Annotated in this window: 110 protein-coding genes, 35 tRNA genes and 1 pseudogene (1 of these 146 running past the window's edge); 54 read left to right on the top strand and 92 right to left on the bottom strand. The window is 46.7% G+C overall.

The window, feature by feature from the left end; all coding sequences use genetic code 11:
- The 4 genes from H6H02_RS11750 to pheT all read right to left on the bottom strand — a co-directional run.
- Positions 1 to 1,214, bottom strand: partial view of an ATPase domain-containing protein gene (locus H6H02_RS11750; RefSeq protein WP_190817800.1) — the 5' portion only. Its footprint begins 931 nt before the window's first position; the window shows 1,214 of its 2,145 coding nt (coding positions 1–1,214); the start codon lies at positions 1,212 to 1,214; its stop codon lies off the left edge, out of view.
- Positions 1,215 to 1,217: 3 nt separating this feature from the next.
- Positions 1,218 to 1,637, bottom strand: coding sequence for a hypothetical protein (locus H6H02_RS11755; RefSeq protein ID WP_190817802.1), 420 nt, complete (start codon positions 1,635 to 1,637; stop codon positions 1,218 to 1,220).
- A gap of 345 nt (positions 1,638 to 1,982) precedes the next feature.
- On the bottom strand, positions 1,983 to 2,252 hold the full coding sequence (locus H6H02_RS11760) for a YciI family protein (RefSeq protein ID WP_190817804.1): 270 nt from the start codon (positions 2,250 to 2,252) through the stop codon (positions 1,983 to 1,985).
- A gap of 71 nt (positions 2,253 to 2,323) precedes the next feature.
- Entirely contained in the window at positions 2,324 to 4,870 is a 2,547-nt protein-coding gene (gene pheT / locus H6H02_RS11765; RefSeq protein ID WP_190817806.1) for a phenylalanine--tRNA ligase subunit beta, read from the bottom strand.
- A gap of 569 nt (positions 4,871 to 5,439) precedes the next feature.
- Between pheT and H6H02_RS11770 the strand changes: the two genes are divergently transcribed.
- Entirely contained in the window at positions 5,440 to 7,080 is a 1,641-nt protein-coding gene (locus tag H6H02_RS11770) for a serine/threonine-protein kinase (RefSeq protein WP_190817815.1), read from the top strand.
- A gap of 111 nt (positions 7,081 to 7,191) precedes the next feature.
- Here H6H02_RS11770 and glp read toward each other — a convergent pair whose 3' ends face one another.
- Entirely contained in the window at positions 7,192 to 8,433 is a 1,242-nt protein-coding gene (gene glp / locus H6H02_RS11775) for a gephyrin-like molybdotransferase Glp (RefSeq protein WP_190818044.1), read from the bottom strand.
- 296 nt (positions 8,434 to 8,729) lie between these two features.
- Here glp and H6H02_RS11780 point away from each other — a divergent pair, with 296 nt between their 5' ends.
- The 5 genes from H6H02_RS11780 to H6H02_RS11800 all read left to right on the top strand — a co-directional run bounded on the left by H6H02_RS11780 (position 8,730) and on the right by H6H02_RS11800 (position 12,998).
- Positions 8,730 to 9,272: an RDD family protein gene (locus H6H02_RS11780; protein ID WP_190817817.1), complete on the top strand. Its 543-nt coding sequence runs from the start codon at positions 8,730 to 8,732 to the stop codon at positions 9,270 to 9,272.
- Positions 9,273 to 9,322: 50 nt separating this feature from the next.
- Complete coding sequence (rpmG, locus tag H6H02_RS11785; RefSeq protein WP_190412570.1) at positions 9,323 to 9,517, top strand: 50S ribosomal protein L33; 195 nt, start codon at positions 9,323 to 9,325, stop codon at positions 9,515 to 9,517.
- Between the two features lie 86 nt (positions 9,518 to 9,603).
- A complete protein-coding gene (gene rpsR, locus H6H02_RS11790; RefSeq protein ID WP_190412875.1) occupies positions 9,604 to 9,819 on the top strand; it encodes a 30S ribosomal protein S18 in 216 nt (71 codons plus the stop codon).
- A gap of 129 nt (positions 9,820 to 9,948) precedes the next feature.
- A complete protein-coding gene (locus H6H02_RS11795) occupies positions 9,949 to 12,009 on the top strand; it encodes an RNB domain-containing ribonuclease (RefSeq protein ID WP_190817819.1) in 2,061 nt (686 codons plus the stop codon).
- A gap of 182 nt (positions 12,010 to 12,191) precedes the next feature.
- Positions 12,192 to 12,998: a tetratricopeptide repeat protein gene (locus tag H6H02_RS11800; protein WP_190817822.1), complete on the top strand. Its 807-nt coding sequence runs from the start codon at positions 12,192 to 12,194 to the stop codon at positions 12,996 to 12,998.
- Between the two features lie 120 nt (positions 12,999 to 13,118).
- On the opposite strand, the gene H6H02_RS11805 is transcribed toward H6H02_RS11800, so the two are convergent.
- Entirely contained in the window at positions 13,119 to 13,298 is a 180-nt protein-coding gene (locus H6H02_RS11805; RefSeq protein ID WP_190817824.1) for a ssl1498 family light-harvesting-like protein, read from the bottom strand.
- A gap of 191 nt (positions 13,299 to 13,489) precedes the next feature.
- On the bottom strand, positions 13,490 to 15,505 hold the full coding sequence (gene thiO, locus H6H02_RS27635; RefSeq protein WP_190817826.1) for a glycine oxidase ThiO: 2,016 nt from the start codon (positions 15,503 to 15,505) through the stop codon (positions 13,490 to 13,492).
- Positions 15,506 to 16,334: 829 nt separating this feature from the next.
- On the opposite strand from thiO, the gene bchL reads away from it, so the two are divergent.
- The 4 genes from bchL (at position 16,335) to H6H02_RS11830 (ending at position 19,427) form a co-directional block, all read left to right on the top strand.
- Positions 16,335 to 17,201 (top strand): ferredoxin:protochlorophyllide reductase (ATP-dependent) iron-sulfur ATP-binding protein, encoded by an 867-nt coding sequence (gene bchL, locus H6H02_RS11815; protein WP_190817828.1) that lies wholly within the window; start codon positions 16,335 to 16,337, stop codon positions 17,199 to 17,201.
- A gap of 127 nt (positions 17,202 to 17,328) precedes the next feature.
- Complete coding sequence (locus tag H6H02_RS11820) at positions 17,329 to 17,754, top strand: DUF5331 domain-containing protein (protein ID WP_190817831.1); 426 nt, start codon at positions 17,329 to 17,331, stop codon at positions 17,752 to 17,754.
- A complete protein-coding gene (locus H6H02_RS11825) occupies positions 17,742 to 17,909 on the top strand; it encodes a DUF5331 domain-containing protein (protein ID WP_190817833.1) in 168 nt (55 codons plus the stop codon). The genes H6H02_RS11820 and H6H02_RS11825 overlap by 13 nt, the downstream gene beginning before the upstream one ends.
- A gap of 111 nt (positions 17,910 to 18,020) precedes the next feature.
- Complete coding sequence (locus H6H02_RS11830) at positions 18,021 to 19,427, top strand: ferredoxin:protochlorophyllide reductase (ATP-dependent) subunit N (RefSeq protein WP_190817835.1); 1,407 nt, start codon at positions 18,021 to 18,023, stop codon at positions 19,425 to 19,427.
- 97 nt (positions 19,428 to 19,524) lie between these two features.
- Here H6H02_RS11830 and H6H02_RS11835 read toward each other — a convergent pair whose 3' ends face one another.
- A complete protein-coding gene (locus tag H6H02_RS11835; RefSeq protein ID WP_190817837.1) occupies positions 19,525 to 19,710 on the bottom strand; it encodes a hypothetical protein in 186 nt (61 codons plus the stop codon).
- 26 nt (positions 19,711 to 19,736) lie between these two features.
- On the opposite strand from H6H02_RS11835, the gene H6H02_RS11840 reads away from it, so the two are divergent.
- The 3 genes from H6H02_RS11840 (at position 19,737) to H6H02_RS11850 (ending at position 21,484) form a co-directional block, all read left to right on the top strand.
- A complete protein-coding gene (locus tag H6H02_RS11840) occupies positions 19,737 to 19,967 on the top strand; it encodes a hypothetical protein (RefSeq protein ID WP_190817839.1) in 231 nt (76 codons plus the stop codon).
- 231 nt (positions 19,968 to 20,198) lie between these two features.
- On the top strand, positions 20,199 to 20,756 hold the full coding sequence (locus H6H02_RS11845) for a hypothetical protein (RefSeq protein ID WP_190817841.1): 558 nt from the start codon (positions 20,199 to 20,201) through the stop codon (positions 20,754 to 20,756).
- An 83-nt stretch (positions 20,757 to 20,839) separates the two neighbouring features.
- Positions 20,840 to 21,484, top strand: coding sequence for a DUF3318 domain-containing protein (locus H6H02_RS11850; protein ID WP_190429385.1), 645 nt, complete (start codon positions 20,840 to 20,842; stop codon positions 21,482 to 21,484).
- A gap of 158 nt (positions 21,485 to 21,642) precedes the next feature.
- Here H6H02_RS11850 and H6H02_RS11855 read toward each other — a convergent pair whose 3' ends face one another.
- A complete protein-coding gene (locus tag H6H02_RS11855) occupies positions 21,643 to 23,121 on the bottom strand; it encodes an esterase-like activity of phytase family protein (RefSeq protein ID WP_190818046.1) in 1,479 nt (492 codons plus the stop codon).
- A gap of 197 nt (positions 23,122 to 23,318) precedes the next feature.
- Entirely contained in the window at positions 23,319 to 24,107 is a 789-nt protein-coding gene (locus H6H02_RS11860; protein ID WP_190817843.1) for a 7-carboxy-7-deazaguanine synthase QueE, read from the bottom strand.
- A gap of 482 nt (positions 24,108 to 24,589) precedes the next feature.
- Here H6H02_RS11860 and H6H02_RS11865 point away from each other — a divergent pair, with 482 nt between their 5' ends.
- From H6H02_RS11865 to H6H02_RS11910, 10 genes are all read left to right on the top strand, one after another.
- Positions 24,590 to 25,585 carry an exopolysaccharide biosynthesis polyprenyl glycosylphosphotransferase gene (locus H6H02_RS11865; RefSeq protein ID WP_190817851.1) on the top strand — a complete coding sequence of 332 codons (996 nt, stop codon included), beginning with the start codon at positions 24,590 to 24,592 and terminating at the stop codon, positions 25,583 to 25,585.
- 22 nt (positions 25,586 to 25,607) lie between these two features.
- Positions 25,608 to 26,057, top strand: a complete 450-nt coding sequence (locus tag H6H02_RS11870; protein ID WP_190817853.1) for an anti-sigma regulatory factor — start codon at positions 25,608 to 25,610, stop codon at positions 26,055 to 26,057.
- A gap of 216 nt (positions 26,058 to 26,273) precedes the next feature.
- A complete protein-coding gene (locus H6H02_RS11875) occupies positions 26,274 to 27,503 on the top strand; it encodes a glycosyltransferase family 4 protein (protein WP_190817855.1) in 1,230 nt (409 codons plus the stop codon).
- 145 nt (positions 27,504 to 27,648) lie between these two features.
- Complete coding sequence (gene yqeK / locus H6H02_RS11880; protein ID WP_190817858.1) at positions 27,649 to 28,254, top strand: bis(5'-nucleosyl)-tetraphosphatase (symmetrical) YqeK; 606 nt, start codon at positions 27,649 to 27,651, stop codon at positions 28,252 to 28,254.
- Positions 28,255 to 28,359: 105 nt separating this feature from the next.
- The gene (gene rsfS, locus H6H02_RS11885; RefSeq protein WP_347342605.1) at positions 28,360 to 28,866 is read left to right on the top strand and encodes a ribosome silencing factor; all 507 of its coding nucleotides are present in this window, start codon (positions 28,360 to 28,362) and stop codon (positions 28,864 to 28,866) included.
- Positions 28,867 to 28,886: 20 nt separating this feature from the next.
- Entirely contained in the window at positions 28,887 to 29,387 is a 501-nt protein-coding gene (locus H6H02_RS11890; protein WP_190817860.1) for a CGLD27 family protein, read from the top strand.
- 133 nt (positions 29,388 to 29,520) lie between these two features.
- Complete coding sequence (locus H6H02_RS11895; RefSeq protein ID WP_190817862.1) at positions 29,521 to 30,474, top strand: asparaginase; 954 nt, start codon at positions 29,521 to 29,523, stop codon at positions 30,472 to 30,474.
- A 49-nt stretch (positions 30,475 to 30,523) separates the two neighbouring features.
- A tRNA-Met gene (locus H6H02_RS11900) sits at positions 30,524 to 30,600 on the top strand.
- 91 nt (positions 30,601 to 30,691) lie between these two features.
- A complete protein-coding gene (locus H6H02_RS11905; protein WP_190817864.1) occupies positions 30,692 to 32,176 on the top strand; it encodes a DUF697 domain-containing protein in 1,485 nt (494 codons plus the stop codon).
- Between the two features lie 237 nt (positions 32,177 to 32,413).
- Complete coding sequence (locus H6H02_RS11910; protein WP_190817866.1) at positions 32,414 to 33,328, top strand: branched-chain amino acid transaminase; 915 nt, start codon at positions 32,414 to 32,416, stop codon at positions 33,326 to 33,328.
- 266 nt (positions 33,329 to 33,594) lie between these two features.
- Here H6H02_RS11910 and H6H02_RS11915 read toward each other — a convergent pair whose 3' ends face one another.
- Both H6H02_RS11915 and H6H02_RS11920 read right to left on the bottom strand, forming a co-directional pair.
- Positions 33,595 to 34,458, bottom strand: coding sequence for an alpha/beta hydrolase (locus H6H02_RS11915; RefSeq protein WP_190817868.1), 864 nt, complete (start codon positions 34,456 to 34,458; stop codon positions 33,595 to 33,597).
- A 129-nt stretch (positions 34,459 to 34,587) separates the two neighbouring features.
- Complete coding sequence (locus tag H6H02_RS11920) at positions 34,588 to 34,737, bottom strand: hypothetical protein (RefSeq protein WP_190817870.1); 150 nt, start codon at positions 34,735 to 34,737, stop codon at positions 34,588 to 34,590.
- Between the two features lie 228 nt (positions 34,738 to 34,965).
- Between H6H02_RS11920 and H6H02_RS11925 the strand changes: the two genes are divergently transcribed.
- Positions 34,966 to 35,982, top strand: a complete 1,017-nt coding sequence (locus H6H02_RS11925) for a pentapeptide repeat-containing protein (protein ID WP_199329128.1) — start codon at positions 34,966 to 34,968, stop codon at positions 35,980 to 35,982.
- Positions 35,983 to 36,241: 259 nt separating this feature from the next.
- Here the strand turns inward: H6H02_RS11925 and H6H02_RS11930 are convergent, their stop codons facing one another.
- The 14 genes from H6H02_RS11930 to H6H02_RS11995 all read right to left on the bottom strand — a co-directional run bounded on the left by H6H02_RS11930 (position 36,242) and on the right by H6H02_RS11995 (position 50,882).
- Positions 36,242 to 36,727, bottom strand: a complete 486-nt coding sequence (locus H6H02_RS11930) for a Uma2 family endonuclease (RefSeq protein WP_242040676.1) — start codon at positions 36,725 to 36,727, stop codon at positions 36,242 to 36,244.
- 124 nt (positions 36,728 to 36,851) lie between these two features.
- Positions 36,852 to 37,511: a translation elongation factor Ts gene (tsf, locus tag H6H02_RS11935; protein ID WP_190818056.1), complete on the bottom strand. Its 660-nt coding sequence runs from the start codon at positions 37,509 to 37,511 to the stop codon at positions 36,852 to 36,854.
- 133 nt (positions 37,512 to 37,644) lie between these two features.
- Positions 37,645 to 39,078 carry a hypothetical protein gene (locus H6H02_RS11940; protein WP_190817872.1) on the bottom strand — a complete coding sequence of 478 codons (1,434 nt, stop codon included), beginning with the start codon at positions 39,076 to 39,078 and terminating at the stop codon, positions 37,645 to 37,647.
- 179 nt (positions 39,079 to 39,257) lie between these two features.
- Positions 39,258 to 39,692, bottom strand: coding sequence for a hypothetical protein (locus H6H02_RS11945; protein ID WP_190817874.1), 435 nt, complete (start codon positions 39,690 to 39,692; stop codon positions 39,258 to 39,260).
- Positions 39,692 to 40,075, bottom strand: a complete 384-nt coding sequence (rplL, locus tag H6H02_RS11950; RefSeq protein ID WP_190817876.1) for a 50S ribosomal protein L7/L12 — start codon at positions 40,073 to 40,075, stop codon at positions 39,692 to 39,694. The genes H6H02_RS11945 and rplL overlap by 1 nt, the downstream gene beginning before the upstream one ends.
- A 68-nt stretch (positions 40,076 to 40,143) precedes the next feature.
- A tRNA-Met gene (locus H6H02_RS11955) sits at positions 40,144 to 40,209 on the bottom strand.
- Between the two features lie 1,009 nt (positions 40,210 to 41,218).
- Positions 41,219 to 41,419, bottom strand: a complete 201-nt coding sequence (locus tag H6H02_RS11960) for a hypothetical protein (protein WP_190817878.1) — start codon at positions 41,417 to 41,419, stop codon at positions 41,219 to 41,221.
- 146 nt (positions 41,420 to 41,565) lie between these two features.
- Positions 41,566 to 42,552, bottom strand: coding sequence for a GNAT family N-acetyltransferase (locus tag H6H02_RS11965; RefSeq protein ID WP_190817880.1), 987 nt, complete (start codon positions 42,550 to 42,552; stop codon positions 41,566 to 41,568).
- A gap of 174 nt (positions 42,553 to 42,726) precedes the next feature.
- Complete coding sequence (locus tag H6H02_RS11970) at positions 42,727 to 43,233, bottom strand: GNAT family N-acetyltransferase (RefSeq protein WP_190817882.1); 507 nt, start codon at positions 43,231 to 43,233, stop codon at positions 42,727 to 42,729.
- Between the two features lie 10 nt (positions 43,234 to 43,243).
- Positions 43,244 to 44,092: a class I SAM-dependent methyltransferase gene (locus H6H02_RS11975; protein WP_190817885.1), complete on the bottom strand. Its 849-nt coding sequence runs from the start codon at positions 44,090 to 44,092 to the stop codon at positions 43,244 to 43,246.
- 202 nt (positions 44,093 to 44,294) lie between these two features.
- Positions 44,295 to 44,795: a hypothetical protein gene (locus H6H02_RS11980; protein WP_190817887.1), complete on the bottom strand. Its 501-nt coding sequence runs from the start codon at positions 44,793 to 44,795 to the stop codon at positions 44,295 to 44,297.
- Positions 44,796 to 44,895: 100 nt separating this feature from the next.
- Positions 44,896 to 45,381, bottom strand: a complete 486-nt coding sequence (locus tag H6H02_RS11985; RefSeq protein ID WP_190817889.1) for a cupin domain-containing protein — start codon at positions 45,379 to 45,381, stop codon at positions 44,896 to 44,898.
- A gap of 117 nt (positions 45,382 to 45,498) precedes the next feature.
- Complete coding sequence (locus H6H02_RS11990; protein ID WP_190817891.1) at positions 45,499 to 46,032, bottom strand: GrpB family protein; 534 nt, start codon at positions 46,030 to 46,032, stop codon at positions 45,499 to 45,501.
- A 266-nt stretch (positions 46,033 to 46,298) separates the two neighbouring features.
- Entirely contained in the window at positions 46,299 to 50,882 is a 4,584-nt protein-coding gene (locus H6H02_RS11995) for a CHAT domain-containing protein (protein ID WP_190817893.1), read from the bottom strand.
- 261 nt (positions 50,883 to 51,143) lie between these two features.
- Here H6H02_RS11995 and H6H02_RS12000 point away from each other — a divergent pair, with 261 nt between their 5' ends.
- Positions 51,144 to 51,413, top strand: a complete 270-nt coding sequence (locus H6H02_RS12000; protein ID WP_190817895.1) for a type II toxin-antitoxin system ParD family antitoxin — start codon at positions 51,144 to 51,146, stop codon at positions 51,411 to 51,413.
- Complete coding sequence (locus H6H02_RS12005) at positions 51,410 to 51,718, top strand: type II toxin-antitoxin system RelE/ParE family toxin (RefSeq protein ID WP_190817897.1); 309 nt, start codon at positions 51,410 to 51,412, stop codon at positions 51,716 to 51,718. Before H6H02_RS12000 ends, H6H02_RS12005 begins: the two co-directional genes overlap by 4 nt.
- Positions 51,719 to 51,965: 247 nt before the next feature.
- On the opposite strand, the gene H6H02_RS12010 is transcribed toward H6H02_RS12005, so the two are convergent.
- Both H6H02_RS12010 and H6H02_RS12015 read right to left on the bottom strand, forming a co-directional pair.
- Positions 51,966 to 52,913, bottom strand: a complete 948-nt coding sequence (locus H6H02_RS12010) for a DUF1822 family protein (protein ID WP_190817900.1) — start codon at positions 52,911 to 52,913, stop codon at positions 51,966 to 51,968.
- Positions 52,910 to 53,680, bottom strand: coding sequence for a hypothetical protein (locus tag H6H02_RS12015; protein ID WP_190817902.1), 771 nt, complete (start codon positions 53,678 to 53,680; stop codon positions 52,910 to 52,912). Before H6H02_RS12015 ends, H6H02_RS12010 begins: the two co-directional genes overlap by 4 nt.
- Positions 53,681 to 53,857: 177 nt before the next feature.
- Between H6H02_RS12015 and H6H02_RS12020 the strand changes: the two genes are divergently transcribed.
- The 6 genes from H6H02_RS12020 to H6H02_RS12045 all read left to right on the top strand — a co-directional run bounded on the left by H6H02_RS12020 (position 53,858) and on the right by H6H02_RS12045 (position 59,848).
- The gene (locus H6H02_RS12020) at positions 53,858 to 54,538 is read left to right on the top strand and encodes an actin-binding WH2 domain-containing protein (protein WP_190817903.1); all 681 of its coding nucleotides are present in this window, start codon (positions 53,858 to 53,860) and stop codon (positions 54,536 to 54,538) included.
- Between the two features lie 23 nt (positions 54,539 to 54,561).
- On the top strand, positions 54,562 to 55,263 hold the full coding sequence (locus tag H6H02_RS12025) for a hypothetical protein (RefSeq protein ID WP_190817905.1): 702 nt from the start codon (positions 54,562 to 54,564) through the stop codon (positions 55,261 to 55,263).
- Between the two features lie 192 nt (positions 55,264 to 55,455).
- Positions 55,456 to 58,257: a TIGR02921 family PEP-CTERM protein gene (locus tag H6H02_RS12030; RefSeq protein WP_190817910.1), complete on the top strand. Its 2,802-nt coding sequence runs from the start codon at positions 55,456 to 55,458 to the stop codon at positions 58,255 to 58,257.
- Positions 58,258 to 58,446: a hypothetical protein gene (locus H6H02_RS12035; RefSeq protein WP_190817912.1), complete on the top strand. Its 189-nt coding sequence runs from the start codon at positions 58,258 to 58,260 to the stop codon at positions 58,444 to 58,446.
- 241 nt (positions 58,447 to 58,687) lie between these two features.
- A complete protein-coding gene (locus H6H02_RS12040) occupies positions 58,688 to 59,512 on the top strand; it encodes a TlyA family RNA methyltransferase (protein WP_190817914.1) in 825 nt (274 codons plus the stop codon).
- Positions 59,513 to 59,596: 84 nt separating this feature from the next.
- A complete protein-coding gene (locus H6H02_RS12045) occupies positions 59,597 to 59,848 on the top strand; it encodes a hypothetical protein (RefSeq protein ID WP_190817916.1) in 252 nt (83 codons plus the stop codon).
- A 90-nt stretch (positions 59,849 to 59,938) separates the two neighbouring features.
- On the opposite strand, the gene H6H02_RS12050 is transcribed toward H6H02_RS12045, so the two are convergent.
- Positions 59,939 to 61,306, bottom strand: a complete 1,368-nt coding sequence (locus tag H6H02_RS12050; protein WP_347342607.1) for a GTP-binding protein — start codon at positions 61,304 to 61,306, stop codon at positions 59,939 to 59,941.
- A 145-nt stretch (positions 61,307 to 61,451) separates the two neighbouring features.
- On the opposite strand from H6H02_RS12050, the gene H6H02_RS12055 reads away from it, so the two are divergent.
- Entirely contained in the window at positions 61,452 to 62,261 is an 810-nt protein-coding gene (locus H6H02_RS12055; RefSeq protein WP_190817920.1) for a hypothetical protein, read from the top strand.
- Positions 62,262 to 62,391: 130 nt separating this feature from the next.
- Here H6H02_RS12055 and H6H02_RS12060 read toward each other — a convergent pair whose 3' ends face one another.
- The 10 genes from H6H02_RS12060 to H6H02_RS12105 all read right to left on the bottom strand — a co-directional run bounded on the left by H6H02_RS12060 (position 62,392) and on the right by H6H02_RS12105 (position 69,180).
- Positions 62,392 to 63,456: a tRNA-dihydrouridine synthase family protein gene (locus tag H6H02_RS12060; protein WP_190817922.1), complete on the bottom strand. Its 1,065-nt coding sequence runs from the start codon at positions 63,454 to 63,456 to the stop codon at positions 62,392 to 62,394.
- 407 nt (positions 63,457 to 63,863) lie between these two features.
- Entirely contained in the window at positions 63,864 to 65,291 is a 1,428-nt protein-coding gene (locus H6H02_RS12065) for a tetratricopeptide repeat protein (protein WP_190817924.1), read from the bottom strand.
- A gap of 334 nt (positions 65,292 to 65,625) precedes the next feature.
- Positions 65,626 to 66,357 carry an ATP-grasp domain-containing protein gene (locus H6H02_RS12070; protein ID WP_190817926.1) on the bottom strand — a complete coding sequence of 244 codons (732 nt, stop codon included), beginning with the start codon at positions 66,355 to 66,357 and terminating at the stop codon, positions 65,626 to 65,628.
- A gap of 179 nt (positions 66,358 to 66,536) precedes the next feature.
- Positions 66,537 to 66,815: a hypothetical protein gene (locus H6H02_RS12075; protein ID WP_190817928.1), complete on the bottom strand. Its 279-nt coding sequence runs from the start codon at positions 66,813 to 66,815 to the stop codon at positions 66,537 to 66,539.
- Positions 66,812 to 67,042, bottom strand: a complete 231-nt coding sequence (locus H6H02_RS12080) for a hypothetical protein (RefSeq protein ID WP_190817930.1) — start codon at positions 67,040 to 67,042, stop codon at positions 66,812 to 66,814. Before H6H02_RS12080 ends, H6H02_RS12075 begins: the two co-directional genes overlap by 4 nt.
- A 206-nt stretch (positions 67,043 to 67,248) precedes the next feature.
- Positions 67,249 to 68,025, bottom strand: coding sequence for a hypothetical protein (locus tag H6H02_RS12085; protein ID WP_190817931.1), 777 nt, complete (start codon positions 68,023 to 68,025; stop codon positions 67,249 to 67,251).
- Positions 68,026 to 68,350: 325 nt separating this feature from the next.
- Positions 68,351 to 68,423 (bottom strand) — tRNA-Lys (locus tag H6H02_RS12090).
- Between the two features lie 12 nt (positions 68,424 to 68,435).
- Positions 68,436 to 68,507: transfer RNA gene (locus tag H6H02_RS12095), tRNA-Asn, on the bottom strand.
- Positions 68,508 to 68,672: 165 nt separating this feature from the next.
- Positions 68,673 to 68,771, bottom strand: a tRNA-Asn gene (locus H6H02_RS12100).
- Between the two features lie 323 nt (positions 68,772 to 69,094).
- Positions 69,095 to 69,180 (bottom strand) — tRNA-Ser (locus H6H02_RS12105).
- A gap of 93 nt (positions 69,181 to 69,273) precedes the next feature.
- On the opposite strand from H6H02_RS12105, the gene H6H02_RS12110 reads away from it, so the two are divergent.
- A complete protein-coding gene (locus H6H02_RS12110; RefSeq protein ID WP_190817933.1) occupies positions 69,274 to 69,972 on the top strand; it encodes a hypothetical protein in 699 nt (232 codons plus the stop codon).
- 48 nt (positions 69,973 to 70,020) lie between these two features.
- On the opposite strand, the gene H6H02_RS12115 is transcribed toward H6H02_RS12110, so the two are convergent.
- The 32 genes from H6H02_RS12115 to H6H02_RS12270 form a co-directional block, all read right to left on the bottom strand.
- Positions 70,021 to 70,093 (bottom strand) — tRNA-Ala (locus H6H02_RS12115).
- An 8-nt stretch (positions 70,094 to 70,101) separates the two neighbouring features.
- Positions 70,102 to 70,176: transfer RNA gene (locus tag H6H02_RS12120), tRNA-Ala, on the bottom strand.
- Positions 70,177 to 70,487: 311 nt separating this feature from the next.
- Positions 70,488 to 70,560: transfer RNA gene (locus tag H6H02_RS12125), tRNA-Arg, on the bottom strand.
- Between the two features lie 6 nt (positions 70,561 to 70,566).
- Positions 70,567 to 70,642, bottom strand: a tRNA-Val gene (locus tag H6H02_RS12130).
- Between the two features lie 5 nt (positions 70,643 to 70,647).
- Positions 70,648 to 70,719: transfer RNA gene (locus tag H6H02_RS12135), tRNA-Gly, on the bottom strand.
- A gap of 11 nt (positions 70,720 to 70,730) precedes the next feature.
- Positions 70,731 to 70,802 (bottom strand) — tRNA-Gly (locus tag H6H02_RS12140).
- Between the two features lie 183 nt (positions 70,803 to 70,985).
- Positions 70,986 to 71,061, bottom strand: a tRNA-Gly gene (locus H6H02_RS12145).
- A gap of 43 nt (positions 71,062 to 71,104) precedes the next feature.
- The gene (locus tag H6H02_RS12150; RefSeq protein ID WP_190817936.1) at positions 71,105 to 71,734 is read right to left on the bottom strand and encodes a hypothetical protein; all 630 of its coding nucleotides are present in this window, start codon (positions 71,732 to 71,734) and stop codon (positions 71,105 to 71,107) included.
- Between the two features lie 46 nt (positions 71,735 to 71,780).
- Positions 71,781 to 71,852, bottom strand: a tRNA-Thr gene (locus H6H02_RS12155).
- 10 nt (positions 71,853 to 71,862) lie between these two features.
- A tRNA-Thr gene (locus H6H02_RS12160) sits at positions 71,863 to 71,934 on the bottom strand.
- Positions 71,935 to 71,939: 5 nt separating this feature from the next.
- Positions 71,940 to 72,011: transfer RNA gene (locus tag H6H02_RS12165), tRNA-Thr, on the bottom strand.
- A gap of 92 nt (positions 72,012 to 72,103) precedes the next feature.
- Positions 72,104 to 72,177 (bottom strand) — tRNA-Leu (locus tag H6H02_RS12170).
- 119 nt (positions 72,178 to 72,296) lie between these two features.
- Positions 72,297 to 72,371: transfer RNA gene (locus H6H02_RS12175), tRNA-Pro, on the bottom strand.
- Between the two features lie 4 nt (positions 72,372 to 72,375).
- A tRNA-Leu gene (locus H6H02_RS12180) sits at positions 72,376 to 72,451 on the bottom strand.
- Between the two features lie 9 nt (positions 72,452 to 72,460).
- Positions 72,461 to 72,536: transfer RNA gene (locus H6H02_RS12185), tRNA-Leu, on the bottom strand.
- Between the two features lie 30 nt (positions 72,537 to 72,566).
- Positions 72,567 to 72,639 (bottom strand) — tRNA-Gln (locus tag H6H02_RS12190).
- Between the two features lie 4 nt (positions 72,640 to 72,643).
- Positions 72,644 to 72,715 (bottom strand) — tRNA-Gln (locus H6H02_RS12195).
- 5 nt (positions 72,716 to 72,720) lie between these two features.
- A tRNA-Asn gene (locus H6H02_RS12200) sits at positions 72,721 to 72,795 on the bottom strand.
- A gap of 7 nt (positions 72,796 to 72,802) precedes the next feature.
- Positions 72,803 to 72,877 (bottom strand) — tRNA-Phe (locus tag H6H02_RS12205).
- A 9-nt stretch (positions 72,878 to 72,886) separates the two neighbouring features.
- Positions 72,887 to 72,972, bottom strand: a tRNA-Ser gene (locus tag H6H02_RS12210).
- A gap of 7 nt (positions 72,973 to 72,979) precedes the next feature.
- Positions 72,980 to 73,054, bottom strand: a tRNA-Arg gene (locus tag H6H02_RS12215).
- A gap of 6 nt (positions 73,055 to 73,060) precedes the next feature.
- Positions 73,061 to 73,135, bottom strand: a tRNA-Glu gene (locus H6H02_RS12220).
- A gap of 8 nt (positions 73,136 to 73,143) precedes the next feature.
- Positions 73,144 to 73,215, bottom strand: a tRNA-Trp gene (locus tag H6H02_RS12225).
- A gap of 45 nt (positions 73,216 to 73,260) precedes the next feature.
- A tRNA-Tyr gene (locus tag H6H02_RS12230) sits at positions 73,261 to 73,343 on the bottom strand.
- Positions 73,344 to 73,355: 12 nt separating this feature from the next.
- Positions 73,356 to 73,439 (bottom strand) — tRNA-Ser (locus H6H02_RS12235).
- 109 nt (positions 73,440 to 73,548) lie between these two features.
- Positions 73,549 to 73,621, bottom strand: a tRNA-Met gene (locus H6H02_RS12240).
- Positions 73,622 to 73,643: 22 nt separating this feature from the next.
- Positions 73,644 to 73,716, bottom strand: a tRNA-Lys gene (locus H6H02_RS12245).
- A 6-nt stretch (positions 73,717 to 73,722) separates the two neighbouring features.
- A tRNA-Cys gene (locus H6H02_RS12250) sits at positions 73,723 to 73,796 on the bottom strand.
- A 56-nt stretch (positions 73,797 to 73,852) separates the two neighbouring features.
- Positions 73,853 to 73,925, bottom strand: a tRNA-Glu gene (locus H6H02_RS12255).
- A gap of 44 nt (positions 73,926 to 73,969) precedes the next feature.
- Positions 73,970 to 74,043: transfer RNA gene (locus H6H02_RS12260), tRNA-Asp, on the bottom strand.
- A 175-nt stretch (positions 74,044 to 74,218) separates the two neighbouring features.
- Positions 74,219 to 74,416, bottom strand: a complete 198-nt coding sequence (locus H6H02_RS12265) for a hypothetical protein (protein WP_190817938.1) — start codon at positions 74,414 to 74,416, stop codon at positions 74,219 to 74,221.
- 328 nt (positions 74,417 to 74,744) lie between these two features.
- Positions 74,745 to 76,319: a metallophosphoesterase gene (locus H6H02_RS12270; RefSeq protein ID WP_190817944.1), complete on the bottom strand. Its 1,575-nt coding sequence runs from the start codon at positions 76,317 to 76,319 to the stop codon at positions 74,745 to 74,747.
- Positions 76,320 to 76,513: 194 nt separating this feature from the next.
- Between H6H02_RS12270 and H6H02_RS12275 the strand changes: the two genes are divergently transcribed.
- Entirely contained in the window at positions 76,514 to 77,845 is a 1,332-nt protein-coding gene (locus tag H6H02_RS12275; RefSeq protein WP_190817951.1) for a GTPase, read from the top strand.
- Positions 77,846 to 77,917: 72 nt separating this feature from the next.
- Here the strand turns inward: H6H02_RS12275 and H6H02_RS12280 are convergent, their stop codons facing one another.
- Positions 77,918 to 78,433: a dihydrofolate reductase family protein gene (locus H6H02_RS12280; RefSeq protein ID WP_190817953.1), complete on the bottom strand. Its 516-nt coding sequence runs from the start codon at positions 78,431 to 78,433 to the stop codon at positions 77,918 to 77,920.
- Positions 78,434 to 78,563: 130 nt separating this feature from the next.
- Complete coding sequence (locus H6H02_RS12285) at positions 78,564 to 79,796, bottom strand: DUF4336 domain-containing protein (RefSeq protein WP_190817955.1); 1,233 nt, start codon at positions 79,794 to 79,796, stop codon at positions 78,564 to 78,566.
- A gap of 459 nt (positions 79,797 to 80,255) precedes the next feature.
- On the opposite strand from H6H02_RS12285, the gene H6H02_RS12290 reads away from it, so the two are divergent.
- Complete coding sequence (locus H6H02_RS12290) at positions 80,256 to 80,501, top strand: hypothetical protein (RefSeq protein WP_190817957.1); 246 nt, start codon at positions 80,256 to 80,258, stop codon at positions 80,499 to 80,501.
- A 155-nt stretch (positions 80,502 to 80,656) separates the two neighbouring features.
- On the opposite strand, the gene H6H02_RS12295 is transcribed toward H6H02_RS12290, so the two are convergent.
- Positions 80,657 to 81,562, bottom strand: coding sequence for a hypothetical protein (locus tag H6H02_RS12295; RefSeq protein WP_190817959.1), 906 nt, complete (start codon positions 81,560 to 81,562; stop codon positions 80,657 to 80,659).
- Positions 81,563 to 82,151: 589 nt separating this feature from the next.
- Between H6H02_RS12295 and H6H02_RS12300 the strand changes: the two genes are divergently transcribed.
- Entirely contained in the window at positions 82,152 to 82,340 is a 189-nt protein-coding gene (locus tag H6H02_RS12300) for a hypothetical protein (RefSeq protein WP_190688105.1), read from the top strand.
- Positions 82,341 to 82,344: 4 nt separating this feature from the next.
- Here H6H02_RS12300 and H6H02_RS12305 read toward each other — a convergent pair whose 3' ends face one another.
- A complete protein-coding gene (locus H6H02_RS12305) occupies positions 82,345 to 82,881 on the bottom strand; it encodes a PadR family transcriptional regulator (RefSeq protein ID WP_190817961.1) in 537 nt (178 codons plus the stop codon).
- Positions 82,882 to 83,172: 291 nt separating this feature from the next.
- Here H6H02_RS12305 and H6H02_RS12310 point away from each other — a divergent pair, with 291 nt between their 5' ends.
- The 3 genes from H6H02_RS12310 (at position 83,173) to H6H02_RS12320 (ending at position 85,485) form a co-directional block, all read left to right on the top strand.
- Complete coding sequence (locus tag H6H02_RS12310; RefSeq protein WP_190817962.1) at positions 83,173 to 84,066, top strand: pirin family protein; 894 nt, start codon at positions 83,173 to 83,175, stop codon at positions 84,064 to 84,066.
- Positions 84,067 to 84,139: 73 nt separating this feature from the next.
- Entirely contained in the window at positions 84,140 to 84,469 is a 330-nt protein-coding gene (locus H6H02_RS12315) for a hypothetical protein (RefSeq protein WP_190818059.1), read from the top strand.
- Positions 84,470 to 85,080: 611 nt separating this feature from the next.
- Positions 85,081 to 85,485, top strand: coding sequence for a fasciclin domain-containing protein (locus H6H02_RS12320; protein WP_190444781.1), 405 nt, complete (start codon positions 85,081 to 85,083; stop codon positions 85,483 to 85,485).
- 264 nt (positions 85,486 to 85,749) lie between these two features.
- Here the strand turns inward: H6H02_RS12320 and H6H02_RS12325 are convergent, their stop codons facing one another.
- The 4 genes from H6H02_RS12325 to H6H02_RS12340 all read right to left on the bottom strand — a co-directional run bounded on the left by H6H02_RS12325 (position 85,750) and on the right by H6H02_RS12340 (position 87,538).
- A complete protein-coding gene (locus H6H02_RS12325; RefSeq protein ID WP_190817965.1) occupies positions 85,750 to 86,106 on the bottom strand; it encodes an HNH endonuclease signature motif containing protein in 357 nt (118 codons plus the stop codon).
- A complete protein-coding gene (locus tag H6H02_RS12330) occupies positions 86,106 to 86,465 on the bottom strand; it encodes a hypothetical protein (protein WP_190817967.1) in 360 nt (119 codons plus the stop codon). Before H6H02_RS12330 ends, H6H02_RS12325 begins: the two co-directional genes overlap by 1 nt.
- A 235-nt stretch (positions 86,466 to 86,700) precedes the next feature.
- A complete protein-coding gene (locus H6H02_RS12335; RefSeq protein ID WP_190817969.1) occupies positions 86,701 to 87,339 on the bottom strand; it encodes a VTT domain-containing protein in 639 nt (212 codons plus the stop codon).
- A gap of 19 nt (positions 87,340 to 87,358) precedes the next feature.
- Positions 87,359 to 87,538 carry a hypothetical protein gene (locus tag H6H02_RS12340; protein WP_190817971.1) on the bottom strand — a complete coding sequence of 60 codons (180 nt, stop codon included), beginning with the start codon at positions 87,536 to 87,538 and terminating at the stop codon, positions 87,359 to 87,361.
- 37 nt (positions 87,539 to 87,575) lie between these two features.
- Between H6H02_RS12340 and H6H02_RS12345 the strand changes: the two genes are divergently transcribed.
- On the top strand, positions 87,576 to 88,019 hold the full coding sequence (locus H6H02_RS12345) for a hypothetical protein (protein WP_190817973.1): 444 nt from the start codon (positions 87,576 to 87,578) through the stop codon (positions 88,017 to 88,019).
- Here H6H02_RS12345 and H6H02_RS12350 read toward each other — a convergent pair.
- A complete protein-coding gene (locus tag H6H02_RS12350; RefSeq protein WP_190817975.1) occupies positions 87,994 to 88,161 on the bottom strand; it encodes a hypothetical protein in 168 nt (55 codons plus the stop codon). The two genes, H6H02_RS12345 and H6H02_RS12350, sit on opposite strands and share 26 nt — an antisense overlap.
- Before the next feature lie 22 nt (positions 88,162 to 88,183).
- Here H6H02_RS12350 and H6H02_RS12355 point away from each other — a divergent pair, with 22 nt between their 5' ends.
- On the top strand, positions 88,184 to 88,648 hold the full coding sequence (locus H6H02_RS12355; RefSeq protein ID WP_190817977.1) for a XisH family protein: 465 nt from the start codon (positions 88,184 to 88,186) through the stop codon (positions 88,646 to 88,648).
- A complete protein-coding gene (locus tag H6H02_RS12360; RefSeq protein WP_190817979.1) occupies positions 88,615 to 88,938 on the top strand; it encodes a XisI protein in 324 nt (107 codons plus the stop codon). Before H6H02_RS12355 ends, H6H02_RS12360 begins: the two co-directional genes overlap by 34 nt.
- 102 nt (positions 88,939 to 89,040) lie before the next feature.
- Here H6H02_RS12360 and H6H02_RS27640 read toward each other — a convergent pair whose 3' ends face one another.
- The 4 genes and pseudogenes from H6H02_RS27640 to nudC form a co-directional block, all read right to left on the bottom strand.
- Complete coding sequence (locus tag H6H02_RS27640) at positions 89,041 to 89,175, bottom strand: hypothetical protein (protein WP_277922551.1); 135 nt, start codon at positions 89,173 to 89,175, stop codon at positions 89,041 to 89,043.
- A 90-nt stretch (positions 89,176 to 89,265) separates the two neighbouring features.
- Positions 89,266 to 90,831, bottom strand: coding sequence for an AAA family ATPase (locus H6H02_RS12365; RefSeq protein ID WP_190817981.1), 1,566 nt, complete (start codon positions 90,829 to 90,831; stop codon positions 89,266 to 89,268).
- Positions 90,832 to 90,928: 97 nt separating this feature from the next.
- Positions 90,929 to 91,091 (bottom strand): annotated as a pseudogene (locus H6H02_RS27130) (Uma2 family endonuclease); the annotation flags it as partial.
- A 278-nt stretch (positions 91,092 to 91,369) separates the two neighbouring features.
- Positions 91,370 to 92,188 carry an NAD(+) diphosphatase gene (gene nudC, locus H6H02_RS12370; RefSeq protein ID WP_190817984.1) on the bottom strand — a complete coding sequence of 273 codons (819 nt, stop codon included), beginning with the start codon at positions 92,186 to 92,188 and terminating at the stop codon, positions 91,370 to 91,372.
- 420 nt (positions 92,189 to 92,608) lie between these two features.
- On the opposite strand from nudC, the gene H6H02_RS12375 reads away from it, so the two are divergent.
- Both H6H02_RS12375 and H6H02_RS12380 read left to right on the top strand, forming a co-directional pair.
- Positions 92,609 to 95,005, top strand: a complete 2,397-nt coding sequence (locus tag H6H02_RS12375; protein WP_199329130.1) for an MASE1 domain-containing protein — start codon at positions 92,609 to 92,611, stop codon at positions 95,003 to 95,005.
- 47 nt (positions 95,006 to 95,052) lie between these two features.
- A complete protein-coding gene (locus H6H02_RS12380; protein ID WP_190817988.1) occupies positions 95,053 to 96,369 on the top strand; it encodes a response regulator in 1,317 nt (438 codons plus the stop codon).
- A 58-nt stretch (positions 96,370 to 96,427) separates the two neighbouring features.
- Here the strand turns inward: H6H02_RS12380 and H6H02_RS12385 are convergent, their stop codons facing one another.
- The 4 genes from H6H02_RS12385 to H6H02_RS12400 all read right to left on the bottom strand — a co-directional run bounded on the left by H6H02_RS12385 (position 96,428) and on the right by H6H02_RS12400 (position 100,759).
- Positions 96,428 to 96,598: a hypothetical protein gene (locus H6H02_RS12385; protein ID WP_190817990.1), complete on the bottom strand. Its 171-nt coding sequence runs from the start codon at positions 96,596 to 96,598 to the stop codon at positions 96,428 to 96,430.
- 66 nt (positions 96,599 to 96,664) lie between these two features.
- Positions 96,665 to 97,843 carry an MFS transporter gene (locus H6H02_RS12390; protein WP_190817992.1) on the bottom strand — a complete coding sequence of 393 codons (1,179 nt, stop codon included), beginning with the start codon at positions 97,841 to 97,843 and terminating at the stop codon, positions 96,665 to 96,667.
- Between the two features lie 492 nt (positions 97,844 to 98,335).
- Complete coding sequence (locus tag H6H02_RS12395; RefSeq protein WP_190817995.1) at positions 98,336 to 99,223, bottom strand: hypothetical protein; 888 nt, start codon at positions 99,221 to 99,223, stop codon at positions 98,336 to 98,338.
- Between the two features lie 9 nt (positions 99,224 to 99,232).
- Positions 99,233 to 100,759 (bottom strand): DUF3696 domain-containing protein, encoded by a 1,527-nt coding sequence (locus H6H02_RS12400; protein ID WP_190817996.1) that lies wholly within the window; start codon positions 100,757 to 100,759, stop codon positions 99,233 to 99,235.
- 320 nt (positions 100,760 to 101,079) lie between these two features.
- On the opposite strand from H6H02_RS12400, the gene H6H02_RS12405 reads away from it, so the two are divergent.
- The 3 genes from H6H02_RS12405 to H6H02_RS12415 all read left to right on the top strand — a co-directional run bounded on the left by H6H02_RS12405 (position 101,080) and on the right by H6H02_RS12415 (position 102,464).
- The gene (locus H6H02_RS12405) at positions 101,080 to 101,424 is read left to right on the top strand and encodes a metalloregulator ArsR/SmtB family transcription factor (protein WP_190817998.1); all 345 of its coding nucleotides are present in this window, start codon (positions 101,080 to 101,082) and stop codon (positions 101,422 to 101,424) included.
- Complete coding sequence (locus H6H02_RS12410; protein ID WP_199329131.1) at positions 101,414 to 101,935, top strand: SRPBCC domain-containing protein; 522 nt, start codon at positions 101,414 to 101,416, stop codon at positions 101,933 to 101,935. The genes H6H02_RS12405 and H6H02_RS12410 overlap by 11 nt, the downstream gene beginning before the upstream one ends.
- Positions 101,936 to 102,056: 121 nt before the next feature.
- A complete protein-coding gene (locus H6H02_RS12415; protein WP_190453974.1) occupies positions 102,057 to 102,464 on the top strand; it encodes a VOC family protein in 408 nt (135 codons plus the stop codon).
- Between the two features lie 23 nt (positions 102,465 to 102,487).
- On the opposite strand, the gene H6H02_RS27645 is transcribed toward H6H02_RS12415, so the two are convergent.
- Positions 102,488 to 102,610, bottom strand: a complete 123-nt coding sequence (locus H6H02_RS27645; protein ID WP_277922552.1) for a hypothetical protein — start codon at positions 102,608 to 102,610, stop codon at positions 102,488 to 102,490.
- 69 nt (positions 102,611 to 102,679) lie between these two features.
- Positions 102,680 to 103,291, bottom strand: coding sequence for a TetR/AcrR family transcriptional regulator (locus H6H02_RS12420; protein ID WP_190818000.1), 612 nt, complete (start codon positions 103,289 to 103,291; stop codon positions 102,680 to 102,682).
- Between the two features lie 166 nt (positions 103,292 to 103,457).
- On the opposite strand from H6H02_RS12420, the gene H6H02_RS12425 reads away from it, so the two are divergent.
- The 4 genes from H6H02_RS12425 to H6H02_RS12440 all read left to right on the top strand — a co-directional run bounded on the left by H6H02_RS12425 (position 103,458) and on the right by H6H02_RS12440 (position 108,486).
- A complete protein-coding gene (locus tag H6H02_RS12425; protein WP_190818002.1) occupies positions 103,458 to 104,654 on the top strand; it encodes an ABC exporter membrane fusion protein in 1,197 nt (398 codons plus the stop codon).
- Positions 104,651 to 105,823 carry an ABC transporter permease DevC gene (devC, locus tag H6H02_RS12430; protein WP_190818004.1) on the top strand — a complete coding sequence of 391 codons (1,173 nt, stop codon included), beginning with the start codon at positions 104,651 to 104,653 and terminating at the stop codon, positions 105,821 to 105,823. The genes H6H02_RS12425 and devC overlap by 4 nt, the downstream gene beginning before the upstream one ends.
- Before the next feature lie 62 nt (positions 105,824 to 105,885).
- A complete protein-coding gene (locus tag H6H02_RS12435; RefSeq protein WP_190818006.1) occupies positions 105,886 to 106,590 on the top strand; it encodes a DevA family ABC transporter ATP-binding protein in 705 nt (234 codons plus the stop codon).
- A gap of 222 nt (positions 106,591 to 106,812) precedes the next feature.
- Positions 106,813 to 108,486 carry an RluA family pseudouridine synthase gene (locus H6H02_RS12440; RefSeq protein WP_242040677.1) on the top strand — a complete coding sequence of 558 codons (1,674 nt, stop codon included), beginning with the start codon at positions 106,813 to 106,815 and terminating at the stop codon, positions 108,484 to 108,486.
- Positions 108,487 to 108,530: 44 nt separating this feature from the next.
- Here H6H02_RS12440 and H6H02_RS12445 read toward each other — a convergent pair whose 3' ends face one another.
- The gene (locus H6H02_RS12445) at positions 108,531 to 109,802 is read right to left on the bottom strand and encodes a WD40 repeat domain-containing protein (protein WP_190818010.1); all 1,272 of its coding nucleotides are present in this window, start codon (positions 109,800 to 109,802) and stop codon (positions 108,531 to 108,533) included.
- 181 nt (positions 109,803 to 109,983) lie between these two features.
- Here H6H02_RS12445 and H6H02_RS27135 point away from each other — a divergent pair, with 181 nt between their 5' ends.
- Complete coding sequence (locus H6H02_RS27135) at positions 109,984 to 110,352, top strand: hypothetical protein (protein ID WP_242040678.1); 369 nt, start codon at positions 109,984 to 109,986, stop codon at positions 110,350 to 110,352.
- Positions 110,353 to 110,371: 19 nt separating this feature from the next.
- Positions 110,372 to 112,054, top strand: a complete 1,683-nt coding sequence (locus tag H6H02_RS12450) for an ABC transporter ATP-binding protein (RefSeq protein ID WP_242040679.1) — start codon at positions 110,372 to 110,374, stop codon at positions 112,052 to 112,054.
- A gap of 40 nt (positions 112,055 to 112,094) precedes the next feature.
- On the opposite strand, the gene H6H02_RS12455 is transcribed toward H6H02_RS12450, so the two are convergent.
- Positions 112,095 to 112,997 (bottom strand): AraC family transcriptional regulator, encoded by a 903-nt coding sequence (locus tag H6H02_RS12455; RefSeq protein WP_190818012.1) that lies wholly within the window; start codon positions 112,995 to 112,997, stop codon positions 112,095 to 112,097.
- Positions 112,998 to 113,137 lie beyond the last annotated feature (140 nt).

Consider the following 113,137-nt stretch of genomic DNA (forward strand, 5'->3'; position numbering starts at 1 on the left):
TTCACTTCGCCTGCGGGAATGTTGGAGATGAAGAAACCCACCGCACCAACCCGCTGCACCAGCGTAGACAATTGGAATGTTTTTTCCCGTTGCACTGCCAAATCTTTCACTTTGTGCAGGAAAACAGAAAAGGAATCGATGACAAAGCGCGAAGGCTGGAAACTTGCAATTTCCTGCGCCATGCGCTCTAAGTGTTCCTCGACTCGAATCTCTGTTTGGGGAATAAAAATGATGCGTAATAAGCCTTTTGCTTCCAAATCTTGAGGGTTCCAGCCGAAACCCTCTGCCATCCGAAATAAGCGATCGCGCGTTTCCTCAAAAGAAAACAGCAGTCCCTTCTCTCCCTGATGAGCGCCATTCACGAGAAACTGCATGGCAAGCGTCGTCTTACCCGTTCCAGAGACACCGGAAAGGAGGATAGAGCGCCCTCGCGGAATGCCACCCCGAAGAATGTCGTCTAGTCCCTTAATCCCTGTAGATACCGACTCACTCTCCCTCTCCAAACTTGTCTCCCGACGTTTGAGGGTGAGCATCGAACCCAAAACCTGCACCCCCCCATCTGTGAGCGCAAACGGGTAAGGCACCATCTCTGTCGCTCGACCGCGCATTTTGTATACCTGAAGAAAACGCTGCTGTTCGCCTTCCTGGAGCGCAATGTTTAGATAAATAATGCCATCAGCTACTGCAAATTCTGCCCCTTCACCAATATCCGAGCGGTCATATTCCCCTAATAAAAAGGCGGTACACCGCGCACTCGCTAGACGAACGGAGAGGTCATAACAGAAGCGACGAAAATCGCTAACTTCATTCGACAAATCGCGGATGGCTTTAAAGGAATCAATCGCCAGAATCTCCGGCTGGTGTTTTTCTACGCTGGTAAGGATATAGTCGGCTAATTCGGGCAAGGAATGCTCGCGGATGAAAGGCCCGATATCCTGATACAGTACCTGCTCCCCGAACACTTCTGCATCAAAGAAGCTGAAGCACTGCATATAGCGCACCACCTTCAACGTTGGCTCAGAAAGGGTCGTGAGGTAGAGAACTTTGGCAGTGCTGTGATTTCGGATGTGGTTAAAGAGCATTTGCTGCACCAGGATTGTCTTACCCGTCCCCGGTTGTCCAGCAACAATATTTAGCGAATAAACAGGGATGCCTCCGCCCATTACAGCATCTAAGTTAGGCACACCTGTCGGTATTAGTTTGATATTGCTCATCCCTCAGCCCTTTTCCAGTTGTTGTTTTAACTGCTGCACGAGGGGTTCCACCTTCCGCAACAGGATTCCACCCGTTAAATCGATCAGTAGAGCCATTACGTTATCAGTAAAAGCCATCAGTCCGGCTCGGACTTCTGTTCGCTCCAAGGTATCTAAATTTTTCTTCAGTCGGTCGAGGTAAATTCCACCGCTATCAATCGTAATTTCTTGGCATAGCAGATGGTCTCGGCTTGCTTCCAAAAGGGCACTCCGAAAAACGGCAACCGTCGCCGTCTCGCCAATTAGACCGACGATGCGTTCCCATAGCCGCTCTAAAAGTTCGCTAAAGATTTCTAAAGTCTCTTGTTTGCCTGCTTCTAGCATCTCTGCTTGGGCTTGACGCAGTGTTGTCTTTTGGCTATCTTCATCCGTGGATTCTGTCATTTCCAACCTTCTCACGGCTCCTGTTCGCCGACGCCAGACTCTCCAGAAGACTTCTGTTAAAGTCTGTTTGACTTTGCAAAGAACCCTAGTCCGGTAGCATGTTTGTAAAATTTACCGTGCTTTTTATTACTGATTTCTACCAGAACCCTCTCTGCTAGGGTCAATTTAACGGTAATTTCTTTATTTTAGGCTCCAGATTCTATCGGAAATGGTAACTGGCAGTGGTTATGCCACTGGCTCCGCTTGGGTATAGAGAGGAAGAAACCTCCTCAATTGCCGTGAACGGTGGAATTGAGGACGGTTTTTGGTAAATCTACCCCATTGAGATGCGCTTAATTAGTGGAATTAGAGGGCTTGAATCCACTCTTTGACATCGTATTCAGTCCAGATGCCGTTTTGCCAGTAGGGGTCAGCTTCAATCAACTGGCGCACGGCGGCTTCATCTTCCGCTTCATAGATACCGAAGACTTTCGTGATGTCCTTCGTTGGCCCAATCGTCATTAGAACACCCGCTTCTTTTTGGGCAGCAAGACCGTCTAGATGCGCTTGCCGATAAGGCGATCGCTTTTCTAAAACATCCTCGCAATAGCTTCCCCACATTACATATTTAGGCATGGATAATTGCAGTAAAGTTTTGAGTTTTGAGTTTTGAGGGTTGAATCAAAATTTAACCCTCAAAACTTTATTTAACTTCTCAGATTAACGCCGAATTTCTCGACGAGAGCTTCGCGGACTTTTTGATGCACTGGCTCGACCTCTTCATCGGTAAGAGTACGATCGCTTGCTCGGTAAACTAAGCGAAACGCTAAGCTGCGCTGTCCTTCTGGGACATTTTTACCTTGATATTCATCAAACAACTCGACGGATTCTAGTAGGGATGTACCCTGATGTTTGTCCGCAACAGCAGCTTTCGCGATCGCTCGTTTCAAGTCTGAGACAGAAACCTGAATCGAGGCGAACAAAGCCAAATCCCGGCTGGATGCGGGGAAAGTAGAGTAAGGCTTGAATAAGGGTGTCCGGTTTTCCTCTGCATCCAGGTAATCCAAAACTACATCCAAATCCAGCTCGAAGACGTAGACTTCATCCGGCAAGTCCCGTTCTTGCCGGAGTTGGGGATGGAGTTGCCCAAACGTTCCCAATCGGTTTCCCTGTACCCATAAAGACGCCGTGCGTCCGGGATGCAACCGTGGGTCGCGGCGGTCTGGTTGATATTCTACTGGCAGGCTGAGTTGCTCAAATACGCTTTGCAACGCTCCTTTCGCTTCAAACCAAGTCATGGGTTGTGGCTTGCCTCCTCGCGTCCAAGTGCCTTGGGTAAAGGAGTCACCGCCTAAAATTCCAGCAACGGAATCAGCTTCGATAAGTCCGTCCTCTTCCCGCCAGAAAATCCGACCCATTTCAAAGCCGTTCAATGGCCCGTTACCTTGTTCTAAGTTGTACTCGAAGGCGTCAATCAAGCCGGAGATCAACTCAGTTCGCAAAGATGAATATTCTGCAAACATGGGATTTGCGATCGCGACTTCTGTATCGTTCTTGCTTTTCGCCACTGAGTAAGAGTAATGCATGACTTCTGTCAACCCTGCTGCCCGAAAAGCTTCCCTCATCTGGCGCATCAGCATCTGATCGACCGAAAGATACCCCGGTTCAGTCTTATCTGGTAGGGTGTCGCAGAATTTGTTATAGCCGTAGAGGCGAGCAACTTCTTCAATGAGGTCGATTTCTCGCTCCAAATCTCGGTAGCGATAGGGTGGTACTTTCACCGTCCACTTCAGGGATTCAGAAGGATGAAGCTTAGAATCTTCTTCATTCGTCCTGGTTCCGTCTTCATCCTTTTTCGTCACTTGCTGTAGCTGACACCCCAGCGCCGTTAGAATGCGCTCAACATCTTCCGCGTGAACTTCCCCTGTAGTTTCAGTGTCTCCCATCTCTACCGGGCCTAAAACGTGGTTTACCCGGTCTAGACGCAGTTCAATCGAACGACTCCAAGTTGAGGGGTCTGGTCTGGTGTCGGCAATTTCTTGTGATACGGGAGTGCCGCCTGCAAACTCCGAGAGCAGCGCGATCGCTCGCTGACAAGCAATTCCTAATTCTGCCCGATTAACGCCCCGCTCGTAGCGTCCAGAGGCTTCTGTCCTTAAATTTTGACTGCGTGCCGACCGGCGGATTGCCACCGAGTCAAACAAAGCGGCTTCTAAAATTAAATTTTCAGTCCCTTCATAGACTTCTGTGTCTTCACCGCCCATGACTCCAGCCAGTGCCACTGGCTGGTCGTTGGCAGTAATCAGCAGATTTTGAGGTTGCAAGGTGCGGGTTTGACCGTCGAGGGTTTTTAGAGATTCCCCAGTATTGGCAAAGCGAACCCCAATCTGTAGCGGTGAGGTTCCACCGGCTCCACCACTTGCCACGGATTGCAAGCGGTCGCGGTCAAAGGCGTGCAATGGCTGACCCCATTCCAGCAAAATATAGTTGGTAATATCTACCACGTTATTAATGGGTCGCACTCCAGCGGCTTGTAATCGCCCCTGCAACCATGCCGGAGAAGGCGCAATTTTGACTTTTTCGATGACCGTCCCGATGTAAGCCGGACACGCTTGACCCGAAGCAATTCGCAACTTCAGACCGCTATCCCCCTTCGGAATTGACACTTTTGGGGCTTGTGGAAGTCGCAGGGCGGCACCCGTCAGCGCTGAGACTTCTCGTGCTACGCCGACCATGCTCAAAGCATCTGCACGATTCGCAGTGGATGTCAAGTCTAAAATTACATCATCTAAGCCCAGGAGCGATCGCACATCGCTCCCCAGTTGAAGATTTTCCTGCCCAAAGATGTGAATTCCTGCCGACTCTTTTGCCAAACCTAATTCAGCTAAAGAGCAAATCATCCCCTCGGAAGGAACGCCTCGGAGTTTAGCCGGTTTAATTTTCAGGTCAACAGCAGGTAGATAAGTGCCGATGGTGGCGATAGGCACATAAATATCTGCTCTGGCATTGGATGCCCCACAGACAATATTCAAGGGAGACGTTGCTCCCACATCGACCGTACACACCCTGAGCTTATCCGCGTTCGGATGGGGTTGAATCTCTAGAACTTTCCCGACCACCACCCCATCCGCCCAAGTGCGGCGGTCTTCAATATCTTCTACTTCAAACCCAGCCATTGTTAGCGTGTGCGCCAACTCTGCCGGAGTCATCGTCAAGTCAACCAATTCTTGTAGCCAGTTCAGAGAAATACGCATTTACGCTTAAGCTTTTACTTACCTCAGCCCGATCATTTTACCGTTTTGTACAGCTGAAGCATTCCGGCGGCGAGTGAGGAAAGCCAAAGATGGCAAAGTCCGCCGATGAAGCCTTCTGGGGGGTCTTTTGGGAGGTTGAGTGCGATCGCTTCTCCGGGTAAGTTATGTTGCGATCTCCAGCACCCCTCAGCATTTTTGCCCTTTGTTATTCCAAAATTTTGCCCTCACGTCCACATAGAATGAGAGTTTTAGGGGTAACACCAGTCACATCTAGCGCTTCCAGATGTGCTATCAAAGAGATGGAAACAATTTTGGTGCTTAATCCCGATCCACTTCTTTTGTTCGCCAGTTGTTTGATTACAATTTAATACCATCTATACTGCAATGTTCGAGGGAAATCTTGGCATTTGCAGGAGTACATCATTTTTCAATTCTTTAAGCAAAGATTAATCGTCTTTAGCAACTCTTTAAAGAATTGTCCGTAAATGTACCATGCTTATTGTTTATTAATGCCTCGATAATTTAAGTTAGGGTAGCAATATCCGGTTTCAGCATCCCGGTGAGTCTGAATGAGCTACTGCCTCAATCCCGCCTGTCCAAATCCACAAAACCACGACCACGCCGAAATTTGTCGGTCCTGTGGCTCAGAACTCCTATTGCGAAAGCGCTATCGGGTCAGTCAAGCGCTGGGACAAGGAGGTTTTGGAGCGACCTTTTTAGCTGAGGATGAGTCTTTGCCTGGGGGACCGAGTTGCGTCATCAAGCAACTAAGACCAGCAACGACTGTAGCCCACGTTTTACAAATGGCACGCGAGCTATTTGAACGAGAAGCCAGAACCTTGGGAAAGATTGGCAATCATCCCCAAGTGCCACGGCTGTTGGATTACTTTGAAGACAATCAACAGTTTTATTTAGTCCAGGAGTATATCAGCGGCCTGACGCTACAGCAGGAGGTGAAAGGATCGGGCCCTTTAAGCGAAGCCGGAGTCAAGCAATTCTTAAGCGAAATCTTACCCGTCCTGCATTACATCCACAGCCAGCAGGTGATTCACCGGGACATCAAACCCGCTAACTTGATTCGCCGCGAACAAGACCGCAAACTGGTTCTGATTGACTTTGGAGCGGTGAAAAACCAAGTCAGCCCAACAACGGCAAATAGTGGCTCCGAGCAAACCGCTTTGACGGCTTATGCAATTGGGACGCCCGGATTTGCCCCGCCCGAACAGATGGCAATGCGCCCGGTTTATGCTAGCGATCTGTATGCAGTGGGGGTTACTTGCGTTTATCTGCTGACTGGAAAATCGCCAAAAGACTTAGATTACAACCCGTCAACGGGTGAAATGCTCTGGCGAAAGCAGCTTCAGATCAGCGACCATTTTGCCGATGTTCTCAAAAAATTGCTTGAGGTTTCGGTTCGTCATCGCTATCAGTCTGCTGAGGAAGTCTTGAGAGCACTTGACCTGGAACCGTACCTCGATAGCTTGGAGCAAGGCTTAACGAATAAACCCAACAGCACGCAGCGACAACCCCAAACAAGCAATCGCTATAACAACTCTGGAGATTTAAGCAGCCCAACCCTTTCCTCAACTCCTTCGACTGGCACCACAGCCTCAGAACGTCTGGCGATGGCAATTCGAGCGCGTCGAGAAAAGTTAGGAATGACAGGGCCGCAAACCGCAGGAAGTGTGTACAAGCCAGGTGTTGCTACCGGCGCTGGTTCTCCGCCGACGATGCTCAAAAATAGCGGTTCTAATGGCAATGCTAAGTCAAAAGTTCCTGCCAAGTTGGATGCCGTTGGTGTGTTAACTGCCTATACCAAAGGCAGACGAGACTTTGCCTCTCAAGATTTAAGCGCGCTGAACCTGCAACGGGTTAATTTATCGGGAGGCATTTTTCATCAGGCTAAGTTAAATAAAACCAACCTTCAGGGAGCTGACCTGTCAAGTGCCGATTTTGGTAGGGCAAGTTTAGTTGGGGCAATTCTGAAGGAGGCAAATCTGGGCAGAGCTTACTTCAGCACGGCGAATTTGGAAGGAGCTGACCTACGTGGTGCAGATTTGAGCTTTGCCTATCTCAATCATGCGAATCTCCGAGGCGCGAATTTGTGTGGCACTAATCTCACGGGAGCAAAAGTTAGCGAGGAACAGCTAGCGCAGGCAAAAACGAATTGGGCAACGGTTTTACCCAGCGGTAAACGCGGTTTTTGGTAATTGGAAAGGGGGAAGGAGAGCGATGAGTTTTGAGCGAGCAGAAAGTTCTGGGATTCAAAACTCAAAACTTCAAAACTCAAAACTTCAAAACTTTTACCCCGACTCTTGGGGTTAGCCTATCGGCAAAACTTGCACCGGCTCTCCAGATGGAATGAAGGTTTGACCCGCTGGTAAAACAGCGAGACCATTGGTTTGAGCGAGATTAATCAGATTACCAGAACTGTGACTACCGCCAGCTAAATGAAATTCATAGGCACCGTTTACTAAATTCATCTTGCCCCAAAGGTAGCTTTCCCGTTTGCCGTCTGAGCGCAAATCGTGATGCGATCGCGCTTGTACAAACTTTGGCTCCCAGCCATCAGCGAGACCGGCAAGTTTTCTCACGGCTGGCTGCACAAATCGCCAAAAACTTACCAAGGAGGAAACTGGATTTCCCGGTAGACCGAAGTATAAGACAGGACGCTGGGCGTTGGGAAATCTGGCGACGGTTAAAGGTTTACCGGGTTTAACCGCAACAGCACGGATATGAATCTCAGCACCGAGTTGGGCAAGAATTTCATCCACATAATCGTAGTCGCCTACGGAAACACCGCCGGAAGAAATGACCACATCAGCAGTGGCGACGGCTTGCGCGATCGCTTTCTTGAGTGCCTCTGGTTCATCCCTGACAATCCCCATCATCTGAGGTTCTGCGCCCGTCTGAGCCACTAATGCAGCGAGGGCGTATTGATTGGAGTCCACGATCTGACCGGGCTTCAGGGGTCGATCCGGTGTCACCAATTCGTCGCCAGTGGACAGAATTGCTACGCGAGGGCGTCGGTAAACGGGCAATTGGGTACACTGAGCTGCTGCTAAAATAGCGATTTCTGGAGCATTCAGTCTAATCCCCCCTGGCAAAAGGGGAGTTCCCGCCTGGTAAAAAGCTGCCCGGTGACGCACAAAGGCTCCTAATTCTGCTGGAGCAGCGAAGATAAATACTTGCTTCTCCTCCCGTCGCGTCACTTCCTGCATCACTACAGTATCAGCGCCCTCTGGCATCACCGCACCTGTCAAAATGCGGGCAGTTTGCCCAGTTTGGAGCGATCGCTGCGGTTGATATCCGGCTGGAATCTCCTCTACAATTTCCAGCACTGCTGGCTGTTCGGCGCTAGATCTGGATACATCGGCAAATTGCACTGCATACCCATCCATTGCTGAGTTAGTCCAGTGGGGAAAATCCAATTCGCTCGTCACCGCCGCTGCTAGAATCCGACCATTGGCACGTGAGAGGTCTATAACCTCAGCATCCATCTGGTTATCTAGAGGTTGCACTAAATCAAAAATGATTGCCTCTGCTTCTTTAACCAACAGCATCGCCATCAATCCAGCCTCTCATCTCAAGACTTGTCTAAAAAATTGTCACTCAGTAAGACGCTGATTTATCGCATCTACAGGTTAGTTGCATTGCATCGCGGCTCTTTTAACAAGATATCTGTGAATCGCTTTTGTCTATCCGATGAAACCGACTCCTGCCAGTTAATGGGAGGGTGCTTTTTAAAGTGCTATACCCCTACAGCCGTCGCTCCTATCAATGCATTCACGGACAATGAACAAAAAGCGGATAGCTGAAAGCTTAATATGGAAATAGACCGTCGGAAAAGCCATTTTTCATGCGTAACGAACTGACCAACCGCCGATTACCTAAGGTTCCAATTGAGCGACGGTGTATTGCTTTTGCGATTGATTTTCTAATTATTTGGCTGTTTAGCTTGCCCTTTGGGACAAATACTCCAGGGGTTCCCATTGCACAAATCCTGGTTTTCATAGTCGCATGGCTGGCTGGGCGAGTGATTCTGGTTGCTAGAAATCAGGGACAGAGTGTCGGGCGCTGGGCTTTGGATATGAAAGTCGTCGATCCCAAATACCGCAAAACGCCGGGGCTTTTTGAGTTATGCAAGCGCGAAGGGATTCTGGGATTCGCGGCTGTTTTGGCGATGGTGGGATTGACCATTGGGGTGTCGAACGGGATCTCTTTGCTGCTGTTGATCAGCCCTCTAGCGGTGGATTGTGGGGTGGCTTTTGCAGATGCTGAGTGGCAACAAGCTTTTCACGATCGCGTTGGGCGAACTTGTATCGTCCAGACGCGCCGGGGTTATTCTCTAGATATCCGAGTCAAAAAATTACTTGCTCAAGTGACTCGTCGTATGAAATAATATTGGTTTGTGTTTAATTTTGTCCTCTTGAATTTTGTAGAAATAGCATTATGGCAAGTAAGAAGGGGGCGCGCCTGATTGTGACGTTGGAATGTACCGACTGTCGCACCAACATCGCCAAGCGATCGCCGGGTGTTTCCCGATACACAACCACCAAGAACCGCCGGAACACGACGGCGCGGATTGAACTGAAAAAGTTTTGCACCCACTGCAATCAACATACCGTCCACAAAGAAATTAAGTAATCATCAGTCCTGAGTCATTAGTTTTTGATTAATGACCAATGACTGCTGAGTGCTGAGTGCTGACAATTAACAACGAACCACCAACGATGACTTACTTCCGTCGCCGCCTTTCCCCAATTAAACCTGACGAACCCATCGACTACAAAGATGTCGATTTGTTGCGGAAATTTATTACAGAGCGGGGTAAAATACTGCCTCGCCGAATTACAGGTCTAACAGCCAAGCAACAACGAGATTTAACCGTAGCAATTAAGCGGGCACGCCTTTTGGCTTTGTTGCCCTTTATTAATCCTGAAGGTTAACTCAATTTTGGATTGGGGATGGGTGGATTTTGGACTTAGATCGAAAATCTACAATTTACAATCGCCACGCCGCTAAACTGGTAGATAGATGGGCTGTCCAATGAATGCTACTGCGTAAGCCAAAAACTTGTGGAGAAAGGAACGTTAATTGAGTTTCGGCTGCATGGAGAGCGGCGTCTTGCTGTTGCAGAACGTCAAGAAGGCAAAACGCACTGGATTGTGGTAGACGAGAAAGGTCAATCCCACACCATCCATCCCCGACAAATGACCTATAAGATTGCAGGTGAAAGCTATAAACCTGCACAAATTTCCAGCTTCCTCCAAGAGGTACAGCGCTACCTGGACCCAACTGGATTGGAGGTAGCATGGGAATTATTGGTAGAGGATGGAACGAGCGTTACAGATGTGGAAATGGCGTCAGTGCTGTTTTCTGACAAAAGTGCTCCCCTGTGTTACGCAGCGTACTATTTGCTATCTGAAGATAGACTTTATTTCAAGCAAAAAGGCGATCGCTACGAGCCGCGTCCTGCTACTCAGGTAGCAGAACTGAAACATCAGATAGAAGTCGAAAAAGAACGACTCTTGCGGCGACAAGAATTTGTAGAGCGGGTGCAAAAGGCACTCGCTGGCGAACAGGTCGAGTGGAAACGCCGCGAACGCCAACGCCTGGAAGCCATTGAAAAATATGCGGCTCTGTTGACAGATGTCGTTCGTGCTGGACTCAATCAAGAATCTCTGAATCGCGCCTATCCCCCTCCAGCACCTGTTTTGGAAACCATGAACGAGCTTGGACGCCCCGGAACTCCCCAAGCTGCGTTTCAACTGCTGGTGGATTTGGGATTGTGGAGTCCTCACGAAAATCTGTATCTGCGGCGCAGTCAGATCCCCGTTCACTTTCCAGACAAGGTGATAGAAGTGGCTAAGCAGTATGCTGAGTTCGCGCCGAACGATACGGATGAACACCGATTAGATCTGACTCATTTGAAGGTATACACGATTGATGATGAAAGTACCAAGGAGATAGACGATGGCTTGAGTATGGAAACTCTCGCCGATGGGCGTCAGCGGCTTTGGATACATATTGCCGACCCCTCGCGCTTGGTTTCGCCAGGAGACGAATTAGACTTAGAAGCTAGACGGCGCACCACGACGTTGTATTTACCGACGGGGATGATTCCGATGTTCCCGCCGAGTTTGGCAACCGGGCCAATGAGCTTAGTGCAAGGAAAAATTTGTTGGGCGCTGAGCTTTGGCGTGCTTTTGGATGAGAAGGGTGCCGTAGAGGACTATCGCATCAGTGCCAGCTTAATTAAGCCGACCTACCGCCTGACTTACGAAGATGTGGATGAGATGCTGCAACTGGGTATCCAGGCAGAACCAGAGATAGCAGCGATCGCTGCTTGGGCGAAACGTCGTCAATCATGGCGGCAGTCCCAAGGATCGATTAACATCCATATGCCAGAGGCGATGATTAAAGTAAATGGTGACGAAATCATCATTGAAATTTTGGAAGACTCACCCGCACGCCAATTGGTGGCAGAGATGATGATTCTCACGGGTGAAGTTGCCGCCCATTACGGCAAAACTCACAATATTCCCCTGCCCTTTCGCAGTCAACCTCAACCTGAACTTCCTTCAGAAGAAGAACTATTGCGGCTGCCAGCGGGACCTGTGAGGTTTTGTGCAATGCGGGGATGTATGCCCCGTAGCGAAATGAGTATCACACCAGGAAGACACGCCGGTTTGGGGCTGGAAACCTACACTCAGGTAACATCTCCGATCCGCCGCTACACCGACTTGCTGGCGCATTTCCAAATCAAGGCGCACCTGCGCGGTGAACCCACCCCTTTCTCAGCGCAAGAGTTACAAGAAACGATGCTGGGTATCGGCACCGCCGCCCAAGAAGCAAGGTTAGTGGAACGCCAGACAAATCGTTATTGGGGTTTGGAGTATCTGCGGCGTCATGGCGATCAGGTTTGGCAAGCGCTGATGCTGCGATGGTTGCGAGAAGATGACAGATTAGGATTAATTTTGTTAGAAGATTTGGGATTGGAGTTGGCGATGCGGTTTACCCACTCGGTGGCACTAGGCGATCGCTTAGAAGTCCGAGTCAGCCACGCCGATCCTCGGCAAGATGTCATTCAGTTCCGCCAGCTTATCGATCAGGAAGCTCAGCCAGCTGGCATGTAAAAAAAAGAGTGCTGAGGGCTAACTCAAGAGGATTGAGTGAGAAAATAGTGCTGAGGACGGACTCAAGAGGAAGAAAAACAAAATAGCATTTCACATTTCTCTGATGCTTATTTTCTACCTCAAAGCTCGGTCTTCAGCTTTCAGTCCTCAGTCCTTTCCAGCGGGGCGAGAAAAGACAGGCTATGAATAACATTCGCAAAACTATCGCCATTGTCGGAATCACCACCGTACTTGGTAGTGCGCTTTCTGCTGTTACCTCTGCTCAGTTGCCACCCAGTCAGTTGCTAAGTGCCGCTGATAATAACAAGGTAGCGATGAGCGCGGTTGATTTATACAACCGGGGCGTTGATAAACTGGATTCCGGTGATTATGAGGGGGCGATCGCAGATTTTGACGAAGCGATCCGGCTTTCTCCCCAGGATGCAGAGTCCTATTACAATCGGGGGTATGCCCGTCACATCCTCGGAGCTTACCAGCAAGCGATCGCAGATTACACTGAGGCGATTCGGATTAATCCTGAGTACGGGAATGCTTACGGCAACCGGGGATATTCCTACTATCTTCTCGAAAATTATCAACAAGCGATCGCTGATTCTACTGAAGCGATCCGGCTCAATCCCAAAGATGCAAGTGTCTACATCAACCGAGGCAATGCCTACGACGATCGAGGAGAAACTCAAGCCGCAATTGCCGATTTTAACCAAGCCTTACAAATCGACCCCAAGAATGCCAGAGGTTATTACAATCGAGGTTTGGCTTACAACCGGCTAGGCGAACACGCCAAAGCACTTGACGATTATACTCAGACAGTAAATTTAGATTCTAAATTTGCTGAAGCCTATTACAACCGGGCAATTACCTACTTACGATTAAATAATCGCCAAGCCGCTGTTAGGGATTTTCAGAAATCCGCAGACCTTTTTAAATCCCAAGGAAGAACAGAAAGTTACCAAGACGCGCTAGAAGCAACAAAAAGCCTTCAACGGTAAACCCACGTTCAATTCCAAGTAGAAGGCAAAAGACAAAAAAACGGAACTCTGTTGGTTTTAATGTTTAACTTTTTACTTTTGCCTTGTTTAACCCATCCCTGAAAAGCATCAGGTGGCTGCTTAACCTACATTGGATGCCGAAATGGCAACAAACATTAAGCTGCTGAGCAGAGCGATCGCCCCAATTCCCAGAAAGAGGTAGTTGCGCTGTTGCTCCTTGGTTGGAGGTTCTGCTTTGTAAACTTTGGGTTCTACTGCGAAATTGTTCAAACGTCCACCGTCTTCAGTTGTATAGCGCATGAATGATATCCTTGTATTTCCTTAATTTTGTAAATAATTGTAACAAAGAATCGAGTCACTCCACTCTATCTTTTGCATGAATTTTTTACACAACTTCAGGTAGAGGCGAGAAGCTCGGTGGCAAATAAGGGTAGGGATGCCTAGGAGAAGTTAAATTTACCTTCTCCTTACCCCCTCAGTTTCTTGATTCCTTAGCTGGTAATGGTGCCAGTCAAGGGAGAACTGGGATTAGCGTAGACTTTCACAGGAATTCGTCCGGCTTGATAGGCGAGACGCCCAGCCTCCACACCCAGAGCCATTGCGCGACCCATCGCGGCTGGATTTTTTGCCCCAGCGATTGCACTATTGATCAACACGGCATCAGCCCCCATCTCCATTGCCTGCGCTGCCTCACTGGGCGTAGCCAGTCCGGCATCCACCACCACCGGCACCCCAGCATTCTCAATAATGATTTCAATATTCGCTGCATTCTTGATGCCCTGTCCGGAACCAATCGGAGAACCCAAAGGCATCACCGTCGCACAGCCAACCTCTTCCAATCGTTTAGCCAGTAAGGGGTCAGCATTGATATAAGGCAGAACCGCAAAGCCTTCCTTCACCAGTTGCTCTGCCGCTTCCAAAGTGCCAATCGGGTCGGGAAGCAGATACTTTAAGTCAGGAATCACCTCTAACTTGACAAAGTTATTGTCTTCTTGACCCAAAAGCTTTGCCATCTCCCGCCCCAGACGCGCCACTCGAATCGCTTCTTCAGCCGTTTTACAGCCAGCCGTGTTGGGTAGCATCCAGATTTTTGTCCAATCCAACGCTTCAGCCAGTCCTTCATGTCCGGGTGCTTTTGTTTGTACCCGACGCACCGCCACCGTAACAATTTCGCAACCGCTAGCCGCAATACTTTGCTGCATTTCTTCGATGCTGCGATACTTGCCAGTACCAGTCATCAGGCGAGAGCGAAAACTCCGACCCGCAATAATTAAAGGATCGGCTGGCAGGGTTTCTAAGGAATGATTCATCTGTAGGGACGAGCCTTCTAGTCGCCCAGATTCAGAAGGATGGCTTATTTGGAGCATTTTGGGGGTTGCATTGATGGGTTTAGATCCAGCGTAGAACCTGGAGTAGTGAAAATGGTCTAACAGGGGATCGGACTTTTGCTCCCAAATCAGGTCTGCCACTAAGGAAGCCGTCACGGGTGCCAGCAAAATTCCGTTGCGGTAATGACCCGTTGCCAGCGTTAAATTCTCGCAGGCGCTAGAACCGAGAATGGGTAACTCGTCGGGTGTTGTGGGTCGAAATCCCCACCAAAATTCTTGGATGGGAAAGTTCTGCAAGGCGGGATAAAGGCGAATCGCACTTTCCAATAAGGTTCTGATTCCGGCTGGAGTGTTATGGGGTGTGAACCCCACATCCTCGCTAGTGGCTCCAACGATCAGTTGTCCATTCCGACGCGGCACGATGTAGATTTCTTCACCAAACAGCACCCGCTTGAGAGGCAATTCTTCCTGGCTGCCCCCAGGCACTTGCACCGATAGCATTTGTCCCTTTTTCGGGCTGACCGGAATTGGTAACAATTCATTTGACCAAGCGCCAGTGGCTAAGACATAGTTTTGAGCGCGAAAATCTCCAGATGCTGTTCTGACGCAGTTGATTCTCCGGTTCTGTTGTTGGAGTGCTTCAACTGCCACGCCTTCACGGATATCTACACCTAATTCCCGTACTGCCACCCGCAAGGCTTGAACTAAAGCCCGATTGTCTACTTGACCATCTTCGGGATACCACCAACCACCGACAACGTCTGAACCCAGTCCGGGTTGAATTTGATTGATCGCATCCTTATTTAACCAAAGTGCTGAGGACTGAGGCCTGAGTATGGAATTTTCTTCCTCAGTCCTCACTCCTTGTTGCTCAGCCCCGACATAAACGGGTGACAAGATGCCACTAGGCCAATAGCCGATGGATACTCCAGCGATCGCTTCCAGTTTACTTGCCCAGTCCGGATACAAATCCCGACTCCGCAGACATAAATCCAGCATTGCGCCGGTCGAAATCCCTTCTGCCTGGGGTGCCAGCATCCCAGCGGCGGCATGAGCCGCTGCGGAATTGAAGTCGCGGCACAGGACGGTGACGGTTGCCCCCCGCAAGCGAAGTTCGAGGGCGATCGCTAAGCCAATCGCACCGCCGCCGATGATGAGAATGTCACTTTCTGTATTCATATAGATATAGGCCGCTTTCACTAAAATCCGACTCTAAGGCTTTCCATAAATCGACGCATACGCCTTAGAAAAAAATGGCGTTCTAATTTAAGCCTAGTCAAGAAGCGTTCCCGATGAGCGGTAGCGATCGCCTTAGTCTTTGTCATGGCGAGGATGGCTTCGGAACACGAGGCGCTCCGCACTCGCCATCCCTCTCCCCCTTTCTGTGATTGATGTTAGCCTCATCTCTCCCTTCTGGGATCTTCTCTGTGACTATGACCTCAACTCGGATTTCTGGAAAACAGTCTCTCAAAAATTAATAATTATTCACCAAAATCCCCACCTTACTTGCAGATGCCTCTATGAGCCTTTTAACTAGCCATCTGCTTCAGCCAGTGTAGCCGATTAGGCGAAGTCAATCCGAGTTATCCGTGCAGTTTAAGACTTTCTCGACGACTGCGGTTGTCGCCAGAGTTCTTAATAGCCTGAAAGTCTCAGTTTCACGTTGTAGTGCCAGCGTGTTTCATTCCCTTGGGGATTTTTGTCTTTTGTTCCAAATTATTAAAAAAAAGAACCTAAAATCACTATGAGCTGTAAATTACAGTTTTATAAGCTTTTAGAGAGAAATGATAAAGATTATAAGAATACAATCTTCTAAATAATCGTGATTAGTACCCGATCCATTCCTCCAACCCCTTTATTTTCTGCGGCAGTTGGACAATAATGCAGTTCATACCCAGATAAAAAGCAATCTACGGCTGGCTTTCTTCGGCAGCGACTTTATTCATGCCCTGCCTAACACCAAAGACAACCATCCTGGTTTGAAATGAAACTATAGGAGACGAAGCGCGTGAAACTGTCAGTATACGGAAAAGGCGGAATCGGCAAATCCACAACCAGCTGCAACATCTCTGTAGCTCTAGCCAAACGCGGCAAGAAAGTCCTGCAAATTGGCTGTGACCCCAAGCACGACAGCACCTTTACCCTCACCGGCTTCCTGATTCCCACGATTATCGACACGCTTCAAGAAAAGGACTACCACTACGAAGATGTCTGGGCTGAAGATGTCATCTACAAAGGCTATGGCGGAGTTGATTGCGTAGAAGCAGGCGGTCCCCCAGCCGGTGCCGGTTGCGGCGGTTACGTGGTAGGCGAAACCGTGAAGTTACTCAAGGAACTGAACGCCTTCGATGAGTACGATATCATTCTGTTTGACGTACTTGGTGACGTGGTATGTGGCGGCTTTGCAGCTCCCCTCAACTATTCTGACTACTGCTTGATTGTCACTGACAACGGCTTTGACGCCCTGTTTGCAGCCAACCGGATTGCCGCCTCTGTCCGTGAGAAAGCTCGGACTCACCCCCTGCGTCTCGCCGGATTGATTGGCAACCGCACTTCTAAGCGCGACCTGATCGAGAAATACATTTCTGCGGTACCGATGCCGGTGCTAGAAGTATTGCCGTTGATTGAAGACATTCGCGTTTCCCGCGTTAAAGGCAAAACTCTGTTTGAAATGGCAGAGACTGACCCCTCGCTCAACTACGTCTGCGATTACTACCTCAACATTGCCGACCAGATTCTGGCGCGTCCAGAGGGTGTTGTGCCGAACGATGCTCCAGACCGCGAGTTGTTCTCCTTGTTGTCTGATTTCTACCTCAATCCCACCAAACCAGAGGTGAAGACTGAAGAACAAGAGCTAGATATGATGATGGTTTAGGGGTTTAAGGGAGGAGGATGACTCAATGCTTTTAGTGTCAATATTGACGTGCGTGTTTTTATGCACCATTCTCCAAACCAGATTATTTTCATCAGCATCAGCATCAGCATCAGCGTCAAGTCCAACTGTGAATACCGAGCATCTGCGTCAATCGGTCAAAGCTAAATGGCTAGATTACTACCAGGAAAATCGCCACTGGCTCAATCGTCTACAAGTTTGGGTGACATCTGAAGGGCAAAGACGCCCTACCTCTAGCTTTATTGTGGCAACCCTATCGACCCTAGATCCGCAATTTACTGAAATGCTTCCTCTAATGGTGGATCTCAATGCCGATCCCGATCGAATTGTGGCAACTTTAGGGCTAAATTTCGACCCCGATTTGGAGCTAGAGGCAGTACCGGCTGAGCAAACAAATGCAGATGATGAAGTCAAAATGCTGCCTGCTGCTCCTGTAACGGCTAATATCGCCCAATCACCCAGCCGCATCGCTGCCAAGGTGGATGAATCTTGCGAGGGAGTTTACAAAAAGCATCACTTTCCTTGGCAGCGTTAAAAGTTATCTCTAGTGTTGACTTAAGGAATGCAGATGCGCTGATAACGGTTTTGGGGTTGCATTTTGACCCAGACTTAGAAATCGCCAAACGCTCGGAAGACGCTGTCAAAAAGAAGGATACAGAAATTGTTGCTTTACTTGCAGATTCTGAGTAATTTGTCAATAGTTATCAGTCATTAAGTCAGATTTTTTTGTACATCGAATGACTAATAACGAATAACTTTTTGACTGACGACCAATTAAAAATTTGAGAGGAAACCTTTACAATGACCCTGGCAAATACAGAACCGGAAGCGCTTAATTTTGAGTGTGAAACTGGAAATTATCATACATTTTGTCCCATCAGCTGCGTAGCTTGGTTGTACCAAAAGATAGAAGATAGTTTCTTCTTGGTTATCGGCACGAAAACCTGTGGCTACTTCTTACAAAACGCGATGGGGGTAATGATTTTTGCGGAACCCCGCTACGCGATGGCTGAGTTGGAAGAAGGAGATATTTCGGCTCAGTTGAATGACTATGAAGAGTTGAAGCGGTTGTGTTTGCAAATTAAGCGCGATCGCAACCCCAGCGTAATTGTTTGGATTGGCACCTGTACCACCGAAATCATCAAAATGGATTTGGAAGGCTTGGCACCCAAGCTAGAATCCGAAATTGGCATCCCCATTGTGACGGCTCGTGCCAATGGTTTAGACTACGCCTTTACCCAAGGGGAAGACACCGTACTGGCAGCGATGGCTGCCCGTTGTCCCGATAAAGCGCCCGTGGTTGAAACTGAGAAGAAAGAAAGGAATGCGATCGCTTCTCTGCTCAACTTCGGCAAAAAGAAAGAAGAAGTAACAGCAGACGAAGAAGAATATGTTAAGCATCCGCCACTCGTTCTCTTCGGATCTCTCCCCGATCCAGTTGTTACCAATCTGACACTAGAACTGAAAAAGCAAGGCATTAAAGTTTCTGGTTGGTTGCCATCCAAGCGCTACACCGAATTGCCAGTTCTAGAAGAAGGCTACTACGTCTCTGGCATGAACCCCTTCCTCAGCCGTACCGCCACCACGCTGATGCGTCGCCGCAAGTGCAAACTCATCGGCGCACCCTTCCCGATTGGTCCCGATGGCACGCGCGCCTGGATTGAGAAAATCTGCTCGGTATTTGGGATTGAACCTAAAGGGCTAGATGAGCGGGAAGCGCAAATCTGGGAAAATCTGGAAGACTACGTCCAGTTGATTCGCGGCAAATCTGTCTTTTTCATGGGCGATAATTTGCTGGAAATCTCCCTAGCTCGTTTCCTGGTGCGCTGCGGCATGACTTGCCCAGAAATCGGCATCCCCTACATGGATAAGCGCTATCAAGCCGCTGAATTGGCGCTGCTAGAGAAAACTTGCCACGAAATGGGTGTATCAACGCCTAGGATTGTGGAGAAGCCAGACAACTATAACCAAATTCAGCGTATTTACGAACTCAAACCAGATTTGGTGATTACTGGTATGGCTCACGCCAACCCATTAGAAGCACGTGGTATCAACACTAAATGGTCGGTTGAGTTCACTTTTGCTCAGATTCACGGCTTTACAAATGCTCGTGACATTCTAGAATTGGTAACTCGTCCCCTGCGCCGGAATAACAACCTCAAGGATTTGGGTTGGGATAAGTTGGTAAGGGAAGAAGCGAAGATTTAGGAACCTCACCCCCTGCCTCTCTCAGCTTTTCAATGAGGGAAGTAAGTGAATACTAGGAGCGATCGCATCTAGATCGCTCCTATTACTTTTATCAAAGTCAGGTCATCTTGATAGAAGGGTCGAATTGCGATCGCTTTTTTACCCAACTACAGAGGACGCGAAGGAAGAGAGGAAGCGATCGCACTCCCATTTTTGCACTTGCGTAGCATTCCACCCTAGTTGAGTCAGAGGCAGCTAGAATTAAATGAAACTTTGCGCGATCGCTCAGGATCGTTCCCTGCACTAAAACGCGGTAGGAGAAAAAACTGTATGAAAACAAAATTATCTTTGGTTACGATCGCTTCTAGCACTGCGATCGCTAGTAGCATTTTATTGGGTTCAGTCAGTTCCGCTCAACCCTGTTCCCTTAGGTCTACTTATTATCGGGAACGGTACGAGCAAGCGAGTTGGTTAAGCTCTCCATTAGCAGCAGTTATGACATTACCTGGAATCGCCCTCGCAGCAGCACTCTATCTTGGCGGTCGTTCCTACCAGCGCTAGAAAAATTTGAACCGTACCGCAGGCATCTGGCGTTGCATTTTTCGTAGCAAATTTGTTGGAGAAACAAAAGACGCGAGCGCTTTCCTAGCTTCAAACAAAACCCCGATGGGAACAGCGCCAGAAGCGATCGCCCCCAGCCCTACCGAAAGACGGCTTTCTCTATGCCGTTGTCAGATAGCACGTTATACTGTGTCGTGTTATTCCTGCTCCACCTGACGCAGCGAGGCTGTCATGGGCGCTACTTTACGACAGATTGCCACGTATCTAGACAACCAAGGTTGGAAATACCATATCGACGAAGAAGCGTACCGGATTCTGACGGGTGTGCAAGCTGAAAACGTAGAAGAATTCTTGATTGTTGTCCAGCTGGATGAGGATGGGGAATTTTTTAAGGTATTTGCTCCGCAAGTCATATCTGGAGTTAAAGATCATCCTTACAAAGAAGCGATCCTCCAAACAATGCTATGCATCTCCTGGGAAACCAAAATGCTGCAATGGGAATATGACCCAAACGATGGCGAAATCCGTGCCATCATTGAGTTTCCCTTGGAAGATTCAAGTCTGACTGAAAAACAATTCAACCGTTGTTTGTCAGGTTTAATTCAAATTATTGATAATGTGGCGATTCCTCGACTGAAAGAGGTGATGGCAACCGGCAAAGATCCAGGCGATCGAGAATTGGGAGAAAGGCTACTGCTCACCCTTCAAGAAGAAGCTCCTGGATTACTGCAAATGTTGGAGAGAGCGATGGAAGCGCGTAAGAAGCGGGGACTATTCCCATCTGAGTGAATCTGAATCCGGGCACGAAGATCGCTATACTCCAAAGTAATAACCTTACGATTGAAAAGCGAATTTCCTGGGGCTGGACGACTATGACATCCTATGCAACCTCTTCTGCTAGAGCTGAGATGAGCGAACTCCGGCGGTTAAAAACCCTACTGCCGCCAGAATTGCAAAGCTGGGTAACAGTCGAAGGAACGACTGAAGTGAATCCACCCCTGATCCGCTGTGAAGAAATTGGCAAGGATCAAATTGAGGTTCAAATTGATCTGGTGAAATGGGATCAGCTAGCACTCGATCAGCGGAATTTGCTGTTTTGGCACGAAGTCGCTCGAATTCAAAACGACACCATCCCTAGAGATGGCTGGGAAATGGCGGCGCTTGCGATTGGTTTAGGCGGTGCTGTCGGCGAACTGTGGGTGCAGGATGGCTTGCTGTTGATATTAGCCTTGGCATTGTGTGGCGTCTCAGGCTGGAGATTGTATCAAAAAAATAGTGGGGAGAAGCAGGTAAAAGAGATGATTGAAGCGGATGAGAAAGCGATCGCGCTTGCCACCCGGTTTGGTTATTCCCTCCCCAACGCTTACAAAAGTCTGGGTAGCGCTTTGAAAGCTTTACTAGAGCTAACCCCAAACAAACGGCAACGGAGCAAATACGAAACGCGGCTTTCTGCTCTCAAGCGTAGTGCTGCCAAAGCCAAAGCTAAAGTCAAAGGCGCACGCGAGGACTCAATATAAAGACTCTTCAGATGCGATCGCATCCAAATCTTCGTTACCAGGCGTAAGCTGAGTAACGAGATTGAAGAATTCTTCTGTTTTACATGAGTGCCTGTTTTTCCCCAAATTCGGGTGTACCAAAGCTACACCCGAATTTGGGCGCTGTTTACATTGCTTTTTTATTGCCGCCGCTTAAGCAACAAACCGCCAAAACCCAGTAGCATTAATCCAGCCGTTGCCGCTGGTTCTGGCACTTTTTCCGGAGGTACAAACCCCTCTAACTCTGTAGCACTAGCTTTGAACGAGTAGAGGTAGCCTGGAAGTAATTTTTGTCCGCCGGGACAGCCGCTATCAATAGATACGAGAGTAAAGGCTGTACCATCTGTGCAAACATCCTGCTGACCAGCATCCCCCTGAGTAACACTAAAGTCGTTATCCGTGCCAAGGATAATTGCGTAGGAACCATCGGTTAGCTTAGGCCCGATTGTCAAACCTTCAAACTTCTCAGGGATTACTTGACCACTCGCCTTCAGCTGCGCTGCAACATCTAGAAACAGAGACTTGCTAACAGGTATTACGCCAGAGGGTAAAGTATTTGTACCTACCAAGCTGATGTTACTGACATCTGTGGCACCTGTGAGATCAATTTTGTAAACCCGCTTACTGGCAACTGGGGCTTCACTTAGAGGATCGGCTTCGCCCACGCCGCGATTATCGCGTTCCAGTACCAGGAACTCATTGTTATTGAGGGCGGTAATGGCGCTAATGCCAATATTACGACCTTGAGAATTCTGCCCAAAATCGTCATCAGTTCCGGGAATGCGATCGTTAATAGCGGCAAGACTTTCTAGCTGGTAAATATATTGGGCAACGCTATCACCTGTTGCCGTATCAAACTCCACAATTCTCAAGTTCTGGCTGCGTCGTCCATCGGGACTTCCCTCAGTTACTAGCGGGTCTTGCAGCATCGCATACAGTTTTTTACCGTCTGGGCTAAGAGTTACTCCCTCAAAGCCTCGGTTATCCTGGCGACCGCTAGTAAGGATTGGGCGACTATCGACATAGTTGGGAACGCTTCCAGCTAGAGGAAGTATGTTGCTGGGAGTGGCAAACGCCCGGATAAACGAACCAGTCGAAGTGAACTCATAAACAGAGGGGCCATACTCGTCTGAAACGTAGAAGTTGCCGTTGGGTGCAACTGCAAAGCCTTCTGGATCGAAGCTAAGACCAAGAATTCTGGTATCGCCGTTGAGTAACTGGGGGTTCAACCCGTTGAGGTTCTCACCGTCCTTAGTAAATAAAATGGTCTTCAGCAGATTGAAGTTGCTAATCGTCCCCGTGTTTGGGTCAACATCCAGCGAAAATTTCTGAACTCGCGTTTCGTAGGAAAGTACACCGCCTCCTGCACCGCGATCGCCCAAACCGTAGTACACATTCTCGTAGCGATCGTAATATAGATCCGAGAAAAAACCTAAGCGATTGATATTAGCACCACCATTGCCGCCATTAGTCAGGAATAGATCCGTACTTTCCCCTGGAATCGCCAGAGTATTAACCAGGGAAGCTGCATAAGTAGAGGTGGTATTTACCGCGATAGAGAGCGTAGATAGCGCCAGCGAGCAACTAACCGTCCAAAGCCAATGCTTTGCTTTCATAATGTCTAAGCCTCAGAACTTCTACTATCACGAGCATCAGACGGTTACTTTAAAAGCTGGTTAAAGATAACTTTAAAGCGGTTTTCCATACCGTAATTTCACATAAGTATCCCTGTTCTTCATCAATTCTTTATCCAAATACGCAAATCCACTAATCAGGATTCGTGGTTCCTGAGAATTCCCTATGAACCACGAACAATTCAAAGTTGCCCCAGCATTTTGTGAGTTTGTGGCACAACTCGCACTTGTTTGAGACTGTGCTTCATTAATGCCTGCCACTCCAGAACCTGCGTGGGGGTTGGAGCAAACACTGGCAGATGATGGGGCATTTGTAGGGGTGTCACTGGCTGTAAAAACACCGGGATAGCGGGGCTAACTGCTGCTACCAATTCAGCTGCCTGTTCCAGCTCAGATGGCTCAGTTTGGCTAGAAACAATTAACTTGACAAAACTATCAACCCGTGAGTCATAGCAAAGCTGGAGAAATTCCCTGTGCGCTTCCCACCACTGTTCTCCACTAACGCTAGGCAGCTTCATATCCATGCCTACAGAGTCCAGGAAGGGCAAAATCGGGGCTAGTTGTTCTGGACGATGACCGCCAGTTTCCAGGTAGACTGGCAACCCTGTAGAGTGGCGCAAAGCGGGTAGAAATTTGACTAGGAAGGGAGCATGAAGCAGCGGTTCGCCACCTGTGAGGCTGATGCTGTCGTGCAAACCGGGTTGATTTTGCCGTTCAATCCATTCTAGTAATACCGGGCTAGACACTGGATTGGAGTGGGTTTCAAAGTCTCTTTGCCCAGGTGTTCGCTCCACACTACACTTATCTGGAGCTAACCAGGTGTGGGCACTGTCACAAAAATGGCAGCGCAGGTCGCAGATGGCAAAGCGGATAAATATTTGGCGGGTGCCTACATTCAGTCCTTCCCCTTGAATGGCGGAGAAGACTTCAATTAGCCGCGCAGTGGGATAGTCGGCAGTTTTAGGGGTCATTGTTGCTCTGACTTGAGATGCGACTGATTCGCTCCGGACTCGGTTTACTCTAAGATTTCTATTAATTCCATTATCTGCCTTGAGTTCCGGATTAACCAGGCTGGAAGTATGCTTGACTCTCCGCGTGCTGCTTCTTAGCCGGGAGTTCGCCAGTCAGCCTTCCCGCCGCGTGATAGTTCTACAGATATTGATGATTCCGGTATTGATGATTCCGGTCGGTCACTGAAATCACTCAAATAAAGCTACAATTTTTAACCCCTGCCAAGCTAGTTTGCTCGTCGATTTCCACAGCAGCGGGTTCAAAAAACAATCTTGGTACAACTCCCAATTTCAGTGCTAGTATAGATTCTCCATCAAAGTTGATTAAGGTTGAATTATATCAAAGAATAAAATAATTCTTTACAAAAACTTTTGATGAAGTTCAATTGACTAATCTCAAATATTTTTCAAAATATAAAATGACCCCTTAGTACCAGGTTTACATGGTTGGACCCAGCCCCGATACAGATTTTCGGATTACGTTCTTTAACGACACTCCTGTAGTCCAGCTACCTCCTCGCCTTACTGTTCTTGAGGCGGTGGCTTTTAAGAAAAGCTGTCAGCAATTCCTACAAGAGAATGCCACCCAGCAATTAGTTTTTGATTTGAGTCAGACCAAATTTATCGATAGCAGTGGCATCGGTGCGCTGGTCAGCAATGTAAAGCTAGCGCGGGAAAAAAAAGTAGAATTAGTACTCCGGGGTGTCCATCCTCAAGTGATGGCAGTGTTATCGATGACGGGACTGGATCAGGTTTTGACGATCGAGCCACCAAGCCAAAGCGCAACGACAACCCCTGTCAAAAAATCAGAAAATCAGCTACCGGCGACTCATCCTTCCGTGCGCTCGTGGATTAAACGTGGCATTGACGTAGTGGGAGCGCTGGTAGGTTTAGCGATTACAGCAATTTTGTTTACTCCCATTGTCATTGCCATTAAGCTCGACAATCCGGGACCGATTTTTTTCAGTCAAATCCGTTGCGGTTGGATGGGAAGACGGTTTCAGGTATGGAAATTCCGTTCGATGTGCGTAGATGCGGAAGCCCTGAAAGACAAAATCGAGAATCAAGCCACAGGTGCCTTTTTTAAAAATGAAAACGATCCGCGAGTAACACGGGTGGGTCGAGTTTTACGGAAGACGAGTCTAGATGAACTGCCGCAGTTTTGGAATGTCTTGAAAGGGGAGATGAGTTTAGTCGGTACTAGACCTCCGACACCCGATGAAGTGGAACGCTACGAAGTTCCGGAATGGCAGCGTTTAGATGTCAAACCGGGAATGACAGGTGAGTGGCAGGTAAATGGGCGATCGCAGGTACGCAATTTTGAAGATGTGATTCGCTTAGATTTGCGCTACCAAGAGAACTGGAGCCTGATTTACGATCTCAAGTTAATTGTTAAAACAATCCTAGTTTTATTTCGCAAAAACAGTGGTGCTTATTAGGAAACCTCAATTACTTCTGTTAATGACAAAGGAAAAACCAATAGCACAATCTCGCCTTCAGGTGGAGACGGATTTAAATGCTTTAACAGAAGTTTTGCAATGGTTTGAGCAACTTACTCTACCTCTACTGCCCTATGAAATATGGTGGCAATCTCAGGTTGCCTTGACCGAAGGATTTACGAACGTCATTCGCCACGCTCATTTTTCATTAAAACCAACCACCCCAATTCAGATTGAGGTGAAAGTTTATAGTAACTATCTGGAAATGCGGATTTGGGATTATGGAAAACCCTTTAATTTGCAATCAAAGCTGCAATCAAAGCTGCAATTGGTGGGTCAAAAGGATTTTGACCCGCTGGAGAATGAAGGCGGGCGGGGTTTAATATTTATGCAACAATTCACTGATGAACTCGATTACACGCGAATGCCTGACGAACGGAATTGCTTGTTGATGCGAAGAAGAATTCGCTAAAACAGAAGAGGATTCGCTTTCTCATAGAGGTGCTGCCGTCTCGCACAACCGAGAGAAAATCTCATTTACAAGAGCGATCGCTCTGATAGACCGAGAAATAGACCGAGAAAAGGTCTGATTCTTCCTCAAAGACGATGCACGATTGTACCAACATATAGCTACCCCCGATTAGACTAGGTAGAAGCTTAGCGCTAAACATTTGGTAAGACCTAGATCATGCGGATATTGATTTACTCCTACAACTACCATCCCGAACCAATCGGCATTGCCCCCTTGATGACCGAACTAGCGGAAGGTTTGGTAGCACAAGGTCATCAAGTTCGAGTTGTCACTGCCATGCCAAACTATCCGCAACGGCGCATCTACGACGAATATAAGGGGAAATTGTACCTAACAGAACTAATAAATGGCGTAGCCATTCAGCGCAATTACGTCAGGATTCGCCCGAAACCGGGTTTGATAGATCGAATTCTATTAGATGCCAGCTTTGTACTGATCAGCTTAGTCCATGCCCTCAAGGGCAGACGACCAGACGTGATTTTGTTAACCGTACCGCCCCTGCCAGTTTCCGTTCCAGCCGCGCTACTGGGATGGTTACACCGCTGTCCGGTGGTGTTGAACCTCCAGGATATTTTGCCGGAAGCCGCAGTTCATACGGGGTTGCTCACCAACAAACGGATAATTGCCATCTTTGAAAAGCTAGAAAAATTTGCCTACCGAACCGCAACAAAGATTAGCGTCATTGCCGATGGATTTATTGATAATTTAGTTGGCAAAGGAGTCCCGGAAAGCAAAATTGCGTTAATTCCCAACTGGGTCGATGTTAAATTTATTCAACCTTTGCCCAAAGAAAATAATTATTTTCGAGCCGCTCACCAACTTGACGGCAAATTTGTGGTTCTCTATTCCGGTAATATCGGTCGCACCCAACCCTTAAAGACCTTGATCGATGCGGCAGCTCGCCTGCGACATATTCCAGACATTGCTGTGGTGATTGTGGGAGAAAAAGAAGCCATAGAGGACTTGGAGTTATATAGTCAAAAAGTGAATGCGCCAAACGTGTTGCTACAGGGATTTCAAGACCGCAAAAAATTGCCGGAACTGCTGGCAGCGGCGGATGTAGGCTTGGTGATGCAAAAGGAAAACGTGATTTCCTTTAATATGCCTTCTAAAATTCAGGTGCTGCTAGCCAGCGGTCGGGCAATTTTGGCTTCTGTTCCTGCTAGTGGTACAGCAGCTAAAGCAGTGCAGCATAGCGGCGGCGGTGTCGTCGTTCCCCCAGAAGATCCTGAGGCTCTGGCGGCAGCAATTTTAGACTTATATCAAAATCCTGACAAAGCGGAAACCCTGGGTCAGCAAGGTAGAAAATATGCCATCGAAAACTACTCCTTCGAGCACGCCTTGGAGCAGTATGAGAAGCTGTTTGATGAGGTTAGGCTTCATTGATCTAGAATGAAAGCAAAATGGTTATCGGTTTGAAGTGGCGATCACGCAATGCCTAGCCTTTATATCCTGGGAACAAGCGATCGCCCAAACCCCAAGGCTTTGTCCTTAGCCTCTGTCCCGATAGCCTTATGGAGTTCCTCGCCCAATGCGCGAACAGGTCTTAGCCTGGTTAGCAGATCGTGTCCCTGCCGCTCGAATCAAACATATTCTAGGCGTCGAGCAGATGTCTATTGATCTAGCGCTGCATTATCAACTTGATGTGAAAAAAGCAGCGACAGCGGGGTTGATGCACGATCTCGCAAAATACTTTAAGCCTTCAGTGCTGTTACAAATGGCACGAGAAGAAGGATTGAAATTAGACCCGGTGGATGAAGAAAATCCGCATCTGTTGCACGCAGATGTCAGTGCAATTGTTGCCAGAGACCAATTTGGAATATTTGATGAAGAAATTTTGCAGGCAATCCAGGATCACACCTTAGGCAGACCAGGAATGAGTGGATTGAGTTGTATCGTGTTTTTGGCTGATACTCTGGAGCCAGGAAGAGGCAATACTCCTGAGTTAGAAGCTCTAAGACAAGTTGCTTGGCAAAATCTCTACAAAGCTGTTTGGTTAACTTGCGATTATTCCCTGAAATATCTCCTCGAAACTCGTTGCTTAATCCACCCTCGAACGATCCGTAGCCGTAATTGGGCACTTCAAATCGCTAGCCAAAAGCAGCAATCCGAAGCAGAAAGGATGAAGGATAAATGAAATGAAAAATTAAAAAAAGCCATAAAAAGCTGAGGGTCGAAACTTCAAAAATTAAAATATAAACTTCAGCATCTCCCTCGGACAGTGCTGTGAGTTGAACCAATTTTGAAGGAATTCATAGGTGTTTTTGAACAAGGAAATCAGGATTTAATGTCAGAACAGTTCAAGATACAGTCCTCCTCTGTTGGGAGCGAAGCATTTAACTCTAACGAAACCGACGCGAATGCTTCTGCTCGACTGGCTGTCAATGCAGATAACCAAGAAGCAAGTAAAGAGCTGGCTTTGACCGCTGCCAGAGCCGCTGACGATCGCAAAGCATCTGACATTGTATTGCTCCAGGTAGGAGAGGTATCCTATCTCGCGGATTACTTTGCGATCGCAACCGGCTTCTCCAGAGTCCAGGTGAGAGCGATCGCCCAATCAATTGAACAGCAAGTGGAAACGAAGTGGCAACGCCTGCCTCTGCGCGTGGAAGGAAAGGCAGAAGGCAGCTGGGTCTTGTTGGATTATGGGGATGTGATTATTCACATCTTGTTGCCTCCAGAGCGGGAATTTTATAATCTGGAAGCATTCTGGGGTCATGCTGAAAAAATCGATTTCTCAGCATTGTGAGCCGATGGAAGAGTAAAAATATGATGGAAACTCCAGTTTCAGTTTGCCCAGTTCCCACTGAACAACAACCGCTCAATGAGTACCAGGAGTTGAAGGATTCCTGGTCTTTTCGCTGGGTGACGCTGGAACTGGGAGGATACATCAGAAAGCTGGCTTGGATTTGGGGTCTCGGCTGGTTCATCGCCGGTCCGATGGCAGCAGCAAGCTTTGCGCCAGGAAAGTATCCGAGCAAGTTTATCCTCATGGGTGCAGCAGGAGCGAGCCTGGGACTGGTATTGGCACTGGTGCGGCTGTACTTGGGTTGGTCTTACGTGCGATCGCGCTTAGAGAATCAACAAGTATTTTATGAAGAATCCGGTTGGTACGACGGTCAGTGCTGGACAAAGCCAGAAGAAATTTTGACCCGCGATCGCTTGATCGTCACTTACCAAGTTCAACCAATCCTTCAGCGGTTACAGCGAACCTTTGTCTTGCTTGCCTTATTTTTCTTTGCAGGTAGTCTAACTTGGTATTTCCTGTAATGAGTCATTAGGCATTAGGTCATTGAGCCAGAGGTAGAGGATAGTAAGGAAAGGCTTCACAGTCTACCGACGACCTCAGAACAAGCGATCGCAAGCTACTGAACAACTAACAAAAAGTGATAAAGTCTTACCCATGACAAGGGGAAAAAGAAATCAATCCGCAGAACTGGAAGTTCGGTTGCTGCGCGAAGGCATTATTGAATCAACGCATCGCGCCCAAGCAGTCGTCTGTGACAACCGAGGGCGCGTTCTATCCGTGGCAGGCAGTTCGGAAACTGCTGCTTTTGTTCGTTCCGCCCTCAAGCCATTTCAGGCGCTGGCAATTACGACTACCGGCACCCTGGAACGCTACAAGCTAACGGATCGAGACTTAGCGATTATCTGTAGCTCCCACAAAGGCACGACCGCCCAAGTCCGACAAGCTTTTAACGTTCTTTGGCGCTCGGATGTTGACCCATCAGCACTTCAGTGTCCAATTCCAGAAGGCAAACGGAGTCCCCTGGAATTTAACTGTTCCGGGAAACACGCTGGAATGCTTGCCGTTTGCCAAGCAAGGCATTGGCCCCTGAATACCTATTTGCAGCGGAACCACCCCGTTCAGCAGCTAATTTTAGGCAAAGTTGCCGAATTGCTGCGAATGCCCGCTGTCGAGTTCATCAGTGCCCACGATGATTGTGGCGCTCCTACCTACTTTATGCAGCTGGGGCAAATGGGTACGTTGTATGCCCAGCTTGCCTCTGGGAATAATTTGGATATGGAGCGCATCGTCCGCGCCATGACCCATCATCCGAATATGGTGGCAGGAGAAGGGTTATTTGATACAGAACTCATGCGTCTGACTGAAGGCGAAATCATCAGTAAAGGGGGGGCAGAAGGAATTCAGTGTATTGGTCGAGTTGGCGAAGGTATGGGACTGGCAATTAAGGTGGCGGATGGAGCTGGACGGGCAAAGTGTGCCGTTGCTATTCATTTACTTAAGCAAATGGGTTGGATTAGTCCCACGGTGGCGGAAACCCTCTCGGAGAACTTTATGAGCTTGAGCAAATTCAAGCGCCTAGATGTCGTTGGGGAACTTTCAATGATGTAGTTGCCACATTCCTAAATTTGCGTTATAGTAAATAGGTTGGCAAAAACGACGCGGGATAGAGCAGCCTGGTAGCTCGTCGGGCTCATAACCCGAAGGTCAGTGGTTCAAATCCACTTCCCGCCACCAAATACAAAAGTAAACAATCCCTGCAATCCCAAAAGGTTGCAGGGATTTGTTGTAGGCTGGTTAGCAGCGATTGGGTTACATTTAAATATTTATGGCTGTGAATTTGCGGCGTCCGATTTTAGTCGGGGGAATTGGTCTATCATTCTCGCTTTGGCTGTTGCAGAGTTTTCATGACTCAGCCGGGACAGTCGGTGAGTTTAGTGTAATTGGCGCGATCGCACTCGGCGCTGGCTTCTGGTTATTCCAGAAACAGACAGCCAAAGAGCTTCATCTGCCAGATGTCGGCCAGATGGACAGGGAAACGGTAGAAAAAGCGATCGCTCAAACCGAAGGTACGATTAGCCAGCTAGAGGCAGAGGCAGAAAAGCATCCGGCAAATGTCCCGCTAAGAGAACAACTCGCCAAAATTACGACTGAAATCGACCGTCAGGAGATGCATTTAGCAGTCACTGGCGGAAAGTCAGTCGGTAAATCTACCTTAATTCAAGTTTTAGAGTCCAACTGGGTTTCGCAACAGCCGCAAAAACTCGGCTTGCAGGAGACACCCGCGTTATTTACTGCAACTGACCAAACCCCACCCCCTTCCCTGAATCAAGAAGGGTTAGTGGAGAGGTCAGATTTAGTGCTATTTGTCACGAATGGAGATTTGACCGATCCAGAATATCAAACCTTACAGCAACTAGCGGCATCTAAACAGCGTGCAGTGCTAGTTTTGAACAAACAAGATCGGTATTTACCTGAAGAACGCGCCACGGTGTTGCAGCAATTGCAGCAACGAATGCAAGGAACGCTGAAGGGAGAGGATGTTGTGGCGATCGCGGCTTCCCCCAGCGCCATCAAAGTGCGCCAGCATCAACCGGATGGATCGGTGCGGGAGTGGATGGAAACCCCAGCGCCTGAGATGAGTGCGATCGCGGGTCGGTTAAGCCAAATTTTAGCCCAAGAAAGTCAACAGCTCGTTTGGGCAACGGCTTGGAGGGCAGCTTATGCGCTGAAAGCCGAAGCGAAATCCGCCTTAAATGAAGTGAGACGCGATCGCGCCCTTCCCGTTATCGAGCAATATCAGTGGATTGCTGCCGCCACCGCCTTTGCGAACCCTGTACCTGCCTTGGATTTGCTGGCAACTGCTGCCATTAATGGTCAGCTAGTCATGGATCTCGGTAATCTTTATCAGCAAAAATTCTCTGTTCAACAAGCGCAAGCGATCGCTGGGACAATGGGTAGCTTGATGCTCAAGCTTGGTTTAGTCGAACTGACTACTCAAACCGTTGGTGGGGTTCTGAAGAGCAATGCCATCACATTCGTCGCCGGAGGAGCGGTTCAGGGCGTCAGTGCTGCCTATCTAACCCGCTTAGCTGGTTTAAGCTTGATTGAATATTTCCAAGCGCAGGAAGCCGCTACGACAGCCGAAGGGCGTCTCTTGAATCTCGATCAGTTGCGCGAAACCCTGCAAAAAGTGTTTCAGCAAAATCAACGAATTGCTTTCTTGCAAGGATTTGTCAAGCAAGCCGTCGGGCGTCTGGTGCCAGAATCACCCCAACCTGCGATCGCGGGTAACGAGATTCCTAGTTGTTAGCCCAGCAGTAGGGTGAGCATTGCTCACCCTACTATTAAAATGTTTTATTCATAATCGAAATTTCTACTAGATCGAAGTCAAGTCATCATTTATAGTAATAGTCACTCACTTTCTTGAATTCCTTAATTTAGTGGGAACACCTGTCCCTTTGGAATTTTGAAAGAAAGTTAAGGAAGCCGAATGTGTATGCTCACAATCGGGAAATTGAAAAACACCTGGGAAAACTTCTTTAAGCTTATGAATAATTTTTTACCCATTGCTTACTTTCAGAACAAATTTGTCCCTTTTAGTGAAGCCAAACTTTCGATTGCTACCCAGGCTTTGCACTATGGAACGGGGGCGATTGGTGGATTAAGGGGGATTCCTGACCCTCAAAATGATAAGCAAATTTTACTATTTAGGTTAGACCGTCATTGCCAAAGGTTAAGTGATAGTGCTAAGTATTTACACTATGATTTACCCGCTTCCAACATTCGAGAAATTATCGTTGATTTAGTTAAAAAGAATCAACCAAACAAGTCTTTTTATATCAGACCTTTTGTATATACTTCAGGGTTAGGAATTGCCCCTAGACTCCATAATGTTGAGAAAGATTTTTTAGTTTACGGAATTGAGCTAGCAGATTATTTATCTCCCGAAGGAGTCAGCTGTCGAATTAGTTCTTGGTATCGACAAGAAGATCGCAGCTTGCCTCTGCGAGGCAAAATCAGCGCCGCATATATTACTTCTGCCTTAGCGAAAACTGAAGCGGTAGAGTCCGGTTTTGACGAGGCAATTATGATGAATTCTCAGGGGAAAATTTGCGAAGCCTCTGGGATGAATATATTTTTAGTGAGAAATGGGCAACTGATTACCCCTGGATTTGAACAGGATATTCTAGAAGGAATTACCAGAGACAGTGTCCTAACAATTGCCAGAAATTTAGGAATTAAAACAATAGAAAGACCCGTTGATAAATCAGAGCTTTTCATTGCTGACGAAGTTTTTCTGAGCGGGACTGCTGCCAAGGTTGCGCCAATCAAAAAAATTGAAAATTATCAACTACCAGAAAGCAAACCGATTACTGAGAAACTGCGAGAAAAACTCATCGCAATTACGGAAAATCGAGATCCCGATTATCAAGATTGGGTAGATGCGATCGCGCTTGAATAAGAGAATCCGTCAGACGGAGAGACAAGCGCGATCGCATCTCTAGAAACAAAACTGCCTTCCCAGGCTAAAAGAACCCCATCACTGGCGAGACTCGAAGGCGATCGCAACATTGATATTTGATTGCCACGCCCGCGTCACATCCACGGCTTACGGTTTTATTTGTATCGATGAAATTCCTCAAATCCATAAAAGCAATGCTGCCCTCTCACAAGAGGGCATTTTTGTTGGTAGAGGCGATCCGCTCATAACCCAACTCTTGATAAACGCTACGCCTTAACGCCCATCTGTCGCAGGATAGTAGTACACAGGTCGCTATTGACATCCAGAAAACCATCAATGGCAGTAAAATGGTTTTTACCAGGTTGGGGTAGATATTCGCCCTCCAAACCTTTCGCTTTCCAGGCTGCTAGAAACTCATCGGACTGGCGTTTAAATTCTTTGGATTCATCTCCGCCGTAGGTGACAATCAACGATCCGGCTTTGTCAGGAATATGCAGGATGGGGCTGTTGCGGAGAACTTCTCCCCAATTCAACTGTAAAGCGGGTTGCAGCCAGGTGTAAGGGAAGGGCATCAGGTCAAATAAACCACTAATCGCGCAGCCTCCTTTAATGATATCGGCAGGTAAACCGTAAGTTTCTTCCCAATCAGTTGCCATCAGCATCGCTGTTAATTGACCGCCTGCCGAGTGACCGGAGACATAAATTCGATGGCGATCGCCTCCAAAACTAGAAGCATTTTTATAAATCCAAGCAACCGCTGCTCGACTCTGGCGTACTATCTCATCCATTGTCACGGTAGGACACAAGGCATAGTTGGTGACGACTACTGTAACTCCCGCTTCCACAGGTGCTTTAGCGACTAAACTAAAATCCTGGCTGCTGAGCAGCCGCCAGTAACCACCGTGAATAAACACCAAGATGGGGGCATCCGGTTGAGCTGCTGGAAAGATATCCAGATGTTCGGCTAGAGTAGGGCCAAAGGGAAGCTGGAGTTTGCAAGGCAACGCAGAGCGAACGCTAGCGCTTGTTTTCACGTAGAAATCTGCGTACACCGTGAAGTCTGGCACCGACTTTTCTACGTCATATTCAGCATCCAGCTCGGCTTGGGTTGAGAAATTACGATAGAGCATAGAGCGTTTCTCGGTTGGGTGGAATAGATTGCGGTTCTAACGTTCCGTCGGGGCGTGGCATTGCCATTGTAGGGGCATGGCAATTCCCATTGCTGTCAACTTAAGAAAGAACAGCGTTTGTCAATCCGCTCATCTATCAGCAACCGATTCGTTCCCAACTCCTAAAGCAAGAACAATGGCAGCACACTCACCTAAGTCAAGCCCTGTATCTATCTGAAGGGTATGCACTTTATTTATATCCGTGACTGACTGCACCTCAATCCAGCTTGCTGACTGCACTGCTGAAACGGCTGGGTGAGTTCCCGTTCGTGCTTTGCTTTACATCAACACGCTACTTGATAAATAATTTGCTAAAGCAGCACAAATGCTCTGCAATATATATAGTTCAGAATGAACTACTCTCCTGCAATAGTCAAGACATTATTATGAGTTAAAATATAATGAAAAATATTTAAATCTCAACAATAGGAAGCATCTCAATTTTCATAGCTATATAGGGGTAAATAAATGATAATTTCCGATAAAAGAGAATTTTTGAAACTTTATGAGAATGGAAAAAGAGATTTTACTAAAGATGTATATGTAGAACTCGAAGGAGCAGACCTACAAGAAGCAAATCTCCAAGGCGCAGACCTACAAGAAGCAAATTTTCAAGGAGCTGACCTACGACAGGCAAATCTTCAAGAAGCTGACCTACGAGGAGCGAAACTCCAAGGAGCAAATTTACAAGGAGCAAAACTCCAAAAATCTAAGCTCAAAGGTGTCTATCTTCAAGGCGCAAATCTTAAAAGTGCAAAGCTACAAGAAGTAAATTTGCACGAAGCTAATCTTAGAGGTACATATCTCCAAGGTGCAAATCTAAAGCGGTGCATAGATATTGAAATAGCAAATTTCGGCGGCGCTAAGTATAATAATAAAACTAAATTTACTGACTATTTTGACCCAGAAAAACATGGTCTTATTAAAGAAAATAGAAGTGGGTCTTTTGAAAGCAGATCGCCAAATAAATTGATTAATAACGAAGAATATATACAAACCTCTCTGAGGTTAGACTTAGAAGGTTCTAGCCCAAAAATTAAGATTTTACAACTTAGAGAAGCCGTAACACAAATTAAACTATCTATTGGGCAGCGACGAGGGCAAGCTAAATTTCGTGAAAAATTGCTCACAGCTTATGATAACTGCTGTGCCATGACAGGTTGCACCGTAACAGCAGCTTTAGAAGCGGCTCATATCGTCCCCTACCAGATAGAAGAAAACTACGATGTTAAAAACGGTCTAATTTTACGAGCAGACATACATACGCTCTTTGACCTTGACCTAATTCGCATTTACCCAGAGGAGAATCCAGAAAAAAGAAAAATAGAGCTTCATACTTGCTTGCTTAACACAAGCGATTATAAGAATTTAAACGGAAACATCCTACGAACGCCTATGAAAAAAGATTATTTACCAGAAAAACATTATCTTGAATGGCGACACAAAAATTATAAATCACTATTGGGGCATTTGTTAATAAGATAAATTTTAGAATAAGGCTCTTATAAAGATGCTGTGTCTCCAGAATATCCATCAGCAACTCTAAGCCCGATCGCATCCTCCCTGGCTAAACCTCTTTTTCCCGCAGCTTCTCTCTTACCCACTTACGCCAAGTATGAATAAAAGTAGTGTCATCCAGGGTTTCTGCTTGCTGTAAAAATTGATTGATAATTTCTACAGATACAAATGGAAACGTTGGGCTATTCTCGCAGAGATTGTATGTTCCTGCCTGTAACTGGTAAATTTATACCCGCTGCCCAACATAACGCCAAACCTCAGAAACTCCTAATTGACTGTAAATTTGCAATCTTCTACTAGAGGGACTGGTAATATCAACCTCAATCACTAAATCAGGTGTAGGATCTTTGGTAAGGTCTATCGTTCTACCTTGAATGCGCTCAACATTTTGGATGTAATAGCAAGAATCTGGTTCTGCACCACGCTGTAAGTCTTCTCGATTTAGAGTTGTTGAACGAAATCCTTTTATCGGTAAATCCAACTCTTCAGTTAATGCTTCAATCATCCGTTCCAAAAGCTTCGTATTGGTTTCGTGGCGGTCGGACGGCATTGTGATTTCTAATACACCTCGATCGTAGGCAAGACGAGAAGAACGATTATCACCCATTTCAGTTAACAATGCTTGATAAGTTTGCCAACTAACCCCTTGCAGGATAACTCGATGGGTGCGTTCTCTAGGTATATCTTGAACTGGCAGGGAAGGGCTTGCCATTGTTTTAATTTTTTATAATAGAGACTATCTTATCTTGGAAGTGCTGAGTAGAAGTAATTTAACGATTCCGAAGAAAGTAGGGCGGACAAGATGCCCGCCCCACAAGTATAAACTGTCAGCTTTATTAACTACCGCCCATTTGTGCAGCGACTTCTTCGGCAAAGTTACTTTCAGGCTTTTCAATTCCTTCGCCTAACTCAAAGCGGATAAAGCGACGCACTTGGATATTTTCGCCGAGTTGGGCGACGCTTTGCTTAACCAGTTCTTCCACCACGATATTTTGGTCACGAATGTAAGGCTGATCCATCAAAGACATTTCTTTCAGGCGCTTTTCAATTCGTCCCCGAACAATTTTTTCTTTGATATTTGCTGGTTTGTTAGCTAAGTCATCCCGCCCCATTTCGATTTCTGTTTCTTTCTTGACAATTTCAGCCGGAATATCTGCTATTTTTACGTATTCCACATTCGGACAAGCCGTAATTTGCATAGCGATGTTCCGCACTAAGGTTTGGAATACTTCGCTGCGACTTACAAAGTCAGTTTCGCAGTTTACTTCTACTAGCACCCCAACTTTAGCGCCAGTATGAATGTAGCTGTCAATAATTCCTTCTGCCGAAATACGATGGCTTCCGCCGCATGTTCTACTCATACTTTTTTGGCGCAACCATGCGATCGCTTTGGTCATATCGCCATTGGTTTCATCCAGTGCCTTTTTACAATTCATCATGCCTGCACCTGTTTGTTGGCGCAGTTCTTTGACAACTTGTGCAGTTATTTCCACCAGATTTGTTCCTCCTTGACTAATAATTTTGTTGACCTCTCCCCAACCCCTCTCCTCGCAGAAGAGGGGCTTTTCCCCTTTCTTACAAAGGGAGGGGGTTAGGGGTTAGGTTTTCTCGCGCTACAATTGAGCCGAGCTAGTTATCAACTCGCACTGGTAATGGTGTCTCCAGAATTTCCATCAGCAACTCAAGGCGAGATGGGCGAGACAGCAATGGCACCAAGTTTGGCAGCGAGTAGTAATCACCTGCGAAGGTGAATGTTTCCAGCGGTACTTTAGATTGCTGCAACTGCCGCTCTAAGTAGTTGCTATGATTGCCGACTTTGACAATAATTACATTCGGCATCATCTTCAAATCTTCGCAGTACCGGGGATAAACTGTGTTGAAGTAAGGGGTGTTGTTTTCGCCTTCATCGGTGACAATAATAATCTGTTCTACCGACTGCTTCTGCTGACGCATCTTTTCTAGCGATGCACCGATGCTAGTGCAACCTTCTGGGAATAGGTGCTGGAAAGCTTTTTCCCAATCTGACAGCGCCTTACCTTGTGCTTTTACTTCAACAGCTTTGGTATCGAAAGCGTAAACAAACAAATTGCCTTCGCTAATACCAGAAATCAAAGCTGCAATTTGCTTTCCGACTTCCAGCGCCTCAGTCATGCTGCTGCTTTTGTCTACAAACAAGGCGGTAGACTTGGTAATCTTACCCCGCTTTTTCACCTGTTCGTTGACAACTTGCTCTAGTTGCGCCACAGTTGCATCATCGACGTTAGCGACACCTGCTGCTTTCATCGCCTTGAATGCAGAGACGCGATCGCTTGTTGCAGCTTCTGTCAATTTTGCATCAATCAGCGCCTTCACCTCGGCGTTTTCCATCGCACCCCGCGCTTGCAGCGACTTGAGGTTGTTAATTACTTCTTGCGGTGACATGGCGTTAACCAGCGCCATCAGCACTTCTGGCGTTACTTCCTTCACCGCACCAATGGCAACAGTGTAGGGAATTTTGTGTTCTGCAATCAGTTGTGCTTTTGCTTCTGGTGTTTCTGATGCAGCCAGTTGCTTGAGTGCAAACGCAAGACTATCTTCCGGCGGTGCATCTTTGAATAGTATGGCGTTAGCGCGATCGCTAGGGCGTATGTGCAAACTTGCATAAAGATGCTTCATCGCCTTGCGTCCCCGCACCGCTGCGCGATCGAAAAACGCTGCATTCTTTTCCCGTTCCTGCAAATAACGCCGCACCGCAGTCCGCGCCGAACGCGGTAACTTTTGCTGATGCTGCTTCATAAAGTCTACAATTCGCGCCACCTGGTAAGGCGGAAACTCTTGTAGCATCATGAAACCTGCACCCCGATGTTCGTTCAAGCTGCTGGTGAGCAAATTACCGACGAAAACTTCCTTGTGGTCGCGGACATCACCCTGGCGCTGATACCATGCAGCCAAGTGTCCGTAAAAGATGGGGTCAAGTTCGACCATCATCTTATGCACTTCTGCTACCTTACCGAGTTCCCGATGTGGCGTAGTCAGCAGACTATTGAGCATTTCTAAACGCAAGTCGCGTTCTAGTGTATTCATTGCAACTACCTCCATTGCATCTTGAAGTGTTGAGGAGGCAGATGTCGCACGCAAGTAATTTGGTGCCGCGCAAGTCGAGAAAGCTGTTTTTTTACCTTAAAAGGGTATGTAAGCTTTTTCTGTTGGGGCGCGGCGACAACTGCCATTATAATTCGCCAAGCAAGAGACTGTCATCCCTGCTAATCTAAAGGTTTCAAATCCGGTTCAAGCCAAGTTATCCGAGCTTGCCAGGACATTAAGCGATCGCGGCTGTAGTATTGCAAGGGAAAAGACTTTTTCCCGTAAATTTTGATAAACGCGTTAGCAATATCTACGATAGAAAAATCTTTCCCTGCAATCGACAGATATCTACTTATTATCCGAATCCAAAATAGAGTTATGGTTTCGTGATAGCCCCTGTCGTTGGTGGTTTGGATGCCATTAACTTTGTTGTAGTGCTGGATGCGATCGCGTATGCAATTCGTCGCTTCCGCCTCCGAGTAACGAGTGAGATACCATACTGCAACGGTTAAGTGTGCATGATGATCCCACTCGCTTCGTGGCAAGGTGCAATTCTCGAATGCCGCAATTAGATTTTCTATCTCACCGACTGATTGGTATTTCACAACCGCCATTACTTCAGAGATACTTTCGCACCTGCTACTTCTAGCTGTTGCTTGATGTCGTTAGCGTCTGCGAGAGAGATCGCTTCCTTCATCACTTTCGGCGCTGACTCAACAAAGTCTTTTGCTGCCTTCAGATCCAATCCTGTCAAAGTCCGTACAACTTTGAGGATTGCAATCTTCTTATCAGGAGGAACTTCCTCCAGAACCACATCAAACTCAGTTTGTACTGGTGGGTTTTCAGACTTGTCCTCTTTTTCCTCAGTAATCACTGTCCACTGGCGAGGAGAAGCATCAACTCTAAAAGTATTTTCAATTTGCGTAACCAGTTCAGCCGTCTCAATTAGCGTTAATGATTTTAACTGTTCTAAAATATCAAGTGTTTTTACAGACATTGTTATACTCCTCCTCATAATTGGAAATGAAATATTGACACTACGCGCAAGTTGAGAAAGCTGTTCGGATATACACGGGAGTTGAACCCGTCACTGCTTGATTATGAGTCAAGTGCTCTACCAGATGAGCTAGTATGTAAGCTTTATCGATTAGGGCGCGTAGTGGAAATTTTGAAAATTAGAAATAATGAGTGTCCCGCACAAGTTTAAAAAGCGATTCACTGGAGAGTTACCGTTACTCTACACTGCCAAATAATGGCAGCGGTAGGAATTGAACCTACATCTCCCGCTTATCAGGCGGATGTGTGTATGCTTCTCAGGTTAGGGTGCGGAACACAAAATTTAAAGCTGAGTATCCATAAAAGACACTATTTAGTTTGCAATCTGTTTTGGAAAAAATTGTCACTTCGTACAAGTTAAGAAAGCTATAGTTAACGGGAGTTGAACCCGACCTATCGATTAAGATTCGATTGCTCTACCACAGAGCTAGTATGTAAGCTTTTTAAGTTTGGGTACGAAGTGGAAGCTTTTTTTTATTTCCAGTTGGGTTAAAGGATAGTAGCTACGCGCAAGTCAAAGAAGCTTTTTTTACCTCTCCAAGCAGCGGAGAGGGTAGGAATCGAACCTACAATTCAGTTTCCTGAATGTTACCAGTTTGTATGCTTCAAGAGTCGGGGCGCGTGCCATCAATCCCCATGATTTTAAATGTTAAGTCCCGTACAAGTTAGCAAAGCGGTTATCACTTTGGCTCTCTACCCATTGAGCTACAGATACATTAAAAGCATCTGGTGGGAATCGTAGGTGAAGCCTTCTCGAAGAATACCCACTACCTCCCCAATCGTAACGGGAATGTGTGTATGCTTTACAAGTTAGGACGCGGGAAAAGTTTTGACAGTTACGCCCGTGCAAGTCGAAAAAGCTTTATTACAACTTACGACCGTTCTTACTAAACATTGCTTAGCAGTGGACGCGCAAACCGCATCTGACGAGAGACTTGGAATGCTTCGCTAGTTCGGTCGCCCGAATTTCACTACCTTAGGATCGTTATCAATGGTGTGTATGCTTTCTCTGTCAGGGCGCGGGACAGTAATAATTTTGAGTTTTGGCGTTTGAGTTTTGAATGAATTTAAAATTCAAAACTATTTAGCCATAAACTGCTTCTGGGCGCACAATTAAATCGCCACTGGGACGACGATCGACAACGTAGGATTGGAAGCGCTCGCTTCTAACATCAAAATGCTGTGCGAGGCGTTCCTTAACGGATTTGTCATTCATCCCATCCGTTACACCCAGTTGATTTTCTTCGATGTCGTAGGAACGACCTTCAAAACGAATATGAACCATTTTAGACACCTCCTTCAAGCTGGTAGGTAAAGCAAGCCAAGAAGAGAAATGCTTTTGCTTTGCTTCTCTTTAATACTACATTTGTGCTACAAAAAATGTCAAGGGGTTGAAAAACTTTTTTTGTGGCTTTTTAGCGCCAGGATTTTTTACACATCCTTGACGTAGAAAATGCGGGTGAACGCTTTGCAAAAGCCAACCGACTCATACAACCGCAACGCATCATTCGCATTTTGGGAATCGACACCAAGCTTCGCTGTATCCACACCCGCGGCTTTCAACTGATGCAGTCCCGCAAGCAACATCGCTCGTCCCAACCCCATCCGGCGAAAGCCGCGCCGAGTACCAAGGATGCCAATCCAACCTTCATTGCGTCCGCTCCGGATGTTATCCTGCGTAGCGATATGGCAGTGACAGTAGCCAGCAAATGTCCCGTCTGGAGAAACTACAATTAAATCGAGTTCCGGTCGATAATCAGGGTCACTTAACCAATGCTTGTGTTCCTCGACTGTTAAATCGAAGTGATTCCAGTGGTCAAAAAAAGACTGATTGTGCAGTTCCACCCAAGCTTCCGCATCTTGTTCGCCTTGAGAGTGGCGCAGTACGAATCCTTCTGGAAACTGCGGTTCAGGAATCGGAAGATAAAGCGATCGCTCTGCGTCGGCTACAAGCCTGCGCTCCATTGTAAGAAAGTACCTGTCAGCTGTGAAACCGCAACTATCTAACAAAGCAATGCGTTCAGCTTGGTCATTGCGGGTGCTAGAGCGTAGCTTAACACTCCTCCCTCGCTCCCGACTAACTTCCCGCATCCGTTCCTCACCCCAGGCAATGATCTGCATTTCCAGATTTCTGCCACGCGCGTTCGGATGGACGCGAAACCTTAGGAAACCCTCAACGACTGCTGCACCGTGTGGCGGAATCCACATCTGACCGCTGCCCATTAGCTGACCGTTGGCATCCTCCCACAATCGCAGATTGCGCTCTTTGTCAAACGATGGCGACTCAAAAGCCTGCCGTAGTTCGGCGACAGACGTGCCTTGGTCTAGGCGATCGACTGCTTCGCAGGCGTTAAAAAAGTGAGCGATCGCTTCTAAATCTGCTTCCCCTGCATAAGGACGCATTGTTAAAGTAATCATAAAATTAGCTTAGATGCCTACATTGCCGTAATTCCGGCAATTAAAGTTGCAATTCACTACAGGCATACTACAAGCAATTGCGGAAATAACACCTCACCTGATTGGGTGACAAGCTGACATTGCAGCCGATACTTTGCAGCCAATACTTTGCGATCGCGATAATTTTTGCACTGCTTAAGGCGATCGCAACTTTTCAAAGTAAAGGAGAGGATGCTCGTTGACGACTTCCCGTCCCGTTTGCCTCATCCCTAGCTTCTCAAGCACCCGCACAGAGGCAATATTCGGTTCGTCCACATCCGCCCTCACCTTGGGAAGGGCAAGCTTGTCCAGAGCATAGCTCAACACTGCGCTGGCGGCTTCTGTTGCGTAACCATATCCCCAGCGATCGGGATGAACTCCGTAGATTAAACTGGGAGTCCATTCCTCTGAAGGCAAGAAGCCAGCAAAACCGACAAGATAGTCAAGGTCGCGCATAAAGACTAGCCAGAGTCCGTACCCATGCTGTTCAAAGTTGGCGAGGCTGTCCTCGACGAATGCTTGCGCCTCGTCAGACGAAATTATCCGGTTGTCGAATAGGAAATATCGAATGCGATCGCTCGTCCAGAGCTTGTGAATGAGTTGGATATCCTCTATCTGGCAAAGTCGAAGCTGTAATCTAGTTGTTTGGAGTACGCAACTCATCGTTATTAAATTAATCCGCACTCTTGTGAGCAATAGCCATCATGTGAGCGCTCATTCCTAAGGTAGACGGTTCTGTTTCCAGCCAGCGAATCGCTTCCAAGAGTCGTTCGCGACGCGCTGAATCACCCCAACGCTCCTCGAAGTTTTGTAGCAACCAGCCTGGTCCTTCGATCGCAAATACTCCTTGACACTGTAAGCCTGCTTCTTCAATCTCTGTTTTCAGTTCTTCGGGATGATGGAAAAAGGTTGTTGTAAAGTAATCAGGATGGTTGTTTGGGTTGCGATGTTGACCATCAGTCAAATCGCCTTGAACGATTTTCACAAATTCTGGGTCATCTAATTTGCCCTCAAACAATCCAGCTAAGGTCGAGGCGAAGCGGGAAATTCCAGCCGCGAAGACAATCCCTCCGTTTCTTAAGATGCGATGAGCCTCAGCTAAGGCAGTCATGCGATCGCTGCGCTCGGTCAAGTGATACAAAGGACCAAGCAGGAGAACAACATCAACACTTGCCTCCTCTCGATTTAACTGGCGGGCATCCCCAACCGCCATACTTGCAAGTGGGCGAGCTTGTTGAGACTCGGAAGAACGCTGAGCCTGCTCTATATGTAAAGGAACCGCATCAATGAGATGAACTTCATAGCCTTGTTGAGCCAGCCAAAAAGCGTAAATACCAGTACCGCCCCCAACATCAAAAATCGTTGCCGGTGGAGGGGGCAAGTAACGACTGAGAAGTTCTTGGGTTCGGGCTAATTCAAGCTGACCTACACTGTTCAATAAACGCTCAGCTTCTCGACCTCCCTCATAGTGAAGAAGTGCTTCATCTGGGAGCAGGTTGTCTAACCCGGATTGCTCAGACATCGTGTTTCCTCCTTATGAAGGTAGTATCACAAAAGGGATTGCGAAGCGCTACTGCTTTCAGCAAAGGGCAAAGGTAACATCACGAAAGCGGTCTAACGGCAAGCTTCATCAGCATTAGAGGACTTCAAGCGAAACAAAAGATCGCCAATCTGTCCCGTGCATACATGTGTTGTGCGGCGTGACAATGCTAAACTACGCAACCCTAGAAATTGATCCATTCCTTGTAATTATTACCAACCCCCAGAAGTTCCTCATAGTCTTGTTGAATAACCGACCAATCACCGTAACCTTGCTCAACACAGTCAAGGTCAAGGCATATCTGAAAGATGCTGCCTCGAACATCATCTGAAAGATTGTCATGTTCCTGGGCTAGGAAATACAACTTGCTGAACAATTGACTATGTTTGGGTTGTGCAAATTTCCCCTGTTCAGGCGAAAGGGTTGGATACACGTCGCCAAGCTTGGCGATCGCAAGCCGGAACGAAATCTCCAAATCCTTTGTACCTGGAACCAAATCCAACAGGTGAATGATATCTAGAAGATGTTTGGTTGTACTTATCGATAGTTCAATCATCCAATCTGACGGGCGATCGCTCTCTTCAATGAGTTGGTCTACCCAAGCAATAACCTCGTTGGCTAAACAAAGCCCTAGTAACATCCCTATTGAAAAATAATCAGCATACTGTCTCAAGCTAGGTTGCATCTTACAACGTCGTCTTCAAGTTTGATTGGATTGGCAATTTGAGCGTAGCTTGAACACGCTTGAAGCTGTAATCTGGTTGTTTCGAGTACGGAACTCATCTTTATTCGGTATCCAATGCTCCAAACGGTTTAGCATCTGACAGGTCAAAGATTTCAATCGCATCCTCACGGCGAATCATACGTTTTCCAAGGTGCGGGAAATCGGCAATTTCTATATCGAGGTTTTCTCCTCCCATTAGGTAAACTAAGTCGTCATCGCCTGTATTCCTCAGATGATGAGCGACTGAAGGAGTCGGGAATGCCATGAAGTCTCCTACACCAACCTCAAATTCTTCCCCGTCAATTTCCGCAATTCCGCAGCCGGATAGGATGTAAATCCATTCTTCCTCGCGGGAATGGGAATGATAGACAAAGGATTCCTTTCCGGGAGGGACTTTCGCAAAGTTGACTCCGGTGCGCTTTAGTCCGAGCAAACGCCCCATTTGTGTCCCTGAGATTTCGGATTTCGGATTCCAGGGGTGGGAGAATGTTTGCATATTGTCTTCAATTTGTTGACGCCGCAAAATCAAAGATTTCTTGTCTGCCATGTTCGTAACCCTCAGATGGTTTACTAGATACCTAACAGCTAAATTCAGCGATCGCAATATGGGGTTTCATAGAGGTCTCTCCTCGCGAGCAAAATATAAGTTTGGATAGCGACACTGTTACTCATCTACTGAAGATACACACCACTCTGCCGCTTTTTGGTCAATGGTTTTGATAAAGTCGTCTTTCCCGTCCATATATCCTTCTATATCATCAGGATACATCTCGGCTAATTTCCGCTTAAGGTTACTGTATTGCTGTGCATCTTCAGGATGAGCAATCATGTAATCTCGAAATGCTAAGTGACGCTTTACCTGTGCTGAACCAATCTCGAATGTATGAACGTGATGTGTTCTGATACCTGCTTGGCTATTCTTGCGGAAGAATCGACGACCAGGAATTCCATAATCACCCATCACTTCATAACCCAGTGACTCCATTGCTGCACTCTGCTCATCTACACGAGAAATGTCTTTCACTTCAACCAACAGATCGATAATGGGCTTTGCGTAAATATTGGGAATTGCCGTGCTACCAATATGATGTATTGCAACCATATTTTTACCCATTGCCTCGGCAACTTGCTGCGACTCAGCCTCGAACGCATCTCGCCACTGTAGATTGTGTGGAACTACTTCAACTTTGAACGGCATGACTGGCACCTGTAGTAATGCAAGATTCTTGGAATGAGGAGTAATTCTTGGCTACACTCGCCGATTCTCCAATTGCGAAATTCTTAATTTGTAGATAAGTGCTGTCTGAGGTCATTAATCTTGTATCAGTTTGAGAGGGTCTGGCATTTCGGTGTATTCAGTTGGGGAACCGCTGATTTTAAGCCAAGAGAATTTGGAAGCAACAAAGAGGCAGATATCGCGATCGCAATTAACCTGGATTTTGTGCAACTTTACTGGCAAATCGACTACTGGCAAATCGAGAGACTGTGTGTTTGCAGATAATCCCGCATCCAGGCACAGTTTAGAACCAGTAGGGCATCCAGATCCAAATTCCATAAAATAATTGTGCGATCGCTACTAGCTGAAGCGATTGTTTGACCATCTGGGCTAAAACTTATCCCCAAAACGCTATCAGTATGCCCACGTAAGGTTTTGAGCAATTTCCCACTCAGGCTCCAGAGTTTCACCGTTCCGTCAGAACTGGCAGAAGCGAGAGTTTGACCATTCGGGCTGAAGCTGATGCTATTGACTCGATTGGTATGTCCGGTTAAGGTTTGGAGCAACTGACCGTTGCTCCAAAGTTTTACGATTCCATCAGCACTGGCAGAAGCGAAGGTACTACCATTGGGACTGAAGCTGACATCTAAAATACCAGCACTATGTCCCGGTAGAGTGCTGAGCAAACTTCCGTTATGCCAAAGCTTCACCGTTTCGTCAGCACTCACAGAAGCTAAAGTCTGTCCATCCGGGCTAAAACTCACGCTTGTTACCGATTCCTGATGTCCGATTAAGGTATCCAGCAGAGTTCCATCCCGATTCCAGAGTTTCACAGTTCTGTCAGCACTCGCTGAGGCTAAAGTCTGACCATCTGGACTGAAACGAACACTCAAGACACTAGCAGTATGTCCCTGGAAGGTCTTCAGAAGCGTGCCGTCTTTGTGCCACAATTTTATCGTTTTGTCTGCACTCGCTGAAGCAAACGTCTGTCCATCCGGGCTAAAACTGATACTGGAAATCTCCCCATTGTGTCCTTTGAGAGTTTTTAGCAGTTTCCCGTCTTGATGCCAAAGCTTCACTGTTTTGTCGGCGCTGGCGGAAACCAGAGTCTGACCATCTGGACTAAAACTTACACCCCGCACCTCAGAATCATGCTTCTGCAAAGTGGGAAGTTTCTCAGTGTTAGGGTGCCAAAGTTTAACTGTAGTATCGGCGCTGGCAGAAGCCAAACTCTGACCATCGGGGCTGAAACTCACACTGTAAATCGAAGCGCTGTGTCCTTTGAGGCTAGAAACAAGCGTGCCATCCAGACGCCAGAGTTGCACCGTTTTGTCCGCACCGGCAGAAGCCAAAGTTCGACCGTCTGGGCTAAAACTAACCGCCCAAACGAGATCCTTGTGTTCGGTGAAAGTTCTGTAGGGACGAGTTTCAAACCCTCCCAGACTCCGATTCTGACGCCAGAGTTTCACTGTAGTATCTGCGCTGGCAGAAGCCAAAGTCTGACCGTCGGGGCTGAAACTGACGCTATTGACTGAAGCAGTGTGCCCTTTTAGAATCCCTAGCAATTTACCATTGCGGTGCCACAGTCTAATTGTTTTGTCGGTGCTAGCTGTTGCTAAGGTTTGGCTGTCTGGGCTGAAGTGAATACTTGTTACCCAAGAGCGATGACCCTTTAAGGTGACAATTAGGCTGCCGTTCCGCCGCCAAAGTTTCACCGTTTTGTCCGCACTGGCAGAGGCGACAAACTGACCATCTGGGCTAAAAGCAACGCTATTGACTTTGCCCGTGTGCCCTTTGAGAGTGGTTAAGAGTCTACCGTCCCGGTGCCAGAGTTTCACCGTTTTGTCATAACTCGCAGAAGCCACCATTTGGCTGTCTGGGCTGAAGCTGACGCTTTTTACCTTGTCTCGATGTCCCTCCAGCGTCGTCAACAGCCTGCCATCCGGTTGCCAAAGTTTCACTGTCCCGTCATCACTCGCAGACGCGATGGTTTGACCATCCCGGCTAAAACTGAGGCTAATGACCGTTCTTTGATGTCCCTCTAGACGGTTATACTCTCTGACGCCGTAGACTGCTTGCTGTAGAACCGTTACCACTCGAATGCGAGTGTCGGGTTTGGCTTCGATAGATTGTTGTAGCTGTCTACCTGCCTTTAAACTTTCCAGCAATGCTTCTAGTTCTTTATTTGAAGCTAAAAGTTCATCGGAGGAGGCACTTAAAGCATTGAGTTGAGCATCAATTTCACCCGTTTCGGCTCGCTGCCATTGCTTTGTAGCAATTCCCACTAGCAATCCTAGTCCTATCAAACCGCTCGTGAGTCCCAGGATAACTTGTCTTCGTTGGCGATCGCGTACTCTCTGTTCTCGTGCTTGCAGTGCCAAACTCGCCTGTATAAAAGTTTGTTCCGTTGAACTCAGATCCACCGAACGTTCGACGTACCAATGTTGGGCTTCTAATAATGGCGCACCTCGCCACAGTACCCCCTCATCTTGTTGGCTATCCCATTGTCGCAAAGCTATCCGCAATCGCTCCTGCCAAGTCCGGAAGCTGCGGTCATCTTCTAGCCACTGGCGCAAGCGTTGCCACTCTCTAATCAACGCTTCATGGACGATTTCGACGGTTTCAACCCTGGTTGCCTCATCTTGTCTGCTAACAACCAAACGTGCATCTGCTAAGCGCGTAACTAAGTTCCAATTGTCTTGTCCTACGTCGGTACGGGTGGCGATGCGGCGAGTATCGGCAGTGCCTTCACCGGGATGCACCAATTGGAGAAAGATACGCTTTGCCTGTTGCTGTTCTTCCGGTTTGAGTGCTGCATACACCTGTTCGGCATAACTAGCGAGTGCTTGTTCGACACCCCCAATGGCATCATAAGCAGCATGAGTGAGGATACCGTTGCATTGTTGTTCCCACAGCAAGGTCAAGGCAAACTCCAGTAAAGGCAGAGAACCGGGTTCGCAGCTAACGGCATCTAGTATGCGCGATCGCAATCCTTCCTCGATTTGTACGCCTAAATTTTGGGCTGGTTTTGCGATCGCGGCTTGCAGTTCTAAGCGGCTCATTTGCCCTAAAAATTCTGGGGGGAAGCGTTGCAACGCAGAGGCAAAGGGATGGTAAGAAAGGGCGTATTCGCAGAAATCCGCTCGTAAAGTGAGAATTAGGGTAAAACTGGGTATCTGGTTAACAGCAGTTAATAATTCATCTTGAAAGCGTTGACGGATTTCAGCTTCCTGACAAAGCGTGTACAATTCCTCAAACTGATCGGCAAATAAAAGCAGATGGTCAGTTGTGGGAGTTTTATCTAGAATTCGCTCTAACACAGCGATTAATGGCAAGTCACCCTGCTGAATTGCCGTTGCTAGTTTGTTGATTTCAACCAAACGATCTGTTTCACGCAACTGCGGTTCTAATAGGGGAATCAGCTGTTCTGCCAGTTTTAAAAAAGGACGGTTCCCCGGACGAAAGCTAACAATTAGCCAATTTTCTATCTGACGCAGACGTGGAATTAAGCCTGCAAATACTGCGGAAGATTTGCCGCTACCGGAAGGGCCAATCGCAGCGACGAGTGGCTGATTATATACTGCTTTCAACAGTTTCTCAGTGAAAGCTTCTCTACCAAAGAAAAACGGTGCATCGGCTTCTTGAAATGCAGACAAACCCCGATAGGGACAGGGAACTTGCCCAGTTTGTACGGGCACGGCACTGCCGTGCCCGTACCCGTCAAGAGACCCTTTTCCTCTATCATGTAATCCTTGCCAAAAGATGGGCACCGCTGTGGGATTTTGGCAGATTACTGGCAACCAACTGGCGCAAGGACATCGATCCTCTAAAGCTTGCAACTGTTCTCGTGCTTCTCGCACAGAGGTATAAAAAGACTCACCCCTAGAAAAAGAAGTGAGAAAATACTTGAGAAATTCCTGAGCAACCAAGTCAGGGACTGGTTCCCGCATGACAACGATTTGGGGAATATGCAGGCTTTCGAGGGAACGTGCTAAGCCGAGTCCATCGCAGGAGTTGAAAACTGCCAGTTGTAAGCCGCGTTCTATTGCTCTTCTTAGAGCATAGGTTAACTCGGTGATGGATAAGCGATCGCTACCATTAATTTCAATCTCGCCCGTTTCGCCACAAGCAAGGCTGGAACTATGTCCGGCAAAAAATAAGATATCCCACCCAGATGAGTCCCAAAGTTGTTGGTATAACTGGCGGCGTTGCGGTTGGACTAAAAAGACAATTTCTGCATCATCAAGTAAACTTGAAAGCAACTGTCGGTCTGCTTCTATATCAATCCCATTCCCATTCCCCAAAATCGCTAAAATTCTGGTTTTTTCCCGTACTGGTGCGTCAGTTTCTACCCGTTCGTAAGCAGTTGCTCCCAGCGCTACTTCTGCCTTAGGGTAACGCCCGAAAAAATCCCATAAATGCCAAGGGAGTCGTCGCAGTTGGCTGTCTTCTATTTGCAGAATCAACCGCACTGTATCGGTTGGTAATAATTTTTCGAGTAATTTTTCTCGAATCGGGCGAAATGACTCAGCTTTGAGCCAGATTGCCAAACTATCTGCTAAGGTTTGAGCTGATTGGCGGCAAGCGTCAAGTAAATCTTTTGGAGAACCCTGAGTAATTTGCCCCCCTCTTTCTTCCAAGCGAAATAGGAACGACAGACTGCGATAGAGAGACTGCCAGTGTTCGTATTGTTCCAGTAACTGAGTTGCTGGAGGCAATTTACCTTTGGTACGGGTGGTGACAGTATGGTTGCCTTCTTCCCGAATTTCCAGCGTTGCTACTGCTCCTAGATGCAAGTCACCATCAATATCCAGGATGACCAATTTTTCCATCGCTGCCTGCTTTCGGGAACTCTCAGGGATTAAACTGCTACAGCACTAATATAGTCTTAAACCTCGCCCAGATAAGACTAGGGGAGAGCGCCTATTCCAGCGAGATTAGAGGATGTTTTAAAAGTGGGGGCAATGTAGGCACTTGTTGTGCAAATAGATCGCCTACATTTTGGCGATCGCTCGTTGATGTCGGCGGACTTCAAGAAGTGGTGGGAGAAGCGATCGCTTACAATAAAGTGAAAACTCCTGTGTGCCAACATCATGCAAATCGTCCTACCACCTGAAGTTGAAGCCCTTGTGCAGCGCCAACTCATCAGTGGCAAATACAATAGTGCGATCGAGGTCATCCTTGCAGGTGTCAAACTCCTTGAGCAACAGCAAGACATCTACCAAGGACGACTCCAAGAACTCCAACAGGACGCACTGATTGGCTGGGAAGCGTCCCAACGCGGTGAAGTTGTTGATGGTGCAACTGCAATGGCACAAATCCGCGTCAATATGCGCTCGCGGTACAATTCCTCCGAAGCATGACTGCACAATTTCGCCTCACCAAACCCGCAATTCGAGACATTGAACAAATTGCAGACTATATCGCTCGTCAATCAGGACTCGATCAAGGTGATCGCTTTTTGAACAAGCTCGACGCTAAATTTGTGAAAATTGCTCAGTTTCCAAATCTTGGACGACAACGAGATGAGATTTTACCGGGTCTACGCAGTCTCCCGATGGATAACTATCTCATCCTCTATATGGCGCTCGGACAGGACGTAGAGATTTTTCGAGTTGTCAGTGGCTACCGAGATTTGTCAGCCCTCTTCAGAGATGCTGATGATTGATTTTAACCTGAACTTACCCCGTGCAAAGGTCACTAACACAACGCCCTTTTAGTCTATAAATAGCATTATCTTTTCAGCAACACTAACAGTTTAACGCGATGGGATGGGTTGCAAAGCACCTATAGCAGCCCTAAATGATTCGTGAATCCCTGTTCCAGACGCGATATATCGCGTCTGGAACAAAGCGATAGGATTTTGAATTATCAATCTAAACCCACTCATACAAGACTTTTATTATCTGTAAATCCTAGATGGCAAAGGCTTCTGTGATGCTAATATCTCCTAAGGCTATTTTGACACTAAATTGTTCCCCCAGTTGTCCGCTGAATTCATATTGCATGAAGGTGTCAGTCCCACTTGCAGTTATTTCTCGAAATATTTCCCCAGATTCTGTTAATACCATTAATTTCAGTTGAGGTGGCAGTGGTGCTTGGAGATTGACAGAACAAACTTGCAGATGGATGCCCAATCTTTCCCGGTTTTCTGGCTGGAGGGTGACAATTAAAACAACTGTTTTTGTTTGCAACTCAATTTGCTTTGCCCGCCTTACAGTTGACCTGCGTAATGCTAAAAGGGGCGTTTGCGACGTCAACACCTCTTCTACTGTCTGCCAACCTGACTCGAAGAGATTTTGTAACCAGTTGTTTAAGTGAGATCGCGTCTTGTTGGGTGCAGCAGACAGCGCCGATTCGAGTTGATCTAAATACTCAATCAGCGCATCGAGGGATTGCAAGTCATTAAGTTGCAGTTCCTCTGGCGGATTGTCAGTAGCGATCGCAGGGTCAAATCCTATTAGATGTGCTTCCTGTAAGTAGACTGGTTCCCCTGGAGTAGAACGCGATCCAAACTGAACTGCCACATAGCCAACTCGGTCTTGCATCACTTCTGGCGGTAGCGTAACAGATGTCTCCCCAGGCAGGACAGGACGGCACTCTAACTTACCTAAGTTGGGCAAAACCAGATCTGCCACATCAAACATTGCTCGCATACCAGGATGCCAGCTATCGCTTGAGGTGAGATTTGGTTCATATCTCAGCCATTTTAGGTAGCGGTGAACTGCCCAGACAGCTAGGGTATTGAGATATACCCGCACCCCCTTTTCGGGAGTCGCTTGCTCTTGTGCAAATTGTCGCGCCAGCTGATGGGCGGTGTCACTCAGGGGAACGCTAACAGAAGGAGGTGCAATATTATTCATAAGTCTTCTTCTACATTTGGTTGATAGCCCAAACTTCTAGCGATCGCTTGCAGAAGTGGGAGTCCTTTGTTTTTCCAATGCCAGTTCAGGGTGTTGTAATTAATGTTGAGATCCCGTGCTACAAGAGCGAGTTTGTCGGGTGGATACTTTAAGAGCAGGCGCTGGCTGAGGATTTGGCAGTTACACTCTGGATAAGCTTGGGGATGACATCGGCGAAGTTTGCCTTCCGGATCTCGATCGATATATTGCTTTAGCTGAACCCCAATTCTTTGATTTTTCCGCTGTTCCTGTTCTCGCCGGGTTTGTTCTTCTATTTCTAAGAGCGTACAGGGAACTGAAGCCGCCAAGCGATCGCCAAAAGTTTCGCTCCCCTCATCCCCCAAGGGCACATCAAGCGAGAGGGGTGGTTTCCTCACTTGTTCTTGAAATTCCGCTTGCGGATTCTTGGGATTTTTGGCGCGAGTCTGCTGGGAGGAATGCAAGTCGCGCACTTCATATTTCAGGCGTAATTTCAGGTTAATCCAAGCCACCAAACTCTTCTCTAAAGAAGGCTGTCTGGGTTCAAATTCCTGTATCTCATCACCCAATTTCAGCAATGTATCATCCAAAGCTTCCAAGTAATCTGGGTGCGCGGATCTCGCTAAACCAGGGAGTTGCTGAATTTCGATCAACAGCTGATTCATCGCTTTTCGCCAGCTAAGGCTCCCAGATGGATGCTGACGGACTGCTTCAATTAATTTGCCAAGCCGCTCATCCCGTTCGTTCATAACAGGGAATTCAGTCAGATTCTCTCCTCTGGGTGTTAAGTCCTATCGAATCTATCTTCGCTTTTCACAGGTTTTATAAAGTTTTGTAACAAATATCGGGGATATCCCCACAAGTTTGAGGCAGGTGCCTGAGAGATCCGTAGAGCGATACCTGAATCCCTAATAGGAGGAGATGCCATGAACCACTTTGCAATCCTAATGTACTTTTTGCGCGATCGCCAAAAATTTCTGGAAGAAATTAGTAAGGGAATAAGACTTGAAAACAAGATTGTTGCCCTATTAATTAGCAGCTCAGTGTTTTTTGCACTTTATGGAGCCATCATTGGCTCCTTTAGTGGCGGATTGCAAATGGTTGCTTCAGCGATTAAAGTACCAGCCTTGTATTTAATCACGATGGGTATTTGTTTACCTACTTTATATTTTTTTGATGTGATTTCTGGCTCTAAGCGCAGCTTTGGACAATACCTAGCTTTGCTATTAGCTTCAATGTCAATCGTTGGCGTGATGCTGTTTAGCTTTGCACCGATCACCCTGTTTTTTCGCCTTTCCGTTAATGACTATCAATTTTTTAAGCTCTTAAATGTACTGATTTTTACGATTACTGGTTTGATTGGAGTGAATGTTTTTTATCGAAGCCTGATATATATCAACGAGCAAGATTCTGAAAGTCCAAGAAACCGCACAGCGATGATTCGAGGCTGGTTAGTGCTATATGGCTTTGTCGGGAGCCAACTTGGATGGACACTCAGACCTTTTTTCGGGACTCCTGATAGACCCTTCGAGCTATTTCGCCCATTGGAAAGTAACTTTTACTTTCACCTTTTGAAAGTAATTGCTGGCGCACTAGGTTTTCGTTAAGCACGTAACAGGAACCAACTGATATGCAAGCTGACTTAGAAAATTTGCAGCTAACAAAAGAAGAGGTGGAAACGTTGGTTGATTTAGATACTAGCACTGCCCTAGCCATTGACGCCTATAGAGGATTTATCCTCAAGAATCCCAAGCAGATGCTATCAGTTCTCCTGACGGAACTATTTATATTCATGCTGGTCTTAATTTTCATCATGCCTGTGACTTTAATCATGCTTCGCAATGCAGGAGCTTTACCTGTAAATACAGATGGTGTCACCAAATTATTAACCCTAATTTCAGGTATTTCCCTGTTGGGTATCTTGATTTGGAATGCTTATTTTTGGAAACAAGTTAAAAAAGTCAAATCTTTAGCGAGGTTACTAGATAAAGTCGATAAGTACAATCGCGTAATTCAAGCGATCGCTCTCATCGACGAACTAGAATCAGCAAGCCGCTCACCCTCTCCGTGTAATAGCCTTAGCACCAGAAAAGAAGTTATCCAAGCTTTGAGCATTACTAAAGAAACTTTGAGCAGCGCTTTACAAGCGGAAAAGCTCATGAGGAAACATCGTAAGTTTCTGGGCAGGCATTATGAATTATTTGCAAACCTTGAAGAAAATCTTACGGTCTTAATGTCATTTAATCTGAGCGGTCACGTAGATGAATATAGTCGCTTACTCAATGAATCTTTGCAAATTGGGATTAGCGTGTATAAGGAGTTGAAGAATTAACGAACCGCAAAGGACGCCAAGAGCGCAAAGGAAGGGAAAGAAGAAAATTTTAGGAAATGCTTAAAATTGCTATTGAATAAATAGAGTCTAAAGATAGCTTCAATCTTACTCAATTGATTGCTAATAACAATTAATTGTTTATCCAATTGTTTTCTAACAAATGCAAAATTTGATTCTAGGTATACCTGAATTATGAAAAATCTGCTTCATGCCACATTCCACGCCATCTTTTGGTTCTGTAATATTACATTTTTGCTGGTTTTCTTCGTCGGTATATTCCCTGCGAATGCGAGTCACATCCTCAAAGCTGCGTTGTCGAATAGTCCGAACGAAAGAGAACTCTTCATCACCCTTGCTGTTCCGACTGTAATATCGATTATCTGTACGGTGCTGGGGCTGCGGCGTTTCCGCAAGCAACCTTTACAGTTGATACGTCTGTTTTATGGCGTGGAAGCACCCCTATTTCTCTTGTGCATACTCTTCTTGTTCCTCCGGCAGGGATTCCGCATCAGGCTAGCGGAATTCACCCCTGCTAGTGCTTTGATTTTGGGCACGGTGGGCGTTTGTATGGTTGCCTTTTACCTCGAAGTGCTATACGGCTATGCAAAACGCCATCGAGCGATCGCATGGTTGCAAATGAGCGCTCACAGTCTGATGCCTGGGGTTGGTGTATACCTGGGGTTGCTGCTGCTATTTTATGCCGCACCCGCCGCTGTCTTTCTCTTGTTCTACTTCTTCCAATTTCAGTGGGTAAGGGACTTTGGGTATATATGGACTTCCGGAAACTGGTGGATGCCCGTCTCTTTTATGCTCTTTTGCGTGAGCGTTGTCCTATCCCTGTTCATGCCTTGGATATTGGCAAGCTACTATATTCAATCTGGACAGCGAATTTTACGCGCTTTTTCCGCACAGTATGGGCGAAACCGCACTGTTATTGGTTCGGGGACGGTGGTGACTGTTTGGATGATTCTGTGCCTCTCATTCAATGCACAGCCCCAAATCCAAGCATTTAAGCTGTTAGAAAACCCAGCACCATCAGATAGCCAAAAGGCAGCACTCGTAGCCAAGTCCGATTTGATTCGGGATGGACTTTTGAATGCTTACTTTTCTTCTTATCGGTATCTTGGCACGGCAGAAGAGAATGACCATATCCGCGCCATATATGAAAGCGTCTTTGGCTTGCCAGAATCGGTTTCCCAGTTCTTCCAAGACAGTTACAATCACCTGATGTCGCCGTTTTTTTACAACGGTTCCGAAAGAGATATGCAAAAAGCCGGAAAGCTTTACGCCCAGTTTTTCGACAAGCCAATTCAAAAAGCGGAACGAGAGGCAATTCAACACGCCTTGCAATCTACTGATAATTTGGGCGATGCAAAGGCAGGGTTGCTGAATATTAACCAGGAAAAGGTGTTGTTGCGATCGCAACAAGTCACCGTTAAACCACAGGGCGACTGGGCAGATGTGGAACTCTACGAAGTTTATGCCAACCAAACCACTGCTGTTGAGGAAATATTCTATTCTTTTTCTTTGCCAGAAAGCGCGGCAATTACAGGAGTGTGGCTGGGCGACAGCGAGAACTTAGCCAAGCGCTTCCCCTTTAAGGTTTCGCCACGCGGTGCCGCTCAGAAAGTCTATACTTCACAGGTAAGGCGTTGGCGTCCCGTCGATCCAGCTTTACTTGAGCAAGTTGGGCCACTTCAATATCGTTTGAGAGCCTTTCCGATTCCTCCCCGCTTATCGCCACAGGAACAAGCGGAGTCAGAAAATCAACCAACCGAGATGCATCTGTGGCTAACCTATAAAGTCATGCGACAAGAGAAAGGGTGGGCGTTACCCCAGCTAGGGGAGAAGCGTAACATCTTTTGGAATCAGGACACCCAGCGTATCCGCAACGGAGAAGTGGTGTCACGTTTTGGTGACGAATGGTTGGAACCATTTTTGCCAGCAGCTGGGCAATATCAGCCAAGCGTGCATCAGGTTAACTTGGCAAATGGCTACCAAATCTCAGCCAAGCCATTAGCGGCAAAAGATTATTCGATGCCTCAAGGGAAGCGGTTTGCGGTCATTCTTGATGCTTCCCGGAGTATGGCAACACATACCAGAGAACTGGGTGAGACTCTGAGTTGGTTGGAACAAAATGGCTTTGCTGACAATATTTTCGCTAACAATGATGCCGATTTGTATATCAGTGCGTCCCCTGGTGCAAAACCGCAGCGCATCGATGATATTAGTCGCTTCAATGCCAACAAAATGACATTCTACGGCAGTATACAACCCAAAGAAATGCTGCGGCAGTTTACCCAGATGCGGGGCGATACGCCCTACGATGGCATCTTATTAGTGACGGATGAAAGCGGTTATGAGTTATCGGACAATCGCAAGGATGTGCCAGTAATGCCTGCACCTTTGTGGGTAGTGCATCTCGGATCGTTGTCACCTGCGTATGACGATGCCACTCTCAAAGCGATTCAAGACAGTGGTGGCGGTGTGTGTACCAAAATTTCCGAAGTTTTGGAGCGACAGGCAACCAAGGCAGCGTTAGGGTCATCTGTGGTCAGTGTGGTGGATGGCTATGCCTGGGTTATGGAAAAAGTTGAGGGAAATAATCAGAGTGCTAATACAACTCAAAAGCCCGACAACAAAGGTTTTGAAGCTCTGGCGGCGCGGCAAATGGTTTTGGGGTTAAGCAAAAAGATAGATGGAAAGCAAATTGCTCAACTGGATGCCATTCATGCGATCGCGAAGACTTACAAAATTGTCACTCCCTACTCGTCCATGATTGTACTGGTCAATGACGAGCAACGAGAGGCACTTAGAATTGCGGAAGCTCAGAAAGACCGTTTTAAGCGTTTGGTTGAAGATGGAAAAGAGCAGCTGAGGCAACCGAACAATCGTTTTAGCGCTAGTGTACCCGAACCGTCCACGATTATCGGATTGGTAGCGATCGCGTTGTTCCTGATTCGTAGTCGTCCACGTAGTGTCAAACTGCCATAGATGTACGTTTCGGCTGCGATGCAATACATCACTAGGGACATGGCAATCCCCATTAGTGTTAACTTAATGTTTCTCGGTAAGCTAGAGATAAGCACTACTGCTGATGCTCTCGGTTGTCCAAGACTGCAAGTTGCATCTGCGATCGCGCGACTTGGAAAGCGTGGTTTTTTGGATGCATTAATTGTCTAGGTAATGCTTGCGTGCCCTAACTTTTAGAGCATACATACTGTTTACGAGAGGATAAGTATCCGTGGCTTCGACTCGATCGAAGCAGCGAACGTGGGAGGAAGGGGCGAAGAACCTGGGAGGTAAGCGATTAAGTAGCTATCCTTTAAATAGTGTGTAATAACTAACCAGCGGAGTTCCTTTTCGATTGCGATCGCTTTGCTCTATTAACTTGCACGCAAGCAATCCTTAATATATATAATTAATGGCGAAACAACGACTTGACACCTTATTAGTAGAACTTGATTTATGCGCCTCCCGGCAGTTAGCACAACGGCTAATTCGGGCTGGGGAAGTAATGGTCAATCAGCAAGTCATTGATAAGCCGGGAACGGAGGTAGAAACCGAGGCGCAAATTAAAATTAAAGAGCGATCGCGTTTTGTTTCCAGAGGCGGTGAAAAACTCTCCAAAGCACTTGAAGAATTTGGCATTTCCGTACAAGATCGAATTTGCTTAGATGGCGGAATTTCTACTGGCGGATTCACCGATTGTTTGCTGCAAGCTGGGGCAAAAAAAGTTTACGGCGTTGATGTCGGTTACGGACAAGCTGACTGGAAATTACGCAATGATGCGCGGGTAGTGTTGAAAGAAAGGACTAATCTGCGCTATCTCACACCAGAGGAATTGTACGGTGATGAACCGCCAGCAGATTTAACGGTTGTAGATGTTTCGTTTATTTCCCTAACCAAAATTCTCGATGCTTTGTGGAAATTGACACAGCCTCCCAGAGAAGCGGTATTACTGGTGAAACCTCAGTTTGAAGTCGGGCGATCGCGTGTTGGGAAAAAAGGTGTAGTGCGAGATCCTGACGATCAGGCAGATGCTATTTTCCAAGTGTTACAAGTCGCGCAACCGTTGGGATGGCAATATCGTGGCTTAAGTTGGTCGCCGGTGACAGGACCTGCTGGTAATATCGAGTATCTGTTGTGGTTGGATATGGATAGCGCTACACCACCGCCGAGTTTGCAAGCCATTAAACAGATTACGGAAGCCGCTGCATCTCACTTTCGGGATAATCTTAAATCGTAAACTTTTCTGTCAATTTTGATACCGTTTTGCTTCATTCAGGTGAAATTGAGACAGAAGCAAGTTTTAAAAGCAGAGGGTTAAAGCATGAGTACCCAAGACCAAGCACGGGAATTGATGTCGCAACACCGTCACCACGACGAACATTTACAAGAGTCGATGCGAAGCCGTGCAGAAGCTGAGGTGAACCAAACCCACCCTGCTGACGCCCATACCCAAGAACAGGCGCGGGAATTGATGTCGCAGCACCGTCACCATGACGAACATTTACAAGAGTCAATGCGAAGCCGTGCAGAATCAGAATTAGGCGCTGCTGATTCTTCCCAAGTAAAATCTTGATCCCAATTTAAGAAGTCGAATAAAACGGAGAACTTCTCCTGCGTCCCTTCCCTGGCAGGGAAGGGGTTGAGGGTTAGATTTTACGTTCATTTATTTGCTTTGAGATGTCCCGCCGAATTGCAACAATTCCTGCCGCAAACGATAAAGAATTGTATTCGGTTCTACCTGGTTGAGAATCTCTTGAATCACCGTATTGGCTCCCAACTGCCCCCAGGTGCAGCCTTGTTCTAGATACACCTGCGCCGCCCGACCGACTGCATAAGCCCCGTATCCGGCGATACCAGCTTGGGCGATCGCTGCACCGCCATAAGCCGTAATATTCGCTGGATTCTCCCCAGCTCCAATTGCCGCCGCACTCTTGCCCAACCCGAAAACTAAACTACTGCCGAATTCACCCAGCAGCAAGCCGCCCGAACTAAACACAATAGTTTTCCAAAGCTTTCCAACTTCATAACCCGTCATCGGCAACCCATACAGCCGCGACAAGGAGCGAATCAGCGCCAAATCCGCCACCGTTCCTGCCAAAACATCCAAAACAGCAATCGGATTGAGCGCAACTGCGATCGCTTTGTATCTCACATAGCTCCAAATTAGCTGCTCCGCTTCAGTTTCACGAGCCGCCACTACTTTCTGAGCAATACTTGCTTCAGCTTCTCTTGCCTGAACTAAGGCATTAAGCGCTAAAAGCGATCGCCCTTCTCGATTCAGAATCCCCAAAATCTTCTGCTTCAACTCATCCACCTGCGGCGGCGGCGTCTCCCATTCCTGAGTGACGCGACCATCGGGCCACTCCACACGCACCTCTAGGGGTGCAGGTTCCGCCGCCACCATCACAATTTCATCCTCTTGTAAAGCGGTGAGCGATCGCGTCTCCCGACTGCCAGCACCCAAAATTTGCAACTGTTGATAAATCGCTTGTCGGTCTTGCTCCGGATATAGGTCAATCTTGTTAAATACTAAAATTAAAGGCTTCTGGCTCAGTCGCAATTCGCACAGCGCTTGATATTCCGTTCGCGTGATATCACCCGCCACTACAAACAAAATCAGGTCAGATTGACGCGCTACTTCCCGCGCCATTTCTGCTCGCGCTTGCCCCTGAATTTCATCCAATCCAGGCGTATCAATCAATTCCACCTGCACCTTACCCGCCGCGTTAGGCGTCCAGCGCACGGAACGGGGCCACTGCGTCACCCCATTCAGCGGCCCCGTTTGCAGGATTTTTTGCCCTACTAAGGCATTCAACACCGCTGATTTGCCGCGACTAACCAAACCAAAAGCAGCTATCCGAATCACACCCTGGTCTAACTTATCAAGGGTAGACTTCAAAAAATCCAGTTCAGTTTGCAGCGCTGCGGTTGCTTCTAATTTTGAAGGGTGCCGTTGGCTGCGAGAGTGGGAATACCAAGACAGCGCTTGCCGCAAACTGGCACGAGCGCGATTGAAGTGAGTTTCTTGCAGATTGGTGCGTGCAGAGGATGTGCGATCCCCAGCAGTTGCATTCGTTTGGGATAATTGAGGATGGCTCAAGGCTAGATTAGAAGAAGCTACAGATCCATTTTCGCGCGATATCTCATTGCGATCGCTTGATTGCACTCTACCTGAAATGAAAAATCAACTTCTTTGCTCTCTTTTCCTAACCACCTTCCTGGTGGGTGGCTCTCTGCCAATTGATCCTGTGCAAGCTGAGCAACCGATTCTACTCGCTCAGTCGGTATGGAAGCCCTTCTCTTCAAGCGCAGGAGGCTTCACCGTGTTGATGCCCGGTACACCGAACCAAAGTCAGGAAACGATTCAGACGAAAGCTGGGCCAATTAAAGTGCAGCTCTTCCAGACTTTCCGACCGAATCAAGCCGGTTATGTCGTTGGTTATTCCGATCTTCCGGCTAATGCGATCAAGACTCCTAGTGATGTTAACAGTTTCTTTGCTGGGGCAATTACTGGATTTACCAATAGTTCCAAAGGAAAGCTTTTAAGCCAACGAAATATTAATTTAGGAAATTACCCCGGAAGAGAATTTAAAGTACAACTCTCTCAAGGAGTAATCGTTAAAAGTAGATTTTATTTGGTAGATCGGAGACGATTTTATCAAGTTTTTGTCGTTACCGATAAAGAACAAGACTTAGTTCAAAGTATTAATGGTTTTTTGACTTCTTTCAAGGTTACTAAAAATCCATCGGCATCGCGAAACGTCCCCAAGGAAAACCTCAACGCCTCGTTACAAAAGGCAGTCTGCGCTCAAAACTGGACGCAAGCGATTAAAGTAATTGATCGAATGAGAAAAGTTGTCCGCAATCCAAGCACTCAAAGTCAGTTGGTAGCCTATCGACAGCAATTACAAGGTTTGGCGAATTCTAATGTACCCGTTCCTGCTTCACTCCTTACTGGTTGCACTGCTGCTGTGCCTGCAAAATAAACACGCCACAACAATAGCAATCCGATTTTAGTTGTGAGCCAACCCTTCACATACCCGACTTCGTAAGAGTTGTCGGGTATCTCGCCTTCACGAATCATTGAGGATTGCGATCGCACTGGATTCTCTATTTTCAGTTTGCGATCAATTCGCGGGCACTCTCGCAGCTAGGACGAGCCAGAAGTCTAGGATACGGCTCCGAAGCAAATTCTTGGTCGGGGTTGCTTAATAAATAGCGATCGCACACTCCAAATAGTTCCGCTTCAGTCTGGGATAAACGCATATCTTTTAAAAAAGATCCGGCGGCATCCACACTCTGACCGATATAATTTAGATACATCTTCATATAGCTAACCCGCGCTTTCTCCGGTACTGTCCATGCTGTCATCGTTCGACGCAGTAGCTCAATGTAACCGCGAACTTCACCCAGCGTTACGATAGAAACAGGTTGACCGCTCAGGTATTGGCGAATTTGCTTAAAAATCCAAGGATTTCGGATCGCAGCACGACCAACCATCACCCCGGCGGCTCCTGTCGTCTCCAGAACCGCTGCTGCTGTTACCGCAGATGTCACGTTCCCGTTGGCTAAAACTGGGCAATTAACCCGTTGTACGGCATGGGCAATCAGATCGTAATGCACGTTGCCATAATACATCTCCTTAACAGTACGACCGTGCAAGCTCAGCAAATCAATTTTGTGCAAATTAATCAAGTCGAGGATACGATCGAAATTAGCGGTATCTTCAAAGCCAATTCGCATTTTGACCGTCAAAAGCCCATCGACAGCCCCCCTCAACTCGCCAAGGATTTGGCTAATCTTTTCGGGATCGCGTAACAATCCTCCACCCACGTTTTTGCGATAAATTCTTGGTGCAGGACATCCCATATTCAGGTCGATACCCGCGACTGGATAGCGGCTGAGTTCTTTCGCAATGCGTACCAGATCGGAAACGCTCTCACCAATGAGCTGAGCAAAGATGGGACGTCCGGTGGAGTTCTCTGTAATTGATCTGAGGATATTTTTATCTAAACCCGAACTCGTATGGACGCGAAAATACTCAGTAAAGAAATAATCAGGACTGCCATAGTTAGCGATCGCGCTCATGAACAGCAGATCCGTCACATCTTGCATGGGAGCAAGCGCCGTTAATTTCAGTCCCGGATACATAGGAGGCGGAAGGCAAGCGGATTGTGACATTTGCGCGGTCGGTTGATGTTGGATAACAGATTTATTTATTGTGAGCTAATCCTCTTTAGGAGCCAACAAAGTGTAGCACTTGTAGCTAGCTACTAACAAAGCTCTTTGTGGTGAGTATAAATCTTCATCTCACCTTTTCAAGCATAGCGATCTCTCCTCCAATACCTAACAGCTACACCCTTGAAGTAGCGCGATCGCATCCTTGGAACCATAACAGCTAACCTCTTCGGCAACAGATAACCTTGCGTGAGATAGAAGGTAGGCGCGATCGCACTGCAATAGTCCATAAGTGTTGTAACCAGTAGGTAACGAAGAAAACCTAATATTACCTAGACAGCACCAGAAGCTTTTGCCTATTCGCTGCAATGATTGCTTAAACCTGTCAATGTAACGTGCAATATCTTCACTCAAGAGTCATGCGCTAGCTGACGATAGTCATAACAAACTGGTTCAGAGAATTCACAATTTTCTAACTGAGAACCATCATTCAGCGCTTTATTAAAGGCATTTACTTCTGCACTCCATTCAGCAATAGCCAAGAATGCATCACTATCACCTTTATCCTTTCTCCACGCCTCGGCTATGTTGTAAGCTGCTTGGAAAATAGGCTGATTGCACAAAGATACTCGATTCTCCTGTTCAGTAACTGGGTCAACCCATACAAAATTAGGTTGTAGCACAGCACCTTTGCTCTCTAGAAGAACGCGACCGAAGGCTAAGGGTATGAAGACCACTAGCTCAAAAGCATCGGCTCGACACACACCCGATTTTTGGATAATCTTGACAAGTTCATCTTCATAAGAACTATACGAATAAAAGAAAATTTGGATAGCTTTGTTTACCAACTTGAGCGCAAAATCATCGCTAATTGTTGCCCGATCTCGGTGTTCTAACAGGCAAAATACCCAGTCTCTTTCCTGCTGAGCATGGCAATAATCGGGTTGAAGTTCTAGCGCTCTGTCATAACTGATAATTGCCTCTTCATAACGCTTCAGGCTTCTTAGTGTATTCCCTCTGTTATACCAAGCAAGGGGATCGTTTGAGTCGATTTCCAGCGCTTCATTAAAGTTGTCGAGTGCTTCTTCGTAGCAATAGAGGTAGTCACACAACAAAGCACCACGACAAAGCAAAGCTGCGCCAAGGTCAGGTTGAATCTCCAAAGCCTTATCATAGCTGGCTAGAGCTGCCTCGTACTGACCCAGCTTCCTCAGCACTCTACCTCGATCGGTCAGGATGGAAGGAGAATCTGCTGCTAATTCCAAGGCTTTGTTAAGACTGACAAGAGCCTTATCGTAATCTCCCATATTTTCAATTACAGCACCGTGGGAATACCAAGCCATTACTGAATTAGGTTGGTACTTTATTGCTTGATTGAAACTAAAAAGTGCCTCTTCATTACGCTCTAAGTTATACAGAGTGAGTCCTCGTTCTAACCAGGCTTCGTAACCGCTTGGATTGAAGTCGATCGCTTTATCGTAGCTGAGAAGTGCTGCCTCAAGCTCTCTTACAGCAGAGAATCCAAGTCCGCGAGCATACCAAACTGCGGCATGGTCTGGTTTAAATTCAAGGGCTTTATTGTAGCTAGCGATCGCCTCTTCATAGCGATCCAAATTAGCTAACGCCAAACCCCGTTCATACCACGAGTCGTAATCGTCGGTTTTGATTTCAATCGCCTTGTCATAACTAGCGATCGCTTCTTCATAACGTCCCAACTGGCAAAACAGGTATCCTAGAATATGCCAAGCTTCGGGCTTGTTGGGTTCAGATTGAAGGATTTTACTATAGTGGCTAATAGCTAATTCAATATGCTCTGGGTCTGGTAGTTCATCATGCATAAAGTTTTTCCTCAAAGTATGGTTAGTAATTCTGTTTAAAACTACCTGATTTTTTATTTCTGTCCACAGAATCGCCTGATATTCTTTATACATTAAGTGGGCGGTGGAGGAGTCGAACCTCTCTGGTGCTGGTTAAAAGCCAGCTGCAAAGCCGCTATGACCAACCATCGCCGTTCAATCGATGCTTGATCGGCTGGGAAACCAGAACCGATGAACGTCTTCAGAGTATTCGGTTTTCCAAGTGAACTTTCCTTCGCTCCGCTACCTAACTTATTAGTTGATTTCCTGAATGCTCATCGTACAAATACCGTGATACTTGCAGCCTGACTATATGTTATGCGGCAACAACAGCATACCGTAGCACTTCTAAAACCTCAATGGGGTCGCAACCGTACAAACCTGCTCCCCAGGCTGCATTTTGCTCAACAACTGCCCATCCTCTTCCTCGAATCACACCCACATCAATTACTGTTGCCTGAAGAATCTCTACCCTTTCATCGGATAGTAGAGTTTCGATGAACTCCCGAACCTCACACTCTTCCTCTTCAGTATGTACAAAATCATTTTCTCGCTGTAACTCTCCATCGCGGAGATAAACTGAGAATGTTTTCAGGGAGCGATTCAAAATAAAGCAACGAAACTCCTTTTCCCACTGCACAATTTCCGCAATTAGCACTGGCATCTCATCAGGATAATCGCTTGCTAATTCTTCACCTTGATAAACACGAGCAGGGAAACTTTTGTCGTTTGGCGGTTTGATAAAAGCTGCTTTTCCTATGCTCCGTGCTTCACCCAGCGTACTGAGATAAACCCAACGCTTCCGATATTCTTCAGGTAAGTTGGGTAGCCAATCATCTGGTGCGTCAAGTAAGCGAAGTCCAAGTTGCTCCGCTATCATCTCTGTCATCAACGCTTCCACATACAAAACTGGTTCGGGTACAAGTTTTAATTCATCAGGTAGCCGCCAGTTAATTAATCGCTCGACTCGCCAACCCAGATGATTCGCTGCACGCCATAAAGACTGAGAATCGTCAGTGTAGCGAGGAGTCAAAATCAGAGTTGGCATCAGTTACACAGTCTTTAAATGCTAGGAGGCAATCTCTAATTATAAGCAAGCCACCGGGGAGCTACTGCCCCTCCTATAACATTGCTACTCTCTACAATTACGAGGTTTTATCTCCCGAAAATTAAATCTTCCTGAGCAACTTTTGTAACAAGTCTAATTTATGGCAATGAGCGATCGCACTACAACCGCCCAAGCAACTCATCATACTCTGCATGAGTCCCAATCCAAAACCAGTAAATATGATCTTCCTCCAGCACCTCCAGCAAACCGAGAACTCGGTAGTTCAGTCCAACGCGAGCCGAGTAGATTGGTTGACGCTGACTAACCCGTTTGAACTGAAGACTGTTGTGATAGGGGTCTGAGTGCCAGATGGCGTATGCTTTGGTAGCCTGTTCCTGAACCGATTCTGGTAGTTGATTGAGTTGCTTGCGAAATGCTTTTGTTACACTCGATTTCATTGCTTAGGGGGAAAAACTTCATCGAGTGGAGTAGTATCGCCAGCAACGATTTCCTGACGTACCATTTGGGCTAAACGATCCCATTGCTCGTTTGTAGTGGATTCAAAACGGACTTTCCATGCCCGTTCATCTTCTAATTCAGCTAAAAGACGAGTAGCGATCGCATCTTGCTCGTCCTCTGGCAGTTTCTCAAGCTCTGCGATGACGCGCTGAAGTAATTCACTCATGGTTCCAAAACGTAAGTAATCCTCTACGAGGCATCATAGCAATATACAGCGATCGCCTCCTTAGAACGCTATCAGCAAAACTCATCTTGACCTATATGCAAAGCAGAAGTATATGTTGGGTTTCCTTGCATTAACTCAAGCTATGGCGATGAGCGAGCGCACTTAAACTGATTGGAAGCGTTGCTTTAACCAATCACTTGATTCAGTCAGTTTTTAGTTAGAAGAGGACACTTGGCAATATCTCTTGCAAACACATACTTTTCAGCACTGGCAAGTGCCAGCGAATTAATGTGACTGACACTAAGCATCCCTATCTGCTGCGACTTGTATCCCGCAGCAAAGCAGACCTCTGGATTTACTGATATGATGCGTGCCTCGGAGAAATTATCAGGCACCAAGAATTCTCCTTCTGAAGTGGAGAATACTCCCCATTCAATACCTGACATTTCTTTTACGGCAGCATCTTTATTTAATTGCATACGTGATCTACGTAGTATTCTACTTGGGATATCCCCGCTGCTCGTTGGACATACAATGTGTGCCTTTTCTAGGCTTTCTTGGTCATCAGGTGTAAGTTGTAGCTCTGGCTTACCTCCTAAATTTTTATCGTCTATTTGAATTTTTGACCAATAATGCCGAATGTTCCAAAGACAATAAAAATTAGTCAATATTTGAGCATCAGAAACAGAGTCAGGGTGATCGCCTTGTAAAACTCGTTCTACAACTGCTTGAAATTCGTCTTCAATTTTTTTGCCATATCCTTTCTCCGCCCTTTCATCCCAAAGACGCTGAACACAAAATACATTATTTTCCGGTCTAGCTGGCAGTCGTTTCTGGTTACGCAACATCAAAATGTCAACCCCGCCAGATTTACCGCAATACCTTTCTATGCTACGTTTTGGGAAAATATGTTGCTTTACCACTAGCTGGTAAGGATTTCCCTTTTGGGGAAGATTCCCTTTTTGGACGGCTAGATGTTTCATTTTATTCAACCGTACTTAATAGTCTGAGACGCTTTCTGTAAAGATATCTCGTAAAACTGCGGGATAGCTACTTGAAATAACAATGCTTTCTTGCTCAGATAGTTGATAACCAAGCTACGGCCTACAGGCAGCTATGACTCTGACGTATACCTCACATCTGATTGAGTGCTAGATAACCGGCAGCCCTGAGAAATTTGTATCAGCCATCTTGAACCTAAAACTCAACATCAAAATCTATATCAGTTAGTCCACCGGGGAGGTACTGCCCCTCCTACAGCAATGTTGTAAGCATTGCACCTCGCTTTTCGGTCTCCAGTGGAAATAATGGGTGGTATAGGAGTCGAACCTATCTGGTGCTGGTTAAAAGCCAGCTGCACAAGCCGCTATGCCAACCACCCGCACAAACGAAACTGCCAGAGTGGGGGTCGAACTCACAACCTTGCGGTTAACAGCCGCTTGCTCCGCCATTGAGCTATCTGGCATTAACCCCTTACCCAAGAGTCGAACTTGGCTACCATTCTTAGGAGGAATAGGTCTGCATCCCGCAGGTAAGGGAAAAGTTACCCCGTGCAAGTCGAAAAAGCATTTGGTTTTGTCGGTTAACAGCCGAGTGTGTATGCTTTATCTGTTAGGACACGGGTAAAAATTGGCTCCGGGAGTAGGACTTGTAGGCGCAGCCTACAAGGGAGAGTACCTACAACGCCGTAGTTAACAGCTACAAACTCTACCGCTTGCGCTATCCCGGAATAACCCCTCGCCCAAGAGTCGAACTTGGTCGCCAGCCTTCGGAGGGCTAGGTCTGCATCCCGCAGGCAAGGGAAACCCCTCTGGATGGAGTCGAACCATCAAGTCCGGCGTTCGTAGCACCAGATCCTATTCCGTTGGCAGAGGGAAATCCACTGGGAAGGTACTGCCCCTTCTATAGCCGCGTTATCAGCACGGTGCTTCGCTTTTCAGCCTCCAGTGGACGAAGGAAGATGGAGGAATCGAACCTCTACGACATCTCTGCCGTACCACGGTTTTCAAGGCCGCTTGCCGTCCATTCGGCGGCATCTTCCAAGTTGAATAACGGAAGCTGGAGGAGTCGAACCCCTACAGTAGCTAACTGCACTCCTGTGTTCGAGACAGGTTGCCGTCCTCTCGGCAGCAGCTTCCAAAATTTTGGGTGTATGGCGATTATTAAAAAGACTTTATTATTGATATACACCCTATTTAATAGTAAGATGGCAAGACCTTTAAAAGCTTGTCATGCGAATCACTCAAGACCAACTAATAAAATGGTTCCAAGAATACTATCAGTCTCACGGTGAAGTTCCTGCATTAAATAAAGTTAGAGATAAAAGTATTCCTTGCCCAGTAACCCACAATACAGTTGTCAGGAAATTTGGAAGTTGGAATAATGCTTTGAAAGCAGCAGGCTTACCGTTATTTGTCAAACCAATCCTAGCGAAGGAAGTAGTTTGTTGTACCTGTGGTAAGGTTTTTTATAAACAAAGACACCGATTACAAGAGGGCAACCCAGATTTTTGCTCACATTCGTGTTCAGCAACTTACACAAATTGCCATAAAAACTATGGAACTAGACGCTCTAAGCTTGAAGATTGGCTTGAGGAGCAGCTTTTAAAGCTTTATCCAGACTTGGAAATTCATTTCAATGGTAAAGATGCCATAAACGCAGAGCTGGATATATACATTCCATCTCTAAATTTAGCTTTTGAGTTAAATGGTATTTTCCATTACGAGCCAATTTACGGGGCAGAAAAACTAGCGGCTATTCAAAATAATGATACCCGTAAGTTTCAAGCCTGTTTAGAAAAGGGAATTGAATTAGCCTTTATCAACTCTTCTCAACAAGAAAAATTCAAGAAATCTACCTCTCAGAAATATCTTAAAATCATAACCTCCATTATTACTTTAAAGGTGTCTGGGGAAACTCGAATCCCCTAATACTGATGCCACAAATCAGCGCCGCGACCACTTTGGCTTCAGACACAGTGGATCTGGTGGGGGTCGAACCCACAACCTCTTCTTTGCAAGAGAAGCGTTCTCCCATTGGAACTACAGACCCATATTGAGTGGATACTGGTCAGATTTGAACTGACATCTTTTCTACTTGCAAGGTAGACGCTCTACTAATTGAGCTACAGACCCGTATTTTGTGTTTTTGAATGCGATCGCATTCTCGCGTGCAAGTTATCAGAGCATTTTGCGTTTTCTCAGTTACTAGAGGGACTCCGCCGATGAGTTATTACACACTCTTTAAAGGATGGCTACCTTGAAGCCAACCTGCCGGGTTCTTTGCACTCCTCGTTCTCAAACGCCCACTGTGTTAGAACAGCGTCACTTTTCCTCTCGTACTAAAGTATGTAGGCTCTAATGATTGGGTCACGCAAGATGCGATCGCTCCATCTCGTCCAAATTAATTTCAGAAGACGGCAACCTCCTTTTTAAACTGTATTAAGCGCCCCCACCAGGATTCAAACCTGGGGCTTTCATCTTAGAAGGATGCTGCTCTATTCACTGAGCTATGGGGGCTTATATTGGTAGTCCTGACAGGGCTTGAACCTGTGACATCCTCTTTGTAAGAGAGGCACTCTCCCGACTGAGCTACAGGACTACGAAAGCGAGTGGAGGGACTCGAACCCTCGCGCTGAGTGTGGCGCACTCAGATGCTAGCCGCTACATCACACCCGCATATTTGAAAGAGCGGATAACGGGACTCGAACCCGTATCATAAGCTTGGAAGGCTAATGTGCTAGCCATTGCACCATATCCGCTTGATTAAAAGAAGTGGGATGCTGACCACTCAGCCAGGTGGAAACCTCAAGGTTTTATGGAACCTACAACCAGAACCCCTGGATTTTATCGAGCTTTAACCTTTATGGTTTGAATGTTGACTGTCTAATCTTTAACGATTGAACTTTGAGCGTTAAGCGTTGAGCTTTAAGCTTTAACATTCATGGCTGATGGAGTTGGACTCGAACCAACAACTTCATGACTGGAAATCATGCGCTCTACCCATTGAGCTATCCATCAAAACCATAAATTTAGAGATTTTCGAGTGACCAGCAAGCCCATTTTAGTCGGGAATTTCAATCATTGTCCTGGCATTGCTAATAGAGAGAACGCGATCGCAAGTTGACTCGAACTGTTCGACGAACGTCACTCGTCTTGCAATTTCTTCTGCCAAAGTGGTTGGATCGAGTAGTTCAACACCCTCGCGTGCTAAGAAACTATCTGCTAATGACTGGTACTTCTCTGAAGAAGCATTCTTACCCAACACTTCTATCGCCAGTTTATCTAGTCGTTCCTTCACCCGTGCTTGGGCAACTTTGTACTCCTGGCAGGTGCGAGAGTAAGCTAAGGTAATCGTGGCAAGCACTTCTTTGTAGTAGGAGATGAAGCTTTTCATTTCAATGGCTTCTGCGATTGTCATCTCTTGCCCTGCAACAGAAACCATCGTCGAAGCGTTAGAAAGAACGATCGCTCTTTTGATGACTCGTCTGCGATCGATCAGAGCATCCACCCTTTGCAGAGATGCTCTCGCTTGCGCTGCATGATCGTCTCTAGACTTGAAGCCTGTTGGCACTTTGCCGACTTCAACAACAGCAATCAAGGTGTTATTGTCCAAAGCTACTCTTGCTGAATTAATACGCTTTTCCAACAGTGTCAACTCTGCTAGAGCATCCGTAACCGTCATCGTTGTCATATTTCCCTCCTCTCCACTACAAAAAAAGACCTCTAGCCTAGCCACAAGCAGGTGGCGAGATTTGAACTCGCAAAAAGGCTTTACAAGAGCCTCATGTTGCCAGTTACATCACACCTGCCTAATCAAAAAGCAGACGGCGGGGGTCGAACCCACATCGAGGACTTACCATGCCCTTGTGTTGCCACTTACACCACATCTGCATGGAAGCAGGCGGCGAGAGTCGAACTCGCATCAGAAGATTACGAAACTCCTATGCTAGCCATTGCACCACGCCTGCAATTTGGTGGCGGGGGCAGGAGTTGAACCTGCTGATAAGAGGCTTATGAGACCTCCAAGCCTACCGTGGCTACTTCACCCGCATCGTACCAATACCCCTGACTGGACTTGAACCAGTAACCTCCTCGTTCTAAGCGAGGCACCTCTTCCGATTGGGCTACAGGGGCAAAAATGATTGGTCTGTTCGTGTTCAGGCTTGAATGCCCAGTACCCCTGGCAGGGTTTGAACCTGCATAAACTTTGCACTCAACAAAGTATGTCTACCTGTTGCATCACAGGGGTAAAATCGGGGTGACAGGATTTGAACCTGCGACCTTCAGCTCCCAAAGCTGCCGCGCTAGCCAAGCTGCGCCACACCCCGTTAATGCTCCTGGTGGGATTTGAACCCACACATAGACTGTTTTTAAGACAGCCGCCTACTTCCAATTGGGCTACAGGAGCGAGTTTTGATGCTCCCGGTGAGACTCGAACTCACACATAGACTGTTTTTGAGACAGCCGCCTACTTCCAATTGGGCTACAGGAGCGTGATGAAAGCTGCCCTCTCAGCAGCAGAACTGGGGAGGCAGGGCTTGAACCTGCATTTTTCCGCTTTCAAAGAGCGGTGCCATGCCATTAGGCGACTCCCCAATGAATGCCGAGGTAGGATTCGCACCTACAACTTCATAATTCAGAGTTATGCGACTTGCTATTCGTCCACTCAGCAATGAATGGCTGCCCCAGTAGGACTCGAACCTACAACCCCCGCGTTAACAGCGCGTGGCTCTACCATTGAGCTATGAGGCAATGACAGCCCCCCAGGTCAGAATCGAACTGACGGCCTCCTGTGCTTCAAACAGGCGCTAACTACCAACTGAGCTACCGGGGGAAGTTTCAACGGAGAGGACAGGATTTGAACCTGCGTTAGGTAAAACCTAATCAGACTTTCCAAGTCTGCGCCTTAAGCCACTCGACCACCTCTCCCAGTTGACGAGAGCGGAGGGAATCGAACCCCCACGTCATCGGTTTCGTAGACCGAGGTTTTATCCAGTTAAACTACGCTCTCATTAAGTAGTGCTGACGAGATTTGAACCCGCAATTCGCTTGATTGAAATTCAAGTGGCTTAAGCCATTTGCCTACAGCACTATGAAAGGCGAGGGGACTGAGATTTGAACTCAGATCATCGGTTTTGGAGACCGAGATGTTGCCAATTACACCATCCCCACATACGATTTGAACTTTGAATCTAAAATTAAAAATCCAAAGTCCAATGAGTCGGGCAGGATTTGCACCTGCAATGCATAAAAGCGGCGGTTTTACAGACCACTGCCCACGCTAATAGGCGAGCCGACCCAAATGAAAAAGGCGGAGAGGACAGGACTCGAACCTGCAATGGGTTGCCCCAAACTTCTTTAGCAGAAAAGCGCTTTTACCATTCAGCCACCTCTCCAGATAGCCCCAAAGGGATTTGTAGGCGAAGCCTTCTCGAAGGGTACCCTTGTACTCGCCTTGAGGGGGCGATGTCCTAAACCGCTAGACGATGAGGCTTTGAGCTTGAGTAGGAGTAGTAGGACTTGAACCTACGACTAGCCCCTTATGAGAAGGCTGCTCTACCACCTGAGCTATACTCCCTCGATCGCAGTCTTGAGGGCAGTGGGAGTAGCAGGACTCGAACCTGCAACCATACGGTTAAGAGCCGCCTGCTCTGCCAATTGAGCTATACTCCCTTTGAAAGGTCGAGGTGGGATTTGAACCCACGAATTTCTCTTTTGCAGAGAGACGCCTTAAGCCTCTTGGCTACTCGACCTCGGCGATTTGGGCAATTTATAATCTGCAAGAAGAAACAGATACTAAATCGCCCCATAGTCCCAACGGGGTTTGAACCCGTATTCCAGTATTGAAAGCACTGTGTCCTAGCCGCTTAGACGATGGGACCTTGTAGCGAGATGAGATTCAGATTTTCATCTCTAGATTGCTGAACGAGGCTGACGGGACTTGAACCCGCGACATCTTGTTCGACAGACAAGCACTCTACGCAACTGAGTTACAGCCTCATCAATTCAGCCATCTTGCTACAAACGTGTTACATCTCTGGGATGTGGGGAGCATTGCTTTCTAGGCTATCCCCCCACTTGAGATGTCTGTGCTTAATCAATAATGCACAGAATAAATCGTTAAATAGGTGATTTCTTATTCAGTTTTCAAGGTTCAGAAAAAGACTGAGAATATTTACAGAAACAATCGTCTTTCTAGGTGATAAACCTGTTGGGTATTACGCCTAGATTCAGCATTTTTTGTTTGAATGAGGTGTGTATTATCTAGTTGTTCAGGCTCTACTTCAGGTTTTTGGGAAGTAGACCAATGCTGCACCTCAAAGGTTTCTGGCGGATGCCAGCCTTTATTGATTCGTTGGATGTAAAGTAACATTATGACTTTTTTTGGGTTAGAGGTTTTTGTCTCTTTCCCTCTTTCAATATATTTATACTACATAAACACTACATAAGGTGTCAAGGGGTTGGAAAAAAATATTTTGAGAATTTTGCAAAGATGCAGGAAATCAACCCAAACTCCTGGCTGAGCTTGAGTTTTATGCCTGACATTTTGCCAAGTCATCTATATATATAAGGAATTGCAGGTTGTAGTATGGGATGTGCGATCGCTCATCCCCTGGCGGATGGTTCCCTGGCGGATGGCACTGACGCAAGACAAAACCGAGGGTCACTGACCCTAGAGCGATCGCTTATCCCACAAAAACTTAGATCGAAAATGCTTCAATCTCGCTATTACTCCACTCTCGCCGCGATCGCTCAGCGATAAACGGTCGGACTTTGAACTTTGGGGGGCAACCGTCAAAGACATCAATTCGCAAAAATGAGTAAGGTCGTCGCTTCTGCAACCCCTGACCGTGACGACCGACAAAAAGCAGCGATTTTGCCACCAACCGAGTATCATCGCCCTTGATACCCCCAAAATTCTCCGTCAATTCCGCTCCCTCAGACCGCTGACGGCGGAGACTGTGACCGCTGCCACCACAAACAATCCAATTGATATTGGAGTCACCGTATCCGGTATCGCCAGTTTGGAGATATTCCAGGCAGTGGGCGTGACCGTTCAGAATCAGATCGACCAGCGGACGCCCCTCCGCCTGGTTTCCGACTGCTTGCTTCACCGCATCTAACACCCGGCGGAGACGGTGGCGAACCGCTAAAGTTTGCGCCTGGTGCCACTTCGTCGCCTCCGTGACATAGGGGGGATGGTGGAAATAAATGACCCGTCCGCGCACCTCGGCGGTATTCCAAGATTCGATCAGCCTTTGCCGCAGCCAGTCCAGTTGCTCAACGTCAGTGACTGTCGTTTCGTCGGCTGCCAGTTGCTTGTTGATGTCAATCAACAGTTCATCGATTTGCTCTAGCTTGGCTTGATTGTCATCCAGCTGTTCAGCTTCTTCGGGTCGCCCCGAACTCAGTAGAGTTGAGGCTTCCATGATTTGAAGTTTCTGCCGTTCCAGGTCAGACCGACGATTTTCCAATTCGCTACGGTAGTCGTCCCCCTCTTTGGTGGTTGGCAGGGGTATGGGCGCATTGAAAGTATTTGAATCGAGTGCAAAGAAATCAATTCCACCGCTGCGAAACGTGTAATAGCGGTTGGGTAAGCGGGTGAAGCGTCCCGGTTGATAAGAAAGGCAGCGACCTGTATCCGTTTTGGCAGTGTAATGACGATCTAGATGACGAGCCAGTTCGCTCTCGCTATTGAACGCTTTGAGGTAGTCAAGAAACGCTCGTGCATAGGCATTTCCTTGACCCGAACCGTGCCAGCCAATGTCCAAATCTAACTGGGAGCGCAGCAGGCGGCGTAGGGGCAGCGAAGCCTGGGCGATTAAACCATAGATAAAGGGTAGGTCATAGTAATCGTGGTTCCCAGGCACGGGCAAGAACGGCATATTGAAGACCATTTGATCGTAGGCAATGCGTTCCGGGCGATCGCCTCCTACCAAAAACTCTCGGTAGGGAGAAATAAAGTTTTTTAGATAGTATTCGCTAGAGCCAACCAGATAGATCACGTCGCCGGTGTGCAACACGAAACGGCTCTGTTCGCGGTGGGCAAGCATGAGTTCTGCGATTTGTCGTTGAGGGTTGTATCCTCGATAGGAGCCGGAGCCACTATCCCCCACGACTAAAAATGAGAACTCCGGAGTGTCAGAAGCGCCATCGTCTAAAACCATCCGGGTTTGATCGATTCCTCGTTCCACAAGACTCGGTGCAAGCCATCGCACTCGTTCGTTCATCTTACGGATTTTGACCGAGATCGGTGGATCGGATACAAATTGCATAGCTGCTTTACTCCCAGATTTCTCTGTGCCCTCGTTGCGCGTCCCACTGCATGCTGATTGTACCTGCCTGCGCCCCCTAGAAGCCTTCTATCGATTTATATAAGAAAGGCGATGGGCGAGAGCGATGAGTAGCTTGCTTGTAGTCTAGAAGATAGACAGGATGTAATCTGAATCTATCTGCCGTTTTAATGTCTATGACTGAGCAACGTGATGCTGATTCGTCGTCAAGGGATTCTCAGCAACCTAGCGAACCAACGGATGCTATAACGACTGAGTCGGTCAATGATTCTCGGAAAAACCACATTGTGGGTGTTTGGGACAACGCAACAGCACGCTTGAGGCAACTGCTACCTGTAGAACAAGTGGCACAAAAGGCTGTTGGGTGGTTTAGTGTCAGCGAAGACCGGGTTGCAGAGATTTTGGAGACGGTTCGAGCCGAACTCCCAACTACGGAAGCTTTGTTGATTGGGAAACCGCAAGCTGGAAAAAGTTCAATTGTGCGGGGGTTGACGGGCGTTTCTGCTGAGATTGTCGGTCAGGGATTTCGCCCTCACACGCAACACACGGAACGGTATGCTTATCCTTCTAGCGACGTGCCGTTACTCATTTTTACAGATACGGTCGGGCTGGGAGATGTAAATCAGGACACTCAGGCGATCGTTCAGGAGTTGGTTGGCGATTTGCAACAGGAGAGTCGTTCCGCCAGAATTCTGATTCTGACGGTCAAAATTAATGATTTTGCAACCGACACACTGCGACAGATTGCGGCTCAGCTGCGTCAGAAGTATCCAGATATTCCCTGTCTGCTGGCTGTCACCTGCTTGCATGAGGTTTATCCTCCCGGTACTGCCGATCATCCCGCCTATCCACCCGACTATGAGGAGGTTAATCGAGCCTTCAGTGCAATTCAACAGGCGTTTGCCGGAGTATGCGATCGCTCCGTTATGATTGACTTCACCTTGGAAGAAGATGGTTACACTCCGGTATTTTATGGCTTAGAGGCGCTGCGAGATACCTTGGCAGACCTTCTACCAGAGGCGGAAGCGCGGGCGATTTATCAGTTATTGGATAAGGGCGCTAGCGAACAAATTGGCAACCTCTACCGGGATGTTGGACGCCGTTATATGTTGGCATTTTCCATCATGGCAGCTGCGATCGAGGCGGTACCGTTGCCATTTGCCACCATGCCTGTCCTAACTGCCTTGCAAGTCTCAATGGTCGGCCTGTTAGGAAAATTGTACGGGCAAACCCTGAGTCCATCGCAAGCGGGGGGTGTCGTTAGTGCGATCGCTAGTGGCTTTTTAGCACGAGCAGTCGGACGGGAGTTAATTAAATTCTTGCCTGGTTTTGGGAGCGCGATCGCTGCTTCCTGGGCAGCTGCCTACACCTGGTCATTGGGCGAAGGTGCCTGCGTCTATTTTGGTGACTTAATGGGAGGGAAAAAACCCGATCCGCAGAAAATTCAATCTGTGATGCAAGAAGCGTTTAAAACAGCGCAAGAACGATTTAAAGGAATCAAGCGTTAAGAAAGCCTGTGCCGAGTTGCATTTCAGCAAGAATTGAAACAGCGCATCGATCGCTATTACTATTTATTCGCTTCAATGCACGACATCATAAGACAGTTGCACAAGACCAGAACTATAAGTTTGACATTTAGTAAAATTTAAAGATTGAGGGTTTGTTCCATGTTCAAATAATGGAATTCCTTCACCCAAGACAATCGGGTGTATGGAAAGTATCAGTTCATCTACTAGATTGTTGCTCATCAACTCATGCGTCAGTTGAGATCCGCCAACCAACCAAATATTCTTTCCCTCTACCTGACGCAGTTGCTCTACAAATTTCTTGATATCTTCTGTTATCACTTCAGCATTGCTATCTGCTAAAAATAGAGGATTTCTTGTAAAGACATAGCTTTTTACACCTTTGTAGGGATACTCGCCGAAAGTAAGAACTTGCTCGTAAGTTTTCCTACCCATTAGAAGAGTATCAACACTAGCAAAGAATTCTGAGTAGCCATAATCTTGGTCTGTGAATAACCAGTCAATGTCGCCAGACTGCCGCGCAATATAACCGTCTAGGCTGGATGCAATGAACAGTATAACTTTCCGCATGGCACCAATTTGATAAATAGCCTTAAGGCATTATAACTATTGATTATCCGCAGGAGTCTATTACACTTATTCGTAATGTTCTCAGCGCGATCGCTTAGCGTCCCGGAGATAAAGATAGGTTCATTTTGTCCTACACCTTTTCCTTTGCTGGCGGCACGATGCCAAGCTTGTTTAAACCTTTATCCAGTACCTTTAGTAGTTGAAAATCTTGCTCTGGCAAGGGATAAGTGCTACTGCTGAACAATCCTGCACCTTGAGAAGGCTGCTTTTCTAGGAAGGAGAATGCTTGTCGAAACTGATGCGGTTCTGCTTGAATTGGCGAGTCAAAATGGCAGGGAATAATTCGCTGAAAGTCCCAACTCGCCACCTTATCTGCCCATTCGATGGTTTCTTTGGGTGCGCGGTTGAGAATTAAAGTCTGTAGAATTGGTGCTACAAACAGACGACCATCTCCTCGCAGCGCATCGAACGACCGCTTCCAATCTGGCTTCCATCTGAAGGGAAACAAACCGAAATAAGCTTTTTTGGAACGTTCCGGTGCTTTGAGTGCATTGCGAAACACCTCACCCCATTTGGGGACTTCCAGTACGCCTGGTTGGAAGTACAAAGTAAATAGGGAGATGCGCTGCCATCCCTTCTGACGATTTGCCTGAGTGTTGGCAACGATATCAGACGCTTGCTCCTTGGCATGGAACAGCAAAGGATAGGGGTCTAATTGGACAATTGCCGGCGGATCTTCTGGTATGGAAATTACCGAGTCGGTTACAAGTAGCGAGCGCGATCGCTTGTGAAAAAATGCAACTTCTGCAAACTTACCCGGTCCCAGGTAGATAGGACCCAGTATCGCGTAGTCAAACTGGTTGGCAAAGGGAGTAGTGCGGCTGTCTTGTGGAAGTACCTGAGTTCGTTTGGAAGGCAAACCCAGCCAACTGAGGGGGAGATTGAGGGGAAAACTCCACTGAGAAGGAGCCACAAAAACCTGTGCAAGCGGAAAACATCTAGCAAAGGGACCCACGAAGACTTTGTGTTCTAGTCCAGAAATCGTGGGTAGGATGATGTACTTGACATCTCCGTGTTCTGCTACCAATTCTTTGACAAGCCGGATACACTCAGGAGTCGGCGCAACCGGCGCATAGACGAGCAAACCCCCTTCATCTAGCTTAACGACCGTCATGCGAATCGGCACGACAACGTAGAAGATGCCCTGAAGCTGGTCAAAAGTCCAAACTGTATCTTGAACGACTTCTTTGCGGATTGTCCGCCGACTGCCAAAAGGATAGAGAGGCAAAGTGAACCAGAAAGACCAGGAAAAGTCCCTCAGATGAATCTGTTCTTCGTTTAGTGTGCGTTCATCATCAGCCACTTCACGACCCCCTTCCGCATTCGCTCAATCTATGTTTATTTGAACTTCAGAAGTTGGAGTGTAGCAAATTGTTGTCACAATAAACTACATTTTTGTTAAAACTAAGTCTGCTTATACCATTTTAGATTTCAGATTTCAAATTTTGGATGGTGGAAGACTGGCAGCGATCGCGTACAGCCCTTTGGGCATGAAAATAGCGAAGCGAGGCGTTAGCCTCGCGCTGAAAGAGTCAGTTCGTGTCTTTGACAGTAGCCACTGACAACAATTTATTTGTACTCTAGCGATCCTCAATGAATTCCTCAAGGCGAAATACCCGAAAACTCTTACGGAGTCGGGTATCTGAAAGGTTAGCTCATCATTCAAATGCTAGGATTGCGACTACACGCTATTGAAGGCTGGACGCGGTTTCTGAGCGATTGCACAAGAACCCCGGAATTTGGGATTTTACGGTTGAAGTCTTTGAAATGGTTTTTTTTAAAAGAGCGATCGCGTCTGTATGTCACGACTAACGGAGTGTGGCTTGAGATGAACCCAATTTACTTAGTTACAGCCATTTTTCTCGTCTTTGTCACCTACAAAAAACCTGACTGGTTTTGGCAAACCCGAAAGACACTCCTCATTAGACGTAGAATTGGCGATCGCGCTACAGCTATTTTTTGTTACGCACTTGCAGTAGCGCTCATCATCAGCTCGATTATTCAATAATCGCTCCCCCAATCCTTTCCTTCTACAAGGAGTGCTGGTATGCCAACGTCCTTTGGTAAATCTTTGGCATACTAGCGCTTTTCCCTTGCGTTCTTTCCCCTAAAACTCAAGCTGGAAATAACAGTTTATAACTCAAATTGGTGTTGGGAGAATTCTTAGGGAGATACGGCTTTCAATCCTTTAGCTGTTAGGATTACCTCAGCTCCTTTCTTCACTGTTAAAGTTGTTGAAGAGTCAGATCCTTCAGGCTGGTCGGGATTGCTGATTGGTGTCTCAAGAATGTAAAAATAATCCCCATTCGCCCAGCCTGTGGTGCAACTTCCATTCCGACAAGTCGTTTTACCTCCAGTTAAATTGATGCATTTCCCATTAGCATCACAACCACGGTAGCTAAGATTTCCCGTTCCATTGACCCCTGACCAAGATTTTGCATTACCAACCGTTATTGTCCACTCACCATTACTGAGAGTTTGTGAGTCAGTTGGAGCTTGAGAGTTTCCATCCTCGATAATCTCCATTTTAGTGATGAGGGATTCTTTTTTGCTTTTGCCGCAAGGTTCGATGCTTTCGCAATCGTTAACAGAGAGTATTTCATAAGAGTTACGAACTTTCTTATTTAGAAATGTTTTTTCTTGTTCGCAGACTTCAAATGATGCGCCCACATTTCTCTCAATTCTGTTTTCATCTAGTAGGGTGACGTAGCATTTGAGGTCGCCTTGTACCATGCTTGTGACGGTACCAATGGTTGGCTGCTTAGCTGGAACTTGCTTATTTCTGCCACCTTTAACTTCCGTATTCGTTTGAACTTTGTTAGAAGAATTATCGCTAATTTCGGTATTTGTTTTAGATTTATTAGTGCTAGCTTCTGTATTTGCTTGAGGTTTATTAGAAGAATTAGCTTTAACCTCGGTATCTGTTTGAACTTTATTAGAAGAATCCGCCTTCGTTTCCGGGGCGTTATTTGGTTGATTTTCCTGAGAAGCATTCGGAACCGAGTTACCACAACTCACAAGCCAGACGGAGCAAATAGTGAATGCAATCGTCTTTGTCAACTTTTTCATGTTTGAGTTTTTTCCAAAATTGAGTGAGTGCATTCTTGATAACTACGCTTTTGGGTCAGGAATAGGTAAGTAACAGGTATCTTCACTTCAAATTACTCTGTTTCCCGAAGCGCTAGAAAGTCTATGCTTTCCCATAAGTTCTAAAATCCATATAGACCAAGGGTTTTAGTTCGGAAAATGGAAACCGATATTGGCTGTTTTTTAACGAATCCCCTTCCACTTTGGTGATGCTACACATCAGATACCCCCAAAACCTGCAAAGGGCGCGAGCGCATCCCACATGGATGACTGAGTGCATCCGCGCCGTTAGGCGATCGCTAGAAAAAAGAAGCTATTTTTTCTTTTTGCAAGGAGTATCGGAGAGAAATCAGGATTCTCACCACCCTTTTTAAAAACAAGGATATGTTCTCCCTTTTTCAAGGGAGTTTATGCAAGTTCGTACCTTATCCGAAAAGGATTAGATGCCTTTAATAAAGAAAATTAGCAATTTTGGGTGGACTTGTTTGGATAGTGTAGTTGCTAGAGTAATTTTTCCCGTTTAACTGATTCAAACCTGTAAGAAGAATCACAGTAAAGGGAACTCAGAGTTATGACCGATGCCCGTCAAATGAAAATTCAATGGATAGCTGCTGAATTCAAGCGGTTAAATGCACAGCTTTCCGAGCTTTTGGAACAACAAAAGCAGATACCGAGGGAATCTTATGATTGGTGGCAATTGCAGGATCTGATTAGCGAAGTGGAAGACGAGATAGAAGCGTTGGTTTTTACCTCTAGTTGATTCATTATGCGTTTCCGATCGCTTCTATAGCAGTCTTGAGCCAATCAATGTAAGTTTGTTCTCTGCGGATCGCTAATTCTAGTCCGAGCCGTTGCAGAATCTGCTCGCGGCTCGCAGAGCGATCGCTAAGGGTTGGCAAGTCAATACTTTCACACTCAGCGAGCTTTTGGCGGCGTGCGGCTAGTTGCTCCTCTAACAGTTGAAGGATGGCTTCATCCGGTAACTGGGCGGCAAAATGCAACTGCACGAGCAAGGGATCTCGCACGGTTGGCAAGGGCTGAGGACATTGCAGCCATCGGATTAATTCGGCTTGTCCTGCCTCCGTCACGCTGTAAACTTTGCGATTTGGGCGATCGCTCTGAATCTCTACAGTACAGGTAATCCACCCTTGCCCAACCAGTTTATCAAGGGTTCGGTAGATTTGGGCTTGGTCTGCGGGCCACAAGTGAGCAATACATCGATCGAAGCAGCTGGTTTTCAGGTCGTAACCCGTCCTCTCTTCTTGCTGAAGTAAACCCAGAATTGCGTGTGCTAGAGACATAGACGGTTTTCCGAAGAATGAAGTAGTGGAAACTCTATTGGTTACTTACGATCTTATGCTAATATAGGACTAGTCAAATATAAGATTAGTCAAAAAAGATGAAATTAATCATGGTTAGCTCCGACAAAGAACCCAACAAATAGGTCTTGAGTTAAACAGGGCACCCGCTTCTTGCTGTCCGGGGTTTATGACCCGTGGATAGGCTTTCAGACTCTACAAGAGCGGGTTATCCGCATATTCTTCGCCTTGCTTGTTATAAAACTAAAAACGAAGGCATCAAGGAGACAGTTGATGACGACTCAAATACGAACGATGCGAACGGTTGCAGGCATCATTAACAGTGTCGAAACGCTGGAGGGTGAAGGGATGCTTGTGCGCCGCCCATTCCCCAAAAGCACCTTTTCAGACTTCGACCCCTTCCTCCTCCTTGATGAATTAGGGCCAGTTGATTTTGAGCCAGGTCAAGCAAAAGGAGCGCCGAATCATCCTCATAGAGGCTTTGAGACGGTTTCCTACATCCTTGAGGGGCGCTTGGAACACAAAGATTCACAGGGTCATGCAGGACAGTTGGGTTCCGGTGATGTGCAGTGGATGACAGCAGGAGCGGGTGTTGTGCATTCAGAAATGCCAGAGCGGGAATTTGCTCGGACTGGCGGACGGCTTCACGGACTGCAACTTTGGGTAAATCTGCCTCGGCGGGACAAGATGATGAAACCTCGTTATCAGGAAATCTCGGCGGAGCAAATTCCCACGGCTCAGACAGATGATGGCTTGGTAACGGTAAAAGCGATCGCTGGAGAAGCGCTGGGAGCGAAAGCAGCGATCGCAACGCAGACTCCGATAATGTACCTGCACTTCACGCTCCAACCGGGCGCAACGGTGGTTCAGCCGGTGCCAAAAGAATACAATGCTTTTACATATCTGCTAGATGGAGAAGGTTTGTTTGGTGCAGACAAGGAACGTGCAGGAGATGGGCAGATGGTGTTGTTTGCACAAGATGGTGAGGAAGTAGCAATTTCAAATCCATCAGATGCGCGATCGCCATTGAACGTGTTGCTCATTGCTGGCGTACCGCTAAACGAGCCAGTTGTCCGCTACGGGCCATTCGTGATGAATACCCAAGCAGAAATTGTTCAAGCGATTGAAGATTATCGTAACGGGAGGATGGGTTCCATTGACTTCTAATACACTGCTACAACGAATACATCAACATCAATATCTGCGCGATCTACGGAACAAATTGTTGCACCTCCACCGGGTGTTGCTTGACACAGAACGCATCACTTACGAACAGGTGCGCGGACGGGTATCAAATACAGAACTCCTGAAACTCGTGATTGAGCACGAACAATTTGCTTGGCTGCATCGCCTTTCTGAGCTGGTTGTGCAAATTGATGAAATGCTCTCTAGCGATGAGCCTGTATCGCTGGATGATATCCAAAATCTGATTACCAATGCCCGCACGCTGCTGACACCGTCAGAGGTAGGCAATGGGTTTGCCCGGAAATACTACAATGCTTTCCAACGCGAACCGGGCGTTGTGTTGGCACACGCAACGGTATCAGAGCTGCTTGCACCTGATAAATAAGGCTAAGTGAAGAAAAAGCACCGCAACTTACCTTGCGGTGCTTTTCTATTGGTACGGAAATCTTTGAGAGTTCTTTAGTGCAAGCAACGATCTAGGCTTCATCTGAGAAGAGTGCGATCGCTTGAGCAACTTTTGGCATCTCTTCAGACAGGCGCTGGGGTTTGCCCAATCGCACTTACCGTTACAGAACAGAAAATACAAAACAGAACATCTGCTTTCGCTGAATCGCTGCTTCAGGTTTCCACTGCTCCGCATTTGCCAAATTCAGTTAAGCAGGTTAATCTACAAGATTAGGATAAAACTACATGAATTTATATTAAAAATATGAGAAAGTGCTGCCTCGGCTAGATTTGCACTAATGCTAGCTATTTCAGTATTTATTGTTATAAAAATGCTAAGTAATTTTCTTAAATAAAATCGAAGTTTATCTTATAACTTTTACATAAACTCTACTTAACCTAAATTGAACTTATAGCTTTATTAGTATAAAGGGTATCCAGTATTTCTGCGGCTCTCCGCTCAACCAAGTGGGTGTATGCCTAAAGGTACAGACAAATTATTAGAATACCCTTTATAGTTGTTAACAAGAGACAAAAAACTAGGTAAAAAACTTGGCTAATATCGTAGATACCGCCGTTCAGGCTGGTTCATTTAACACCCTAGTTGCTGCCGTCAAAGCTGCTGGTTTGGTTGATACACTACAAGGCGCTGGTCCCTTCACTGTGTTTGCGCCTACTGATGAAGCTTTCGCTAAACTTCCCGCAGGTACAGTAGATTCCTTGCTTCAAGATATTCCGAAGCTTAAGCAAATCCTGACCTATCATGTCGTTTCCGGCAAAGTGATGGCAGCTGACGTAGTTAAGCTGAAGTCAGCTACTACCGTTCAGGGTTCAGATGTGAAAATTGATGCTTCCAATGGTGGCGTCAAGGTGAATGATGCAACAGTTGCAACAGCCGATGTTGCTGCTGATAATGGTGTCATCCACGTCATTGATACAGTATTGCTTCCTGCGTAATTAACGCAAGAAATAGTGAATACTCTGTGTGGGGCAGCGATTATTTATAATCGCTGCCCCACTACTATTTGAATAGATTTACTCTATGGGAAAGTTGCGAGTACGTTTCTCAAGCGATTCTTAGGGTTAATATGCGATCGCGTTGCGTTAACTCGTCAGTTTGCATAGCTTACTATAAACTAGTCATTCTGCTTATCACCGATGACGATATAGGTAGTTTTAAGGAAATAAACTTAGACGAATCCATAGCTGCCGCGCCGTTACTTATGCTTGGCTATTCATCTCTAAACAAGCAATCGTTACTCTTCCAATGGGCGTTTTTCCCACAAGCGTTCCAGAACTGCTGTCTACTTGGAAATGGTCGTCCCATTGGTCTTGCCTTAGATGAAAGAGACGAATAGGGGTATTGGATTCAGGCTCAACTCCACTGATGCGAGTTCCTTTGCGAAGATTGCAGGAGCGACAAGCAAGCGCCAGATTGAATTCGGCATCAGCTCCGCCTCGGTAAAGAGGGACAATATGTTCGACTTCAAACGGGAAGTTGAAAACTAGCTCTGGAGCATGACAATATTCACATTGATGAGCAGCGTGGTCAGCGACTAGAGTATAGAAAGGGTTCATTAACTCAGTTGTTGCACCAAAGCTGCTGTTCGGGCTGTGGCTGCTTTCAATTCAGCCTCAACCAGTCTATCTAACTCTGCTTGCTGTTCTGGAGGTAGCACCTGTCCTTCATCGCGTGCTGTTCGCCACAAACTCATCAACTCTGATAAACGCTGTTGCTCCCCAGCACTAAAAAACCAGTCAGGACGAAAACTCTGGATAAGCAGTAATGTACCCGATTCGCTACCTTCTAACTGAGCTGTTAACGCATCGAGCGCTTCACCTGCGGTTTTACCAGTTGATTGCTTATCACCTGCGATCGCTCGATAAAGCCTCTCGCCATTGGCATCAGATACTGGCAAGATAGCGACTGTAGTCATGTCTTTACCTGAAAGCCTTTTGTCTAATTATAGTTGGAGCAAGATTACCGCAACTGCCTAAGCTGAAACTATAACGACAGGCGATCGCGCTTCTACGTGTAGCCAAAATTTAGCAGGGATGCGATCGCACTCATGCGAAGCGAGGCGTTAATCTAGCGCTGACTTGTCACTTGGCTCTGTTTGTGTGAGGTTGCGATCGCTTTTATCGGATCGCCGCCATTCAGCACCTAGCCGATCATTGCTTTGACTGGCGTTGGACAACAGCGGTGACGATGCCGATGCCGAATGCTGCGAGGATCGCAAAGCCTAAGAGTAACTTACTGCCTTCAAAGATTCCAGCGCCAGCAGCGACCCAAAGCGGTTTGGCAATCAGAATGCTGACGATAAGGGCTAAGAAATAGCTTTGCCAACTCATTTTGGTCATTCCGGCAGCATAAGCGACGAAATCAAACAGTCCGGTCATCAAAAGACCCGTCATTAGGAAAAAGTTGCCTTCTAAATGTTGTTGAGCGAGGCGATCGACTTTTTCCATAAATTGCTGACCGACAAATTGCTCTACTAAACCCCGTCCGTAACGACGAGCAATATAGAAATTGAACGTACACGAGGCTAAATCTGCCAACGCAACGACTAGCAATCCTTGAGTGAACCCAAAAAGACCTCCTGCTAAAATCGCGTAAGCAGTACCTGGAAGCACTGGCACGATAATACTGGTAAAGCGCAGCCCAAATACGATCGCGGGTGCCCAGATGCCAAACTGCTCCACCTGTTCTCGAACTTGCTCAATCCCATATTTGTTGAGCAGCCAGATTGCTAAAGTAATGAGAAATCCAATCGCAAACCAGCGCAGAATTTTGATCCAGTTGTACTTCATGCGGCTCAATACTCGAAATCTATTTGGTATGGTTGCATGATAATTGATGGCACTGTGATAGAGCGATCGCGTTGCGCTGACAAGTCAGTTCGCGCAAGTTGATTTGAGGTTGCGATCGCAAGTGCGGGTGATGAATGCGATCGCTGTTGAAGGGAACTGAGAAGTCGTGCTGAGTGTCATACAGGTTAAAGCATCGCACGCTCCCATCTTTTTCCTTTTATTAATAGCAACCGACTATGAAGACTCTGCTACTCGCCAGTGTATTCGCTTCTTTTTTGGCGTCCAATCCCTTAAATGTGTCCTCAACGAACACGCCTTCTCAAGCAGACTGGTTTCGGTTCATCGTTCAACCGGGTACGCCTGGACAAGTGTTAGAACGTCCTTTGGTGAGTGCAAAAGGTGGCGCGGGAAATATTACGGTTCGTACAGACCTATCTGCCTCAACTCCTTGCCAGAACCTCAGCGGTGCGGCGGAACGCAAAGGCAAGAAAGTAACAGTGCGCGTTACCATCCGTCCACGTGAGACTGGTGGATGTATCCTTATGGTCGGCAATTTCCGCTATGAAGCTAATCTTAACAAGCTTACCCCTGGCAAGTACCAAGTTGAAGTAATCCACGAATACCCGAATAGTGGTTGGTTAAGTGAGACAGTATTCAAGCGTCAGGTGAGCGTAAGATAAGACAGGAAATTTTCCCCGAATAGCGATCGCGCAAGATTGTTTGAGGATGCGATCGCGCTTCTACGTGCAGCCAAAATTTAGAAAGGATGCGATCGCGTTGCGCTGACAAGTCAGTTCGCGTAGCGTACCATAAGCTAGTCATGCGGCTTGTGACCGATTAAGTCATGCCTCAACGAGATGCGATCCATAACATCATCAGGCAAGCTCTCATCAAAGAGGGTTGGGAAATCACGGACGATCCCTATGTCATATCCTATGGTGAGCGATTTCTGTTTATCGACTTAGCAGCAAGATTAGATGCCGTCAGTGGTATTGCAGGGCGATTTATTGGTGCCAGACGCGGCAGCAGTCGAATCGCTGTTGAAATCAAGGAGTTTCGAGGCAATTCGGCAATTGCTGATTTGGAGCAAGCGATTGGTCAATATCTTCTTTATCGACTTCTACTTGAACAGGTCGATCCAGATCGTGAATTATATCTCGCTATTGCAGACACAACTTTTGACGGGATTTTCAGCGAACCGATTGGTGAGTTGGTGAGGCGTGAGTTACCGATGAAATTGCTTATTGTAGATGTAGCGGCGCAAGAGGTAAAGCAATGGATACCACCACTCAAGAACGGGACATTGTAAAGCAAGTAATTCAAAGATACGCCCAGTTCAAACCTTCACACGGCGATATTCGACTCGACACGGTATTTGACGACACGCAAAACCGCTATGCACTGATGCAAGTGGGTTGGGATAGAGGACGAAGAGTTAGGGGAAATTTGATTTATGTGACTCTGCGTGAGGGTAAGGTTTGGGTGGAGTATGACGGGATGGAACAGGGAATCACCAAAGACCTAATCGCCGCAGGTATTCCAAGAGAGCGAATTGTTCTGGCATTTCTCCCTGAAGAGCAAACTGCTGCAACTGTCTAAACTCAGACTAGATAATGGGCGATCGCGCTTCTAAGTCAAAATTTCGCAAGAATGCGAGCGCACAAGTTTGTTCGAGGATGCGATGGCACAACTTACTATAAGCTAGTCATTCGGCTTCTGACCGATTAAGTCATTCCCCAGCAAGATGCGATTCATCACATCATTAGCCAAGCTCTCATCAAAGAGTGTTTGCGCTTCATCACGTGCTGTTCGCCACAGATTTATCAACTCAGACAAACGCTTTTGCTACTCGGCACTAAAAAACCACTTAGGACGAAAATCGGGATAATCAGTAAGCTTCTGTGGGCACTGTCTATCTTACTAGCTTCACTCCTTATAAGAGACTAACGCAGACTCTATTTGGTGAAGCATTTGAACAACCTCTGAAGCTGATTCTTTGAAAGCAGTTTTAGCCAACTCCGGATTCTCTTTAATCCAAGCTTCTACTTCGTGAAGAAGAGCCTTTTTGCAGCCCTGCCGAGATTTACTATTTGGCATCTGCAAAACAGAATCTATCTTTGATTGGAATTTTTGAGGATAGTATCGTTCAAAATCATGCTTGCTAAACTGTAAAAAATGGTCCTCTCCCCATCCACTACTGGTATAAGTCCTCTTTAATCTTTCGATTACTTTCTTTTCCTCATCACCTCCATCTATGATGACCCAGGCTAAATTCTTATAAATTGGCTGCAAATGTAAAAAAACGAACAGCTTATTAAAATCCTCAAATTTGGTCTCAACTTCATTCACCGAACGAGCTGAGAATGTCCTGATTCTGTCTTTCAACTCCGGAGTAAACCAGGGAATCAAAAACTCTCTAATAATTTTTTCTGCTGTTGACTCTTCAAGGATTAACCAAGCAGACCATATGTCAAAATCGAAAAGTTCATAGCCTAGTTCCTCAAGAACATGCAAACGAGCCTCTGATGAATCACCGACTTCTTCAATCTCTGAGGTGGGAAGCCGATCCTCAAATTCCATTGTTACTCGAAACAGTTTACTCTCGGATTGAGAACCTAGGTACTTCACAACTATATTCGAGTGCGTTGTAATTATAAACTGATTAGTCTCGGCTTTCTCCGCAATAAGTTTAAGAAGTTTCTTTAGTGCCTTCGGATGGACATCATTTTCTGGCTCCTCAATAAGGAAGAGCTGGTTGTTAGCAATGCACAAATCTACAATAAGCCCAACTAAATTAGCAATACCTTCTCCCATCGCTTCCAAAGGTATGCTCTCAAAATTACTCACAACGTAAGCAGCCTTCTTACCTTGTTCCGAAGGTATTGCTGTTATTTGAAATCCTAGTATTTCTCTACATGCCTGAACATATTGTTTATTTGCTGGCATTTCAGGATTGGAAAGACGATCAATCTTCGCATACAAATTTGAGAAATTACCTCTTACGGAAGAAGTAGAATTTAAATTAACCATTTCTTCATAAGTGGCAACCTTTCTTCTTGAGAGATAGGGATAAATAAAATTTTCAGGCTCCTGGTTTGGAATTGAGTATGAGTAAAAGGAAAAGGTATTCATTGTATTGGTTAATGAAAGCTCGCCGGGTATTCCTTGAATATGAATATGACGATTAAAAAATTCTATTCCAATATTGTTTGGCGATGACAAAGAAACCTTAATTACCTTGTTTAGCTCAGAGCTTTCAGGGAAAAACTGTTTGATGTTATTCAGTTCTATTTGAACAAATCCATCTTTCTGAGATAATCGTAGATCAGTATGAGATAAGCTTGAGCCGTATTGCACCCATGCTACTGATTTCAGGAGTGTTGACTTTCCAGAATTATTAGGACCAATGACTAAATTAATTCCCTTAGATAATCCAACACTTGCACTAACAAAACTTCTAAAGTTGCTTAACTCGACTTTGGAAACCCACATATGGTCAGCTTTGTATAAATACAATAGTAGCTACAATCGCAATTATATAAGCTTTCAAAACATGGCATGTTTACCTCTCTTAGCGGTTCTACAGGGAACCCAAATAAAACGAGGCATCCGGTTGCACTTCCTCACAGCCTGTTTTACGGTAGGTGCAGTTGTCGTCACCGTCTAAATCAATGTTTCAGTGCTAGAAGGTATTCGTCCCAAGTTGCATGCACCCAGGTATCGGTTGGTAGTTTCGCTTGTAGTTGGCTCATAACAACCCTTTTGGCTACCGATTTCTCACATCTTAACGTAGGAGAGATCACCTCCCGTTATCCCCAAAACAGGGATAACAAGATGACGCAACTGCCACTGGATATCCTGGCACAGGATGCGATCGCTGCTTTGACCAAGAACCATGCTCAACGAGATCGCACACTCTGGATGTAGAGGATGAACAGTAGAAGCGATCGCACTTCTAGTTGTAATTAAAATCAACCAAAATGAGCGTTATCCTCATTCACGCTAGCGATCGCAATATCATCCGAATCCCTTAGGAAGTAGAAACAAACCAGTCGAGAAGTTTTCGAGCAATGCTCAGTTTAGGAGGAATCAGCGGTAGATTGTCTTTACTAAACCAAGCAGCATCTTCCAATTCTTGTGGGTCGATGATAATGTCGCCACTAGCATAGGTGGCGGTGAATCCAATCATCAGCGAGTTCGGAAAAGGCCAAGGTTGCGAACCAAAATAGCGAATATCCTTCACTTCTATGCCAACTTCCTCCCGGACTTCACGCACAATTGTTTCTTCAAGTGATTCTCCCGGTTCGACAAATCCAGCAATCAAACCGTACATTCCGGCTGGAAACCGAGCAGCACGAGCCAATAATATCTCCTCACCGCGAGAAATAAGTACAATCACCGCAGGCGACAGGCGAGGATAATTGACTAATCCACACTTAGGACAACGCTTGGCACGTTCGTTGGGTAATTGGGTTGTGGGAGCCGCACACTGTCCGCAATACTGATGGGTGCGATCCCATTCCATAATCTGAATCGCACGACTGCTGAGCGCATACAAGTCTTCGTCTAAGGTGCCGTACAATTCGCGCAGTCCTTGCAAAGTCATGCCATCAGCTATCACCGCATCTTTCGGCAGTTCCGCTGAGTAACAAGGTCTATCGTCCAACGTGCCGAGAAATTGCGATCGCACGGGTACCAAGCCAATCTCTGCCAAACTGACGAGGGTAGGAATTGTGCTGAGTGTCCCTTTCCCTCGAACCAACAGCTTATTGCCGACAAAGGCGAACCACCATGCAGGTTTAGATTGTACTGGAGGTGGAGCAATGCCGGGGATGAAGGTTCGATACATATTCGAGTAGAGTGCGATCGCGTAACCTGCCTACGGCAGTCGCCTTCATCGTATCATTGCGATCGCTTACAACATCATTTCCCCTAACAGCGGAACAATCAGCGCATAAAGTGTTATTTCGCCAGTTTTTTCAAGTTTGGGAGATGAACGATTTAACTTTGAGGGTAACTGGAAATTACTTCACATTTATTTAACAAAACCCCACAGAAGCGGGTTTCAATAGTCTGCGGAGGCGGACTTTGTTTGTATAGCCGTAATTTCTAATCCCCAAGTATATTTGCTTGGTATTTCTGTGGCTTAGCCCAAGTCAATCTCATCCCCTGTTAACTTCAAATTCAATTTGGGAACTATAAGGGTAGCAGCCTTTCTCAAGGTTTGCTGCTCTATATAGTCTGTGCGCGGAGACCGGAAATGCAGCCGATGGCGATAAAGCAGAAATTCCCAGTTAAACTCGACCGCACTTTTTTGATAGCAGCGCTGGTAATTCCGATTGTTCACCTCTATTTGGGATACGTAGGATTATCCACCACATTTGTAAATGGTGCTTCCGTATTTTGGCCTTCACTCGGTGTCTTTTTGGCAGCGATGCTGCTACTGGGCTATCGCGTCTGGCCGATCTTATTTGTGAGTGATTTCATTGTTAGCCATATTCTTTTTTTCCCAAACAACCTTTTAATCAGTCTGATTATTCCTGCTGTCAACCTGATTACCCCATTCAGCGGGACTTTTTTAATTAATCGCTATATCAAACGCCACAATTTTTTAGACCGATCGCAAGATGTTTTTAAATTTATCATCCTGACTATCCCCACTCCTCTGCTCAGTTCCCTTCTGGCTGCTGTCACGCTTTGCACCAGTGGAATTGCGCCCTGGGCAGCATTTGCAGAAGTGTGTCGAACTTGGTTGGCATCAGACAGCACGGGCATTTTGGTTGTTACCCCCCTATTGCTGGCATGGTTGTCAAAATCTAAACTTTCTAGAAAATTCCACAAGCAACAAATTATCGAGTTTGTTTTTGTATTGATCTGGGTAATCGCGATCGCTTATATCGCTTTTTCAGGAGGATACCCAATCGAATATATGGTAATTCCTCCCCTGATTTGGTCGGCGTTTCGGTTTGAAGCGCGGGTATCAACGCTACTCGTACTAATTGTGTCAGCGATCGCAGTTTTTGGAACCGTTCGCGGCTTTGGATCGTTCGCCAAACAAGCCACGCCCAACGAGTCGCTCATCCTACTGCAATCGTTTATTTGTGTGATTGCGATTATCACATTTGTCATCTCTGCGGTGACGAGTGAAAACCGCAAGGCAGAAAGAAAACTCCGGGAAGCGAATGATGAATTAGAGCAACGAGTTGAAGAACGGACGACTGAACTCAATGAGGCGAAAAATTCTGCCGAAGTTGCCAACCAAGCTAAAAGTGAATTTCTTGCGAACATGAGCCACGAACTACGCACCCCCCTCAACGGTGTCCTGGGATATGCTCAAGTTCTTTCTGCTGCCCCGAATCTTACCGAACAGCAACAACACGGCATCGATATTATCTATAATTGCGGCTCTCATTTGTTAACGCTGATCGAAGACGTACTCGATCTCTCCAAAATCGAAGCGCGTAAGATGGAACTGCTTCTGAGCGATATACATCTCCCTGGCTTCCTGCAAGGAGTCGAGGAAATTTGCCGCATTCGCGCCGAGCAAAAAGGCATTCAGTTCATTTATCAACCACCTGATAATTTGCCCATTGCGATCGCAACTGACGAGAAACGCTTGCGACAAGTGCTGCTGAATCTCTTGGGCAATGCGATTAAATTCACCGACTCCGGTAGCGTGACATTACGAGTGGAAGTGACTGAAAATTCGCAGCAACCAGCATTCTTGAGGCTTCGCTTTGCGGTTGAAGACACTGGTATTGGGATGTTACCCGAACAACTAGAGCAAATTTTCCTCCCCTTCGAGCAGGTTGGCGATACCAAGCGACAAGCAGAGGGGACTGGATTGGGACTTGCGATCGCCAAAAAAATTGTCGAGATTATGGGAGGAGACCTCTACGTTAAGAGCTTACCAAAAGTGGGTAGTACCTTTGAGTTTGAGATCGAGTGTGCTTTAGCGACGAACTGGATAGTTACCAACACCGTTTCCATCGGTCGAATTTCTGGTTATTCAGGCGATCGCAAAAGCATTTTGATTGTGGACGATCGATGGGAAAATCGCTCAGTCATGGTTAACTTGCTGCAACCCTTGGGATTTACTGTCATTGAAGCCAGCAATGGACAGGAAGGGCTGGAGAAGGCGCATCAAGTTCAACCAGATTTAATCATTACCGATCTGGTGATGCCTACCCTGAATGGTTGGGATTTTCTGGCGCGGCTGCGCCAGTCAGAAACGTTGAAAGATGTGCTAGTCCTTGTGTCATCGGCAAGTGTGTATGATGCCGATCGCCGTAAAAGCCTTGCAGCAGGCGGCAACGATTTTCTGGCTAAACCCGTGCAAGTCAAAGAGTTATATCACCTCTTGGCAAAACATCTGCAACTCGACTGGATCTATGCTGAGGCAAAACCTGTTGAACGTGCGATCGCAACCCGCTTTGCAAACGCAACCGAAATCACTGTGCCACCTCTACCTGAATTATCAACCCTACTGGAATATGCCAAGCGGGGACAAATCAAAGGCATCCAACAAGAACTGGAACGACTTGCCCAACTAGATGACAACTATCAGATGTTTGTCAATCAATTAACTTTGTTAGTAAAAGAGTTTAATATTCGGAAAATTCGCCAATTTATCAAAGAAAATGTAGGTGGATTTTCCCATCTATAAATACATCAGATAATGTACCCTAATTTGACCGCAGGAGCAATTAAGAAATGTCAATTAATTCCGGTCACGAAATTATTTTAGTCATTGATGATAACCCAACCAATCTAGAAGTACTTCATAATGCTTTGGGTTCTTTTGGCTATGAAATTTTGGTAGAAATGGATGGTTTTAGTGGAATCGAGCAAGCCAGAAGCTATCTGCCAGACTTGATTTTGCTAGATGTCCAGATGCCAGGAATTGATGGATTTGAAACCTGCCGTAAATTGCAGGCAGATCCATCTACAAAAAGTATCCCAGTAATTTTTATGACGGCGCTGACTGATACCACAGACAAGGTGAAGGGGTTACAGTTAGGAGCCGTAGATTATATTACAAAACCGTTTCGTCAAGAAGAAGCACTTGCCCGGATTCAAACCCATTTAAAAATTCGACGTTTGAGCTTAGAACTCGAACAACAAAAAAAAGAACTTGAACAAGTTGTTCAAAACCGCACGGCTGAATTAACCTGCACCCTGCAAGAATTGAAGAAGACACAATTGCAGTTAATTCAGAATGAAAAGCTGTCTACAATTGGTCAGTTAGTTTCTGGGATTGCTCATGAAATCAATAATCCCGTTGGTTGTATTACTGGCAATTTAGAGCAAGCGACGCTTGCTGTTAAAGATGCAGTTGATTATATCCGTCTTTATCAAACTAAGTTCCCTAATCCTGGCATAGAAATTGAACAGAAAGCCGAAGAGATTGAGCTTGAATATCTTCTAGACGATTTACCGAAAATGTTCTTCTCTATGCAGACAGGAATCGAGCGAATCCGCAACATTAGTACATCGCTCAGAACCTTCTCGCGTGCTGATGTAGATTTCAAGGTATCAGTGAACATTCATGATGGGCTTGAGAGTACCCTGATGATTTTGCAACATCGCTTGAAAGCTCACGATTATCGTCCGGCAATTCAAGTCATTAAAAAATATGGTGAAATTCCTAAGGTTGAGTGTTATTTAGGACAACTCAATCAGGTCTTCATGAATATTTTGGCAAATGCAATTGATGCTTTGGAAGAAGCAAACCAGGGGCACACTTATGAAGGTATTAAAGCAAATCCTAACCAAATTATCGTTAAAACCCAAATGAAAGATGAACATCAGGTTGCAATCCGAATTGCAGATAATGGGAGGGGCATGACGAAAGATATCCAGCACCGCATCTTTGACCATCTATTTACGACCAAACCCGTTGGAAAAGGAACAGGTTTAGGATTAACGATTGCTCATCAAATTATTGTTGAAAAGCATGGAGGAACGATTGAAGTAAATTCGGAATTGGGACAAGGCACAGAGTTTATCATCACACTTCCAATTGTGTAATCTAGTCTCTAAAACTACATCAGATTAATTAATGCCTCAATCAGCTCTAGTTTTGACCCTAAAATTTTGACCATAAAATTATGAGTGAGACAGGTGCTGTTAAGGTGGCAATAATTTTGAGAGAAGCTTGTAGTTCTTGGATAGCGATCGCCTGGTTAATGATAATGTTAACCAGTTGAGCTGTGGGTAACAGAAGCCTCCCCTGGATTGCATATACACATCTGTTCATACAATCTTGTTTCTTACCACTGGCAAGGATGCGAAATGGATGCAACGCCTGCCAGTGGTAAAGAATTCAAAAAAGCGCAATCAGTAGGGCAATGGGTGCTGCAAGTAACATCCACATCGTAGGTTGCAAACCATACTGTTGAGCAACCAAACCCAATGCAAACGGCGCTAAACCACCCACCAAACCTGCCAGGTTGTTGAGCGTCATGACGGTTCCGCTCTGCCCCGGCATCGCTGTGTACAATTGCCCCTGGAGAATAGAGTACCATCCCGAATTAAGGAGGCCCAGGAAGCCAAGAATGACTAGCTTGAGATTGATATTGGGTGCAACCAAAAAAGCTGGATAAAGACACAAAACAAGGATGGCGCTAACCTTCAAATAAGCAAGTCCTTGCACTCGTTCGAGTAAGGGAATTAGGAGGAAATCTCCCAATAAGCCAAACCCCAACCAGACTGTGAGAGCAAAACTCGCTTGTGTGTTGTTTACACCTACTACATCAACAAAATACAGCGCCAAAAAGCCACTCAAAACATCCAGCATTAAATCGGAAAATTGCAACAATGTTAACCAACGCAACACGTTACCTCGTTTTAAGCTTTGGATGGCATAACGGATGCCATCTTTGAAGCTGTGCGTGGGTTGATCAACATCACCGGATGCCGTTGGAGTTGCGATTGGATACTGCCACAACATTCCTACAAGTAATACCGTCAGTACTGCCAATAGTAAAAACACACTCCGCCAACTTTGATGGAATGCGATCGCACCCGCTAAAGCCAAAGGTCCCAGGACATTGCCAAGCGAACCCGCTAATCCCCACCGTGCCATGTTTTGCTCGTGGCGAGTCGGTTCCATGTCCATCAGCGTCGCCTGGGAAAGACTGACAAAGGCACCGGATGCAGGATAAAACAGCACAAAGGCTGCTAACAGCCAGGAAAAGTTATCGCTAAGGGAGATGAGGAGTAATGCGATCGCAAAACCAACGCCTCCCCCCAAAATCAATTGCCGTCGCTGTCCAATATCTGCCCAAATTCCCAGAATTGGCTCTATCAGGCTGCTGATTGTATTGGGTATGGTCAGTAACAGTCCAACTTGCAGGTAAGAAAGATGCAGGTCATTGCGAATCAATGGATACGCAGCACCCCGGACTCCATCCACCAGTTCGTCTAATAGCTCAATGACCAGGAAGATCATCGTTAACAAAATGACAGTCCTGGTCGTTTTGTTTTTACTATCCAATGACATCGTGAAATTCTCCCATCCTCAAAATTTGAACACCAGCGCAACATCTTCAAGGGCGTTGGCGAAAGGAGGGGGAATCCACGAACAGACTCTCCGCCTTAGTTGTAAGGCGAATCGCGGGTTGGATTGAGTTCTAGAAGCTTACCAGGGAGGAAAAATCATAGAGGTGAAGGGCAAAGAAAGGACTTGCAAATACGTCTGTAGCCTATTGTAGGCATAACAGAAGAGATTGTGTTCTTGACGGGTTGAAACTCTACAGACTAAAAAGCTTGCAACAACACACAGATACTATCGAGGTGATTGGAATAATATATGAACAGAATCTACACAATATGCCAATTTAGGGAGTTAGACAGATAAGAGCTGTCTAATCATGAGTTGAGCAACTAAGTTATCGATAAAGACAGTATTCCGAGATTTCTGGTTGGAGGTTCAAGGTTCAATTTACAAATTTTTTTTTTGAGCTAATGTACCGAGGACTGTTCAGAGCAGATTCTATAGTCCGTCATCATGCTCACCTTCACCATAATATTTTAAAAATCTGAGCTTTTTGTTAACGTACTTGTAGTGAATTCTTGTTGAGGAGGGCCGTTGAGTCACCCTGAAACGATATTCTTTCCTTTGTACCAAATATTCATCTTGCAGATATGAGTCTTTCGCTGCTTCTTGCTTGTTTAACGTTAACCTTCTTGCGGTGTATTCAATGATATATTCTCTATGATTTTGAACTTTTACAAGATCTTTTAAGAATGTATTTGAAAATTCATATTCATAAAGGGGTTCTCTGTTCAATTTCTTAAACATAATCTTTAAGGCTTCGTTAAACTTTTCAATTTCATTTACACTATCAGGCCAGTAATCTGATGCTAGATTGACACAATCAAGCCATTCTCTTGGCTCGGCTATAACCAAAGGAATTATCTGAAAGGAGTGACAATCGCATAAAAAAAGGTAATCTTCTTTCAACCTATTGACACTCAAGCAAAAATACACATTTTCATTTCTGTCAATTACTATATGCATTAAATCCAAAAAAGCAAGTAAGGTTAAATCTCCAAGATTGCTACAGTCTAAATCGGGTTGAACCAAACACGAAGTTAAGTTTTTAGTGTTTTGAATACATTCCTTTGCATTATTAAAAGCTCTATATATAACTTGTACTATTTGCAAATTCCAATCTCTATTTAGTCGCCAAGGCGGTAATTGCGGAGAATCCCAAAGTAGCTTTTCTAGGTCATCTGTCCAATATATTTTTGTAATTCGATAATTATTGATATAATCTAAATTTTCCAGCAAATGTTGCAAGAAGTTATCTCTCTGCTCTAAATCTTGCCAATCAGGTTCAGATATAAACAAATTACCAGGATCAAAAACTGTTCTCATAACTTCTTTCTATTTTGCATTTTTACTGCTATTGGCTCTAGAAATTTGTCGCTTCCTTAGCCCTGCTTTTAGAATATTTTCCTGTTCTAATGCCGCTTGATCAAAAAAGTCTACAGGCCAGTTGGTAATCCCAAAATTTTCATCAATACATATTTCTTCATAAGTAGAACCAGAATCATTTGCACTAATAAAATAAATTCCAATCAAGTTCTTTAATACACCTATTTCATCCTCTACAATTCTTCTAACCAATCTATTTATAATATGATCGCTATGGGTTTCAACCATTACTTTCTTACCGGATTGAGCTAGCGCAATAAAGTAATCAGCTAACTGCATTTGAAGGTTAGGATGCAAATGAATTTCTGGTTGTTCAAGCAAGAGAGTATTTCGAGGTGGCATCCTTAGTCCTTCTAAAATGATTGGAAATATTTGACTTACCCCAAAGCCTACATCAGCAATACTAACGCGAGTTCTAGAGGCAGAGCTTGAGTTAAGATCCAAATAAACAATTTCATTTTTAAGTTCAGATTTAAATCCTCTTATATTCATCAAATCCAACCACTCTTGCACAGCAGCAGACAAGGTTAATTCTCTCTTCTGTTTAAAGGAGTTGGTTTTTTTATCGTAAAAATAATGATTGGAAACACTCTTATCTTGATCGATTAAATAGATATAAGCAGCATTCTCTCCTTTGATACCAATTTCTGTAATTTCATCCTCATATATGTATCTTCTAGATGGTTCCTCTCTCAAAGGTCCCAAATAACTGTATGAGGAAAAAATAGTTTGGAGTAGATTACTTATTCTATAAGTAGAAAATGAAATATCTGATAAACTGACATGTTTTTCGGAATCATTTTCAACCGAGATAGGTCCGATAGAAAACAAACTAGTAAACTTGATTTTTGCAGACGGTATTTCACCCGTGTTAACTAATTCTTCACGGCTAATTCTATTTCTTAAGTTTTTCCAATTAATTGTGTAAAAATCATTATCGATGAGCTTTATATCAATGAAAGCACCTGGTATTTTTTGATTGTCAGAACCTAAGGCTTCAATGCTAAACTGAAATTGCTCGACAGTTATTGTTTTAATATAACTTTTCCTCTTACTTTTTGCTTTAGGCAATTTTAATACTACTTTGGTATAAATTGAGATATCATGAGTTTGAGGCAAATTTCTTCTAGGAAAAAGCTCTCTAAGCGAAAAGCTCAATGGAATAGAATTTGCTCTAGATGCTGACCTGCGATCTTCTTTGGTTATCTTAAAATTAAGCTCAAAAATTAACCTATTATCTAAATCTTTTTCAAAAATTATATTTTCAAATGAACCCAGATGTACTAATCTTCCATTAAGTAAAATAATTTGATTTGGCTTTTGGCTTTCGATAGTTTGCTTTAGCAAAAGAATACTTTGTAGGATAGAACTCTTCCCACAGCTATTAGTTCCGCACAAAATAGTAATTGGTTTAACATTTAAATTTTCTAGGTTGTTAAATCCCTTGAAGTTTCTCAAAGAAATAGTTTCTAGCATATATTTTACCTTCAAGTCTCTTTGCCACTCAATCAAGTATACTCTTTGCCATTTCTATGGCTGTAGTCGAGGCAGGTTAACAACCGACACATCGGACGGACAAACACCGCTAGTGGGGGTGTCCGAGATTATCTGCCGACGTTGACTACAAACGCTTAGCATCCTGCAAATCCTGTCCTGCTTCTATCTGAGCATAACAGCGACTGTCAGGGCATACCCCACTGCACTGTAATAGTCCAAGCGATCGCTTAAATCAGCACTTGACATTCTTGGATAGTTTATTTAACCTTTTAATTAATTAACTGTATGGTTAAATAAGAGTGTCTTCCGATCAACTGAGCGTCACCTTTGCCGCCCTTGCCGATCCCACCCGGCGTGCAATCCTGGCTCACCTTGCCAAGGGTGAGGCATCGGTTACTGAGTTAGCAGAACCTTTTGAGATGAGCCTTCCTGCCATTTCCAAGCATCTCAAGGTGCTGGAGCGTGCCGGACTGATCGCGCGGGGTCGGGAGGCTCAATGGCGACCCTGCCAGATCAAAGCGCAGCCACTCAAGGACGCAATGGATTGGATCGAGCAATATCGCCAATTTTGGGAAGAGAGACTTGATCGGCTGGATGATTACCTGCACGAGTTACAAACCCAGGAGAAACAAGATGGGCAATAGAAATGATTCCATTGATGCTCAAAGCGAGGGTCTACGACCGACCTCCGGTCAACGCGAGATCGTCATCACCCGTGTCTTCAACGCGCCCCGTGAACTGGTGTTCAAGGCGTGGACTGACCCGGAACACGTAGCGCAGTGGTGGGGGCCGAAAGGCTTCACGACGAAGGTGACTGAGCTGGATCTGCGTCCAGGCGGTAAATCACGCTACGTCATGATTGGCCCAGACGGCACAGAGTACCCAGGCAAAGGTGTCTTCCGCGAAATCGTGCCTCTTGAACGGATTGTTACCACTGATGAATTTGATGAAGGCTTTGAAAAGGTCGTGAACGCCGATCTACCCAAGGGAATGGTGATGACGGTGCTTTTCGAGGATATGGACGGCAAGACCAAGCTCACACTCCGCATTGTGCATGAGTCTGCTGAAGACCGCCGGAAGCATGAGGAGATGGGGGTTATTGGCGGGTGGAACTCCAGCTTTGACTGCCTTGATGAGTTCTTGGCGAAAGCTTGAGTCTCCCTTGCCACGCATGAGACGGTCAACTGGTGGTCTTTTGTGAAACGACTCAAGCGGAACATTAGTTTCGCCTTGCCGATACTTCCATATATGCAATGAACTCTCAAAAGGAGGAAATATGGCTACTAAAATTTTCGTGAATCTGCCTGTAAAAGACCTGAATCAGTCGGTTGAGTTTTTTACGAAACTTGGCTTCAGTTTTAACGCTCAATTTACTGATGAAACGGCGACTTGCATGATCGTCAGCGATGACATCTTCGTGATGCTATTGACTCATGACAAGTTTAAGACGTTTACTCCGAAAGAAATTTGTGATGCAACCAAAAGCACAGAAGTGCTGGTTTGCTTATCTTCTGACAGCCGAGAACAAGTCGATGAAATGGTTCGCAAAGCAGTCGCCGCTGGTGGATCAACCTACAATGAACCACAAGACCACGGTTTTATGTACGCACATGGGTTTCAAGATTTAGATAGCCACATTTGGGAACTTGTCTACATGGAACCTAGTGCAATAAATCAAGGTTGAAAACGGAATCAGAGGAATGCCATTCAAGGGTCGATCGTTGTGGTGGTGAAAGGAATTTTGGGTTGAGCGATCGCTAAGGCAGATTGCAATGCCCGATTTTCCAGTTGGTAAATTTGTGGCGATCGCATACCTAGAAATTTGCCCACAACTAACTCGGTAGTCCCCGAATGTCATCAACTGTTCGGGGTGTGGGGACAAGAACGTGCAACTCCAGCTTAGGCTTCTGGGAGGAGATACATCAGGCTATCAATCAAGCGATCGCTCTCCATCGGCAGAATATCCTGACTGTGAAGCACTTTCTGTACCAGCATGAAATGAACTAAGGCACCTATCAAAATGCGTGCAGTTGCTTCGGGGTCGGCAATCTTTAAGTTTGGATACGATGCCAGATACTGGCTCAAGGTTTCAACGCTAGGTTTTACTAGCGTGCGAACAAAGATTTGCGCCAGTTTGGGAAAGCGCCCAGACTCGCCAATAATTAGCCGCAACAGGGCAATTTCTTCGCTATCACAAATGATCTCATTCAATGCCTTCGTTAATAGCTGCCGCAACATGACCCGACCATCTCCTTCCGGCAGCAGGGAACGTTGGATGATGGAAAGCTTTCTGTAAGCAAACCGTTGGATGAGGGCGGTGAACAATCCTTCTTTATCTTGAAAGTAACTGTAAACCGTTGCTTTGGATACGCCAGCCGCCTTCGCCACCCGATCCATGCTGGTAGCGGCATAGCCATGCACCAAAAACTCTTGCATTGCGCCTGTCAATATCTGTTCGGCTTTCTCTCCCAACCCATCCTGCTTCGGTTCCGTCATCTTCGTCTGTCTCATCCATTCCCGATCTGATTGTCACAGTCATTCTAGGGGCATTCGCTTTGAGGAGTTCTAGAGAATTTTCAGGACTCCCTTGACGTTATTATACTAAACCGTTTAGTTTAGTTATAGAAAAACTAAACGGTTTAGTTTAGTCGCTTCCTAGAACTGGGGAATCTGACAGATGATGCAAGAAGTGGCAGCAGGTAATCCATCCTCCAAACGTCTTTCCCGACCACTGACTCTGCTGGCGATCGCTGCAACGCTGGCAACAGGTGGAGTGATGGCATATAGCGTTTCGCAAGGGCGTATCCAGCAATCCAGTCCGACCCCATCCACAGTTATCAGTACGCCCCAAATCCAGACGGTGACGGCGTTGGGACGGCTAGAGCCAGAGGGTGAAGCGATCGCGCTTTCTGCACCCACATCTGCTGAGGGGAATCGAGTAGATCAACTGTTAGTCAAGGAAGGCGATCGCGTTCGCAAAGGACAAGCAATTGCGATACTCAACAGTCGCGCTCGCCTCCAGGCATCTGTGATGCAGGCACAAGAACAGGTGCGAGTTGCCCAAGCCAAACTTGAACAGGTGCGTGCAGGAGCAAAGACGGGCGAAATCCAGGCGCAACGCTCCCAGATTGCCCAACTGGAAGCTGAACGGGTCGGGGACTTGAACGCGCAAGCCGCTACCGTTGCCCGTCTAGAAGCGGAAGTGCAAAATGCACAGGTGGAATATCAGCGCTACGCATTGCTTTACCAGAACGGAGCGGTTTCGGCATCCCAGCGCGATAGTAAACGACTGACACTTACAACTGCTCAAAAGCAACTTCAAGAAGCGCAAGCCGCCCGCGATCGCACTCGGAATTCTCGCCAACAGCAACTCAATGAAGCCCGCGCCACCTTGGAGCGAATTGCAGAGGTGCGCCCAGTAGACGTGCAGGTAGCCCAAGCCGATGTCCGGCAAGCCTTAGCAGCCGTTGAGCAAGCCAAGGCAAACTTAGAGCAGGCATCCGTGCGATCGCCTCAAGATGGTCAAATCCTCAAAATTTATACCCGTCCTGGCGAACTAATTAGCAACGACGGGATTGCGGAAATTGGGCGAACGCAACAGATGTTTGCGATTGCAGAAGTTTATCAGAGTGACATCAAGAACATCCGTCCAGGGCAAACGGCGCGGGTGAGTAGTGACTCGATTGACAGCGAACTCATTGGTACTGTCGAACAGGTTGGCTACAAAGTGCTGCGCCAAGACATTGTGAATAGCGATCCCTCCGCCAATATTGATGGGCGCATTGTGGAAGTCAAAATTCGTCTGGATGCAGACTCTACTCGCAAGGCTGCCCGACTCACGAATCAGCAAGTTAAGGTGGTCATTGAACTATGATTAGCTTCCAACAACTCCAACGTCGAACACCGTTAGGATGGCTGCAACTGAGTCATCAAAAAGGAAAACTGGTCGTCGCGTGTGCGGGTGTTGTGTTTGCAGATGTCTTGATGTTGATGCAGTTGGGGTTTCAGGGTGCGCTATTCAACAGCGCCGTTCTTGTCCACAATAGCGTTCGCGCCGATGTCGTTCTGCTCAGCCCTCAAGCGCGCAATCTAACCAATATGTCGTCCTTCCCGCGACGGCGGTTGTACCAGTCGATGGATATTCCGGGCGTTCAGTCTGCGGAAGCGCTCTACGCCAACATGGTGAACTGGAAGCATCCGACCACCCAGCGCGAAACCAGTATGCTGATGTTAGGATTTGACCCTAACAGCTCAGTCTTTGAGCAACCAGACATTAACCAACAATTAAACCAGATTAAGCTGCCTAACACAGTTTTGTTTGACAGCGGTAGCCGTGGAGACTACAAAGCAGCGATCGCGCAACTCGAACAAAACCAGCCACTAAAGACAGAAATTGAGCGCCATAGTGTTACCGTTGCTGGCAAAATTCGCATCGGATCTTCCTTTGGTGCAGACGGACACCTGATTACCAGCGACCAAAACTTTCTGCGGTTGTTTCCCCGCAGACAGGCAAGCAGCGTTAGTGTCGGCTTACTGCAACTGCAACCCGGAACCGATCCAGTGCAAACGGTACAAGCTTTGAAAGCACACTTGCCCAATGATGTTCAGGTTCTGACTCGGCAGGAATTTATCGAGTTTGAAAGAAGCTACTGGGCAAAGAATACACCGATTGGATTTATTTTTAACTTGGGCGTGACAATGGGCTTCATTGTTGGCGTCATCATCGTCTACCAAGTTCTCTCAACAGATGTGAATGCTCACATGGGAGAATACGCCACTTTCAAGGCAATGGGCTATCGCAATCGCTATCTACTCATGGTGGTGTTTGAAGAAGCCGTTATCTTGGCAATCATCGGCTTTATCCCTAGTATTGCCATTTCCGCAGGACTGTACCGCCTGACTCGTAATGCGACGAATTTGCCTCTCTACATGACTGTGGCGCGAGGGATTTTTGTGTTGGTGTTGACGATGGTGATGTGTACCTTGTCTGGAGCGATCGCTACCCGCAAATTGCAATCCGCTGACCCGGCTGATATGTTTTAGGGAATGGTTAACGAGAAGAATTTTTTGACATCAAAATTACCAATTATCAATTATTAAATACCATGCCTCCTCAACCTGTCATTTCTATTCAAAACCTCAATCATTACTTTGGTCAAGGTCAACTCCGCAAACAAGTTTTATTTGACATCAGTTTAGAAATTAATGCTGGTGAGATTATCATCATGACCGGCCCCTCTGGTTCCGGCAAAACCACGCTGCTAACTTTAGTCGGTGGACTGCGATCTGCCCAATCGGGTAGTCTCAAGGTGTTAGGACAAGAACTCTGTGGTGCAAATCCGACAGCACTGGTACAAGCGCGACGGCACAATGGTTATATCTTTCAGGCGCACAACTTGCACGGTAGCTTAACGGCACTCCAGAACGTCAAGATGGGCTTAGAGTTGCACAAGGACATTTCTCCACACCAGATGCGCCAGCGCTCAGCCGAAATGCTAGAACAAGTAGGATTGGGAAATCGGATCAATTACTATCCCGCCGATCTGTCGGGTGGGCAAAAGCAACGGGTAGCGATCGCTCGTGCCTTGGTAAGCCGTCCCAAAATGATTCTTGCTGATGAACCGACTGCTGCTCTCGATAGCAAATCCGGTCGTGAAGTTGTTAGCCTAATGCAAACGCTGGCAAAAGAACAAGGTTGCACCATTCTACTGGTGACTCATGACAACCGCATTTTGGATATTGCCGATCGCATTGTTCACATGGAGGATGGACACTTAATAAGTGATACTGCGCTGGCATCAGTCGCTTAGAAACGGGTTGTAAATATAGCAATTGTCTATGGGATGCAGTACGGTTTAACCCCACCCCTGCCCCTCCCCGTAAACGAGGAGGGGTTCAATATTCTGCCCTCTTCGTTCACCCAGAGGGGTTGGGGGTGAGATTCCTTAATTCTTATTGAGGTCTTTTTGTTGTAGGTGTTGCTGGACTGATCGCAGGTGCAGGGAAAAATGGAGACTTACAAAAGACTATCTATGGAGGTTGCTAAAAGTATTCAAAGCTATTGGTATGAAGGGCGCTGTCCTCAAAGTGGTGAACTGCTGAGACTACCCCGCACCCCGGAAGCAGAAGCGATCGCTAGAGAGTTAATGCAGCATCTTGCCAATAATGACTGTTATTCCGATGAAGGCAAGATGTATGGAATCCTGCTGGTTGAACTGCCGAATGGCGAACAACAGATACTTAAAGCCTTCTCTGGTCTTCTCAATGGTAATAGCACGATCGAGGGCTGGGTGCCGCCAATTCCGGGACGAGATGAAGTTGCCCTAGAAGAAGCCCACACCTTAGCTCAACTGGAGGCGATTAAGCAGGAATTGATTACCCTGAAGCAACTTCCAGAATGGCAGCAGTACGAAACGCACTCTCGCAAGTTTCAACAGCAGTTGCAAGAAATGAGCGATCGCCATCGAGATTGCAAGCAGCAACGACACCGAAAACGTCAGCGACTCTGCGAAACGCTGACTGGAGAAGCGCTAACGATTGCCCTTGAAGAACTTGACGAAGAAAGTCGTCAGCATGGAATTGAGCGACGAATGCTCAAACGCCAGCAGAATGATGTGTTGCAGCCACTCAAGCAACGGATTGAAGCAACCCAGGCGCGGATGCGCGAACTCAAACAACAGCGCAAAGAACTATCCCGCGAATTGCAGACTCAGATGCACGCGGCATACAGCCTGACTAATTTTGCAGGGCAGTCTCTATCGTTGCAGCAATTGATGCCAGGAGGTTCTATGCCTACTGGAACCGGAGACTGTTGCGCCCCCAAGCTGCTGCACTATGCGGCAACGCATGGGCTTAAACCACTGGCAATGGCAGAGTTTTGGTGGGGGTCATCCTCAGCAGATCGAGACAAAATTCAAGGAGAATTTTATGGAGCCTGTGCGGAACGCTGTCAGCCGTTGATGGGGTTTCTGCTATCGGGATGGGAACCTACCCCCCCCTTCAATCCTCCCCTGCCCCCCCTTAAAAAGGGGGGGCAGGGAGGAAAAGGCCCCTCCCCTCTCAGGGGAGGGGTTTGGGGAGAGGTTCCGATTCTTTATGAAGACGAATGGCTGATTGCGGTAAATAAACCCGCAGGGTTACTATCTGTACCTGGTCGTTATCGCGATCGCTTTGATAGTGTCCTCAGTCGCTTGCGTCATCTATTGCCAGATGGCATGGCGATCGCATCTGTGCATCGTCTGGATCAAGAAACATCTGGTATTCTCTTGCTGGCACGCGATCGCCAAACCCATCGCCAACTGAGTCAGCAGTTTCAGCAGCGGCAAGTTCACAAGGTTTATGAAGCCGTACTTTCCGGTTCTGTGACAGTTGAGCAAGGTACGGTTGAATTACCGCTGTGGGGAGATCCTGAGAATCGTCCGTATCAGAAAGTCGATGAACGCGGTAAACCTAGCTTGACTCGCTTCCAAGTTATCGCCAAGGAAGATAACTATACTCGTGTAGAGTTTATACCCTTAACCGGACGCACCCATCAGCTACGGGTTCACGCAGCCGATCCGCGAGGACTTGGGGTAACAATATTGGGCGATCGCCTTTATGGATGCCCTACAACTGCCAGTCGCTTACATCTGCACGCCAGGGAACTTCGCTTTGTGCATCCGCAATCTGGAGAAACTTTGCATTTACAAACAAAGACACCGTTTTGATAAATTGCTTGTATGACGGTAACTTATCAAAGGCCATCACCACTTCAAAAAGCTCCACGATAAACACCGATTCCAAAGCCGGACAAACCACCCCCAGAACCGATGGCAATCGTTTTGCCATCTGGGCTAAAAGCAATACTGCTTGTGTATATGCGACCAAGATGCTGCTCGTCGAAGAAACCCTCATACAGTGTTTTATGTAGCGTTCCGGTTCGCAAATTCCACAATTTGACTGAATGCTTCATAGAATCAATAGCAACAAGCTTCTGCCCATCGCCGCTAATTGCAGTGAGAGTCCCCCCCCTTTCGGGTATCGTGTGGAGAAGCTGCTTTGTTCTCAGGTTCCATATCTTGATGGAATCTGCAACACTAACCAGAGTCTGCCCATCGGGAGCGATCGCAATAGAACTAATTGGGCTAGTATTTCCTTCGAGAGTACCCAGCAGTTTTCCTGTCTTGATATCCCATAGCTTAATGCTGGTGTCCTTACTGGTATTTTGATCCATAAATTCTCCACCGCCAGTCGCAAGCATCTGACCGTTTGGGCTGAGGGCAATCGACAGAGTTGGAGTTGATTGTGGATTAATAGTCTGTAGCAGTTTGCCTGTTTTGAGGTTCCACACCAATACTTTCTTGTCATCGCTGGCACTTACTAAAGTTTGCCCATCCGCAGCGATCGCAAGGCGATTGACCTGTTGGGAATGCCCGTTCAAGGTGCGGAGAAGTTTGTTAGTTTTCAGGTTCCACACCTTAATGGTTTTGTCATTATTAAAGGGTGCTTTCTGGTCAACCGTCACCAAGGTTTGGACATCGGGAGTAATCGCAACGATACCGGCGGCATATACTTTTTCATTCAGGGTACGTAGCAGCTTACCTGTTTTGAGGTTCCACAGCTTGATTGCCGCACCAGGGCTATGGCTGACCAGGATTTGACCATCACGGCTGAATGTTAGAAAAGTAACATCGTTGTTATGCCCGCTTAAACCATAGATTTGCTCGAAGTCTCTTTTGGAGCTAGGAGCTGTTGGAGTTGTTGAGCTGGGTTGGGTTGAGGGTTGGGCTGTTGATGGGAGTTTAGCGATCGCACCTGTGACAACTGTTGCCATAACAGCCAGAGCGATCGCATTTTTCCAAGACAATTGCTTAAGATTTTTCATATAGATAGGTCTATCGCTCAGGTAGGACAAAAACTTTATGACTCGCCGATACAATCCAATAAGACGGCAGTTGTATACGTAAATGTTGCCGTCATCAAAGTTACGACAGCCCGACCTTAACAAAGTAATTTGCGATCGCACATCACCCAGTTGATTCACCCAACTGATTGATGCTTTTTTGTACTGGTAGCAGTAAATGCAAGAAAGTCCTGTTTGGGAGCAAATTATCGGAGTTTGAGCTGATTGACTGACAAATCTCGGAGGCAAATCTCGGATCTGTAGTCTGGTTAGAGCGTCAGCGAAACCCAGCGCTAATACAGTTTTCCCTACTTACTCTCCCTTGAAAGCTAAAGCCTTACAGTATGAACGCGCCTACGCTTACGTTCTACCTAACCTAGAAATTTTCAAGGGTTTCAGGAGTTTTGAATCGTCTTTCAAGGGGTTAAAACCAAAGTTGATTTCTGACCCCCGACTCTCTGAAATTGTCCAATTGGTGTTCATTGTTCTGCTTAGAGTCACCCAGCACATCCATGACTTTTCCACTCAAAGCATCTTTGAAGAGCCGGGGAAATCCGCCAAAAATGGTGAAGCGGTCAATATACCAACATTGGTTGGTGCGGATCGTCCTCCGGTCTATTTCTTACTTTCGCAGGGACATCTGGCTAATCGTCACGCTCTTGCTTCTGATTGGGGCATCGGTGCTTTGTAACCTTCTCAACGCTTGGCCTATGGCGATTCTAGTCGATACGGTTCTCTCCCCAACCCCGAAACCCAACTGGATTCATCGGCTGTTTCTTGCCCCGTTTGGTGAAGGCAAGCTGAACCAAATTTTCGGAATGGCGTTCGTGGCGATGATCATCAGGATCATGAGCGATACGGTCTTCATGCTCCGCAAGATGTTGAACTACCGCATCCAGTACAACGGAACCTTGCGGGTTCGCACCGAACTCTACGACAAAATGCAGGCGCTCAGTCTCAGCTGGCACGGTTCGCGATCGCAAGGCGACGCCATCTATCGGTTAAGCTACGATAGCCTCGGCCCTTGGGGGGTGATCGATACGCTGATCGGCTCCACTGCCGCATCGGTGACGCTGACGGCGATGATCTGGATTATGCTGTCGCGCCATGTCCTTCTCACCGTCTTCGCACTTTCGTTTACGCCGCTTCTGATAGTCGCGAATTGGTACTTCGAGGGAAGGATTCGGCGTCGAGCGTTCGAGTCGAAACAGACCGATGCGGTCATGACCTCGACCATGCAGCAAGCGATAGAGTTGATCGGACTGATCCAGTCTTTTGGTCGAGAAGCAACGGAGTCGCGGCGCTTCATGCGGGTGGTCGATCGCAGCGTCGCTGCCTCCATGCGACTCCATTGGCAAGAGAACCTCTATCCGCTCGCGGTTCAGGTAGTCTTCGCTCTGGGAAGCGGGGTAATCTTCGGCTACGGCGGGTATCTGGTCTATCGCGACCAGTTTTTACGCCAGGTGCCGAACGGTCTGACTCTCGGCGATCTGATTGTATTCCTGGCGTACCTCAATCAGTTCTGGGACCCAATCGGTTGGGTTTTGGGGTTCACAACCAAGATCCAGACGTTCGTCGCTTCATGCGATCGCGTCTTTACGATTATTGACGAGCCACCCACCATCAAGGACGAGCCTGATGCGCGATCGCTTGCCGTCCATCCCCGCACCCTAACCCTTGCTGACGTGAGCTTTGAGTACAGTTCTGGGCGACCTGTGTTACGAGACATCAATGCCACTATCGAACCGGGCCAGATGGTAGCGTTTTTGGGGCCTAGCGGGACGGGAAAAAGCACGCTGCTCAACCTCCTACCGCGCTTCTACGACCCGACCGGGGGCAGCGTCCAACTCGACGGTTTCGACCTCCGCACCCTGAAGGTCGCCGATGTCCGCAAACACATGGCGCTGGTTACGCAAGGCAGTCCGCTTTTCCCCGGAACGATCGCGGAGAATATTACCTACGGCTGCGCGGAAGCGACCTTGCAAGAGATTCGGGAGGCGGCAGAGGAATCCGGGGCGGCTGAGTTCATCGAAGCCTTACCGGAGCGGTACGATACCCTGGTGAGTGAGGGCGCTCAGAACCTTTCGGGCGGACAGCGGCAGCGTTTAGCGATCGCGCGGGCGCTAGCGACGAAGGCTCCGATACTCATCCTCGACGAACCGACGAGTTCGCTGGATTTGAAGCACGAACAATGGGTGATAGAAACCCTCCAGCGTCTGCGTCGCAAAAGAACCATTGTCTTAGTGACGCACCGACTCGAAACCGCCGTAGACTGCGATCGCATTTTTGTGATGCAGGAGGGCGAGATCGTTGAGGAAGGCACTCATGACGAACTTCTTACCCAGCAAGGACTCTACTTCCGAATGCTGGGCTACAAACCATCCTCGACCTGACGACCCTATAAAGCCGCCGTCATGAGTAATGCTGGCATTGTCAGAGAATGGGTAGCCGTAACCCCTTCTCCTGTTGGTAACGTCTTGGGGTTGTCTGCAACATTCTCCGAAACACGGTGGTCATGTGACTCTGGTTGCCAAATCCCGCTTCCACTGCAACCTCAGCTAGTCTGTGGGTTGGATCATGCAAAAGTTTCTGGGCATATTTCAACCGACACCGCAGGATGTATTGATAGGGTGACAGCCCCGTGGTAGCTTTGAATGCCCGCGCAAAATGGTATGGGCTAAACCCCACCGTGGCAGCAATATTGCTCAGGTTCAATTCTTGTGACAGGTGTGCCTGGATGTATTCCAGGCTAGTTTTTAACAGCCTGGGTTCCAAAAATTCTGGCGGACGTTTGAATCCAGAGAGATTCGATCTCCGGTAGATAATTTGCCCTAGGACTGCCGTTGCCACGGATTCCAAGTAGAACGCACCGCCAACCTGTCCGTTGTTAAAAAACTCCTGTATAGCGATCGCTGTACTTAAACCCCAATGCATCTTTGGAATTTGCCCCGGCAGTAACTCAATCGTTTGCTCATCTGCCGCTGTGCGCGACAGGAACGCTTGCGAATACCCAAATACTACAAAACAGGAGGCATCTTCGACAGAACGGTAAGTGCTGCCTTGAGGCACAATATCAAAGCCTCCCGGTAGGGCTTCGTAAGGTCGCAGGCGATCGCTATCAAAGGCAGCAACTCCACGAGTTACGCCAAAACTGGTGACTACCAGATGAAGGGGCGATCGCAGATTCACTTCCAGATGTCCCGGTGGGATGATTGCCACCATCATTTCTGGCGTTTCCAGCCAATGTCCCCATTGCGGTAAGGTTTCCATCGGTGGCTGGTCGAGGGGAATTGTGCGATCGCTTGGGTTGAACAGAAACTCTTGCAAGAGATTCATAGGCAGGGGCGATGGATCGTTGAATTGCTACTCAGATACCAGACTTCTTGAAGAAGTCGGGCATCTAGATCCAATTTCGGTGACATTCACTCAAAATTGATTGTCCCAAAAAGCTGATGGCAATATTCCGCAAGAATTTA

Source organism: Coleofasciculus sp. FACHB-1120 (assembly GCF_014698845.1).
Taxonomy (GTDB): Bacteria; Cyanobacteriota; Cyanobacteriia; order Cyanobacteriales; family FACHB-T130; genus FACHB-T130.

Excerpts from the sequence above, each read along its gene's own strand:
- H6H02_RS12305 (WP_190817961.1), bottom strand. The coding sequence starts at position 82,881 with ATGTCTCTAGCACACGCAATTCTGGGTTTACTTCAGCAAGAAGAGAGG.
- H6H02_RS12415 (WP_190453974.1), top strand. The coding sequence starts at position 102,057 with ATGGCTACTAAAATTTTCGTGAATCTGCCTGTAAAAGACCTGAATCAG.
- H6H02_RS11905 (WP_190817864.1), top strand. The coding sequence starts at position 30,692 with ATGGCTGTGAATTTGCGGCGTCCGATTTTAGTCGGGGGAATTGGTCTA.
- H6H02_RS11975 (WP_190817885.1), bottom strand. The coding sequence starts at position 44,092 with ATGTCTGAGCAATCCGGGTTAGACAACCTGCTCCCAGATGAAGCACTT.
- H6H02_RS12360 (WP_190817979.1), top strand. The coding sequence starts at position 88,615 with ATGGATACCACCACTCAAGAACGGGACATTGTAAAGCAAGTAATTCAA.
- H6H02_RS11965 (WP_190817880.1), bottom strand. The coding sequence starts at position 42,552 with ATGATTACTTTAACAATGCGTCCTTATGCAGGGGAAGCAGATTTAGAA.
- H6H02_RS12355 (WP_190817977.1), top strand. The coding sequence starts at position 88,184 with ATGCCTCAACGAGATGCGATCCATAACATCATCAGGCAAGCTCTCATC.
- H6H02_RS12040 (WP_190817914.1), top strand. The coding sequence starts at position 58,688 with ATGGCGAAACAACGACTTGACACCTTATTAGTAGAACTTGATTTATGC.
- H6H02_RS12030 (WP_190817910.1), top strand. The coding sequence starts at position 55,456 with ATGAAAAATCTGCTTCATGCCACATTCCACGCCATCTTTTGGTTCTGT.
- H6H02_RS12080 (WP_190817930.1), bottom strand. The coding sequence starts at position 67,042 with ATGAGTGAATTACTTCAGCGCGTCATCGCAGAGCTTGAGAAACTGCCA.
- H6H02_RS12020 (WP_190817903.1), top strand. The coding sequence starts at position 53,858 with ATGAACCACTTTGCAATCCTAATGTACTTTTTGCGCGATCGCCAAAAA.
- H6H02_RS12045 (WP_190817916.1), top strand. The coding sequence starts at position 59,597 with ATGAGTACCCAAGACCAAGCACGGGAATTGATGTCGCAACACCGTCAC.
- H6H02_RS11780 (WP_190817817.1), top strand. The coding sequence starts at position 8,730 with ATGCGTAACGAACTGACCAACCGCCGATTACCTAAGGTTCCAATTGAG.
- H6H02_RS12380 (WP_190817988.1), top strand. The coding sequence starts at position 95,053 with ATGTCAATTAATTCCGGTCACGAAATTATTTTAGTCATTGATGATAAC.
- H6H02_RS12350 (WP_190817975.1), bottom strand. The coding sequence starts at position 88,161 with ATGACTAGCTTATGGTACGCTACGCGAACTGACTTGTCAGCGCAACGC.
- H6H02_RS11840 (WP_190817839.1), top strand. The coding sequence starts at position 19,737 with ATGAAAACAAAATTATCTTTGGTTACGATCGCTTCTAGCACTGCGATC.
- H6H02_RS11800 (WP_190817822.1), top strand. The coding sequence starts at position 12,192 with ATGAATAACATTCGCAAAACTATCGCCATTGTCGGAATCACCACCGTA.
- H6H02_RS11805 (WP_190817824.1), bottom strand. The coding sequence starts at position 13,298 with ATGCGCTATACAACTGAAGACGGTGGACGTTTGAACAATTTCGCAGTA.
- devC (WP_190818004.1), top strand. The coding sequence starts at position 104,651 with ATGATTAGCTTCCAACAACTCCAACGTCGAACACCGTTAGGATGGCTG.
- H6H02_RS11770 (WP_190817815.1), top strand. The coding sequence starts at position 5,440 with ATGAGCTACTGCCTCAATCCCGCCTGTCCAAATCCACAAAACCACGAC.
- H6H02_RS11940 (WP_190817872.1), bottom strand. The coding sequence starts at position 39,078 with ATGAATACACTAGAACGCGACTTGCGTTTAGAAATGCTCAATAGTCTG.
- H6H02_RS11915 (WP_190817868.1), bottom strand. The coding sequence starts at position 34,458 with ATGCTCTATCGTAATTTCTCAACCCAAGCCGAGCTGGATGCTGAATAT.
- nudC (WP_190817984.1), bottom strand. The coding sequence starts at position 92,188 with ATGTATCGAACCTTCATCCCCGGCATTGCTCCACCTCCAGTACAATCT.
- H6H02_RS11895 (WP_190817862.1), top strand. The coding sequence starts at position 29,521 with ATGACAAGGGGAAAAAGAAATCAATCCGCAGAACTGGAAGTTCGGTTG.
- H6H02_RS12420 (WP_190818000.1), bottom strand. The coding sequence starts at position 103,291 with ATGAGACAGACGAAGATGACGGAACCGAAGCAGGATGGGTTGGGAGAG.
- glp (WP_190818044.1), bottom strand. The coding sequence starts at position 8,433 with ATGCTGTTGGTTAAAGAAGCAGAGGCAATCATTTTTGATTTAGTGCAA.
- H6H02_RS11870 (WP_190817853.1), top strand. The coding sequence starts at position 25,608 with ATGACAAAGGAAAAACCAATAGCACAATCTCGCCTTCAGGTGGAGACG.
- H6H02_RS12005 (WP_190817897.1), top strand. The coding sequence starts at position 51,410 with ATGACTGCACAATTTCGCCTCACCAAACCCGCAATTCGAGACATTGAA.
- H6H02_RS11865 (WP_190817851.1), top strand. The coding sequence starts at position 24,590 with ATGGTTGGACCCAGCCCCGATACAGATTTTCGGATTACGTTCTTTAAC.
- H6H02_RS11760 (WP_190817804.1), bottom strand. The coding sequence starts at position 2,252 with ATGCCTAAATATGTAATGTGGGGAAGCTATTGCGAGGATGTTTTAGAA.
- H6H02_RS11850 (WP_190429385.1), top strand. The coding sequence starts at position 20,840 with ATGACATCCTATGCAACCTCTTCTGCTAGAGCTGAGATGAGCGAACTC.
- H6H02_RS11985 (WP_190817889.1), bottom strand. The coding sequence starts at position 45,381 with ATGGCAGACAAGAAATCTTTGATTTTGCGGCGTCAACAAATTGAAGAC.
- H6H02_RS12010 (WP_190817900.1), bottom strand. The coding sequence starts at position 52,913 with ATGAATAATATTGCACCTCCTTCTGTTAGCGTTCCCCTGAGTGACACC.
- thiO (WP_190817826.1), bottom strand. The coding sequence starts at position 15,505 with ATGAATACAGAAAGTGACATTCTCATCATCGGCGGCGGTGCGATTGGC.
- H6H02_RS11845 (WP_190817841.1), top strand. The coding sequence starts at position 20,199 with ATGGGCGCTACTTTACGACAGATTGCCACGTATCTAGACAACCAAGGT.
- H6H02_RS11970 (WP_190817882.1), bottom strand. The coding sequence starts at position 43,233 with ATGAGTTGCGTACTCCAAACAACTAGATTACAGCTTCGACTTTGCCAG.
- H6H02_RS12065 (WP_190817924.1), bottom strand. The coding sequence starts at position 65,291 with ATGCATGATGAACTACCAGACCCAGAGCATATTGAATTAGCTATTAGC.
- H6H02_RS12280 (WP_190817953.1), bottom strand. The coding sequence starts at position 78,433 with ATGCGGAAAGTTATACTGTTCATTGCATCCAGCCTAGACGGTTATATT.
- H6H02_RS12070 (WP_190817926.1), bottom strand. The coding sequence starts at position 66,357 with ATGCCAACTCTGATTTTGACTCCTCGCTACACTGACGATTCTCAGTCT.
- H6H02_RS12390 (WP_190817992.1), bottom strand. The coding sequence starts at position 97,843 with ATGTCATTGGATAGTAAAAACAAAACGACCAGGACTGTCATTTTGTTA.
- H6H02_RS12265 (WP_190817938.1), bottom strand. The coding sequence starts at position 74,416 with ATGTTACTTTACATCCAACGAATCAATAAAGGCTGGCATCCGCCAGAA.
- H6H02_RS12435 (WP_190818006.1), top strand. The coding sequence starts at position 105,886 with ATGCCTCCTCAACCTGTCATTTCTATTCAAAACCTCAATCATTACTTT.
- H6H02_RS11875 (WP_190817855.1), top strand. The coding sequence starts at position 26,274 with ATGCGGATATTGATTTACTCCTACAACTACCATCCCGAACCAATCGGC.
- H6H02_RS12345 (WP_190817973.1), top strand. The coding sequence starts at position 87,576 with ATGAAGACTCTGCTACTCGCCAGTGTATTCGCTTCTTTTTTGGCGTCC.
- H6H02_RS12365 (WP_190817981.1), bottom strand. The coding sequence starts at position 90,831 with ATGTGGGTTTCCAAAGTCGAGTTAAGCAACTTTAGAAGTTTTGTTAGT.
- H6H02_RS11960 (WP_190817878.1), bottom strand. The coding sequence starts at position 41,419 with ATGGTTCATATTCGTTTTGAAGGTCGTTCCTACGACATCGAAGAAAAT.
- rpsR (WP_190412875.1), top strand. The coding sequence starts at position 9,604 with ATGACTTACTTCCGTCGCCGCCTTTCCCCAATTAAACCTGACGAACCC.
- H6H02_RS12410 (WP_199329131.1), top strand. The coding sequence starts at position 101,414 with ATGGGCAATAGAAATGATTCCATTGATGCTCAAAGCGAGGGTCTACGA.
- H6H02_RS11980 (WP_190817887.1), bottom strand. The coding sequence starts at position 44,795 with ATGCAACCTAGCTTGAGACAGTATGCTGATTATTTTTCAATAGGGATG.
- H6H02_RS12330 (WP_190817967.1), bottom strand. The coding sequence starts at position 86,465 with ATGACTACAGTCGCTATCTTGCCAGTATCTGATGCCAATGGCGAGAGG.
- H6H02_RS11990 (WP_190817891.1), bottom strand. The coding sequence starts at position 46,032 with ATGCCGTTCAAAGTTGAAGTAGTTCCACACAATCTACAGTGGCGAGAT.
- rpmG (WP_190412570.1), top strand. The coding sequence starts at position 9,323 with ATGGCAAGTAAGAAGGGGGCGCGCCTGATTGTGACGTTGGAATGTACC.
- H6H02_RS11910 (WP_190817866.1), top strand. The coding sequence starts at position 32,414 with ATGAATAATTTTTTACCCATTGCTTACTTTCAGAACAAATTTGTCCCT.
- rplL (WP_190817876.1), bottom strand. The coding sequence starts at position 40,075 with ATGTCTGTAAAAACACTTGATATTTTAGAACAGTTAAAATCATTAACG.
- H6H02_RS12055 (WP_190817920.1), top strand. The coding sequence starts at position 61,452 with ATGAAAAATCAACTTCTTTGCTCTCTTTTCCTAACCACCTTCCTGGTG.
- H6H02_RS11945 (WP_190817874.1), bottom strand. The coding sequence starts at position 39,692 with ATGGCGGTTGTGAAATACCAATCAGTCGGTGAGATAGAAAATCTAATT.
- H6H02_RS12385 (WP_190817990.1), bottom strand. The coding sequence starts at position 96,598 with ATGAACAGATGTGTATATGCAATCCAGGGGAGGCTTCTGTTACCCACA.
- H6H02_RS11925 (WP_199329128.1), top strand. The coding sequence starts at position 34,966 with ATGATAATTTCCGATAAAAGAGAATTTTTGAAACTTTATGAGAATGGA.
- H6H02_RS12015 (WP_190817902.1), bottom strand. The coding sequence starts at position 53,680 with ATGAACGAACGGGATGAGCGGCTTGGCAAATTAATTGAAGCAGTCCGT.
- H6H02_RS12060 (WP_190817922.1), bottom strand. The coding sequence starts at position 63,456 with ATGTCACAATCCGCTTGCCTTCCGCCTCCTATGTATCCGGGACTGAAA.
- yqeK (WP_190817858.1), top strand. The coding sequence starts at position 27,649 with ATGCGCGAACAGGTCTTAGCCTGGTTAGCAGATCGTGTCCCTGCCGCT.
- H6H02_RS12455 (WP_190818012.1), bottom strand. The coding sequence starts at position 112,997 with ATGAATCTCTTGCAAGAGTTTCTGTTCAACCCAAGCGATCGCACAATT.
- H6H02_RS12450 (WP_242040679.1), top strand. The coding sequence starts at position 110,372 with ATGGCGATTCTAGTCGATACGGTTCTCTCCCCAACCCCGAAACCCAAC.
- H6H02_RS11995 (WP_190817893.1), bottom strand. The coding sequence starts at position 50,882 with ATGGAAAAATTGGTCATCCTGGATATTGATGGTGACTTGCATCTAGGA.
- H6H02_RS12325 (WP_190817965.1), bottom strand. The coding sequence starts at position 86,106 with ATGAACCCTTTCTATACTCTAGTCGCTGACCACGCTGCTCATCAATGT.
- H6H02_RS12085 (WP_190817931.1), bottom strand. The coding sequence starts at position 68,025 with ATGAAACATCTAGCCGTCCAAAAAGGGAATCTTCCCCAAAAGGGAAAT.
- H6H02_RS12000 (WP_190817895.1), top strand. The coding sequence starts at position 51,144 with ATGCAAATCGTCCTACCACCTGAAGTTGAAGCCCTTGTGCAGCGCCAA.
- H6H02_RS11830 (WP_190817835.1), top strand. The coding sequence starts at position 18,021 with ATGACCCTGGCAAATACAGAACCGGAAGCGCTTAATTTTGAGTGTGAA.
- H6H02_RS12300 (WP_190688105.1), top strand. The coding sequence starts at position 82,152 with ATGACCGATGCCCGTCAAATGAAAATTCAATGGATAGCTGCTGAATTC.
- H6H02_RS11755 (WP_190817802.1), bottom strand. The coding sequence starts at position 1,637 with ATGACAGAATCCACGGATGAAGATAGCCAAAAGACAACACTGCGTCAA.
- H6H02_RS11860 (WP_190817843.1), bottom strand. The coding sequence starts at position 24,107 with ATGACCCCTAAAACTGCCGACTATCCCACTGCGCGGCTAATTGAAGTC.
- pheT (WP_190817806.1), bottom strand. The coding sequence starts at position 4,870 with ATGCGTATTTCTCTGAACTGGCTACAAGAATTGGTTGACTTGACGATG.
- H6H02_RS12150 (WP_190817936.1), bottom strand. The coding sequence starts at position 71,734 with ATGACAACGATGACGGTTACGGATGCTCTAGCAGAGTTGACACTGTTG.
- H6H02_RS12425 (WP_190818002.1), top strand. The coding sequence starts at position 103,458 with ATGATGCAAGAAGTGGCAGCAGGTAATCCATCCTCCAAACGTCTTTCC.
- H6H02_RS12310 (WP_190817962.1), top strand. The coding sequence starts at position 83,173 with ATGACGACTCAAATACGAACGATGCGAACGGTTGCAGGCATCATTAAC.
- H6H02_RS12335 (WP_190817969.1), bottom strand. The coding sequence starts at position 87,339 with ATGAAGTACAACTGGATCAAAATTCTGCGCTGGTTTGCGATTGGATTT.
- H6H02_RS12075 (WP_190817928.1), bottom strand. The coding sequence starts at position 66,815 with ATGAAATCGAGTGTAACAAAAGCATTTCGCAAGCAACTCAATCAACTA.
- H6H02_RS12110 (WP_190817933.1), top strand. The coding sequence starts at position 69,274 with ATGCGAATCACTCAAGACCAACTAATAAAATGGTTCCAAGAATACTAT.
- H6H02_RS12440 (WP_242040677.1), top strand. The coding sequence starts at position 106,813 with ATGGAGGTTGCTAAAAGTATTCAAAGCTATTGGTATGAAGGGCGCTGT.
- H6H02_RS11930 (WP_242040676.1), bottom strand. The coding sequence starts at position 36,727 with ATGGCAAGCCCTTCCCTGCCAGTTCAAGATATACCTAGAGAACGCACC.
- H6H02_RS12295 (WP_190817959.1), bottom strand. The coding sequence starts at position 81,562 with ATGAAAAAGTTGACAAAGACGATTGCATTCACTATTTGCTCCGTCTGG.
- H6H02_RS12270 (WP_190817944.1), bottom strand. The coding sequence starts at position 76,319 with ATGCAATTTGTATCCGATCCACCGATCTCGGTCAAAATCCGTAAGATG.
- H6H02_RS12400 (WP_190817996.1), bottom strand. The coding sequence starts at position 100,759 with ATGCTAGAAACTATTTCTTTGAGAAACTTCAAGGGATTTAACAACCTA.
- H6H02_RS12275 (WP_190817951.1), top strand. The coding sequence starts at position 76,514 with ATGACTGAGCAACGTGATGCTGATTCGTCGTCAAGGGATTCTCAGCAA.
- H6H02_RS12395 (WP_190817995.1), bottom strand. The coding sequence starts at position 99,223 with ATGAGAACAGTTTTTGATCCTGGTAATTTGTTTATATCTGAACCTGAT.
- H6H02_RS12375 (WP_199329130.1), top strand. The coding sequence starts at position 92,609 with ATGGCGATAAAGCAGAAATTCCCAGTTAAACTCGACCGCACTTTTTTG.
- H6H02_RS12025 (WP_190817905.1), top strand. The coding sequence starts at position 54,562 with ATGCAAGCTGACTTAGAAAATTTGCAGCTAACAAAAGAAGAGGTGGAA.
- H6H02_RS11890 (WP_190817860.1), top strand. The coding sequence starts at position 28,887 with ATGATGGAAACTCCAGTTTCAGTTTGCCCAGTTCCCACTGAACAACAA.
- H6H02_RS12035 (WP_190817912.1), top strand. The coding sequence starts at position 58,258 with ATGTACGTTTCGGCTGCGATGCAATACATCACTAGGGACATGGCAATC.